The sequence below is a fragment of the Rossellomorea pakistanensis genome (genome assembly GCF_016908495.1).
Taxonomy (GTDB): domain Bacteria; phylum Bacillota; class Bacilli; order Bacillales; family Bacillaceae_B; genus Rossellomorea; species Rossellomorea pakistanensis.
The window spans coordinates 1383226-1498568 of record NZ_JAFBDZ010000001.1 but is presented as its reverse complement, the minus strand read 5'-3'; the positions used below and the strand labels follow the sequence as shown (position 1 = coordinate 1498568).

104 protein-coding genes, 1 tRNA gene, 1 riboswitch and 3 other annotated features (2 of these 109 only partly in view) are annotated in these 115343 nt (G+C 37.2%); of the genes, 91 read left to right on the top strand and 14 right to left on the bottom strand.

Going from position 1 to position 115343, the window contains the following annotated elements; translation table 11 throughout:
- The 6 genes from JOC86_RS07315 to rarD all read left to right on the top strand — a co-directional run.
- Positions 1-739, top strand: the 3' portion of a protein-coding gene (locus JOC86_RS07315; RefSeq protein ID WP_205169579.1) for a cysteine desulfurase family protein. Its footprint begins 413 nt before the window's first position; 739 of the gene's 1152 nt are visible here — the last part of the coding sequence; its start codon lies off the left edge, out of view; the stop codon is at positions 737-739.
- Entirely contained in the window at positions 736-1944 is a 1209-nt protein-coding gene (thiI, locus tag JOC86_RS07310; protein ID WP_205169577.1) for a tRNA uracil 4-sulfurtransferase ThiI, read from the top strand. The genes JOC86_RS07315 and thiI overlap by 4 nt, the downstream gene beginning before the upstream one ends.
- Before the next feature lie 90 nt (positions 1945-2034).
- On the top strand, positions 2035-2235 hold the full coding sequence (locus JOC86_RS07305; protein ID WP_205169575.1) for an alpha/beta-type small acid-soluble spore protein: 201 nt from the start codon (positions 2035-2037) through the stop codon (positions 2233-2235).
- 422 nt (positions 2236-2657) lie between these two features.
- On the top strand, positions 2658-4241 hold the full coding sequence (gene mbcS, locus JOC86_RS07300) for an acyl-CoA synthetase MbcS (RefSeq protein WP_205169573.1): 1584 nt from the start codon (positions 2658-2660) through the stop codon (positions 4239-4241).
- 144 nt (positions 4242-4385) lie between these two features.
- A complete protein-coding gene (locus JOC86_RS07295; protein WP_205169571.1) occupies positions 4386-5987 on the top strand; it encodes an amidohydrolase in 1602 nt (533 codons plus the stop codon).
- 81 nt (positions 5988-6068) lie between these two features.
- Positions 6069-6983: an EamA family transporter RarD gene (gene rarD, locus JOC86_RS07290; RefSeq protein WP_205169569.1), complete on the top strand. Its 915-nt coding sequence runs from the start codon at positions 6069-6071 to the stop codon at positions 6981-6983.
- Between the two features lie 441 nt (positions 6984-7424).
- Here rarD and JOC86_RS07285 read toward each other — a convergent pair whose 3' ends face one another.
- The gene (locus JOC86_RS07285) at positions 7425-8225 is read right to left on the bottom strand and encodes an NAD kinase (RefSeq protein WP_205169567.1); all 801 of its coding nucleotides are present in this window, start codon (positions 8223-8225) and stop codon (positions 7425-7427) included.
- Between the two features lie 197 nt (positions 8226-8422).
- Here JOC86_RS07285 and sppA point away from each other — a divergent pair, with 197 nt between their 5' ends.
- The 10 genes from sppA (at position 8423) to JOC86_RS07235 (ending at position 16651) form a co-directional block, all read left to right on the top strand.
- Positions 8423-9433 carry a signal peptide peptidase SppA gene (gene sppA, locus JOC86_RS07280; protein WP_205169565.1) on the top strand — a complete coding sequence of 337 codons (1011 nt, stop codon included), beginning with the start codon at positions 8423-8425 and terminating at the stop codon, positions 9431-9433.
- Positions 9434-9446: 13 nt separating this feature from the next.
- The gene (locus JOC86_RS07275; protein ID WP_205169563.1) at positions 9447-9974 is read left to right on the top strand and encodes an RDD family protein; all 528 of its coding nucleotides are present in this window, start codon (positions 9447-9449) and stop codon (positions 9972-9974) included.
- Positions 9975-10034: 60 nt separating this feature from the next.
- The gene (locus JOC86_RS07270; protein ID WP_205169561.1) at positions 10035-10742 is read left to right on the top strand and encodes a DUF2953 domain-containing protein; all 708 of its coding nucleotides are present in this window, start codon (positions 10035-10037) and stop codon (positions 10740-10742) included.
- Positions 10743-10758: 16 nt separating this feature from the next.
- Positions 10759-11229, top strand: coding sequence for a GerW family sporulation protein (gene ytfJ / locus JOC86_RS07265; protein WP_205169559.1), 471 nt, complete (start codon positions 10759-10761; stop codon positions 11227-11229).
- A 210-nt stretch (positions 11230-11439) separates the two neighbouring features.
- A complete protein-coding gene (tpx, locus tag JOC86_RS07260) occupies positions 11440-11940 on the top strand; it encodes a thiol peroxidase (protein ID WP_205169551.1) in 501 nt (166 codons plus the stop codon).
- Between the two features lie 122 nt (positions 11941-12062).
- Positions 12063-13049: a class I SAM-dependent methyltransferase gene (locus JOC86_RS07255; RefSeq protein WP_205169549.1), complete on the top strand. Its 987-nt coding sequence runs from the start codon at positions 12063-12065 to the stop codon at positions 13047-13049.
- A gap of 355 nt (positions 13050-13404) precedes the next feature.
- Complete coding sequence (locus tag JOC86_RS07250; protein ID WP_205169547.1) at positions 13405-14592, top strand: acetate kinase; 1188 nt, start codon at positions 13405-13407, stop codon at positions 14590-14592.
- 193 nt (positions 14593-14785) lie between these two features.
- Positions 14786-15154 (top strand): hypothetical protein, encoded by a 369-nt coding sequence (locus JOC86_RS07245; RefSeq protein WP_205169545.1) that lies wholly within the window; start codon positions 14786-14788, stop codon positions 15152-15154.
- Positions 15155-15307: 153 nt separating this feature from the next.
- A complete protein-coding gene (locus JOC86_RS07240; protein ID WP_205169543.1) occupies positions 15308-16144 on the top strand; it encodes an EcsC family protein in 837 nt (278 codons plus the stop codon).
- Between the two features lie 3 nt (positions 16145-16147).
- Entirely contained in the window at positions 16148-16651 is a 504-nt protein-coding gene (locus JOC86_RS07235; protein ID WP_205169541.1) for a molybdenum cofactor synthesis domain-containing protein, read from the top strand.
- Positions 16652-16669: 18 nt separating this feature from the next.
- Here JOC86_RS07235 and JOC86_RS07230 read toward each other — a convergent pair whose 3' ends face one another.
- Entirely contained in the window at positions 16670-16921 is a 252-nt protein-coding gene (locus JOC86_RS07230) for a hypothetical protein (protein WP_419096034.1), read from the bottom strand.
- 113 nt (positions 16922-17034) lie between these two features.
- Positions 17035-17556, bottom strand: coding sequence for a DUF1572 family protein (locus JOC86_RS07225; RefSeq protein WP_205169537.1), 522 nt, complete (start codon positions 17554-17556; stop codon positions 17035-17037).
- A gap of 201 nt (positions 17557-17757) precedes the next feature.
- Between JOC86_RS07225 and JOC86_RS07220 the strand changes: the two genes are divergently transcribed.
- A complete protein-coding gene (locus tag JOC86_RS07220; RefSeq protein ID WP_205169535.1) occupies positions 17758-18963 on the top strand; it encodes an argininosuccinate synthase in 1206 nt (401 codons plus the stop codon).
- Positions 18960-20354, top strand: a complete 1395-nt coding sequence (gene argH / locus JOC86_RS07215) for an argininosuccinate lyase (protein ID WP_205169533.1) — start codon at positions 18960-18962, stop codon at positions 20352-20354. Before JOC86_RS07220 ends, argH begins: the two co-directional genes overlap by 4 nt.
- A gap of 503 nt (positions 20355-20857) precedes the next feature.
- Here the strand turns inward: argH and JOC86_RS07210 are convergent.
- A complete protein-coding gene (locus JOC86_RS07210) occupies positions 20858-21310 on the bottom strand; it encodes a universal stress protein (protein WP_205169531.1) in 453 nt (150 codons plus the stop codon).
- A gap of 112 nt (positions 21311-21422) precedes the next feature.
- On the opposite strand from JOC86_RS07210, the gene JOC86_RS07205 reads away from it, so the two are divergent.
- Positions 21423-21584: a hypothetical protein gene (locus JOC86_RS07205; protein ID WP_205169529.1), complete on the top strand. Its 162-nt coding sequence runs from the start codon at positions 21423-21425 to the stop codon at positions 21582-21584.
- 240 nt (positions 21585-21824) lie between these two features.
- Positions 21825-22943, top strand: a complete 1119-nt coding sequence (gene ald, locus JOC86_RS07200) for an alanine dehydrogenase (RefSeq protein WP_205169527.1) — start codon at positions 21825-21827, stop codon at positions 22941-22943.
- Positions 22944-23004: 61 nt separating this feature from the next.
- Here ald and JOC86_RS07195 read toward each other — a convergent pair whose 3' ends face one another.
- Entirely contained in the window at positions 23005-24102 is a 1098-nt protein-coding gene (locus tag JOC86_RS07195) for a M24 family metallopeptidase (RefSeq protein ID WP_205169525.1), read from the bottom strand.
- Between the two features lie 316 nt (positions 24103-24418).
- Here JOC86_RS07195 and JOC86_RS07190 point away from each other — a divergent pair, with 316 nt between their 5' ends.
- The 3 genes from JOC86_RS07190 (at position 24419) to JOC86_RS07180 (ending at position 26947) form a co-directional block, all read left to right on the top strand.
- Positions 24419-25099, top strand: a complete 681-nt coding sequence (locus JOC86_RS07190; RefSeq protein ID WP_205169523.1) for a metal-dependent hydrolase — start codon at positions 24419-24421, stop codon at positions 25097-25099.
- Positions 25100-25293: 194 nt separating this feature from the next.
- The gene (locus JOC86_RS07185) at positions 25294-25545 is read left to right on the top strand and encodes a hypothetical protein (RefSeq protein WP_239587411.1); all 252 of its coding nucleotides are present in this window, start codon (positions 25294-25296) and stop codon (positions 25543-25545) included.
- Positions 25546-25627: 82 nt separating this feature from the next.
- Positions 25628-26947 (top strand): CBS domain-containing protein, encoded by a 1320-nt coding sequence (locus tag JOC86_RS07180; RefSeq protein ID WP_205169519.1) that lies wholly within the window; start codon positions 25628-25630, stop codon positions 26945-26947.
- Between the two features lie 304 nt (positions 26948-27251).
- On the opposite strand, the gene JOC86_RS07175 is transcribed toward JOC86_RS07180, so the two are convergent.
- Positions 27252-27557 carry a YtpI family protein gene (locus tag JOC86_RS07175; protein WP_205169517.1) on the bottom strand — a complete coding sequence of 102 codons (306 nt, stop codon included), beginning with the start codon at positions 27555-27557 and terminating at the stop codon, positions 27252-27254.
- Between the two features lie 101 nt (positions 27558-27658).
- Between JOC86_RS07175 and JOC86_RS07170 the strand changes: the two genes are divergently transcribed.
- Complete coding sequence (locus tag JOC86_RS07170) at positions 27659-28597, top strand: DHH family phosphoesterase (protein ID WP_205169515.1); 939 nt, start codon at positions 27659-27661, stop codon at positions 28595-28597.
- A gap of 47 nt (positions 28598-28644) precedes the next feature.
- Here the strand turns inward: JOC86_RS07170 and JOC86_RS07165 are convergent, their stop codons facing one another.
- Positions 28645-30033 (bottom strand): vWA domain-containing protein, encoded by a 1389-nt coding sequence (locus JOC86_RS07165; protein ID WP_205169513.1) that lies wholly within the window; start codon positions 30031-30033, stop codon positions 28645-28647.
- 269 nt (positions 30034-30302) lie between these two features.
- On the opposite strand from JOC86_RS07165, the gene JOC86_RS07160 reads away from it, so the two are divergent.
- On the top strand, positions 30303-30920 hold the full coding sequence (locus JOC86_RS07160; RefSeq protein ID WP_205169511.1) for a YitT family protein: 618 nt from the start codon (positions 30303-30305) through the stop codon (positions 30918-30920).
- Positions 30921-31269: 349 nt separating this feature from the next.
- On the opposite strand, the gene ytrI is transcribed toward JOC86_RS07160, so the two are convergent.
- Entirely contained in the window at positions 31270-31779 is a 510-nt protein-coding gene (ytrI, locus tag JOC86_RS07155) for a sporulation membrane protein YtrI (protein ID WP_205169509.1), read from the bottom strand.
- Positions 31776-32111 (bottom strand): sporulation membrane protein YtrH, encoded by a 336-nt coding sequence (gene ytrH / locus JOC86_RS07150; RefSeq protein WP_205169507.1) that lies wholly within the window; start codon positions 32109-32111, stop codon positions 31776-31778. Before ytrH ends, ytrI begins: the two co-directional genes overlap by 4 nt.
- 160 nt (positions 32112-32271) lie before the next feature.
- Between ytrH and dnaE the strand changes: the two genes are divergently transcribed.
- The 8 genes from dnaE (at position 32272) to JOC86_RS07110 (ending at position 44545) form a co-directional block, all read left to right on the top strand.
- Positions 32272-35622, top strand: coding sequence for a DNA polymerase III subunit alpha (gene dnaE, locus JOC86_RS07145; protein ID WP_205169505.1), 3351 nt, complete (start codon positions 32272-32274; stop codon positions 35620-35622).
- Between the two features lie 972 nt (positions 35623-36594).
- The gene (ystJ, locus tag JOC86_RS07140) at positions 36595-37830 is read left to right on the top strand and encodes an NADP-dependent malic enzyme (RefSeq protein ID WP_205169503.1); all 1236 of its coding nucleotides are present in this window, start codon (positions 36595-36597) and stop codon (positions 37828-37830) included.
- Positions 37830-38465, top strand: coding sequence for a FadR/GntR family transcriptional regulator (locus JOC86_RS24955; RefSeq protein ID WP_338021721.1), 636 nt, complete (start codon positions 37830-37832; stop codon positions 38463-38465). Before ystJ ends, JOC86_RS24955 begins: the two co-directional genes overlap by 1 nt.
- Before the next feature lie 93 nt (positions 38466-38558).
- A complete protein-coding gene (gene accD / locus JOC86_RS07130) occupies positions 38559-39434 on the top strand; it encodes an acetyl-CoA carboxylase, carboxyltransferase subunit beta (protein ID WP_205169501.1) in 876 nt (291 codons plus the stop codon).
- Complete coding sequence (accA, locus tag JOC86_RS07125) at positions 39428-40408, top strand: acetyl-CoA carboxylase carboxyl transferase subunit alpha (protein ID WP_205169500.1); 981 nt, start codon at positions 39428-39430, stop codon at positions 40406-40408. Before accD ends, accA begins: the two co-directional genes overlap by 7 nt.
- Before the next feature lie 604 nt (positions 40409-41012).
- Positions 41013-41972: a 6-phosphofructokinase gene (gene pfkA / locus JOC86_RS07120; protein WP_205169498.1), complete on the top strand. Its 960-nt coding sequence runs from the start codon at positions 41013-41015 to the stop codon at positions 41970-41972.
- A gap of 28 nt (positions 41973-42000) precedes the next feature.
- A complete protein-coding gene (gene pyk / locus JOC86_RS07115) occupies positions 42001-43761 on the top strand; it encodes a pyruvate kinase (protein ID WP_205169496.1) in 1761 nt (586 codons plus the stop codon).
- A gap of 397 nt (positions 43762-44158) precedes the next feature.
- Positions 44159-44545 (top strand): FxsA family protein, encoded by a 387-nt coding sequence (locus tag JOC86_RS07110; RefSeq protein ID WP_205169494.1) that lies wholly within the window; start codon positions 44159-44161, stop codon positions 44543-44545.
- A 47-nt stretch (positions 44546-44592) separates the two neighbouring features.
- Here JOC86_RS07110 and ytvI read toward each other — a convergent pair whose 3' ends face one another.
- On the bottom strand, positions 44593-45714 hold the full coding sequence (gene ytvI / locus JOC86_RS07105; RefSeq protein WP_205169492.1) for a sporulation integral membrane protein YtvI: 1122 nt from the start codon (positions 45712-45714) through the stop codon (positions 44593-44595).
- 140 nt (positions 45715-45854) lie between these two features.
- On the opposite strand from ytvI, the gene JOC86_RS07100 reads away from it, so the two are divergent.
- The 24 genes from JOC86_RS07100 (at position 45855) to JOC86_RS06985 (ending at position 72964) form a co-directional block, all read left to right on the top strand.
- Entirely contained in the window at positions 45855-46316 is a 462-nt protein-coding gene (locus JOC86_RS07100; protein WP_205169490.1) for a DUF441 domain-containing protein, read from the top strand.
- A 555-nt stretch (positions 46317-46871) separates the two neighbouring features.
- Positions 46872-47990: a citrate synthase gene (citZ, locus tag JOC86_RS07095; RefSeq protein ID WP_205169488.1), complete on the top strand. Its 1119-nt coding sequence runs from the start codon at positions 46872-46874 to the stop codon at positions 47988-47990.
- Between the two features lie 128 nt (positions 47991-48118).
- Complete coding sequence (icd, locus tag JOC86_RS07090) at positions 48119-49393, top strand: NADP-dependent isocitrate dehydrogenase (protein WP_205169486.1); 1275 nt, start codon at positions 48119-48121, stop codon at positions 49391-49393.
- A gap of 185 nt (positions 49394-49578) precedes the next feature.
- Entirely contained in the window at positions 49579-50517 is a 939-nt protein-coding gene (gene mdh / locus JOC86_RS07085; protein WP_205169484.1) for a malate dehydrogenase, read from the top strand.
- Positions 50518-50976: 459 nt separating this feature from the next.
- Positions 50977-51453 carry a MaoC/PaaZ C-terminal domain-containing protein gene (locus JOC86_RS07080; protein WP_205169483.1) on the top strand — a complete coding sequence of 159 codons (477 nt, stop codon included), beginning with the start codon at positions 50977-50979 and terminating at the stop codon, positions 51451-51453.
- Positions 51454-51686: 233 nt separating this feature from the next.
- The gene (locus tag JOC86_RS07075; RefSeq protein WP_205169481.1) at positions 51687-52406 is read left to right on the top strand and encodes a response regulator transcription factor; all 720 of its coding nucleotides are present in this window, start codon (positions 51687-51689) and stop codon (positions 52404-52406) included.
- A complete protein-coding gene (pnpS, locus tag JOC86_RS07070; protein WP_205169479.1) occupies positions 52403-54178 on the top strand; it encodes a two-component system histidine kinase PnpS in 1776 nt (591 codons plus the stop codon). Before JOC86_RS07075 ends, pnpS begins: the two co-directional genes overlap by 4 nt.
- A 641-nt stretch (positions 54179-54819) precedes the next feature.
- Entirely contained in the window at positions 54820-57453 is a 2634-nt protein-coding gene (gene polA, locus JOC86_RS07065) for a DNA polymerase I (RefSeq protein ID WP_205169477.1), read from the top strand.
- A gap of 18 nt (positions 57454-57471) precedes the next feature.
- A complete protein-coding gene (mutM, locus tag JOC86_RS07060; protein ID WP_205169475.1) occupies positions 57472-58296 on the top strand; it encodes a DNA-formamidopyrimidine glycosylase in 825 nt (274 codons plus the stop codon).
- A gap of 73 nt (positions 58297-58369) precedes the next feature.
- Positions 58370-59002, top strand: coding sequence for a sporulation membrane protein YtaF (gene ytaF / locus JOC86_RS07055; protein WP_205169473.1), 633 nt, complete (start codon positions 58370-58372; stop codon positions 59000-59002).
- A gap of 23 nt (positions 59003-59025) precedes the next feature.
- On the top strand, positions 59026-59628 hold the full coding sequence (coaE, locus tag JOC86_RS07050; protein ID WP_205169471.1) for a dephospho-CoA kinase: 603 nt from the start codon (positions 59026-59028) through the stop codon (positions 59626-59628).
- Positions 59629-59819: 191 nt separating this feature from the next.
- Positions 59820-60851 carry a glyceraldehyde-3-phosphate dehydrogenase gene (locus tag JOC86_RS07045; protein WP_205169470.1) on the top strand — a complete coding sequence of 344 codons (1032 nt, stop codon included), beginning with the start codon at positions 59820-59822 and terminating at the stop codon, positions 60849-60851.
- A 581-nt stretch (positions 60852-61432) separates the two neighbouring features.
- A complete protein-coding gene (gene speD, locus JOC86_RS07040) occupies positions 61433-61813 on the top strand; it encodes an adenosylmethionine decarboxylase (RefSeq protein WP_205169468.1) in 381 nt (126 codons plus the stop codon).
- Between the two features lie 313 nt (positions 61814-62126).
- Positions 62127-62504, top strand: coding sequence for a hypothetical protein (locus tag JOC86_RS07035; protein WP_205169466.1), 378 nt, complete (start codon positions 62127-62129; stop codon positions 62502-62504).
- Between the two features lie 71 nt (positions 62505-62575).
- Positions 62576-63031 (top strand): transcriptional regulator NrdR, encoded by a 456-nt coding sequence (nrdR, locus tag JOC86_RS07030; protein ID WP_205169464.1) that lies wholly within the window; start codon positions 62576-62578, stop codon positions 63029-63031.
- A gap of 152 nt (positions 63032-63183) precedes the next feature.
- Positions 63184-64587, top strand: coding sequence for a replication initiation and membrane attachment family protein (locus tag JOC86_RS07025; RefSeq protein ID WP_239587410.1), 1404 nt, complete (start codon positions 63184-63186; stop codon positions 64585-64587).
- 9 nt (positions 64588-64596) lie between these two features.
- Positions 64597-65529, top strand: a complete 933-nt coding sequence (gene dnaI, locus JOC86_RS07020) for a primosomal protein DnaI (protein WP_205169462.1) — start codon at positions 64597-64599, stop codon at positions 65527-65529.
- Positions 65530-65918: 389 nt separating this feature from the next.
- On the top strand, positions 65919-66773 hold the full coding sequence (locus tag JOC86_RS07015) for a putative sporulation protein YtxC (RefSeq protein WP_205169460.1): 855 nt from the start codon (positions 65919-65921) through the stop codon (positions 66771-66773).
- Between the two features lie 197 nt (positions 66774-66970).
- Positions 66971-67227: a binding site (T-box leader), on the top strand.
- Between the two features lie 55 nt (positions 67228-67282).
- Positions 67283-69214, top strand: coding sequence for a threonine--tRNA ligase (gene thrS, locus JOC86_RS07010; protein WP_205169458.1), 1932 nt, complete (start codon positions 67283-67285; stop codon positions 69212-69214).
- Between the two features lie 1177 nt (positions 69215-70391).
- Positions 70392-70526 (top strand) — a sequence feature (ribosomal protein L20 leader region).
- A gap of 63 nt (positions 70527-70589) precedes the next feature.
- Complete coding sequence (gene infC, locus JOC86_RS07005; RefSeq protein ID WP_205170189.1) at positions 70590-71108, top strand: translation initiation factor IF-3; 519 nt, start codon at positions 70590-70592, stop codon at positions 71106-71108.
- Between the two features lie 23 nt (positions 71109-71131).
- Positions 71132-71332 (top strand): 50S ribosomal protein L35, encoded by a 201-nt coding sequence (rpmI, locus tag JOC86_RS07000; RefSeq protein WP_071411100.1) that lies wholly within the window; start codon positions 71132-71134, stop codon positions 71330-71332.
- A 28-nt stretch (positions 71333-71360) separates the two neighbouring features.
- Positions 71361-71720, top strand: coding sequence for a 50S ribosomal protein L20 (gene rplT, locus JOC86_RS06995; RefSeq protein ID WP_205169456.1), 360 nt, complete (start codon positions 71361-71363; stop codon positions 71718-71720).
- Between the two features lie 239 nt (positions 71721-71959).
- Positions 71960-72253 carry a DUF1294 domain-containing protein gene (locus tag JOC86_RS06990; RefSeq protein ID WP_205169454.1) on the top strand — a complete coding sequence of 98 codons (294 nt, stop codon included), beginning with the start codon at positions 71960-71962 and terminating at the stop codon, positions 72251-72253.
- Between the two features lie 135 nt (positions 72254-72388).
- Entirely contained in the window at positions 72389-72964 is a 576-nt protein-coding gene (locus JOC86_RS06985) for a TVP38/TMEM64 family protein (RefSeq protein ID WP_205169452.1), read from the top strand.
- 210 nt (positions 72965-73174) lie between these two features.
- On the opposite strand, the gene JOC86_RS06980 is transcribed toward JOC86_RS06985, so the two are convergent.
- Positions 73175-73561: a sigma-w pathway protein ysdB gene (locus tag JOC86_RS06980; protein WP_205169450.1), complete on the bottom strand. Its 387-nt coding sequence runs from the start codon at positions 73559-73561 to the stop codon at positions 73175-73177.
- Positions 73562-73954: 393 nt separating this feature from the next.
- Here JOC86_RS06980 and JOC86_RS06975 point away from each other — a divergent pair, with 393 nt between their 5' ends.
- Positions 73955-74443 carry a dUTP diphosphatase gene (locus JOC86_RS06975; RefSeq protein ID WP_205169448.1) on the top strand — a complete coding sequence of 163 codons (489 nt, stop codon included), beginning with the start codon at positions 73955-73957 and terminating at the stop codon, positions 74441-74443.
- Between the two features lie 86 nt (positions 74444-74529).
- A complete protein-coding gene (locus JOC86_RS06970) occupies positions 74530-75615 on the top strand; it encodes a M42 family metallopeptidase (protein WP_205169446.1) in 1086 nt (361 codons plus the stop codon).
- A 256-nt stretch (positions 75616-75871) separates the two neighbouring features.
- On the opposite strand, the gene sspI is transcribed toward JOC86_RS06970, so the two are convergent.
- Entirely contained in the window at positions 75872-76078 is a 207-nt protein-coding gene (sspI, locus tag JOC86_RS06965; RefSeq protein ID WP_205169444.1) for a small acid-soluble spore protein SspI, read from the bottom strand.
- Between the two features lie 147 nt (positions 76079-76225).
- Between sspI and JOC86_RS06960 the strand changes: the two genes are divergently transcribed.
- From JOC86_RS06960 to pheT, 3 genes are all read left to right on the top strand, one after another.
- On the top strand, positions 76226-76978 hold the full coding sequence (locus tag JOC86_RS06960) for a TrmH family RNA methyltransferase (protein WP_205169443.1): 753 nt from the start codon (positions 76226-76228) through the stop codon (positions 76976-76978).
- Positions 76979-77062: 84 nt separating this feature from the next.
- Positions 77063-77303, top strand: a binding site (T-box leader).
- A 75-nt stretch (positions 77304-77378) separates the two neighbouring features.
- Positions 77379-78416, top strand: coding sequence for a phenylalanine--tRNA ligase subunit alpha (pheS, locus tag JOC86_RS06955; protein ID WP_205169441.1), 1038 nt, complete (start codon positions 77379-77381; stop codon positions 78414-78416).
- Positions 78417-78436: 20 nt separating this feature from the next.
- A complete protein-coding gene (gene pheT / locus JOC86_RS06950) occupies positions 78437-80851 on the top strand; it encodes a phenylalanine--tRNA ligase subunit beta (RefSeq protein WP_205169439.1) in 2415 nt (804 codons plus the stop codon).
- Between the two features lie 65 nt (positions 80852-80916).
- Here pheT and rnhC read toward each other — a convergent pair whose 3' ends face one another.
- Complete coding sequence (gene rnhC / locus JOC86_RS06945) at positions 80917-81840, bottom strand: ribonuclease HIII (RefSeq protein ID WP_205169437.1); 924 nt, start codon at positions 81838-81840, stop codon at positions 80917-80919.
- 130 nt (positions 81841-81970) lie between these two features.
- Between rnhC and zapA the strand changes: the two genes are divergently transcribed.
- The 13 genes from zapA (at position 81971) to JOC86_RS06880 (ending at position 97059) form a co-directional block, all read left to right on the top strand.
- Positions 81971-82231, top strand: coding sequence for a cell division protein ZapA (gene zapA, locus JOC86_RS06940; protein ID WP_205169435.1), 261 nt, complete (start codon positions 81971-81973; stop codon positions 82229-82231).
- A 5-nt stretch (positions 82232-82236) separates the two neighbouring features.
- The gene (locus tag JOC86_RS06935; RefSeq protein WP_205169433.1) at positions 82237-82782 is read left to right on the top strand and encodes a CvpA family protein; all 546 of its coding nucleotides are present in this window, start codon (positions 82237-82239) and stop codon (positions 82780-82782) included.
- Positions 82783-83046: 264 nt separating this feature from the next.
- Positions 83047-84768 carry a DNA polymerase/3'-5' exonuclease PolX gene (gene polX / locus JOC86_RS06930; RefSeq protein WP_205169431.1) on the top strand — a complete coding sequence of 574 codons (1722 nt, stop codon included), beginning with the start codon at positions 83047-83049 and terminating at the stop codon, positions 84766-84768.
- 22 nt (positions 84769-84790) lie between these two features.
- Positions 84791-87148, top strand: coding sequence for an endonuclease MutS2 (locus JOC86_RS06925; protein ID WP_205169429.1), 2358 nt, complete (start codon positions 84791-84793; stop codon positions 87146-87148).
- Positions 87149-87185: 37 nt separating this feature from the next.
- A complete protein-coding gene (locus tag JOC86_RS06920; protein ID WP_205169427.1) occupies positions 87186-87593 on the top strand; it encodes a DUF350 domain-containing protein in 408 nt (135 codons plus the stop codon).
- Positions 87594-87860: 267 nt separating this feature from the next.
- Entirely contained in the window at positions 87861-89555 is a 1695-nt protein-coding gene (locus tag JOC86_RS06915; protein WP_205169425.1) for a long-chain-fatty-acid--CoA ligase, read from the top strand.
- Positions 89556-89699: 144 nt separating this feature from the next.
- Entirely contained in the window at positions 89700-90287 is a 588-nt protein-coding gene (locus JOC86_RS06910; protein ID WP_205169423.1) for a TetR/AcrR family transcriptional regulator, read from the top strand.
- A 25-nt stretch (positions 90288-90312) separates the two neighbouring features.
- Entirely contained in the window at positions 90313-91086 is a 774-nt protein-coding gene (locus tag JOC86_RS06905; protein ID WP_205169421.1) for an enoyl-CoA hydratase, read from the top strand.
- 68 nt (positions 91087-91154) lie between these two features.
- Entirely contained in the window at positions 91155-91928 is a 774-nt protein-coding gene (locus JOC86_RS06900; RefSeq protein WP_205169419.1) for an electron transfer flavoprotein subunit beta/FixA family protein, read from the top strand.
- A 51-nt stretch (positions 91929-91979) separates the two neighbouring features.
- Complete coding sequence (locus tag JOC86_RS06895) at positions 91980-92960, top strand: electron transfer flavoprotein subunit alpha/FixB family protein (protein ID WP_205169411.1); 981 nt, start codon at positions 91980-91982, stop codon at positions 92958-92960.
- Positions 92961-93131: 171 nt separating this feature from the next.
- The gene (gene trxA, locus JOC86_RS06890; RefSeq protein WP_205169409.1) at positions 93132-93446 is read left to right on the top strand and encodes a thioredoxin; all 315 of its coding nucleotides are present in this window, start codon (positions 93132-93134) and stop codon (positions 93444-93446) included.
- A 219-nt stretch (positions 93447-93665) separates the two neighbouring features.
- Complete coding sequence (gene uvrC, locus JOC86_RS06885) at positions 93666-95438, top strand: excinuclease ABC subunit UvrC (RefSeq protein WP_205169407.1); 1773 nt, start codon at positions 93666-93668, stop codon at positions 95436-95438.
- Positions 95439-95508: 70 nt separating this feature from the next.
- Positions 95509-95694: riboswitch (Lysine riboswitch) on the top strand.
- A gap of 120 nt (positions 95695-95814) precedes the next feature.
- Complete coding sequence (locus tag JOC86_RS06880) at positions 95815-97059, top strand: aspartate kinase (RefSeq protein ID WP_205169405.1); 1245 nt, start codon at positions 95815-95817, stop codon at positions 97057-97059.
- 54 nt (positions 97060-97113) lie between these two features.
- On the opposite strand, the gene JOC86_RS06875 is transcribed toward JOC86_RS06880, so the two are convergent.
- On the bottom strand, positions 97114-97560 hold the full coding sequence (locus tag JOC86_RS06875; protein WP_239587408.1) for a YslB family protein: 447 nt from the start codon (positions 97558-97560) through the stop codon (positions 97114-97116).
- 356 nt (positions 97561-97916) lie between these two features.
- On the opposite strand from JOC86_RS06875, the gene JOC86_RS06870 reads away from it, so the two are divergent.
- From JOC86_RS06870 to clpX, 16 genes are all read left to right on the top strand, one after another.
- On the top strand, positions 97917-98525 hold the full coding sequence (locus JOC86_RS06870) for a succinate dehydrogenase cytochrome b558 subunit (protein WP_205169403.1): 609 nt from the start codon (positions 97917-97919) through the stop codon (positions 98523-98525).
- A 69-nt stretch (positions 98526-98594) separates the two neighbouring features.
- Complete coding sequence (gene sdhA / locus JOC86_RS06865) at positions 98595-100358, top strand: succinate dehydrogenase flavoprotein subunit (RefSeq protein WP_205169401.1); 1764 nt, start codon at positions 98595-98597, stop codon at positions 100356-100358.
- Positions 100358-101125, top strand: a complete 768-nt coding sequence (gene sdhB / locus JOC86_RS06860) for a succinate dehydrogenase iron-sulfur subunit (protein ID WP_205169399.1) — start codon at positions 100358-100360, stop codon at positions 101123-101125. Before sdhA ends, sdhB begins: the two co-directional genes overlap by 1 nt.
- Positions 101126-101767: 642 nt before the next feature.
- Positions 101768-105595, top strand: a complete 3828-nt coding sequence (locus JOC86_RS06855; protein WP_205169397.1) for a 5'-nucleotidase C-terminal domain-containing protein — start codon at positions 101768-101770, stop codon at positions 105593-105595.
- A 165-nt stretch (positions 105596-105760) separates the two neighbouring features.
- A complete protein-coding gene (locus tag JOC86_RS06850; RefSeq protein ID WP_205169395.1) occupies positions 105761-106219 on the top strand; it encodes an acyl-CoA thioesterase in 459 nt (152 codons plus the stop codon).
- A 150-nt stretch (positions 106220-106369) separates the two neighbouring features.
- The gene (locus JOC86_RS06845; RefSeq protein ID WP_205169393.1) at positions 106370-106594 is read left to right on the top strand and encodes a helix-turn-helix domain-containing protein; all 225 of its coding nucleotides are present in this window, start codon (positions 106370-106372) and stop codon (positions 106592-106594) included.
- Positions 106595-106798: 204 nt separating this feature from the next.
- Positions 106799-107254, top strand: coding sequence for a MarR family winged helix-turn-helix transcriptional regulator (locus tag JOC86_RS06840; RefSeq protein ID WP_205169385.1), 456 nt, complete (start codon positions 106799-106801; stop codon positions 107252-107254).
- Between the two features lie 9 nt (positions 107255-107263).
- Positions 107264-108064 (top strand): glutamate racemase, encoded by an 801-nt coding sequence (gene racE / locus JOC86_RS06835; RefSeq protein ID WP_205169383.1) that lies wholly within the window; start codon positions 107264-107266, stop codon positions 108062-108064.
- Between the two features lie 104 nt (positions 108065-108168).
- Entirely contained in the window at positions 108169-109296 is a 1128-nt protein-coding gene (locus JOC86_RS06830; RefSeq protein ID WP_205169381.1) for a GerMN domain-containing protein, read from the top strand.
- 148 nt (positions 109297-109444) lie between these two features.
- Positions 109445-110200: a ribonuclease PH gene (gene rph / locus JOC86_RS06825; RefSeq protein ID WP_205169379.1), complete on the top strand. Its 756-nt coding sequence runs from the start codon at positions 109445-109447 to the stop codon at positions 110198-110200.
- Positions 110200-110814, top strand: coding sequence for an XTP/dITP diphosphatase (locus tag JOC86_RS06820; RefSeq protein ID WP_205169377.1), 615 nt, complete (start codon positions 110200-110202; stop codon positions 110812-110814). The genes rph and JOC86_RS06820 overlap by 1 nt, the downstream gene beginning before the upstream one ends.
- Positions 110811-111320 carry a metallophosphoesterase gene (locus JOC86_RS06815; protein WP_205169375.1) on the top strand — a complete coding sequence of 170 codons (510 nt, stop codon included), beginning with the start codon at positions 110811-110813 and terminating at the stop codon, positions 111318-111320. Before JOC86_RS06820 ends, JOC86_RS06815 begins: the two co-directional genes overlap by 4 nt.
- Before the next feature lie 100 nt (positions 111321-111420).
- Positions 111421-111497, top strand: a tRNA-Arg gene (locus JOC86_RS06810).
- Positions 111498-111598: 101 nt separating this feature from the next.
- Positions 111599-112618, top strand: a complete 1020-nt coding sequence (locus tag JOC86_RS06805; protein ID WP_205169373.1) for a tetratricopeptide repeat protein — start codon at positions 111599-111601, stop codon at positions 112616-112618.
- A 154-nt stretch (positions 112619-112772) separates the two neighbouring features.
- Positions 112773-114059 (top strand): trigger factor, encoded by a 1287-nt coding sequence (tig, locus tag JOC86_RS06800; RefSeq protein ID WP_205169371.1) that lies wholly within the window; start codon positions 112773-112775, stop codon positions 114057-114059.
- A gap of 324 nt (positions 114060-114383) precedes the next feature.
- Positions 114384-115343, top strand: the 5' portion of a protein-coding gene (gene clpX / locus JOC86_RS06795; RefSeq protein WP_205169369.1) for an ATP-dependent protease ATP-binding subunit ClpX. 315 nt of this gene lie beyond the right edge of the window; the window shows 960 of its 1275 coding nt (coding positions 1-960); it begins with the start codon at positions 114384-114386; its stop codon lies off the right edge, out of view.

Sequence of the window (115343 nt, the reverse complement as noted above, 5' to 3'; positions counted from 1 at the left end):
GACGATCCTAGTCTCTGTGATGCATGTAAACAATGAAGTAGGCAGTATCCAACCTATCGATCAAATTGGACAGCTTCTAAAAAACTATCCTAAAATTCTTTTTCATGTCGATCATGTACAAGGCTATGGAAAGGTGGAACTTGATTTAACAAATATTGGCATTGATTTATGTACGATATCTGCTCATAAATTACATGGGCTAAAGGGATCAGGACTCCTTTATATTCGTGATGGAGTTCAACTCTCACCACTTATAACAGGTGGAGAACAGGAAAGAAAAGTGAGAAGCGGAACAGAAAATACGAGTGGTATTGTCGCTTTCGCCAAAGCAATAAGACTTGAAAAAGAAAGAAGTAGCGAGGGAGTTTCAATAATAAAAGAAATTCATGAATATTTGCGTACAGAGTTATCTTCAATTGAAGGAATCAGCATCCATACTCCCGAAACACTCGCTGCGCCACATATTCTTAATTTTTCAGTTAAACATTATAAAGGTGAGGTTATTGTACATGCTCTAGAAGAAATGGATATCTATGTTTCAACAACTAGTGCATGTTCATCTAAAAAAAATATTCCAAGTAGAACATTGCTTGCAATGGGAAGAACAGAGGAAATGGCAAATAGTTCAATCAGAGTAAGCTTAGCTTTTGAGAATACAATGGAAGAGGCAATAATCTTTATCCAATCATTAAAAAAAGTAATTTCTAATTTAGACAAAGTGATGAGGAGATCAGTATGATGTATGAACGCATATTAATCCGGTATGGTGAAATTTCAACAAAAGGTCGAAACAGAAAGCTTTTTATCAAAAAGCTTAGAGAGAATATATTGGAAGTATTAAAGGATCTCGGTAATATCCAGATTAATGCAAACAGAGATAGATTGCATATTTTATTACGTGATGCAGATGCAGATAAAGTGATAGAGAGGTTAAAACCTGTTTTTGGTATTCAGTCCTTTAGTCCAGTCGTAAAGGTTGATAAAGATATAGATGCAATGAAAAAAGCTGCATTAGAGCTGATGAAGAAAACACTAAAACGCAATCAAACTTTTAAAGTCTCTGCACGTAGAGCAGATAAATCATTTGAATATGATACGAACGAGATCAATTATCGATTGGGATCCTATATCTTAAGAAATACTGAAGATCTTACGGTCGATGTCAGAAATCCAGATATCAATATAAATGTTGAAGTAAGAAAAGAAGGCGTGTATCTTTCAAATGAAGTAATTCCAGGGGCAACAGGAATGCCTGTTGGGACAAGCGGAAAAGCAATGCTGATGCTTTCAGGAGGCATAGACAGTCCTGTAGCGGGCTATTTAACAATGAAGAGAGGCGTGGATATAGAAGCGGTTCATTTTCATAGCCCCCCATATACATCAGAAAGAGCAAAGCAAAAAGTAATGGACCTTGCTAGAAAATTATCAGTCTTTAGTGGGAAGGTTCGGTTACACATTGTTCCCTTTACTGAAATTCAAACAGTTATTCATGGTCAAGTGCCTGAAAACTATACAATGACATCCACTCGCAGAATGATGCTAAGGATTGCGGATGAAATTCGAATAAAAAATAATGGCCTTGCCATAGTCACAGGCGAGAGTCTAGGACAAGTCGCAAGCCAAACACTTGAAAGTATGTTTGCCATTAATGATATTACCAGTACGCCAATACTTCGTCCTTTAATTGCTCACGATAAATTAGAGATTATTGATATTGCCCAGAAAATAGATACACACGATATTTCCATTCTTCCCTACGAAGATTGTTGTACTATTTTTACACCACCGACTCCAAAAACAAAACCTAAGAAAGAAAAAGTTGAGTATTATGAGAGTTTTGTTGACTTCGATTCACTTATTCAAAAAGCTGTTGAAGGTACGGAAACTCTGGATTTAGGAGCGGCAGAAATGAAAGCTTTTCATGATTTTGAGGATCTATTATAAAGTTGAAAATTAGGAACAATTACCATCTTTAATTCTGGTATGAAGCCATGTGTTTTCGCACACTCTATACTCACAAGGAGGTGAATACACATGGCTAACAGAAGTTCAAATCAATTAGTAGCTCCAGGAGCTCAACAAGCAATCGACCAAATGAAGTTCGAAATCGCTTCTGAATTTGGTGTACAATTAGGTCCAGATGCAACTTCACGTGCTAACGGATCAGTTGGTGGTGAAATCACAAAACGTTTAGTTCAAATGGCTGAACAACAAATCGGTGGTTTTTCAAAATAATTAAATAGATATGGCTACAAGGAGCGAGAGAGATCTCGCTTCTTTCATTTTTCAGTAGATTCTAGTAAAAGGGGTTCCGGATAAGATAAAATCAAAAAAAGCGGAAATGAGAGGCATTTAAGGGAGTCGATTGAAGGCCTAAAAAAGCGAAAAAGCCAAAATGAGGACCTCAATAGAGCTGATTGAGGTCTTGAAAAAACGGAAAAACCAAAATAAGGATCTCAATAGAATGGAATAAGGACCTGAAAAAGCAAAAGAGTAAAATACTTTTACTGACAAATGAAATAGTGTAGCGATTCAAATGATAACCCAACATATCTCTGATTACAAAAAAGTCCCTCATTGTCAAAAATTTATTATTTAAAATATTAAGATAATTTTGTATAATGAATATGAGACATAACTAACTGAGGGGGATTACCATGAAGAGAGAGGATTTACTAGCACCAGATAAGTACAATCTAGTAGAAGAATTTGAAAGATTTTCATCAGATCAAGAAAAGGTAGCTCTCAAATGGCTAAGTGAACAAGGGGAACAGAAAGAAATTACATATGATGCTTTAATAAAAAATGCGAATAAACTTGGAAACGTTTTCTTAGAAAGTGGATTAGAAAAAGGCGATGTCGTTCTTGTGATGGTTCCGAGGTTAATTGAAGCATATGAGGTGTATACTGCCGCTTTAAAATGTGGGCTTGTTGTGATTCCAAGTTCAGAAATGTTAAGAACAAAAGATTTGAAATATCGAATCGAGCATGGGGATGTTAAAGCGGTCATTAGTTATTCGCCGTATGTCCATCAATTTAAAGATGTAGAGGAATTAAATGGGTTAAAACGATTTGTTATCGGTGAAGATCAACCAGATTGGCAGCATCTTGATTCACTAAAAGATAAAGCATCCGATCATTTAGATTTTGCCAAGACAAGCAGTGATGATATGGCGTTTTTATCCTATACGTCTGGAACAACAGGAAATCCTAAAGGAGTCGTACATACCCACGGATGGGCATATGCTCATTTAAAAACAGCGGCTAAAAAATGGCTCGCAATAGAAGAAGGAGATGTCGTTTGGGCAACGGCAGGTCCAGGCTGGCAAAAGTGGATATGGAGTCCTTTTCTGTCTGTCTTAGGTTCTGGAGCAACTGGATTAATCTACCAAGGGAAGTTTGATCCGACAAAATATTTAACACTTCTTCAGGATAATCAAGTAAATGTTCTTTGCTGTACACCGACAGAATATCGCATTATGGCCAAGGTTGATCATTTAGGTACCTATAACTTAGAACATTTGCACAGTGCTGTTTCTGCTGGCGAGCCTCTTAATAGAGAGGTTATTGAAGCCTTTAAGAAGCATTTCGATCTAGAGGTCAGAGATGGTTATGGACAAACAGAAAATACCCTTCTAGTCGGAATCATGAAGGGGATGGAACTTAAACCAGGATCTATGGGGAAACCTACTCCAGGGAATAATGTGGAGATCATTAATGAGGAAGGGAAACCATGTAATGTCGGAGAAGTTGGAGACATTGCGGTCCATGTTGAAACTCCAGCCCTATTTAAAAATTATTATAAAGACCCTGAAAGAACCTCCATGCAATTTAGAGGGGACTACTATATTACAGGGGATAAAGCAAAGAAGGATGAAGACGGGTACTTTTGGTTTGAGGGGCGCGGAGATGATATTATCATTAGTTCAGGCTATACAATCGGTCCGTTTGAGGTGGAAGATGCTTTAGTTAAACACCCTTCCGTTAAAGAGTGCGCAGTAGTTGGGAGCCCTGATGAAATCCGTGGAAATATTGTGAAGGCATTTATTGTCCTTAGAGATGGGATTAAGGCAGATGACCCTAATCTCATTACAGCTCTGCAAGAACACGTCAAAAAACTAACCGCTCCTTATAAGTATCCTAGAAAAATTGAATTCATTGATGAATTACCCAAAACAACATCTGGAAAAATACGTAGAATTGAACTTCGTCAAAAAGAACTAAGTACTTTAAGGAATTAATAAAATCATGTAAAATAAAGTAAAACTATTCTTAAAAGACTGACTTATTAGGGAGGTAATTCCTAGGAAGTCAGTTTTTATGTGTATGTAATTTTTTGATCCAATAAAATATCGTTAACAGGGATAAAGATAGGAGTAAAAGACATGGGAATATTATGGTTTAATGGTACGATTTATACGATGAGAAAAGAAAATGAAACCGTTGAAGCAGTATTTACAGAAGATGGATTGATTAAAGAGGTAGGAAATTTGCATGATATCGAAAACAAATACAAGCAAAGGATCACGAAACGAATAGACCTAAAAGAAAATGTTATGTTTCCTGGATTTGTCGATAGTCATATGCATTTAATCGGTCATGGTGAAACATTGATTCGACTGGATTTGTCAAATATGAAAAGTAAAGCCGAGGTATTATCAGCCATTCGAGCAAGAGTGGAAACGACTCCAGAAGGTAGTTGGATCATTGGAGAAGGATGGAATGAAAACCTTTGGGAGGATGCAGAGGTATTAACAAAATCTGAAATTGACGAAATGGTTCCACACCACCCTGTGTTATTAAAAAGGGTTTGCCGTCATGCGATGGTCGTTAATTCCGTTGCGTTGGAAAAGGCAAATCTTAACGAGAATACGGTCAATCCAATAGGTGGATTAATAGAAAAAGATAAAGAAGGAAAGCTTAACGGAGTATTAAAGGACAAGGCTCAAGATTTAATGATAGCTGCTCTGCCGGAGATTTCTCAAGTCTATTTAGAAAATGCCCTTAGAAATGCTATTCAAAACTGTTGGAAACTTGGTTTAGTCGGAGGACATACAGAAGACTTAAGCTATTACGGAAATTTCAACAAAACGTATCAAGCATTCATTAATGTAATTGAAGAAGAGAAATATAAATTTCGAGCACACTTACTTGTACATCATGAAGTAATAGAAGACTGGAAAACAGAAGGCCACTCCTTCTTATCGGGCACACCTTTTGTAGAGTTTGGAGCCATGAAAATCTTTGCTGATGGTGCTCTTGGGGGGAGAACGGCACTCCTTAGTCATCCTTATGCAGATGACCCAACTACACATGGAGTTGAAATACATTCGCAGGAGAAGCTTCATGAACTGGTGGAAAAAGCGAGAAGCTATGGCCTTCCAATTGCCGTTCATACTATTGGAGACCTGGCCTTTGAATATGTTTTACATTCAGTTAAAAAGCACCCTACAGTAGACAGCAAAAGAGATCGTTTCATACATGCCCAATTATTAAGGAAAGATTTAATCGAAGAAATGAAAAAGCATCCTATCGTTTTGGATATTCAGCCTAGATTTGTTCCTTCTGATTTCCCATGGGTGATAGATCGGGTTGGCCAAGAGAACATGACTTATAATTATGCATGGAAAACGTTATTGGAAGAAGGAATCCATTGTGCAGGTGGCTCTGATGCACCGATTGAACCGGTTGATCCATTACTTGGTATTCATGCAGCAGTAACTAGAACAAAACCATTCGATTTAGAAAAAACGGTTTATCAGCCAGAACAGTGCTTAAGTCCATTCGAAGCGGTTTCGCTTTTTACAAAAGGAAGTGCTTATGCTTGCCATCATGAGAATGATCGTGGATTGATTGATGTAAACTTCACAGCGGATTTTACTGTCTTAAATAAGGATATTCTCACCATTCAGCCTGATGAAATTTTATCAACTGAGGTATACATGACCGTTATCAATGAAGAAATCGTATTTACTACCAAAAAATAATGTTTGCCACCAGACTTCTTCTGGCAGTATAATGAAATTATTTCGAGTTTAGAAATAATTTTTTAGGAGGAGGGTGGCGTTATGAACCAAAAAGAAAAGGCAGGAATTCTTTATACCGCTTTTTCCTATTTTTTATGGGGAATACTTCCGATTTATTGGAAGTGGGTTCAACATGTTTCAGCAGATGAAATACTAGCCAATCGGGTTTTTTGGTCTTTTTGGTTTATGGTTGTCGTGTTAATCTCGACTAAGAAATGGAAAGAATTCACGGTTCTATTAAAAAATTTGTTCCAACGTAAAAAACAACTCGCCGCTCTAATTGCTGCTTCTTTACTAATAAGCGTGAACTGGTTTGTTTATATATGGGCAGTCAATACAAATCAAATGGTTGAGGCAAGTCTAGGGTATTATATAAATCCTCTTGTAAGTGTTTTATTAGGCGTCATTATTTTAAGAGAATCTCTTTCGAAAGCTCAAATTCTTTCGTTTTGTCTAGCAACGATTGGGGTATTGATTTTAACGATATCCTATGGACAAATTCCGTGGATAGCATTCATCTTAGCCGTATCCTTTGGCCTTTATGGGTTAGCGAAAAAGCTAATTAAAGTTGATTCGGCTATAGGGCTGACATTAGAGACGATGACAATAGCTCCAATCGCTCTATTGTATATGCTTTTTTTAATGAGTAAGGGTGATTCATCGTTATTTGTTATATCAATCAATACAGACTTATTATTAATCGGGGCGGGAGCTATAACCGCCATACCTCTTTTATACTTTGCAAGAGGTGCTCAAGCTATCCCGCTTTATATGGTCGGATTCTTGCAATATATCTCGCCTACGCTAACATTGATCCTGGGTGTGTTAGTCTATGACGAAACATTTTCTCCTACACATTTTGTAGCCTTTACTTTTATCTGGTTAGCACTTGCCCTATTCTCATTTTCACGTGTGCGGGCAATGACAGCTAGACGTAGAAGTAACTTAAGTGCATAACAAAGGGACTGTCCATGGAGGCAGTCTTTTCAGTTTGTTTTCATTGTTCTCCTACGTAATATTGTCCTTCATCGTCTTCATGAAAGTCTATTCTAAATCATATGAATGTTTTGCGCTTCCGCTTTTATCATGTCCAGCTCCAGCGCCTAGGTCTTCGAGACATAAGCCAAGTCACCTTGAAAAGGAAAAGGCGCCCTTTCTAGGTAACTCGTCTAATGCTTGTCAGGCCTGTACAAGGTGTATCCGCTTTTATCGTGTCCAGCTCCAGCGCCTAGCTCCTCGAGACATAAGTCAAGTCCCCAATGAAGGGAAAAGGCACCCTTCATTGGGGACTCGCCTTATGCTATGCCTGCGGCCTACAGGATGTAGGTCAGAAAGGCGTTGCCACAGGACGTGGCAAACTTAGCCTTTCATCCTATTACCAAGGCGCTTCCGCTTTTATCACAAAAATGTTCTCTTAACCTTCTCCCAGAATGAGTTATCTTTTAATTTCACTGTTTTGATTTTTCGTTCACTAAGGGAAAGTTCTACCTCCCGTACGTGACGAATTCCTAATGCTTCGTTGTCGATGCCCATTGATGGATAATCGTTTCCATCCTGTACAATCTGTAGCTTTAACTTACGATTTCCACTTAATATAAACGAAGAACCTAGTGTTCGATACCTATTATTATTGAGTGAAGCAAGTTCACTCACTTGCATACAAGGAAGCATTGGATCGACTACAGCCCCGTTAACCGATTTATTGTAGGCGGTACTTCCTGTTGGTGTTGCAATCACCATTCCGTCCCCACGAAATGTTTCGAAATGGAAATCATCAATAAAAACATCCATAACAAACGTTTTGATAATTCCTGAGCGAATACTGAATTCATTTAAACAATGAAAAGAGGTTTGTCCATCAACAGTGACATTAATAGTAGGATATCTTCTTACTTCGACTTGTTCTTTCATCATCGCATCGATCATTTTAGAAGTATCGTCAATATAAAAATCACAATACATACTAAGATTTCCTGTTGTAGAGATTCCCGCATATAAGCAATCCTCTCTAAAACCGGTATTTCTTACTGCTTGTAAAAAAGCTCCATCACCTCCGACGCTAACAATAATGTTGGCATCTTTAGATTGATTGACAAGATTAAATTCATATCTCTTGGCTAAGTTTTTTAGTTCTTCTACCTTTCTAAGAGTTGTTGCGTCTTTAAGTGTGTAGAAGTAAAGGTTACGGCGGTCATTCATTCCTTAAGTCCTCCTTAGAGAAATAACGATATTTTTTCTTATATTTTCCCAAATCCACATTAATTTGCTAAAATATGTTACGGATAGCAAATCCATTTGGATAGAAGCGTGATTTTTTCTTATTTTACATGATTGTGAAACTATTTGATAGTTTCTTCCGTAATCATAGTTAGCAGACATAAGGAGGGTACATAAGGATGAATTTGAAAAGGTGGACTGCTTTAGGAATTGCTGGGGGTTTATTCTTTATTTCCGTAATCGTTAACTTCGCTAGTTGGTCCCTCTCAACTGATTTTAGCAAAGGTTTTGAAGAGATGATGGCTATGGAAGAGGGAGCATTTACTGAAGAGGTGGTTGAAGAGGGCGATGAGTTCAATAAGATAGCCGTCTTAGAAGTAGATGGAGTGATTCAAGATACTGGTGGGGAACCGTCGATTTTTGAAAGTCCGGGCTATAACCATGAAGTGTTTATGGAGCAGTTAGAGACTGTTGAAGAAGATGATACTATTAAAGGTGTTGTACTCGAAGTGAATTCTCCTGGTGGGGGAGTAGTAGAAAGTGCTCAAATTCACGAAAAACTTGTTGAAATAATGAAAAAGTCAAAGAAACCAATTTATGTTTCCATGGGCTCGATGGCTGCTTCTGGCGGATATTATATTTCAGCACCTGCTACAAAAATTTTCGCTAGTAAAGATACCTTAACCGGGTCTTTAGGGGTGATCATGCAAAGCATTAATTACTCTGAATTAGCAGAGAAGTATGGAGTCGATTTTGTCACGATTAAAAGTGGACCCTATAAAGATATCATGAGTCCGACTCGTGAAATGACTAAAGAAGAGAAAAAGATTATGCAGACAATGATTGATAATTCCTATGAAGGATTTGTAAAAGTGATCTCAGAAGGAAGAGATATGTCTGAAAGTCAGGTTCGTCAAATTGCAGATGGTCGAATTTATGATGGAAAACAGGCTAAAGAGATTGGATTAATTGATGGCTTTGGATATGCTGATGATGTAATAGCAAAAATGAAAAAAGACTTAAAAATGGAGAACGCTAAGGTTATCGAGTATTCATCAGGAGATAGTTTTGCATCATTATTTAATATGGGTGTGAAGAATGTAATGGGTCAAGATATAGAGTCAGCGATTATCATGAGAATTTTATCACAGCCTAATGCTCCGAAACCAATGTATCTATATTCTGAGTAAGGAGGGGAACAGGATGAGTGATCGTAATGATTTCCAAGAGGAAAACTCAACCAATTTACAAGTGGATCATCACCAAGGACGTGATACTCTAAATGACGAATCCTTCTTCCTTGCTGGTTTTTGGATGAGGTTTTGGGCATACCTCATTGATTTGATTGTCGTTGCAAGTATCGGTAATCTTTTAGTGAAACCCATTTTTCGTCTGCTTGACGTATCGATTGAAAAAGATGGTATGTTTGCTCCGATGGCGATTACGGGAGCCATTATATTTTACGGATATTTTGTTCTTATGACAAAGTTTTTAGGTCAAACTTTAGGGAAGATGGTTTTTGGACTTAGAGTTACAAACATAAAGGGCTCAGATTTAGGCTGGAGCACAATTTTGTTTAGGGAACTAATTGGACGGTTTATTTCCTCTTATATGTTTATTTTATATGTGGTTGTCGCATTTACACCGAGGAAACAAGGGATTCATGACCTGTTTGCTGATACAACAGTCATTCAAGAAAGAAAAACGAAAATATTAAAACCTGCTCATTAACGAGCAGGTTTATTTTTTTGGCTTTCTGGTCATAATGAAGGATTGAAGGGTTGTGAAATGATGAGCTGGTGGATCCTTGTTCCGTTAATTTTGGCCAGTATTTTATTAATACTTCTATTTTTTATAATCATTACAAAACTAACCATCTCCATTTCCCTTTATCATGGAAACGATAATGATCGGTTTGTCATAAAGTTTAGAGCTTGGTTTGGTCTTATCCGTTATACAATAGATGTTCCACTTATTAAGCTTGATGATGACGGTCCTAATATTGTCGTCAAAGAGGAAACAAAAAGGGGCAGTGAAAATAAAGGGAAAAAGAAAGAAGCAACAAAAAAAATTACTCCTAGCTTTATATTCGATTCTATCTCAGATACAAAAACATTTCTTGAGCATGTTGTTTCTTTCCATAAAATTATCCGTAAGTTCTTTAAGCGAGTCAAAATAGACCATGTCAATTGGAGAACTTTGGTAGGTGTCGGGGATGCTGCAAATACTGGAACATTGATTGGACTATTATGGTCTGCTAAGAGCGGGATCATTACCGTTGTTAGTAAGCTAATGCGTCTTCAAACAATGCCCTCCATTATGGTCACCCCTGATTTTCAACGTGCTATCATTCAAACTGAGTTTTCATGTATGATTCAATTTCGAGTGGGGCATGCTATTCTAGCAGGAATCAAAATCATCCAATTTTGGAAAGGCGGAAGGGCAAAGTTTAAAACGAAGCCTTTATCCATGTTCTCTAATGAGGAACAATCCGTATAGATGAGGAGGAGTTCATATGTCTGATCATCCAATTGAAGGTCTAATGACCACGGCAATGGAGAATTTGAAAGATATGATTGATGTCAATACAATTATTGGTGACCCTGTTGAAACCCCTGATGGAAGCGTCATTCTAACGGTTTCAAAGGTGGGATTCGGTTTTGCTGCCGGTGGTAGTGAATTTATGATCGACGGCAAAGGTGATTCAAAAGGCCAAGGCGGGGGACAAAGTGGTGAAAAGAAGCAACCGTTTGGTGGAGGTAGTGGTGGAGGAGTGTCCATTACACCAATTGCCTTTCTGATTGTAAATGGTCAAGGAGTAAAAATGCTCCATCTTGATGAAAACACTCACTTATTAGAGAAAATACTCGATATCGCCCCAGGAGCGATTGAAAAGATTCAAAGTATGATGAATAAAAATAGCCAGAAGAATAATCAGAATCAATCATTCAACCAACAACAAAATAAACAGAATTTTGACATGTAACACAAGGGGGGTGACCTTATGGTTAACCCCTCTTCTTTTTTTAAGATAATGGTTTTTAAATATTATTAATTACTATAATAAGTTGTTTTCGCTGCAGGTGCGAGACTTCTGGTGGTAGAGATTTAATAGACCTAAAAGTCATATGATTTGATTTTTATGGAAGCTTTTGATTAGTATAAAAATGTACATACTCTAAAGGAGGTAGTTCAAATGGCTAATATTACATTTAAAGGAAATGCTGTTACGCTCTTAGGCAGTGAAGTAAAGGTAGGCGACACAGCTCCTAATTTTACGGTACTTGCAAATGATTTATCTGAAGTAACGTTAGATGATTCAAAAGGGTCTGTTCGATTAATTAGTGTGGTGCCATCCATTGATACTGGTGTTTGTGATGCACAAACAAGAAAATTCAACGAAGCTGCAGCTGGATTAGATAATGTGAAAGTATTGACCGTTTCCGTTGATTTGCCGTTTGCACAAAAACGTTGGTGTGGTGCTAACGGAATTGAAAATGTTCAAACATTATCAGACCACCGCGATTTGTCCTTTGGAGAAGCATATGGTGTTCATATCCAAGAGCTCCGCTTGCTAGCTCGTGCCGTATTTGTAGTCGATAGTAATGACAAAGTAACATACGTTGAATACGTTAGCGAAGCCACGGATCACCCAAACTATGATGGTGCAATCGATGCTGCCAAGAATGCAAACTAAGTAGAACATAAAAGCAACAAGGACCGGCCTATCGAAGGGCTGGTCCTTTTAAGATAATTCTTTGACTAATTCCAATACATATGTAAAATGGACTTTGAACTAATAATAAAGGGGATATGAATATGATGAACTCTCCCGTAGAAACACTTTTTAACCTAATAGACCATACAGCTGAAATTCTTGAAGAAGAGTTGGATTGTACATATTTAGAAGCGATTGCGGAGACTGGAGAAAATCTTTTTCATGAGGATATTCTCCAACCGGAATTAAGTGAAGTGACGAAGAAGAGGCTAAAAAAACAATACGTAGAATTGAATTTTGAATCCTATACATCTGAGGATATCCGGAAAGGATTGCAGCTTGCAATACTAAAAGGGATGAAGCAAAATATACAGTCAAACCACCAAATGACACCTGATTCGATTGGGATCTTTATGAGCTATCTAGTAGGGAAATTCCTGGTGAATAAGGATAAATTCACTCTTCTTGATCCAGCAGTAGGGACGGGAAATTTAATCACAACCATTTTAAACCAACTGCCTTTTAAAAAGGTTTCATCTGTTGGTGTTGAGATTGATGATTTGTTATTAAAGCTAGCATATGTTGGTGCGAATCTTCAAAAACACCCAATTGAATTGTTTAATCAGGATTCACTTGATCCATTGTTCATTGATCCAGTTGATGCAGTAGTGTGTGATCTACCAATTGGATATTATCCAAATGATGTAAGAGCATTAGATTATCAATTATGTGCAGAAAAAGGTCACACATTCGCCCATCATCTCTTTATCGAACAAAGCGTAAAGCATACGAAACCAGGTGGGTATTTATTCTTTATTATTCCGAACGGTCTTTTTGAATCGGAACAATCAAATAAGCTTCATCCATTTTTAAAGGAACATGCTAATATCCAAGCCATTATTCAACTTCCTGAAAGTCTCTTTAGAAATGAGAACTCTGCGAAAAGTATCTTAGTTCTTCAAAAGCAGGAACCTGAACTCAAGGCTCCAAGGGAAATTTTGCTCGCGAAGCTTCCTAGTCTTTCGAATCAAACAGCAATGGAAAACATGATGAACCAAATGAATGCTTGGTTTAACGAAAATAAATAAAATGAGCTGGTCTGAAACTACCGATGTTTTAGACCAGCTCATTTTATTTGAATAATGTACGGATATTTTTTTCATTTTACTAGTTTTATAGAATGAGCTCTAATAATGCCTAGATAGGAACATGATAAATTGGACCACCAAATTTATAACCTTGATGCCGGAACAATATTTCTCGATATATTCAGAAAAGATTTAATTTATCATGTAAACGATAACAATTCAACCTTTTTCTTGAAATGAGGTGTAGTCAATGATTAAATGAAAAATTGAGAGATATATTAGTGTCGGAATGAACAAACTAATTGGTGAATTGTCCAGGCACTAGCCTACTAGAAATAAAAGGAGCGGTAACATCATGGCAAAAATCATTGCAATAAATGCTGGAAGCTCATCATTGAAATTTCAGTTATTTGAAATGCCAGAAGAAAAGGTTATTACAAAAGGGTTAATTGAACGGATCGGATTAAATGATGCTGTTTTTAACATAAGCGTTAACGATGAAAAGATTAAGGAAGTAACAGATATACCTAATCATGAAGTAGCAGTAGCAATGCTTTTGGATAAACTCACATCTTTAGGAATCATTGATTCATTAGATGAGATTGAAGGCATGGGACATCGTGTCGTGCACGGGGGAGAAGTATTTAGTGACTCTGTACTTATTACCGAAGAAGTACTTCAGCAAATTGAAGAACTATCTGATTTAGCCCCCCTTCATAATCCAGCTAATATTACTGGAATTCGTGCGTTCCAAGCAGCATTACCTAATGTTCCTGCTATTGCTGTATTTGATACGGCTTTTCACCAAACGATGCCAGAAAGCTCTTTCTTGTATAGTTTGCCATATGAATATTATGAAGAGTATGGGATCCGTAAATATGGTTTCCACGGTACATCTCATAAATATGTAACAGAACGTGCAGCTGAAATGCTCGGCCGTCCTAAAGAACAGCTTCGCTTAATTTCATGTCATTTAGGAAATGGTGCAAGTATTGCGGCGATTGAAGGTGGAAAATCAATTGATACTTCTATGGGCTTCACTCCGCTTGCAGGGGTAACAATGGGAACTCGTTCTGGTAATATTGACCCGGCATTACTCCCATTCATTATGGAGAAGACCGGAAAATCTGCAGACGAAGTTCTCGATGTTTTAAATAAAAAGTCTGGAATGCTTGCTGTATCTGGTTTCTCAAGTGATCTCCGTGATATTGAAGATCAGGCATCTCAAGGAAATGAAAGAGCTGAGCTCGCACTTGAAGTCTTTGCAAACCGTATTCATAAATACATTGGTTCATATGCAGCCCGTATGTATGGGGTAGATGCCATTGTCTTTACTGCGGGTATTGGAGAAAATAGTACAGTAATCCGTGAGAAGGTGCTAAAAGGACTTGAATTCATGGGAATCTATTGGGATCCAGCCCGCAATAAAGTACGTGGAGAAGAAACCTTTATCAATTATCCGCATTCACCAGTAAAAGTTATCATTATTCCGACAAACGAGGAAGTTATGATTGCACGTGATGTTGTGAGATTGACTGTATAATTTTATATAATAGACTTTTTGAATAGTCTCTTTCAACTGTTCTAAACAGGAAGGAGGCTATTTTTTATTCTCATAGTCATTATTTTCCTGTTATTATTTTATATACTAATAACACTGAGATGGGTGAGGGACTTGAAAGAGGGTATTACTTTACTGGCTTTAGTTTGTTAATAAGATACATGATATCCTTATCATGGTTTCTGATCAGTTAGGCTTACAATTAAGCGATAAAGATCTTCATTTTTGGATTATGGGCATTATCGGTATTTGTACGTTTTTATTTGTTTTTACAGTATCAAAGTGGCTTTCCAAACTGCGCTTTGGAATGATAACATTGTCTTTTTTCTATACGTTGACATTTATGTTTGTTTTAGTATTTGCAGTTGAAATCCAACAAGCCATTACGGATAGAGGAAATATGGAATTTATTGATGCTATAGTTGGTTTATGGGGATTTATTGCATTTTTCCTCGTATATATAGGAATCGTATTTTTATTTTTCATTCTGAGAACAATCATCAATAAGGATCTTAAAAATAAATCAAACCGTATTGATGGTTAATTTCTAAAGTTTTTTTATAGAATTTCCTTTCTTGCGGACAGCCCTTTAATCATAAACACTTAGATTATAATTTCACTCACATCTTAAGGAACATCTTCCCACCCCTATTATGATATACTATCGATAAATGGAACGTATTGGAGGAGTGGTGATATGACTTGGTCTGATCGAGATGAACAAATTTGGCAAGAAGTAGAGGAGTGGAGGCACACTCTTTATGAATACGAGGCAAATGATCTTGAGAATACATATGTCAAATGGCTTGATCAAGCCTTTCAATCCTTACCTGAAGAAGTCCAGGAAAAGTTTTTTGAGAGAATTGATGGATGGTTATTTCATTTGCATTCGTTATTGCAAGGGTCCCAAATTCAAAATGACGCCAGAGAAAGAATTTTGACCACAGCACGAGCCTTTCATCCTGATATCAATGCTGTAGAAGATTTACATTTATTAAATATTGATCAGCTCCATTATATTGCTGAACAGCATGCGGGCAGGCACCGATTATATTCATTTATCCAAGGTGGAGCCATCGGAACAGGAGGAATCGTTGCTCTTGGATCTGACCTTCCGGCAATGACTCTAATAAATTTAAGATCTGTACAGCTTATTGCGATTACATATGGCTTTGATGTTCAAACACCTTTTGAAATGATGACTTCCTTGAAAGTTTTTCATGCTGCATCACTTCCAGCAAGGCTTCAAGCAGAGGCATGGGAAGAATTAATGAATGATTTAGATCGTAAAGAACTTGATTATTTTTATAGTGGCAATGATACGTTGACGAATCATAGCTTTATGGAAGGACCACTAAAGCATATGATGAAAGCTACCGTTATTACGATGTTTAGAAAAAAGAAATGGTCAGGAATCCCCCTCATTAGTATGGGGATTGGAGCAGGGGTTAATTATCGATTCACTCGTACTATTACAAACTATGCAGAGAAGTTTTATCAATACCGCTATCTTCTAAAGAAGAAAGGGGAATGATATGTGAGTCTAACAGTCCATCGACAGAAAAAGGAGATTCCCATTAGTGCTGCTGTCATTACCGTAAGTGATACTCGAACAGAAGAAACAGATAAAAGCGGCAAGAAAATGATTGATTATCTTGAAGAAGAAGGATATAAGGTTTCTTATTACAAAATTTGTAAAGACGATCAATATAGCATTCTTACTGCTATTAAAGAGATCGATTCTTACGAAATCGATGTTATTCTTTTTAATGGTGGAACAGGTCTTGCGAAAAGGGATGTAACGATTGAAACGATTACGCCTCTTTTCACAAAAGAAATAACAGGCTTTGGTGAGCTTTTTCGCTATTTAAGCTTCACTGAAGATATTGGTTCGGCGGCCATTCTTTCACGCGCGACAGCCGGAATCTATAAAGACCGTGTAATCTTTTCTACCCCAGGCTCAACTGGAGCGGTTAAGCTTGCAATGGAAAAATTAATCCTGCCGGAACTTCAGCATATTGTGAATGAGATTAGAAAATAAAAAAGGACTGGCCCATGGTCAGTCTTTTTTCTTGATTTCCGGAGTAGTTCGATACCAAATCCAAAGATCATTTATCCGTGAGGCAAGCTCAGATATTTCATGATTAAGTTGACAGGATTTTTCAAAATCTTCTTCCTGAGCAAGGGCGTCTTGCTTATGGTTGATCCTCCCTTCAAACTCGATGATTTTATCAGGGATCATCCCTCTCACTTTTTCCCAATGTTCAAGAATGTACTGTTGAGTGCTTTCATTGTAATCAAGCCACTTCATCTCTAAATGTGGTATATCGATTTGTAATCTAGGATTATACAGAAAAAATTGTTGTGCCAAAATACCATCACCTCTTCTTTTTATTGTACAAAAGAAGAGGTGATTTGTAAGCATTAGCGACCTTGATTTAGTTTCATCTGTAAAAACTCTTCTGACTTTCCTCGAGGAATACTAAGGGATTCCCACTCTTCATTTAAGATCATTTTTCCTATATACATCATTTGTCCAACATGGCTTGCATAGTGAACTAGCTGTCGTTGAATGGCTTCTACAACGGATTGGTCCTCCCCTCTAATTTTGATCTTCTTATTTAAATCCTCTTCATTAAGGTTTTCAATTGTTTTAAGGGTTAGCTCCCAGCCTTCCTCCCATAATTGAAAAAGCTCCTCTTTTGAAGAAAAACTCGCCTGAAATTCTTCCTCTCTTTTACGCCAATCTTTTTCACCGTCTGCTGTAAGAAAATCAGTCCACCTTGATAGCATGTTTCCGTGCAAATGTTTCACAATGTCAGCAAGGGAATTGGATTCCGTTGATGGCTTATGCATCAATTGATCAAGATTCAAACGATCAATGGTTTTGCTTCCATTTTTCTTCAATGCTCTCATATCTTTTAGAGCGAGTGATAAATAGTCCATTTAAGCACCAACCTTAAATTATATTATGTTCTATTTATAGATTCCGCCCTAGGCCGTGAAATTCCTTTATAAAATAAATATACATTTTTACGAATATATATTGAAATATTCTCTGTTCCTTGTTAAGATACATTCATAGTAAAGAATAAAAATTCATTTATATTAATATTTATAAGTTTATCATCGAGAGGAGAAGGCGTTATGAAAGAAAAAATTGTTTTAGCTTATTCTGGAGGATTAGATACCTCTGTTGCTGTTCAATGGTTAATGGAGCAAAATTATGAAGTGATTGCATGTTGTTTAGATGTCGGGGAAGGGAAGGATTTAGATTTTGTTAAGCAAAAAGCATTAAATGTTGGAGCCGTGAAAAGTTATGTAATTGATGCAAAAGAAGAATTCGCTCAAGAATTTGCATTAATGGCTTTACAAAGTCATGCCCTTTATGAAGGAAAGTATCCACTAGTATCCGCACTTTCCCGTCCACTGATTGCGAAAAAGCTTGTAGAAATAGCCGAAAAAGAAGGAGCAACAGCAGTAGCTCATGGATGTACTGGGAAAGGAAATGATCAAGTTCGATTTGAAGTTTCCATCGCAGCATTAAATCCGGAATTAAAGGTGATTGCCCCTGTCAGAGAGTGGAGCTGGTCACGTGAAGAAGAAATTCAGTATGCAAAGGAAAAAGAGATTCCGATCCCGATTAATTTAGACAGCCCTTATTCAATTGATCAAAATCTATGGGGAAGAAGTAATGAATGTGGTATTTTGGAAGATCCTTGGCAGGCTCCGCCAGAAGAAGCGTATGATTTAACAAATAGTATTGAAAACACCCCTGATATTGCGGATACAATTGAGATTGAATTTGAAAAGGGGGTTCCTACTAAGCTAAATGGTGTCTCATACACATTATCTGGACTTATTTTAATGCTGAATAATCTTGCAGGTAAACACGGAGTAGGACGTATTGATCACGTAGAAAATCGTTTGGTGGGGATTAAATCTAGAGAGGTTTATGAATGTCCAGGTGCAATGACATTAATGAAAGCTCATAAAGAACTAGAGGATATTACATTGGTAAAAGAGTTAGCTCATTTCAAACCTGTGATTGAGAAGAAGTTGACTGAAGTCATTTATGATGGTTTATGGTATTCTCCATTAACCCCAGCTCTATTGGCATTTTTGGAACAAACCCAACAATATGTGAATGGAATTGTGCGAGTGAAGTTATTTAAGGGTCATGCGATTGTAGAAGGTAGAAAATCACCTAACTCCCTCTATAATGAAAAGCTTGCTACCTATACAAAAGAAGATGAATTTGATCATAATGCCGCTGTTGGCTTTATTCAATTGTGGGGACTTCCTACAAAGGTTCACTCCCATGTACAACAAAAGGAGAGTTTAAAAGTATGAGCCAAAAAGTATGGAGCGGAAGATTTCAGAAGCAGCCAGAAGACTGGGTGGATGAATTTAATGCATCGATTCCCTTTGATCAACAATTGGTAGACGAAGATATTGAAGGAAGTATTGCTCATGTAACGATGCTTATGGATAATAAAATTCTTACTTCTGAGGAGGGAAATAAGATTTTAGGCGGATTACATTCCTTAGCTGATAAGGCCAAAAGTAAGGAGTTAACTTATTCAACTTCGTTAGAGGACATTCATTGTAATTTAGAAAAACTATTAACAGATGAAGTAGGTGAAATAGGAGGAAAGTTGCATACAGGTAGAAGCCGTAATGATCAGGTTGCTACCGATATGCATTTGTATTTAAAAAGAAGAGTTTTAGAAATTATTGAGTCGATTGAAGAGCTACAAGAAAATCTATTAGTCCAAGCCGAAGAACATGTTTATACCATTATGCCTGGCTATACCCATTTGCAAAGGGCACAGCCAATATCTTTTTCACATCATCTCATGGCCTATTTTTGGATGCTTGAACGGGACAAAGACAGAATGAAAAATGGGTTAGAAAGAATTGATTTATGCCCATTAGGCGCAGGTGCACTGGCTGGAACGACCTATCCCATTGATCGTCTGCAAACAGCTGAGATTCTAGGATTTCAAGGAATCTATGAAAATAGTATGGATGCTGTTAGTGACAGAGATTTCATTCTTGAATTTTTGAGTAATAGTTCGATATTAATGATGCACCTTTCTCGTTTTGCGGAGGAACTTATTTTATGGACTAGCCAGGAATTTAATTTTGTTGAATTAGATGATACCTTTACAACAGGAAGCAGTATTATGCCACAGAAGAAGAATCCTGACATGGCCGAGCTTGTCCGCGGAAAAACAGGGCGAGTATATGGAAATCTATTCTCACTTCTTACAGTTCTTAAAGGCTTGCCGCTGGCTTATAACAAAGACATGCAAGAAGATAAAGAAGGAATGTTTGACACCGTGGAAACCACTAAAGGTTCCTTGAAAATTTTCGCCGGCATGGTAGGAACGATGAAAGTCAATAAAGCCTCGATGGAAAAAGCGGTAGATGAAGATTTTTCAAACGCAACGGAGCTAGCAGATTACTTGGCAACAAAAGGAATCCCATTCCGACAAGCACATGAAATTGTTGGTCAGCTTGTTCTTTATTGCATTCAAAATAACTGTTACTTGAAGGACTTGTCCATTAGTCAGTTTAAGGAAGCTTCTACCCTAATTGAAAATGATATATATGATGTGTTATCACCAAAAATGGCCGTAGAGCGTAGAAACTCTTATGGTGGAACAGGCTTTGATCAGGTGAAGGAACAATTAATAAAAGCTAAGAAGAAATTAAAACAAGGAGAGCTGTCCAGTTGAGCGGGCAGTTCTTATTTTATTTGGTTACCCTAAGTGGTTACTAAGTTAAACTTAGATATTTCGGACAATTTGATGTAGTTAGAAATGCAAAGTCCAATGATTTCATTTTCTAGATTGATGAATTTTCATGATATCATCCCCTTTTTCCCGGTGGCATACGATTTATTTGAGTCCGTCATGTTTGTTTTGTGTAGTTTGTCGTGAAGGAAGGTCTCTATTCGTACTATCACCTTGGCATCTGAGCAGTTTGATGTCACGAAAGGTCACTATTCGTATCATCATCTCAGCTTCCGTACAGTTTGGTGTCAAGAAAGGCCTCTATTCATACCATCTACCCAGTCTCCACACGTTTTCACGGTACTTACTGAGTATATATTTAACATCCATGTTTTTTTCCTGATACCATTTCTTAAATACATCACAAGATGATTGGTACCCAACTCATGTAACCGGAACTCAAAGAAAATGGACCAACCTTAATGGTTAGTCCAATAATAATAAATTTACTCTTCTTTTTCATTCCTGACTACAAGGACATCACATTCTGCTGAACGGGTGATATGCTCTGATACACTTCCGATTAGGAAGCGCTCCACAGCATTTAATCCTGTTGCACCGCAAATAATGAGGTCAGCATTGGCTTTTTTGGCACCTTCATTTGGGATGATGACTTTTGGGGAACCGTATTCAATAAGTGTTTGCACGTTTAGAACACCAGCTAGTTCTGCTTCTTTTTTATACTTCGCCATAACATCTTCAGCATAAGTTTCAGCTCTTTCACCAACTGTTGTTCGATCGTAGGATTCAACGGTGGCAAATGAGCGAGAATCAATAACGTGAATTAGTGTTATGTTAGCATCATTTCTTTTTGCGATCGCAATGGCTTTTTTGAATGCCCACTCTGCTTCAATTGAGCCATCTACAGCTACTAATATATTCCTATAGTATAAACTCATGTATTCGTCTCCTCCTTAGCAAACTTACTAGAATTTCCCACTAATAGAAGTTACAAAAATCCAAAAAATAACCTTGTATAGTCTTATAACCGAAAACAGAGGGGGGTAAACATTGAAGAAAAAAGATCCGAAAGAACAATTTACTTATGATGAGCAGGCAACACAGTCAGTGAGTAACCAAATTATGGGAGCTTATTCAAGTGGCGTTATTGATGAGCCGGGCGGTCAATACAATCCTTATGAAGAGCAAGAGGAAGAATATCCACAGCAATAAACAAATAAGCCATCATGTGGGTTGTTGTCACATGATGGCTTCATTTTCTTTCATATAGAATTCATATATAAAACAAGTGATTGAGGTACACATTAAGTAAAATAGAAAGCGTTTTCGCTTTTACGAAATTAGTGTCGCTTTTTAATCATCTAAATGTTATATTTATTTTGAACTTCTCCCAATGTATTCCTATAATACCAACTTGAATCCAAAGGGGAATTTGTATAGGAGGTTAGATTGATGCGTATTGGAGTTCCAAAAGAAGTTAAGAACAATGAAAGCCGAATAGCGATGACACCAGCTGGAGTAGTAAACCTTGTTCAATTCGGTCATGAAGTGTTCATTGAATCGGGTGCAGGTCTAGGCTCAAGTTTTACTGACGAAGATTATGTAAATGCTGGTGGGAGTATTGTAGATACTGCTCATGAGGCATGGTCGATGGATATGGTTATGAAAGTAAAAGAGCCGATTCCGAGTGAGTATGACTATTTTCGCGAAGGGTTAATTCTGTTTACATATTTACATTTAGCTCCTGAACCAGAGTTAACAAAGGCTTTAATTGATCATAAAGTAGTTTCAATTGCTTATGAAACCGTTGAAGTAAATCGAACACTTCCATTGCTCACTCCGATGAGTGAGGTGGCTGGAAGAATGGCTACTCAAATTGGTGCCCAGTTCTTAGAGAAGAACCATGGCGGCAAAGGGATTCTCCTTTCAGGAGTACCAGGAGTTCAACGTGGAAAAGTAACCATCATTGGTGGTGGAGTTGCAGGAACCAATGCTGCCAAAATGGCGATCGGCTTAGGGGCGCAGGTAACCATTATTGATTTAAATCCTGATCGTTTACGTCAGCTCGATGATATTTTTGGAAGTGATGTTACAACATTAATGTCTAATCCACTAAACATTGAGGAAGCCATTAAAAACTCTGATCTTGTCATTGGAGCAGTATTAATTCCAGGAGCTAAAGCCCCTAAATTAGTAACAGAAGAGATGATCAAATCAATGACCACTGGTTCCGTAGTAGTTGATATTGCGATTGATCAAGGTGGAATTTTTGAAACAACTGATAGAATAACAACACATGATAATCCAACATATGAAAAGCATGGGGTTGTTCACTATGCTGTAGCCAATATGCCAGGTGCAGTACCAAGAACTTCAACTATTGCTTTAACGAATGTAACCGTTCCTTATGCTATCCAAATTGCTAACAAAGGCTACAAGCAAGCTTGCTTAGACAATGCTGCATTATTAAAAGGCATAAACACCTTGAATGGTTACGTCACATATAAAGCTGTTGCAGAGGCACATGGATTAGATTATCTTGATGCATTTACATTGTTAGAACAGCAATAAAATATGATATGGTAAAAAGGCTGGCCCGTTTCAGAGCCAGCCTTGAGTATTGAAAAACGCTTTATTTAATAATTTGTAATTCTTTAGGGAATTTCGTTAATAATTCAGGCCCGTTTTCAGTAATATAAATGTCATCCTCAATCCGTACACCTGCAACATTGGGAACATATACTCCTGGTTCAATGGTAAAGGCCATTCCGGCTTTCATCACAAGGTCATTGGTTTCTGTAATAGATGGATATTCATGAACACTAACGCCTAGACCATGACCGAGTCTGTGTGGGAAGTAATCACCGTATCCCGCCTCAGCAATATGTTTTCTTGCAGTTTGATCAAGTTCCTTAGCAGTCACACCTGGTTTTACTTTTTCTAATGAAGCAAGCTGTGCTTGAAGGACTGTATCATATATTTTCTTCTGCTCATCATTAATTTCTCCGTATGCCACGGTTCGAGTGATATCAGAGCAGTAGCCCTTATATACAACACCAAGGTCGAAAAGAACAAGGTCTCCTTTTTGAATTTTTGTGTCACCTGGATTACCATGAGGACTAGCAGCATTTTTACCTGTTAGCACCATAGTGGAAAAGGACATTTCTGAAATTCCCTTTTTCTTTAATTCGTACTCAATTTTTGCAATGATTTCTTGTTCTGTTTTGCCTTCTTCGATTTCATTTACCCCTACCTCAATAGCAAAATCGGCAAATTTTGCTGCTTTACGTAAGATTTTAAGCTCTTTTTCGTCTTTTATCATTCGTAATTCATGCATGATCTCTTCAACCGCTCTAAATTGCTTTGGTTGAAACGTTTCTTGAAGGCTCTCAAATCTCTCGACAATTAAATGTGTTTTTTCAACTGCAAGCTGTTCGATTGAATGGACTCTTCGGTTCACTTGCTTAGAAATGAATTCCCAAGGATTGTCTGTATCAGAGTAACCTACAATATCAAAGCCCCAACCTGCATTGCGAACATCTTCTGTCTCCATACCAGGACATACTAGAAACGGTTCTTTTTCTTGGAATACCATGACTCCTAATAAACGTTCATGAGGGTCTGTACGGAATCCACTTAAGTAAAATACATTTTCAGTAGAAGTGAGAAATGCAGCTTCTATGTTTTCTTCTTTTAACCAGTTCATTAGTTTCGTTAATCGTTGATTCATGGTCATCCTCCTAATATAAGTATCTAATTATCCCGCATTAACGGGCAGTAATTCCACACCTCAAGGCTTAGACGAATTGAAGAAGCGTAGGTGGGGGATAACTGTCCGTAAAAGCCCGATTGGTTCAACTAACAATCAGTGGGGGATGGAGAAAGTCCCTCCACTGAATGAAGTTTCTCTTTATCAGAGTAGCAACAAAAATTATGCCTGTAAACTTTTTAAGAATTGAGAAAACGGGTATAGTGAAAATGGCAGGATTTTTGATCCTTAAAAAGAATAATACAATAAGTATCTAAATAATGGAGGGAATAGTTGAATGAAAGTTTCATATCATGGACACTCGGTGGTAAAAATCATAACAAATAACAAAACAATTTTAATTGACCCTTTTATTAATGGAAATGATTTAACAGACCTTAAGGTGGAAAATGAAAAACCCGACGTAATTCTTCTAACACACGGTCACAATGATCATGTTGGAGATACAGTTGAGCTTGCTAAAAAGAATGATTCACTGGTGATTGCACCACATGAACTGGCTGACTATCTTAGCTGGAAAGGATTGAATACTCACAATATGCATATAGGGGGGGCCTATCAATTTGACTTTGGGAAAGTGAAACTTACTCAAGCCTTTCACGGATCCAGCTATGTAACAGAAAAAAATGAAATCGTCTATACAGGGATGCCAGCTGGAATTCTCCTAATGGCTGAGGGGAAAACGATATATCATGCAGGGGATACTGGCTTATTTTCTGATATGAAATTAATTGGCGAGCTTAATGATATTGACCTTGCCTTTCTACCAATAGGTGATAATTTTACGATGGGACCAGAAGATGCAACCGTAGCGGCAAAATTCATAGAAGCTAAATTAGTTGTCCCAATCCATTTCAATACATTCCCGCCAATTAAACAAGATCCACATAAATTTGTTGAGGGATTAAAAGACTGCAATGGGAAAGTCATGGAAGTTGGAGAAGTAATCGACTTATAAAAATTAAATTAAATACATAGAGGAGGCAAGCCCTAATTTAGGGTACCATCCAATATATAGAACCTTATGTATTGAATAATGTGGTACTGACTACTATGGGGCAGCCCCTCTTTTTTCATTCTAAAATAAGAATAGTTTAATGAATCTACCTCTTTACGCATACATATAGAACAAGCTGTATGGAGGAGGTTAGTATGAATAAACAAAGATATCTATTATGCCTACTACTCGCTGGGGTCATGCTATATTATGCTGTTCCAAGAATCAACTTGTATGGAGATGGACTTTCTGGCATCTTTACGATCAGTTGGCTGGGGCTATGCTTGCTTGTCATTGCTGGTAATTTATCTGCTATGCTTTTTACTGTAAATAAAAAGAAAAATGAACAAAAGCAGGTGGCGAAATCTAAGCCGGTTCGCCGTCAGAGTATGAGGTCGTTTGGGTAACACTTGGTTGAAAATTGAAACGCCAAGCTTTTCACATTATAATAGAAATAGTAACAAGAGGACGTTTAAAAGGGTGAAAAGCTTGGCAACTAAACATGAACAAATCATAGAATACATTGATTCTCTCCCTATTGGTGAAAAAATCTCTGTTCGTCAAATCGCAAAAGCCTTAAAAGTCAGTGAAGGAACAGCGTATAGGGCGATAAAAGATGCAGAAACTAAAGGATATGTAAGTACCATTGAGCGGGTAGGAACAATCAGAATTGAAAGAAAGCAAAAAGAAAACATTGAAAAGCTTACCTTCGCTGAAGTTGTTAATATTATAGATGGTCAAGTTTTAGGTGGACGAGCAGGACTACATAAAATGTTAAATAAATTCGTTATTGGTGCAATGAAGCTTGAAGCGATGATGAGATATACAGATGCAGGGAGTCTCCTCATAGTAGGGAACAGGACACAAGCTCATGAACAGGCATTAAAAGCAGGGGCAGCTGTATTAATTACAGGGGGTTTTGATACCGAAGAAGAAGTGAAAAGACTAGCTGATAAACTAGAGCTTCCGATTATTTCTACTAGCTATGATACCTTTACCGTGGCGACCATGATCAATCGTGCTATTTATGATCAGTTAATCAAGAAAGAAATCGTGTTAGTCGAAGATATATTGACGAGTGTGGATAACACAGCCTATCTTCAAGTAGGCGATACCTTAGAAGATTGGTACGAGAAAAATCAATACACTTTTCATAGTCGATTTCCTGTAGTGGATCGTAATATGAAAATTCAAGGAATGGTAACCTCAAAAGATATTATGGGACATGAAAAGCATGTCAGCCTTGATAAGGTTATGACGAAAAACCCTATTACCGTTAACTTAAAAACAAGTGTCGCTTCGGCTGCACATATGATGATTTGGGAAGGAATTGAGATGCTTCCGGTTATCAATGAACATAATAAGCTTCAAGGGATCATTAGCAGACAGGATGTATTAAAGGCATTACAAATGATTCAAAGACAACCACAAATGGGAGAAACCCATGATGACTTAGTGACAAATAACATGGAAGTATTGGATCCAAAAACAATAGGTGAAGAAATTTACCGCTTCCCTGTCAGTCCACAAATGACAAATGGACTTGGAACAATTTCTTATGGAGTTTTTACCACCCTTGTCACGGAAGCCGCGAACAGAGCATTAAAGTCCTATAAAAAAGGGGATTTAGTTGTTGAAAATATGACGATTTATTTTATCAAGCCTGTTCAAATGGAAAGCATTATCGACATTCATCCTAAAGTACTAGATGTCGGACGGAAATTCGGGAAGGTAGATGTTGAGGTCTATAGTGAAGGGGTTTTAGTAGGCAAGGCGATGATGATCTGTCAGCTTATTGACAGACATTAAGATCTTGAAGAGCTGTAGTCCAATTTGGAGATAACAAAACGTAAGTGATCTATATTTAAGAATACCCTAAAGAAGTTGATTGGAGCGGAAGGTGCGATACTCCTGCGGGAGCAACGGGACATAGTTGACCCCACAGGTGCAAAGCGCCACGAGGAGGTTTACCGCCCGCCCCACGGAAAGCGAGCACCTTTCGCTCCAATCAACCACTACTCTTATTGATAAAATGCAGCAAAGATTACGAAAACAGCCTAGAAAATAAAGGGCTAACACCTAATATCCAATTCTCTTAAGTGTTAGCCAGTCATTATTTTTTATCTAATTCTTCCGCTTCACTAATTGCATATGGAAGATAGTGGCGATAGGCTTTCCAGCCAGCCCAGACACTACCAAATCCAACTAGAATAAAAAGAGCGGCAATAATATACGTGACGGTTGTTTGACGCAAGAATAATTGATTGATTCCGAAGAACCCTACAAATAATCCAAGAGCTATGCTAGATTTAGCAGATAGCCATCTTTTTTCTATTGGACGGTTTGTTCGGACACTGCGTACCTTATAAACAATATAAAAAATAAATGAAACGACAATTAAAAACACGAAAGCATACATAAAATGTTCCTCCATTATTCATCCAATCTATTCTATTTATTTTATCTATAATGAGTCGAATTGCCAAATGACAAAACTATGAACGATTTAAGGAGGCAGCAATGAAACAGGAAATCTTAGATTGTATAAAACGTTATGACACCATAATTGTTCATCGTCATGTTCGTCCTGATCCTGATGCTTATGGATCACAGGGAGGACTTGTTGAAATTTTGAAAAAATCTTTTCCAAATAAGAAAATATATGCCGTTGGGATGGAAGACCCTTCTCTTCATTACATGACACGGCTTGACCAAGTAGAAGATGAAGTTTTCAACGGAGCCCTTATTATTATTTGTGATACGGCAAATGCAGAAAGAATTTGTGATGATCGTTATAAATTAGGTGACATGCTCATTAAAATTGATCATCATCCGAATGAAGATGCATATGGAGATCTATTATGGATTAATACAGAGGCTAGCTCTGTTAGTGAGATGGTTTACGAATTTTATCAATTTGGTCGTGAGCAAGGTTTAAAGATGACAGATGAAGCTGCACGACTACTTTTTGCAGGAATTGTAGGGGATACAGGAAGATTCCTATATCCAAGTACAACACAGAAGACATTTGATTTTGCAGGAGAGTTAATCCGTTATAATTTTGATCGAAATGATCTTTTCAATAAAATGTATGAAGTAGATCCAAAAGTAATCAAACTTCACGGATATGTCCTTCAAAATTTTGAAATGAATACGGATGGCTGTGCGTCAGTTACGATTACTAAGGAGATCCTAGACGAACATGATGTCATTCCATCTGAAGCGTCTTTACTTGTTAGTACGTTAGGAAGTGTGAAAGGAATCAAAGCTTGGGTATTCTTCATTGAAGAAAGGGATCAAATTCGAGTAAGATTCCGCTCTAAGGGTCCAATTATCAATACCATTGCGAAAAAATATAATGGTGGAGGTCATCCGCTTGCAGCTGGAGCGTCGATCTACTCTTGGGAGCAGAAGGAAGATGTGCTGAATGAATTAGAGGCTGTCTGTAAAAATTATTGAATAAAAAAAACGCTACCTTATTATGGGTAGCGATTTTTTTAATTCTTTTAGTCTGTATTTTTTTGGTATGTCTCGTCAATTTTCTCTTTAGCTTCATTGTATGCGTTATCGATCATTTCTTTTTTCGTATTATAATGCTCATCCGCATCATCACTCATTTTATTATAGAAATCGTCTATAGCTTCATTAACCAAATCATAAACATCTGGGTCCAAATCGTGTTTGTTATCAGCATCTATTAATAGCCCCGTTACCATATTGTCAAAATCGATTAGTCTACCCATCGTTTTGTTATCAAGGTCGATTAGATCTCCACTGTCTTCATTATCTTGATCAATTGCTGCTCCAATATGCTGGTTATGCCAATCGATCCATTTTCCAATTGCATCATTCGACTTCTGAAACTCTTCTTCAAGATCTTGTTGATTATCAGCTTGGATATAACGGCCATTAGCATGTTCTGCTATCTCTTCAAGCTGATCTCTTTGGTCAGCTCCTACAGCAAAGCCAATAACATTGATGATTGGTTTTATATTGGACTGGGCTAATTCTTTAGCAACCTTAGCTGGATCGCCATCACAGGTTTCTTCCCCATCTGATACTAGATAAATCACATTTGTATTGTTATCAGCGTTTAGCCCCTGAAGAGTTTTCCCAGCTTGTGTGAGTGAAGCGGCGATTGGTGTCCATCCTTTTGGATCAACACCTGATAAAGCTTTGTTAAATTCATCCTCGCTATAGCTTTTTAATGGATAAATCTCCTTTATACTTTTGCAGGATTTGGCTTTATCGGCATCACTACTTGAACCTTCATGTCCATAGATAGTGAGAGATACTTTCGTTTTCTCAGGTAAATTAGAGACGAATTCATTGATAGATTCTTTTGCAATTTCCATCTGAGACTTCCCGTCCTGTTTAGCTTTCATCGAGCCGGAAGCGTCTAATATAATGGCCACATTAATGTTTTCCTTTACTTCTTGACCATTAAGTTTTAAGCCTGATCCAGTATTGAGCTCCTCGAGAGAAATTTTTTCCCTCGGTTCAAAGGTAGCAAGTCCAGGCAATTCAGGGTGAAATGTCTCAAAGAAGAGTCTCTTAATATTTTCAGCACGAATCTCTTCACTTTCATCACGTTTGTCGATTTTAGCTATAGCTTCAACAATTTTTTCTTTATCCGAATCCTTTAGCTCGCCATCTTCTACCTTCTCCCACCACTTCCCTTGTGTCGTTTCTTCCGCTTCCTTTAAGCTAGAAGGAAACTCAAAGGCTTTATCGGTGAATTGAAAGGAATACGGCCACTCTTTCGGTTTTTCCTCTTTTTTCTTTTCTCCTGCATTTTCCTTACTTCCACTTGAAGTTTCCTCAGCTTTGTCTCCACATGCTGATAGAACAAACAACAATGTGAGTAGTAATACTAACAAACTCCATTTTCTCATATGTATTTCTCCTTACTATTTAAAAGATTAACTTCCTTGCATTATCTGAATCTAGTGATAATGAAATGACAGAAGTTGGAATCCAGATATACTTTATTCTATCTATACTGACTAGTTGTGGGCAAGAGAAAAATTATATAAATATGATTATAAATCGTTCCTTGATGTTGATCTCGAGTAAAATTGACTTCTTTTATGATTATGTTAGTTTAATAGAGTAACCTGTAAACGTACGTAAACCATCCCTTTAAAGGTTTAGGAGACATTTTATGAACACTTTAGTAAGAAGCTTCGTTTTAGGAATCGCTGCAACAATCCAAGGTCTTGCCATGTCTGTCTTTTTATTTCCTCATTTTATCCCTTCAGGAGGGGCAGCGAGTGTGGGGGTATTATTTAATTATCTATTAGATGTTCCGTTCGCTATTACTCTTTGGGGATTGAATGCTAGCCTTTTATTAGCGGCAATGAAATGGCTTGGGAAAGGAAACGCATTATGGACAATGTATTGTGTGACCGTCACTTCAGCTGTTGTTAATTTGATATCCGCATTAATGACGGCTCCTGTTTCTAATGTAATACTGGATTTAACAATCGGTTCGGTTATCTTCGGTGTCGGATTAGGCATTCTATTTCGAATGGGCGCCTCTTCTGGTGGAATGGATATTCTTGCGTTAATCATTGCCAAGACAAAAGGTCTATCACCTGGAAAGACTCTATTTTGGATTAATGGAAGTTTATTATTATTAACAGGTATAGTGGTTGACTGGAAAATCATTTTGTATGCTATTGTTTGTCAATTTATTGGGACTAGAATTTTAGATGTCATCTATAAAATTCACTTTAAACCAAACTATGCTAAAATAAAAAAAGAGCAAAAATGGTCTTAAATGTTAGGTGTTTTCTAAAAGTTTGTTGCTACCTGAGATCAGTCAGAAATACATTTTAGTAGCATTGAGCAGCCTGAATACACGTGGACTCCTGCGGGAACAGTGGCTAAAGTGAGACTCCGCAGCGTAGCGAGGATGCTCACAGGCCACCCATGGAAAGCGAAGTGTATTCCGGCTGCGGGTTAAATAACAACAATCGTGACGAAATGAGCCGAATGATAAAATCTGTCCCAAAACCATTTCACACACAATAGTTCGATATAAAGAATATCCCTTTCTATATAACGATAGATGCAGTAGAATCGAATTTTTGATTAGATTCAACATGACAAAATATTGTAACTAGATTTTAATCAGCAAATTTCAATTCAACATAGAATTCTATGGTTGTAAAATAGCCGACCTTTTGAATCTCAACTTGATATCTTTTCTCATTCAGTTTGAGTGTTTTGTTCTCGATCGTTTTTTCAATAATTTCGTTGTTTTTATAGACAGATTCGAGATCTTTCGCAAGTAAGTCAGACAAATCCTCTTGAATCTTTTCTTGAGCTTGAAAGATATCAAGAGAATCCGACTTCAAACCAAATTTTTCGGCATTGGTTATTTTCACCTTTATTTCCTGAACCAAAAGGCTTTCTTTATTTTCTTTATTGAGTTTTTTTAAATCCTCCTGCAAAATAGAAACATACTTCTTTGAATCTTTAATCTCTTCCTTTTGCTTTTCAATTAATAATGTTTGTTTTTCTTGTAATGTTCCGAACATGAACAGAAAGATAAACCAGCTAATAAATCCGCCGATTATCATTCCTGCGAAGAACCTCTGCCAGCCTTTTCTACGGTAATATTGCGGGATTCTCATAAGGATTGATTCTCCTGAGTAATCCAAGTGATAATTTCTGCACCCGTTTGTGCCCCGCCCATAGCCGATAAAATCAACAGAAAATGTTTAAATAATTGAAAGGTTTCCCCATTTAAAAGCCCTTTTTCAAAACTATATAAAGTATCAAATGTACCTCCAATGGCAGCAATGATGGCCCAAATTCTTAAAATGTTAGAGAGTCTAGTAATTTCTGTCAGGGGTGGCTGCCCTGTGATAAAAGCAGCAAGTCCTCCTAAGAGAGAACCACCCATTATGACACCGAATGCAATAAAGTAACTTTTTATAAACTCAGGAAAAAATGCTTCTACCATTGTATCAACTCCGCTTATACAAGCTATTACTTAACTATATGGTAGGAAAAACCCTAATATGAAGAAATCTTTTCGTCTTTATAGGGGAGAACATATTTTCTTTTTCTCGATTCTTTTCCTATAATAAAAAGAAAGAGTTGTAAAAAGGATGTGAGTGATCATGTCGTTTGTTCACTTACAAGTGTCAAGCGCCTTCAGCTTATTATCGAGTACCATTTCTATTGAAAAGCTTGTTGAACAAGCCAAACGTTTTCAATATCATTCATTGGCCATTACGGATCGTAATGTTATGTACGGAGCTATCCCTTTCTATAAAGCTTGTTTAAAAAACAATATCAAACCCATTATTGGGATGACCACGGATGTTGTAAGTATAGAGCTAGAAGATCAATCCTTTCCATTAGTGTTACTTGCTAAAAATGAAATGGGGTACCAAAACCTATTAAAAATTTCAAGTGTGATTGGTACAAAATCACCTAATGGTATTTCAATGAAGTGGTTGAAAGGGTATGCAAGAGGGTTAATGGCTATCACTCCAGGAGTAGGTGGGGAAATTGAACACTGGTTACTCCAAGATAATGAAGAAAAAGCTGTTTCAGTAATCAAAACCTTTCAGCAAATTTTTGGTGAGGATTCTTTCTTTCTATCGGTTCAAAATCATGGAATTCAAGAAGATGAAAAACTTCGTCTGGCCATTTTAAAACTTAAAAAGTCAATTCCTATTCAAGCAGTAGTGACAAATAATGCACAATATATCCATAAAGATGAAGCATTTGCACTTGAATGTCTGCTTGCTATCCGTGATGGGGTTAAGCTTTCCGATGAAGAGCGGGAAATAAGGAAATCGGATGAATATTATTTTAAATCAAAGAATGAAATTATAGAGTTATTTAGTGATTGGGTGGATGAATTAGAGAACACGATTATGATTTCAAATCAATGTAATGTCACGATTCCTCTTCATCAACATTTACTTCCGAAATATCCAGTAACAGATTTCGAGACAGCGGATGAGATGCTCCGCGGCATCTGCCAAAAGGGACTTCAAAATAGAGTAGAAATGCTGGATCACTCATACAAAGAGCGACTAGAGTATGAACTTGGGATTATTAGCAGGATGAACTTCAGTGATTACTTCTTAATTGTATGGGATTTTATGAAATATGCAAGACGCCAAAAGATTCTAACTGGACCTGGAAGGGGCTCTGCAGCCGGTTCCCTTGTTGCTTATGTGCTTGAAATTACAGATGTAGACCCTATTAAACATGGACTATTATTTGAACGTTTTTTAAATCCTGAAAGGGTCACCATGCCTGATATTGATATAGATTTTCCAGATAACCGCCGAGATGATGTCATCGAATATGTGTCAGCGAAATATGGAAGTCTTCATGTTGCCCAAATTATTACGTTTGGAACGCTTGCCGCGAAAGCAGCCATACGAGATACTGCCAGAGCCTTTGGATTTAATTCAAAGGAATTAGAGCTTCTCTCCAAGCTAATTCCTTCACGAGTAGGAATTAGCTTAAAAGAAGCATACAAGGAATCAGAGGGCTTACGACAATTTATTGCCGAATCCGATCATAATCGTAAGCTCTTTCAAACGGCTAGGACAATCGAGGGGCTACCAAGACATACATCTACACATGCAGCTGGGGTTATTATTAGTGAAAAACCCCTCGTGAATCATATCGCCATTCAGTCAGGACAGGGAACAATACATCTTACACAATCACCCATGGAAGACCTAGAAGAAATCGGACTATTAAAGATGGATTTTCTCGGACTAAGAAACTTAACTCTTTTAGACCGGATTGTGACAAGTATCCAAAAAGGGACCAATAAGCGATTTAGCCTGAAGGATATCCCGTTTGATGATGAAAAGACATTCGAGTTACTAAGTCAAGGGAAAACAGAAGGGGTTTTTCAGCTAGAGTCTAATGGAATGAAGAATGTCTTAACAAAACTATGCCCTTCCGCTTTTGAGGATATCGTTGCAGTCAATGCATTATTCCGTCCAGGACCAATGGAGAATATTCCATTATTTATTGATCGCAAGCATGGCCGGGAGGAAATTCGTTATCCCCACCCTGATTTAAAACCGATCCTTGATTATACCTATGGCGTAATCGTTTATCAGGAGCAGATTATACAAATTGCCTCTACAATGGCTGGATTCTCACTAGGTGAAGCGGATTTACTTCGAAGAGCTGTTGGAAAGAAGAAGAAGGAAATTCTCGATAAGGAGCGATATCATTTTGTTGAAGGAGCAGTATCTAAAGGCTATTCACCTGAAACAGCAGCTGAGGTTTATAGCTTAATAGTGAAATTTGCCAACTATGGATTTAATCGTTCCCATGCAGTTGCATACAGTATGATTGCCTATCAGCTTGCCTACTTAAAAGCGAATTTCCCTGAGCATTTCCTAGCTGCATTATTAACATCAGTCATCGGCAATGAGGATAAGGTTGCTCAATATATAAGAGAAGCGAAACAATTTAATCTTGAAATTCTTCCACCTTCTATTAATAAAAGTCAGTTCTTTTTTAAAGTTGAAAAAGGTGGGTTACGGTATAGTATTGGGGCAATAAAAGGGATTGGAGCATCGGCTTTAAGAGAAATTTTGAAGGCAAGAAATGAAAAACCATTTCAGGATTTATTTGATTTTTGTCTAAGAGTTTCTACCAAAGCTGTAAATCGCAAAACGATGGAGTCCTTGGTCTTTTCGGGAGCTTTAGACGAGTTCGGTGAAGATCGTGCTGTATTATTAGCAAGTATAGATGTAGCACTAGAGCATGCAGAGCTTGTAAGGCCTAATAATGGCGAATATGATTTATTTGAAGATGAAGAAAGCTTCATGCTTAAACCTAAATATGTTGAAGTAGACTATATGGAATTAGATACGAAGCTACAATTTGAAAAGCAAGCATTAGGGATTTATTTATCAGACCATCCTGTTTCGAGCCATCACAATGAGTTTAAAGCTTTAGGAACGGTTGATATCATCGATCTGAAAGTAGGAAAGAAACATATTTCTATAGGCGTTTATTTAACCACTATGAGGACTATTCGAACAAAAAAAGGGGATGTCATGGCATTTGCTCAAGCAGGTGATACGACAGGTGAAATCGAACTGGTGATATTCCCCAATGTATTTAGCAAATTTTCAAGTCTTTTAAAAGAAGGTAATATATTAGTAATACAAGGTTCTATAGAGGAAAGAAATGAAAAAGAACAATTTATTGTTCAAAAAGTAATAAGTATTGAAGAAATAAACGAGAAGATAGACAGACAAAATCGTCGACTATACGTTAAAGTTTCCCATTCTTCTCAATCAAAGATTATTCAACAAATCATTCAAAAATATTCAGGAGATGTACCAGTACTAATCTATCATGAGTTGGACAAAAAAGCGGTCCAACTCCCTCGTAATTCATGGGTGAATCCTTCAAAAGCATGTATAAAAGAATTACAAGCGGAATTAGGAACCGAAAATGTCGTTTTAAAATAAGGCTCTTTTCGTCATGCCTGTTGTTATTTAACCCGCAGTCTTAATACACTTTGCGCACTTTAGAGTGATTCGTGATCCTCTTCGCTGCGCTGTCGGGGTCTCACTTTGGTCACTGTCCGCAGGAGTCTACGTGTATTCAGGCTGCTCAGTGCTTCAAAGATGTATTTCCAACTTGTATCAGGTAGCAACAAACTCTTAGAAAACAGCCTAAAATAATATCGTGTAAAATCATAGCTTTTTTATGTGTGGGAGATTTTAAAATAAGGAAATGGCCACCTCTTTTTAACGATTTTGATCCCTTTCTCTTTTTCATTGATGACTAAAGGTTACGAGAATGTTGTTTTTTTCTATGTAGTCACAAAGTTTAGATGATAGCTAATAGTAGAATCGTCAAAAGCAATATATCCTTTACTTCCATATAAATTATGTTATATTGTTTAAGAGAAATATGTGGTCAGACCACTATTTATATACATTTTCATTTGAAATATTGTTGTTTATTTTAGGCGCTTTGGCTTTTCTCGTGTCCAGCTCCAGCGCCTAGCTTCTCGAGACATAAGTCAAGCCACCAAGGAAGGGGAAAAGCGTCCTTCCTAGGTGACTCGCCTTATGCTTATCGGAGTTGTTCAAGGCGCTTACGCTTTTCTCGTGTCCAGCTCCAGCGCCTAGCTCCTCGAGACATAAGTCAAGCCACCAAGGAAGGGAAAAAGCGCCCTTCCTAGGTGACTCGCCTTATGCTTATCGGAGCTGTTCAAGGCGCTTACGCTTTTCTAGTGTCCAGCTCCAGCGCCTAGCTCCTCGAGACATAAGTCAAGCCAACAAGGAAGGGAAAAAGCACCCTTCCTAGGTGACTCGCCTTATGCTTATCGGAGCTGTTCAAGGCGCTTACGCTTTTCTAGTTAGCAACAATGTATACAAAATTGTCATTATATTTTCTATGATTATAATTGAAAAAATGAAGGAGTGAGCCATTTGTCTCTACGTGAAGAAGCGTTACATATGCATAGAGTAAATAGAGGAAAGTTAGAATCAAAATCAAAGGTAGAAGTTAGAAATGCCAATGATTTAAGTTTAGCTTACTCCCCTGGGGTAGCAGAACCTTGTAAAGATATTTATGATAAACCTGAAACGGTCTATGAATACACTATGAAGGGAAATATGGTGGCTGTTGTTTCAGATGGTACAGCTGTTTTAGGGCTTGGTAATATTGGACCAGAAGCTGCACTTCCTGTAATGGAAGGGAAGGCCGTTTTATTTAAAAGCTTTGCAGGTGTAGACGCCTTTCCTATCTGTTTAGACACAACAGATATCGACAAAATCGTCGAAACAGTAAAGTTACTAGAACCAACATTTGGAGGCGTAAACCTTGAAGATATAGCCGCTCCAAATTGTTTTGCAATCGAAGAGCGATTAAAGAAGGAAACGAATATACCTATTTTCCATGATGATCAACATGGAACAGCGATTGTAACCGTGGCAGGACTTGTGAATGCTCTAAAACTAGTAGGAAAGAAAATGTCTGAAATTAAGGTGGTTGCAAATGGAGCAGGTGCTGCTGGAATTGCGATTATTAAGTTGCTCTACCATTATGGAGTAAGAGATATTATTATGTGTGATTCTAGAGGGGCGATTTATGAAGGTCGTCCAAATGGAATGAATGATATAAAGCATGAAGTAGCGAAATTTACTAATAGAGACCAAAAAAGCGGTGGATTAGAAGACGTTATCCAAGGAGCAGATGTATTTATTGGTGTTTCCGTTGCTGGAGCTTTGACAGAAGAAATGGTAAGGTCAATGAATGAGGATTCTATTATTTTTGCAATGGCTAATCCTGTTCCAGAAATTATGCCTGAAATTGCTAAAATTGCAGGTGCTAAAGTAGTTGGAACAGGTCGATCTGATTTTCCTAACCAGGTGAATAATGTCTTGGCTTTTCCTGGTATTTTTAGAGGGGCATTGGATGTTAGGGCAACACATATTAATGAAAAAATGAAGCAGGCTGCTGTAGAAGCAATTGCTTCACTCATAAATCCTAATGAACTTCATTCAGATTATGTTATTCCTGCTCCTTTTGACCCTCGTGTAGCTCCAGCTGTTGCTGCGGCGGTAGCGAAAGCAGCTATGGAAACAGGAGTAGCAAGATTGAAAGTGGACCCAGAAGAGATAAGAGCGAAAACTGCAGAACTTGCCGTTATCGGTAAAGAATAGTGAAGAGTGAAGTGAATTCTTCCAAACCTGCTTCAAAGGTTTATGTTGCCATTGTGCACAGAATTCGTGAAATGATTTCTAAGGACGGCTTACAATCGGGAGATAAAATCCCTTCAGAAAGGGAACTCTCGGAACGCCTGAATGTGGGGCGGTCCTCTGTAAGAGAAGCATTAAGAGCACTTGAACTATTAGGACTAATTGAAACAAGACGAGGAGAAGGTACCTTTTTGCGAGATTTCCGTGAGCATCACCTTGTTGAATTACTAGGTGCCTTTATACTGGAAGACAAACAAGCTAAACAGGACGTTCTTCTCACAAAAGATTGGATTGAAAAAGACAGTTTAAGATGCATACTAAGCAAGAAGATAGATGTGCATGGACTTTTATCTAAATTAAATCAGCACAAATACAACAGAGTTGATGATCTATTTCAACAACTCATTTTAAAATGTAACAATCATCTCACCTATAAAATATGGGTCATATTAAAGGATTATGTTGCGATGGTAAAAGGAGATGTACTCATTACTGAAAGAAACCATCCACTTTGTTTAGGGATTATTGAAAATTTATTACATCAAAATGATGATCTAGTCTTTCAATACTATCAACAGTTGAAAAATGTCGAAGAATAACCGACAGTTTCTAACATTCTTTTTATTTGATTTCCGATAAAGTGTTAGCAATACAATTATATTTATAGGGTTAGAAGACAAGGAGGATTCACCTTGCTTAAGGATCTTTTTGTGAAAAATAAAAGTAAAAAGAAAAAATATGCTACAATCCCTTCCGAGGCTGCAAAACAAGATGTACCTGAAGGGATTATGACCAAATGTCCCAACTGTAAAAAAATTATGTATACTAAAGAACTTCAAAAAAATCTTAAAGTCTGCATACATTGTGACTACCATCATCCAATGAGGGCTTTTGAACGTATTAATAGTTTCTTGGATGAGGGGAGCTTTCAGGAATTAGATCATGAATTAACAACAGAAAATCCTTTGAACTTCCCTGATTACCTCGAAAAGATAGAAAAAGATCGAAAGAAAACAGGCATAAACGAGGCAGTGGTGACAGGAAGCGGTACTATTAATTCAATAGCAGTTGTTGTTGCGATTATGGACTCCAGTTTTAGAATGGGAAGTATGGGTTCTGTCGTTGGAGAAAAAATAACAAGAGCGATTGAAATAGCCAAGGATAAGAAATGCCCTTTTATCATATTTACTGCTTCTGGTGGTGCACGAATGCAAGAAGGGGTATTATCTCTTATGCAAATGGCAAAAACAAGTGTAGCGTTAAAAAGATTCAGTGATGAAGGCGGTTTATTCTTCAGTATCATGACTCATCCAACAACCGGTGGTGTGTCAGCGAGCTTTGCATCCTTAGGTGATTATAATTTTGCAGAGCCTGGTGCCTTAATCGGATTTGCGGGAAGAAGAATTATCGAACAAACGATTCGCGAAGACTTACCTGAAGATTTTCAAACAGCTGAATTTTTACTGAAACATGGACAACTTGATGCGGTGATTTCTAGACTAGAATTGAAAGATCAGATTTCAACCATTCTAGATATCCATCAATGGGGTGGTGAGATAACATGGTAAACGAAATGGAGTTTGAAAAGCCAGTATTTGAATTAAAAAAGAAAATTGCTGAACTAAAAGAATTCACGAAGAAATCAGATGTAGATTTAAGTTCTGAAATTGATAAATTGGAAGCTCGTTTAGAGAAATTAGAGCAGGACATTTATGAGAATATGAAACCATGGGAGAGAGTACAGGTTGCAAGACACCCGAATCGTCCAACTACCTTGGATTATATCTCTTACCTTTTTACAGACTTCTTAGAAATGCATGGTGACCGCTTGTATGGGGATGATGAGGCGATTGTTTCAGGTATTGCAAAATTTCATGGTGTTCCCGTAACGATTATTGGTCATCAGCGCGGCAAGGACACAAAAGAAAACATTCGACGTAATTTTGGTATGCCACATCCAGAAGGTTATCGTAAAGCACTTAGATTAATGAAGCAAGCTGAAAAATTCGGTAGACCGATTATTTGTTTTATCGATACAAAAGGGGCTTATCCAGGAAAAGCAGCAGAAGAACGTGGACAAAGTGAAGCGATTGCAAGAAATCTATTTGAAATGGCAGGCTTTACTGTGCCGATTATTTGTATTGTAATTGGTGAAGGTGGAAGTGGTGGCGCATTAGCACTTGGAATTGGTGATCATATTCATATGCTCGAGAACTCTACATATTCCGTGATTTCTCCTGAAGGAGCAGCGGCTTTATTGTGGAAGGATTCAACTCAAGCTAAAAAAGCAGCCGAATCAATGAAAATTACAGCACCTGATTTAAAAGAGCTGGGGATTATTGATGAAATTATTACAGAAGTTAAAGGCGGAGCACACAAAGATGTTGAAACTCAAGCTGGGTATATTGAACAAGTATTAAAAGATTCACTCCAATCTCTAATACCTCAATCACCAGAAAATCTTTTATCTCTTCGTTACGAAAAATATAAAAAAATGGGCAAGTATACCGTTTTAAATGAGTATATTGGGGTAAATTCTTAAACGTGTACCTTTTGGGGCACGTTTTTTTCATTTTTTAATTAAAGGCTGTATTCTAAAAGGCTCTTTACGTAGAGATTGTTGTTTTGGGGGAATATACATTTGACCGTTGACCGTTTTTTTCCGCTACAGGCACTTGCTTTCAGCAGGGAAGAAATCGAGCCTCCTCGACGTTCCGTCTGCGGGTCTCGACTTTTCCTCTGGATCCCGTAGGAATTAAGTGCCTTCTGCTTCAATCCACTCTGCGTTTTCGATGTTGTTAAAAGCAACAAACTTTTAGATAAGTGCCTTTTTTAATTACATAAATTTTTGTGAAAAACTAGAAAGAAAACGCTTCATTTTCAAAATTCATACAATTTAAACGCTTTCATTTCACGAATAATTTCGTCTATTAAAAATAGATGGTACAATGTATTGAGAACAATGTTTCTTCGTGTTATTTTAGAATTAATCCATAGTGTATTTAATCTATTTTTTGTGAAAGAATAAGAATAAGGACGGCTAGAATTCCTCGATTATTTCTTCTCTATTCTATTCATCATGTGAAATTATTAACAAAATTTCTAATGACATTTTACATATAAACTATTTTTTTGAGGTGGTTAAAATGAAAAAAATTGGTGTTTTAACAAGTGGGGGAGATTCTCCTGGAATGAATGCTGCCGTGCGTGCAGTCGTTCGAAAAGCAATCTACAATAATCTAGAAGTTTACGGAATCTATCAAGGATATAACGGTCTTATTTCCGGCAATATAAAGAAGCTTGAGCTAGGGTCTGTAGGGGATATAATTCACCGTGGCGGGACAATGCTCTATACTGCTCGTTGTGAAGAGTTCAAGACAAAAGAAGGACAATTAAAAGGGATTAAGCAACTAGAGAAGCACGGAATTGAAGGGCTTGTTGTTATCGGTGGGGATGGGTCCTATCGTGGGGCAAAAGCGCTTACAGAACATGGTTTCCCCTGTGTAGGAGTACCAGGTACAATTGATAATGATATTCCAGGTACAGATTTTACTGTTGGTTTTGACACGGCTCTAAATACAGTCATTGATGCGATCGATAAAATTCGCGATACAGCGACATCACATGAAAGAACGTTTATAATAGAAGTAATGGGAAGAAATGCAGGAGATCTTGCACTGTGGTCTGGACTTGCCGGTGGAGCTGAAACGATCCTAATTCCAGAGGACAATTATGATATGGATGATATTTCAATGCGATTAAAACGTGGACAAGAACGTGGGAAGAAGCACAGTATTATTATTGTCGCAGAAGGTGTTATGTCAGGAAATGAATTTGCGAAACAGCTTGAGGAGAAAGCGAACTTGGATACAAGAGTATCTGTGTTAGGCCATATTCAACGTGGTGGGACTCCAACTGCATCTGATCGTGTTTTAGCAAGTCGACTTGGTGCAAGAGCTGTTGAATTACTCATTAGTGAAACTGGTGGAAGAGCTGTGGGAATTGTGAATAACAAATTGGTAGATTACGACATTATCGAAGCTCTTGGCAAATCGCATGAAATTGATCTGAAAATGTATAATCTTTCTAAAGAACTATCTATATAGAGTGTGAAATTTCGGGAGGTAAAATTTTATGAGAAAAACAAAAATAGTTTGTACGATCGGACCTGCAAGTGAAAGCATTGAAAAGCTAACACAATTAATCGAATCAGGAATGAATGTTGCTCGTCTAAACTTTTCACATGGTGACCATGAAGAACATGGACAACGTATAAAGAACATTCGTGAAGCAGCCAAAAAAACAGGAAAAACAGTTGGGATTCTTTTAGATACAAAGGGTCCTGAAATTCGTACAAATAATATGGAGAATGGAGTGATTCAATTAACTCAAGGGTCAAATGTTATTGTGTCGATGAATGAGGTTCTAGGGACGAAAGATAAATTCTCTGTTACATATTCTGGATTAATTGATGATGTTCAAGTTGGTTCTAAAATCTTACTCGATGATGGACTAATTGGACTAGAGGTTACGGAGATACATCATGAACAAGGTGAGCTAGTAACCAGAGTAATGAATACAGGTGAATTGAAAAATAAAAAAGGTGTAAACGTACCTGGTGTTTCTGTAAACCTACCGGGCATTACTGAAAAAGATGCAAGTGACATTTTATTTGGTATCGAGCAAGGTATTGATTTTATTGCTGCTTCTTTCGTGCGTAGAGCTGCAGATGTACTAGAAATTCATCAGCTTTTAGAAGAGCGAAACGCCTCTCATATTCAAATTATTCCTAAAATCGAAAACCAAGAAGGTGTCGATAATATCATTGAAATCCTTGAAGTTTCTAACGGCTTAATGGTAGCGAGAGGGGACTTGGGTGTAGAAATTCCAGCTGAGGAAGTACCATTAGTACAGAAGGCTTTAATAAAGAAATGTAATGCACTTGGAAAACCAGTCATCACAGCCACTCAAATGCTAGACTCAATGCAACGGAATCCTCGGCCAACACGTGCAGAGGCAAGTGATGTGGCCAATGCGATTTTTGATGGAACGGATGCGATCATGCTCTCGGGTGAAACAGCTGCTGGACTTTATCCTGTAGAAGCTGTTCAAACAATGAATAATATTGCTTCCCGTGCAGAAACAGCTTTAAACTATAATGAAATTCTCTCTAATAGAAGCAAAGATTGTGAACACAATATGACAGATGCCATTGGTCAATCTGTTGCACATACAGCTATTAACTTAGATGTAAATGCGATTGTTGCTCCAACAGAAAGTGGTCATACGGCGAGAATGATTGCTAAATATCGTCCAAAAGCTCCAATCGTTGCCGTTACCGGTGATGATTCTGTATCAAGAAGATTAGCTCTTGTGTGGGGGGTCGTTCCTCAAGTTGGCAGAAGAGTGACAACAACAGATGAAATGCTTGATATGGCTGTGGAAGAGGGCATGAATTCAGGAGTCATCAAACATGGAGATTTAGTCGTCATTACTGCAGGTGTACCAATTGGAGAAACGGGAACGACGAACTTAATGAAAATCCATGTCGTTGGAGATATCTTAGCAAAAGGCCAAGGAATTGGGCGTAAAACCGCATACGGAAAAGTAGCCTTAGCAAGTAATGCTGCTGAAGCTCTTGAAAAAGTCACAGCTGGTTCAATCCTCGTGACAATTGGAAGTGACAAAGAAATGGTACCTGCAATTGAAAAATGTTCTGCTTTAATTACAGAAGAAGGTGGACTAACTAGTCATGCAGCAGTTGTAGGAATCAGTCTTGGAATCCCAGTCATTGTAGGTGTAGAGAATGCGACATCCCTTCTAAAGGATGGACAAGAAGTAACGGTAGACTCAGCAAGAGGTGTGATTTATAACGGTCATGCAAGTGTATTATAGAAGATGGTTTACAAGGAATCCGACATCTATTTTGTGTCGGGTTTTTTTTAGAGCTTTCTTGATTTGATTTGAGAGAATGCTCTTTCTTTAAGATCGTGGTGTCAGTCCCTCCCTATAAAAGGGTTGGCTTTTAGATGAAGATGTATGTCATTTTCGTTTATATAGGACTTTTTTTGGGAGTCTCCTAACGTGAGAGTGGTGAAAGGCGTAATCTAGGAGATGCTTTGAAGAGTGAGTATTTCATAGTTTTTTGGATAGTTGTATTTTTACGTTTTGAAATCTCTTGCTTTAATTTGAGTGTGTGCTTGGATATATGGAAAAGCACACTTCATAACGTCAGGATGCAAACATATGCTATAATAAAGAGGATTCCGTAGATACTGGAGGAATACATTATATGAGATATTTGGTTGCTTTACTAATTATCATTCCAGCGATGGAGATAGGGATATTGATCTTTTCTGGACAAACACTGGGAGTTATTCCGACGATTTTAATCATTATTGCAACTGGAATTATTGGAGCCTATCTGGCGAAACAACAAGGAATTGAGACTTTAAGAAGGGCTCAAGAAGAGATGAAATTTGGTCAGATACCTGGGGAAGCGATTATTGATGGTTTATGTATATTAGTTGGAGGGCTTCTACTTTTAACACCAGGATTTATTACGGATACAACTGGATTTTTACTCCTTGTACCACAGACAAGAAGAATCTTTAAGCCATGGATTATGAAGGTAGTTAAACGATGGATTGATAATCGAAATGTGATTATTTATAGATAACAGGAGACGAGCTCGCATTAGAGCTCGTCTTTCATTTAATTTATATATTATTTTTCTGCTGTTCTTCCTTTTATAAACTCCCAAATGTCCTTGAAAACCCCTGCACGATTTAATGTTTGTAATATGACAAGGGTAACAGGGCCAATAATTAGCCCGAGGAATCCGACAAGTTTAAACCCAACAAATAATGCTACAAGTGTAGCAAGTGGATCCAGACCAATACTAGATGATAGGACCTTTGGTTCCATTATCTGTCTTTGGACTACAACTATGAGATAAAGGACACTTAATCCGATAGCAAGACCAAGATCACCTGCAATGGCTTCGTAAATTATCCATGGAACGAATACAGCACCCGTTCCTAGATAAGGTAATATATCGACAAGGCCGCTAACAAGCGCAATGGTAATGGCATAATCTACTTTTAGGACTAGTAACCCTATAAGAACAATAACCGCTGTGATTGAAATAAGAGTGAATTGGGCTCTAATAAATCCAAATAAAGCCCTTTTCAAATCAATAAATACCTTTCGTCCACTAGAAACTGCTTTTCCAGGTAGATATTTAGAAAACCTGTTTGATAATTTATACCAATCTTTACTAATAAAAAAGGTAGCAAGTGATGCAAACACAAGTACTGTTGCTGCGTTTGGAATCCAAGAAATTAAGTTAGGTAATTTTCTAAAGAATTGCTGTAAAAAGTCACCTGCTGAAGAGGCAAAGCTTTGGCCAGCATTTTGAATGTTCTCGATAATAGTATTTTGTTGACCATCTTCAAGGTTATTGAACATCCCTGCTATTTGATGATACAGCGGGACCACTTGTGAGGCAACGAAGTCCTCAACAAACTTTACAAATGTGTCGACATGTCCGGGAATTTCATCTGCTAAATAATTTGCTCCTGAAACGATTTCTGCAATTAGAAGGGTAATTAATCCGACAAATATTCCAACTACTATGATGATTGAAATAAACGCAGCCCATGCTCTAGGAAGTCTCGCTTTCTTTTCAAGAAAATTAACGATTGGATTGATCAGAAATGCAATGGCAATGGCTATAATAAATGGATAGGTTACTTTAGATATGTAAAACAATGTTATAGCGGAAAGTACAATGACTCCAATAACAATCAAAAATCTAATCGTTCTGTATAAATATTCGAGATTCAAAAAGCTCCCCCCTCTATTACTACTTATTTTATATTTTATAAGACGTTTGAACATAAAAAAAGTTCCAAATGACATTATTTTTCTAGTATCCAAATGTTAATATGTTAGGATAATAAAGGTGTATGGAAGGATGGAATGATATGTTGTCACAACCTATGGTTTTTTTACTATTATTATTAGGAATTGGATTTCTTGCGAAAAATCAATCATTAATCATAGCCGCCTGTTTTTTAGTCATTGTTAAACTAGTCGGGCTTGATGATAAATTTTTTGGAACAATACAAGCGAAGGGGATTAACTGGGGTGTTACGGTCATTACAATTGCCGTATTAGTTCCTATTGCAACTGGCGAAATCGGATTTAAAGAGCTTATGGAAGCTTTGAAGTCTCCCTATGCATGGATTGCGTTAGGAGCAGGTATGGCGGTTGCCCTTATTGCCAAAAATGGTTTAACGTTATTGGCCAATGATCCTCATATTACAGCTGCACTAGTGCTTGGAACTGTCCTCGCGGTTGCTTTATTTAAGGGTGTTGCAGTTGGTCCTCTAATTGGAGCAGGAATTGCTTTTATGGCAATGAAGGCTTTTGAAATCTTTCAATAAAATTTAGTAAGGTTTCTTCTAGTGAACACTTATTTCATCATTAGGAGGACCTTTTAAATTAGTAGATGGTTGGAACCGCATTGGTTTTTCATCTAGATTTAAGATTCTATTCTTCATGCTGTCAACTCTCTAGCATATTTTGTGTAAGGAACTTAGACTGGTCATTAAACAATATGTTGCATATTTCTGAAATATATTTAATTATATGTTACGATACATATGGATGGTTATTTTTATAGGAAAGAATACTTACTAAAAGTAGAAAGCTATAGATGTTTATTTTTCTACTAAAATAATTTTGCTATAAAATAATGCGTTTTCATTCACAAAAGTCTGATAATTGTTTATAATAGGAATGTAAGCGCATCCCAAGCTCTGCATGGAAGTTTGTATTTATATGAGGCAGAGATTCATTTATGTATAACAGTTGAGCAACCGCTCAGAACGTTTTATTACTAGAAAAGCCTTTATCTATTTAATAGATAATTTTTTGAGGCATAAATTGCTCATATTTATAAGTGGGTAATGGATATTTAAATTAAAGGAGAGGTTTCTATGTCAACGACTCGCGGATTAGAAGGAGTTGTAGCAACAACATCATCTATAAGCTCTATTATTGATGATACCCTTACATATGTTGGGTATAATATCGATGATCTAGCAGAAAATGCTAGCTTTGAAGAAGTGATCTTTTTACTATGGCATCTTCGTTTGCCTACTCAATCTGAATTAGATGAGTTGAAAAAGCAGTTAGCAGAAAATGCTGCATTGCCAAAAGAAGTAATTGAGCATTTCAAAATGTATCCAATTAAAGATGTGCATCCTATGGCTGCGTTACGTTCTGCTGTTTCGTTATTAGGTTTATATGATGAAGAGGCGGACGTTATGGATGAAGAAGCAAACTACCGTAAAGCCATTAAGCTTCAAGCTAAAATGCCTTCAATTATAACGGCGTTTGCTCGCATTAGAAATGGTCAAGAGCCAGTTGCACCTAGAACAGATCTAGGTTTCGCTGCTAATTTCTTATATATGCTTTCTGGTAAAGATCCAGAACCTGTGGAAATCGAAGCGTTTAACAAAGCACTTGTTCTACATGCCGATCATGAACTGAATGCTTCTACATTCACTGCACGTGTTTGTGTAGCGACGCTTTCGGATGTATATTCTGGAGTTACTGCTGCAATAGGTGCTTTAAAAGGACCTTTACATGGTGGAGCAAACGAACAGGTTATGAAAACACTAACTGAAATTGGTTCTGTTGAAAATGTAGAGTCTGCTATCAGAAAGAAATTAGATAATAAAGAAAAGATTATGGGCTTTGGTCACAGAGTTTACCGTCAAGGCGACCCGCGTGCTAAGCATCTTAAAGAAATGTCTAGAAGACTTACTGAACTTAGAGGAGAATCTAAGTATTACGAAATGTCCACAAAAATTGAAGAGCTCGTAACCTCAGAAAAAAATCTACCACCAAATGTAGACTTTTACTCAGCATCGGTTTACCATAGCTTAGAGATTGACCATGACCTGTTTACACCAGTCTTTGCACTCAGTCGTGTATCCGGATGGTTAGCTCACATCTTAGAGCAATATTCAAATAACCGTTTAATCCGTCCTCGTGCTGATTATACTGGACCAGGAAAACAATCCTATGTTCCAATTGAAAAACGTGGATAAACGATAATTAATATTTACAAATCCTCTTATTATTGATGTAATTAATAATGGAGTAAGGGGGTTGATTCAGAAATGGATTCTTTATCCCTGGGTCAACCTCTTCATAATGAAAATGGAGGTCATACAAAATGTCACAAGGCGAAAAAATTTCAGTTCAAAACGGTCAACTTAATGTACCGAACAACCCAATCGTTCCATTTATCGAAGGAGACGGAACTGGTCCGGATATTTGGTCAGCGGCATCACGCGTATTAGATGCGGCAGTAGAGAAAGCCTATAAAGGTGAAAGAAAGCTTGTTTGGAAAGAAGTACTAGCTGGTGAAAAGGCATTTAACAAAACAGGTGAATGGTTGCCAAGTGAAACACTAGATGTCATTCGTGAGTATTTCATTGCGATTAAGGGGCCTCTTACAACACCTGTTGGGGGCGGTATTCGTTCATTAAACGTAGCACTTCGTCAAGAGTTAGATCTATTTACATGCTTACGCCCTGTTCGTTACTTTGAAGGAGTTCCATCTCCGGTAAAGCGTCCAGAAGATACTGATATGGTTATTTTCCGTGAGAACACAGAAGATATTTATGCTGGAATTGAGTATGCTAAAGGTTCTGAAGATGTGAAAAAAGTGGTTCGCTTCTTACAAGAAGAAATGGGTGTTAATAAAATCCGTTTCCCAGAAACTTCAGGTATTGGAATTAAGCCTGTATCTGAAGAAGGAACAAGCCGCCTTGTACGTGCAGCAATTAACTATGCCATCACTGAAGGGCGCAAGTCTGTTACTTTAGTACATAAAGGTAACATCATGAAATTTACAGAAGGCGCATTCAAAAATTGGGGTTATGAGCTAGCTGAAAAAGAATTCGGCGACAAAGTATTTACTTGGGCTCAATACGACCGCATTAAAGAAGAAGAAGGTCTAGACGCAGCAAATCAAGCTCAATCCGATGCAGAAGCAGCTGGGAAAATCATTGTGAAAGATTCGATTGCAGATATATTCTTACAACAAATTTTAACTCGTCCAGCTGAGTTTGACGTAGTTGCAACAATGAACTTAAATGGGGACTATATTTCTGATGCATTAGCGGCACAAGTTGGTGGAATTGGTATTGCACCAGGTGCGAATATCAACTATGAAACTGGACATGCGATTTTTGAAGCGACTCATGGTACTGCTCCTAAATATGCAGGTTTAGATAAAGTAAATCCATCTTCCGTTATCCTATCTGGAGTTCTATTACTTGAACATTTAGGGTGGACAGAAGCAGCGCAGCTTATTACAAAGTCAATGGAAAAAACGATTGCTTCTAAAGTGGTTACCTATGACTTTGCTCGTTTAATGGACGGTGCAACAGAAGTGAAATGTTCTGAATTTGGAACGGCTTTAATCGACAATATGGAAGTGTAAGGTTTAAATAGCTGAAGATTTTAACTGTATTTCATAGGGAGCTATCCCAATACAGTGATGTCAGTAACCACCATTTTAATATCTAGAAGTAACACTTTTACTCAACTTCTCGTTATGAACGTAAATGGTGGTTTCAAATCCCTGTAGGGACAGCCCTCTCCACATATGATAAGGGGGAAAATCAAATGGCAATTAAACGTAATAAAGTATCTGTTATTGGTGGAGGTTTCACTGGTGCTACGACTGCATTAATGTTGGCTCAAAAAGAATTAGGAGATGTGGTATTAGTAGACATCCCTCAAATGGAAGATCCAACAAAAGGTAAAGCCCTTGATATGCTTGAAGCAAGCCCAGTACAAGGTTTTGATGCAAATATCATCGGTACTTCTAACTATGAAGATACAAAAGATTCCGATATTGTTGTCATTACAGCGGGTATAGCGCGTAAGCCAGGTATGAGCCGTGATGATCTTGTTCAAACAAATCAAAAGATCATGAAGTCTGTTACCCAAGAAATTGTGAAATATTCTCCAGAATCCTATATCATTGTGTTAACAAATCCTGTAGATGCCATGACATATACAGTCTTCAAAGAGTCAGGTTTCCCGAAAAACCGAGTAATCGGTCAATCTGGAGTTCTTGATACAGCTCGTTTCTGTACATTTGTTGCACAAGAATTAAACCTATCAGTAAAGGATATTTCAGGATTTGTTTTAGGTGGACACGGGGATGACATGGTGCCACTTGTTCGCTATTCTTATGCTGGCGGTATTCCATTAGAAAAATTAATTCCTCAAGATCGCTTAGAGGCGATTGTTGAACGTACTCGTAAAGGCGGAGGAGAAATTGTTGGTTTACTAGGAAACGGCAGTGCTTATTATGCACCTGCTGCTTCACTTGTTCAAATGGTTGAAGCTATTCTGAAAGATCAACGTCGTGTGATTCCCTCTATCGCTTATTTAGAAGGAGAGTACGGTTTTAAAGGAATCTACTTAGGTGTTCCTACTATCTTAGGTGGAAATGGTATTGAAAAGATCATCGAACTAGAATTGACTGAAGAAGAGCAAGGAGCGCTTCAAAAATCTGCAGATTCTGTGCGTAATGTTATGGAAGTGCTTGCTTAATAGAAACTTTGGTGGAGGATGCCCCTAATTTAGGGGCATCCTCTATTTAGCTTTATTATTAAGAAAAAAGCGTTGTAATTTTTTTAAGAAAGGGGGCTCTTTTCTAATAGATAGTTGTTTCATAAATAGATTTTGTGAAAGCAAACCATCAATAAAGAAGTTGATTGGAGCGAGTACCCTTTCGCTGCAATCAATTGAAAAATAGCAACAAAGTTTATGAAAGCAGTCTAAAGAAAACGGTGCAGGTTTATTTATATACGAAAATGAAAAGTAGTTTTTATAGTTATGATTGCGTTATGCCAGGAGGGCAGAATCTGCCAATAAAAAAAATTTTACTTAACTCTAGTATATTATCGTTTGTATGGAGAGAATAAAAGTGGTATGATAAAAATATACAGATAATAAAGATTTTTCTTTTTATTCAAATTGTAAACGGTTACACTTGGAGGTGCTGACAACATGCTACTTGGAAAAAAAAGAAAGCTAGGTAGAAAAATTGAAGAAATGACTGTTGGTGAAAAATTAACATTGACTGAAAAAATAGAAGACAAGGATTTGCTTCTATATTTAGGGTTAACAAATGATTCTAACCCACTATATATTCAACATGATTATGCTTCACAAACTCCATTTAAAAAGCCTATTGTTCCTTCTGCTATGCTAACAGGAATCATTACATCGGCCATTTCAAAATATTTACCTGGCCCTGGATCGCAAGTTCTTAAACAAACAATTGAATTTCCAAAACCTGTTTATCATTACGCCACTATTCAATTTTTATTTGAAGTGAGTGATGTCCATCCTAAGTCACATGTGGTGACGATTGAGGTTCAAGCTACTAATGAAGAAGATGAGACCGTAATTAAAGGGACGATTGAGGTTTGCCCACCACATAAATTAGAAAAAATGAACGGTCATACCTTAGAAAACTTTTAATCGAAAAGATTATGATGATTTATATCAAAGAAGACTGATACATGCAAGTTGTATCAGTCTTCTTTTTGTCATCATTCGTTATTTATTGCTATTCTATTCTTATATGATTAGCTACGATTCCTTAAGCGGTATAGGAATCTACCATGAGTTTGTATTATAATAAGGATAACAATTAAATATTGGCTGGATGCAGGGGTTTTTAATTTATTTGGAACATGGAGGCACTAACGTCTATGAGTAAAAAAATTCTAGTAGTTGATGATGAGCAATCAATCGTGACATTAATCCAGTACAATTTGGAGCAATCTGGATACACGGTCCTAACAGCGAATGATGGTGAAGAAGGAAGAGATAAGGCAATGGAACAATCACCTGATCTCATTATTTTAGATCTTATGTTACCAAAAATGGATGGGATTGAGGTTTGTAAACAATTACGTCAACAGAAATTAATGACTCCAATCTTAATGTTAACTGCCAAGGACGACGAATTTGATAAAGTTCTCGGTTTAGAACTTGGTGCAGATGACTACATGACTAAACCATTTAGTCCGAGAGAGGTAGTGGCTCGAGTTAAAGCCATTTTAAGAAGAAGCCAGGCGGTAATTGAATCGACTAATCAATTAATAAGAGAACAGAAAGATTACCTTCAGGTGGGTGAATTAAAAGTTTATCCTGAACATTATGAGGCATATTTTCAAGGAAAACAACTAGAATTAACACCAAAAGAATTTGAACTTCTTCTTTTCTTAACAGAAAATAAAGGAAGAGTATTAACTAGAGATCAATTACTAAGTGCTGTTTGGAATTATGATTTTGCAGGCGATACAAGAATCGTAGATGTTCATATTAGCCATTTACGAGAAAAAATTGAATCAAATACAAAGAAGCCTACATATATCAAAACGATTCGTGGACTGGGTTATAAGTTGGAGGAGCCTAAGCTCTCATGACCAGATTTCGTAGTAAACTTTTGTTTGCTCTGATTACCTTAATCATCGTTGTATTAATTGGGTTAGGTTTATTATTAGGGCAAATATTTAAAAGCTATTATTTGAATACCTTTAATACTCGAATTGTAAAGGAAGCAAAGGTGCTTGCTAATCAAATGGAGGAAGTTGGTGGAATTCATAACATTAGTGAATCTTTCATTAAGGAAAATAGCCGTCTTCTTGAAGTTCGCCTAACAGTGACTGATCATAACGGGAGTATCATAAAGGATAGCGGGGCCCTCAAAAGTGCAAATAACAGAAAACAAGAAGAAAAAATAAAGAAAATTGCTTCAGATTGGGATCAATCGAAAAGACAGTCTCAATTAACAGCAGAGGGTCAAGAAATAAGATTTTATTGGCAGCCGCTTTATTCAAATGGAGAAAAGATAGATGGGCTATTAATCGTTAGTACGAAAATAGACGCACTTCAGCAAGAGTATCGTCAAATTTGGATTGTTCTTTCCGTGTCCTTAGGCATTTCGCTAATCGTCATTATCCTGCTTGGAATTCGGATTACAAGTCAATACACTAAACCTATTGACTCAGCTACAAAAGTGGCCATTGAGTTAGCAAAGGGAAATTATCGGGCACGAACCTACGAGGATCACTTAGATGAAACGAGTAATCTAAGTACTTCGATTAATATTCTCGCAAGGAATTTACAGGAAATGATTTCTGCTCAAGAAATGCAGCAGGACCGATTATCGACGCTCATTGAAAATATGGGAAGTGCCTTATTGTTAATAGATCATAGAGGATATGTCGTTCTCATTAATCGCGCCTACAAGGAATTTTTTGAAATCAATCCAGCTGAGTTCCTTAACAAAAGATATCACGAAGTAATCCTGAATTCAGAAGTCAATAAATTAGTAGAAGAAATCTTTATGACTGAACAGAAAATCAGGAAGCAACTTTTACTTCCATTAAAGATTGAACGTAGACATTTTGAAGTATATGGTGCACCCATTATAGGGACAAATGATAGATGGAATGGGATTCTAATCGTATTTCATGATATTACTGAGCTAAAGAAACTTGAGCAAATGAGAAAAGATTTTGTTGCTAATGTTTCGCATGAATTAAAAACCCCTATAACCTCGATAAAGGGTTTCAGTGAAACACTTCTTGATGGAGCGATGCATGATCAAAAGGCTTTGGAATCATTTTTAACGATTATTTTAAAAGAAAGTGATCGACTACAATCTTTGATACAAGATTTATTAGAACTATCTAAAATTGAAAAACAAGGATTTGAAATGTCTTTTCAACCAGTTGATCTTTCTCAAATAATTTCAGAAGTAGTGGCAATATTAGAAGGGAAAGCCCAAGAAAAAGAGATTTCTATTATTTTTAAACCAATCTCTTCATCTGTTGCCGAAGTCGACAGTTATCGCATTAAACAAGTGTTTATTAATCTCATTACGAACGCAATATCCTATACTCCGAATGGGGGAACAGTAGAGGTTAAGATGACTCAGGGTAACGAAAAAATCGTCATCACGGTAGCCGATAACGGAATTGGTATTGAACCTGAAGAAATTCCTCGAATTTTTGAGCGTTTTTATCGAGTTGATAAGGCTAGAAGCCGAAACTCAGGGGGGACTGGCCTTGGATTAGCCATCGTAAAGCATTTGATTGAGGCTCATAAGGGGACCATTGAGGTTACAAGTAAAGTCGATAAAGGGACAACCTTCACTGTTACACTTTTAAAAAATACCAAAATAGAACAATAAAGGATATATAAGTTTACACATCCTTTACATTAATTTCAATTCTCCTTAATAAATAGGTGTTATTATACATAGTGAAAACCCCTTCATCCAAGGAGCCAAATGGAAAGGCGAGAACTGACCCCGTTCTCGCCTTTTCTATTTTAAAAAAGGCTGTTTTTAAAAGGTTTGTTGTTACCTGAGATAAATCTGAAATATTTTAGAAGCATTGAGCAGCCTGACTACACGTAGACTCCTGCGGGAACAGTGGCCAAAGTGAAACCTCGCAGCTTCGCGAGGAGGCTCATGAGTCACCAGCGGAAACCGAAGTGTATTCAGGCTGCGGGTTAAATAACAACAATCATTACGAAAAAAGCCAAAAAAGGTATTGCTGATATTTTGATCGGTACAGCTTATAACCTATCTAGTCATGTATCCTATCATTTTGGATGGTAGCAATGTAATGGTTAAATGGAACAGCACTTTTTATGATAACCAACTTATACTAGCAAGCTTTTCAAGGATAAACAGTAATTGCTTATTGGAATGATAGAATGAAGGGAGGGACAGGGAGTATCTGCTTTTTAGGTAATCCCTGTTTTTTCTTTTCTCTACAGTCCATGATAAAATAGAATTAATAAACCCTCATTAAAGGAGGATACAAGATGTCAAAAAAATTAATGTTGATTGATGGAAATAGTATTGCTTACCGTGCTTTTTTTGCATTACCCCTATTGAACAATGAAAAGGGGATACATACAAACGCAGTTTATGGTTTTACAACAATGCTGCAGAAAATGCTTCAAGATGAGAAGCCTACACATATTTTAGTTGCCTTTGATGCTGGTAAAACAACTTTTCGTCATAAAACCTATGGTGAGTACAAGGGTGGCAGACAGAAAACACCACCAGAGCTCTCCGAACAATTTCCTTATATCCGAGAGCTATTAGATGCCTATAGTATTCCACGATATGAGCTTGAAAACTATGAAGCAGATGATATTATTGGAACCCTCTCTCTTCAAGCTGAGAAAGATGGGTATGAAGTGACGGTTGTTTCTGGTGATAAGGATTTAACACAGCTAAGCAGCAAAACAACAACAGTGAATATTACAAGAAAAGGTATTACGGACATTGAGGAATATACGCCTGAGCATGTTATGGAAAAATGGGAGATTACACCTGAGCAAATTATTGATATGAAAGGGCTAATGGGGGACAGCTCTGATAATATTCCAGGAGTACCAGGTGTTGGTGAAAAGACTGCTATTAAGTTATTAAAACAATTTGAAACGATAGAGAAATTAATGGAGTCCCTTGACGAAGTAAGTGGAAAGAAATTAAAAGAAAAGCTAGAGGAGAATAAAGACCAAGCTTTCATGAGTAAAGAGCTTGCTACGATTTTACGAGAAGCTCCTGTCGAAATATCTTTAGATGAACTTACTTTTAATGGACCGCAAGATGATAAGCTAAGAGAAATTTTCCGAGAGCTAGGTTTCAACTCCTTATTAGAGAAAATGGGAGAGAATCCTGAAAGTGAAGTAGAAAAGAACCTTCAAGAGATCAAATTTGACATTATTAATGAAATTACAGAGGAACATCTTGCTACAGAGAATACCTTATATGTGGAAGTATTTGAGGAGAATTACCATGTTGGCGAGATCATTGGATTTGGTTTACATAATGAGAAGGGAACATTCTTCTTTTCACCAGAGGTTGCTCAAAATTCACCAATATTTGCTGAATGGGCTAAAGATGAAAATCAACGAAAATCAGTGTATGATGCAAAACGTTGCATTGTCACGTTGAGAAGGCTTGGATTAGACCTGAAAGGTATTGAATTTGATTTACTAATTGCGTCCTATATATTAAATCCATCTGAATCAGCCGACGACTTTGCTTCCATTGCTAAACGACACGGAGCTTCCGTTATACAATCAGATGAAGCTTTCTATGGGAAAGGTGCAAAACGAAAAATACCAGAGACTGCTATGGTTGCAGAGTACCTTTCCAGAAAAGCTCTAACCATAAGCGAGCTTGAGAAAAGCTGTATCGAGGACTTGAAAGAAAATAATCAACATGAACTTTTCTCAGAGTTAGAGCTCCCCTTAGCACTAATATTGGCTGAAATGGAATTTACAGGTGTCAAAGTCGATATTAAGAGATTGAAAGGAATGAAAGAAGAAATTGCTTCAAGGCTTGAGGAAATAGAGAAGAAGATCTATAAGCTTGCAGGGGAGAACTTTAATATTAACTCTCCCAAGCAGCTTGGAGTCATTCTTTTTGAAAAATTAGAGTTGCCTGTTGTGAAAAAAACCAAAACGGGGTATTCCACGTCTGCAGATGTTCTAGAAAAACTTCAGTCGAAGCATGAGATTATTGAATATATCCTTCATTACCGCCAACTTGGTAAACTGCAATCTACGTATATTGAAGGATTACTAAAGGTAATTCATAAGGATTCAAACAAGGTTCATACACGGTTTAACCAAGCTTTAACACAAACAGGTAGATTAAGTTCGATCGATCCTAACCTACAAAATATTCCAATTCGATTAGAGGAAGGAAGAAAAATTAGGCAGGCTTTTGTCCCTTCCAAAGAAGATTGGGTTATTTTTGCAGCCGATTACTCTCAAATTGAACTACGCGTACTCGCTCATATTGCAAAAGATGAGAAGCTATTACACGCATTTAAAGAAAATCTTGATATTCATACAAAAACGGCTATGGATGTCTTTCATGTAGAAGAAAAAGACGTTACCTCTAATATGAGAAGGCAAGCCAAAGCGGTTAACTTTGGAATTGTTTACGGGATTAGTGATTATGGTCTTTCGCAAAATTTAGGAATCACTAGAAAAGAAGCGGGTGAATTTATTAATCGTTATTTTGATAGTTATCCAGGTGTAAAGGAATATATGGAGGAAATTGTTCAAGAAGCTAAACAAAAGGGATATGTTACCACACTCCTTCAAAGAAGAAGGTATATTCCTGAAATAACGAGTCGAAATTTTAATATTAGAAGCTTTGCTGAAAGAACGGCAATGAATACACCAATACAGGGAAGTGCAGCTGATATCATTAAAAAAGCGATGATTGATATGGCCGAAGAACTTGTAAAAGAAGGTATTCAAGCAAAGCTGCTATTACAGGTCCATGATGAGTTGATCTTTGAAGCTCCTAAAGATGAAATTGAAACTTTGAAGAAATTGGTTCCGAAAGTGATGGAGAATGCATTATCATTAGATGTTCCTTTAAAAGTTGATTTCTCCTATGGTCCTACATGGTACGATGCAAAGTAAAGATGGGAGGTTTGAATATTGCCGGAGCTTCCAGAAGTAGAAACGGTCCGAAAAACACTTATCGAGTTGGTGAAAGGGAAAACGATTAAAGAAGTAACCGTTTTTTGGCCGAAAATCATTAAACACCCGGTTGAAGTGGATGAATTCAAGACACTTCTTCAAGGTGAAACCATTGAAACCGTTAATAGACGAGGAAAGTTTCTAGTCTTTTATACAAACCATTTCGCACTAGTATCTCATTTGCGAATGGAAGGTCGTTATGGTTTATACGATCCGGATCTAGAATTAGAACCACATACACATGTGATTTTCACATTTACAGATGGAACAACCTTACGCTATAAGGATGTTCGAAAGTTTGGAACGATGCATTTATTTAAAAAGGGTGAGGAGGAGTCGTATCTCCCCCTTAGTCAGTTAGGTCCTGAGCCTTTTTCAAAGAATTTCACTGCAGCATATTTGAAACAGAAGCTGCAAAAGACAGAAAGAATCATTAAGGCCGTCTTACTTGATCAGAAGGTGGTTGTAGGTCTTGGAAATATTTATGTAGATGAGGCTTTATTTAGAGCGGGCATTTTACCCGATCGAAAAGCAAAATCATTAAAAAGCAGTGAGATACAAAAACTGCATGCTGAAATTATTTCAACATTGAATGAAGCAGTTCGGCAAGGGGGAAGTACAATTCGTTCATATGTCAACTCCCAGGGGCAGATCGGAATGTTCCAACAACTTCTGTATGTTTATGGTAAAAAAGGAGAAGCGTGTAAAAGATGTGGAGCAGTAATAGAAAAAATCGTTACTGCTGGTAGAGGCACGCATTATTGCAAGAAATGTCAAAAGTAAAAAGATGATTTAACATTATATAAGCTCCTTCCATATACTATCTTACCGATTTTTTTGGAAGGAGCTTACCAAAATGAATTCATCTATTTCATTATTACTACTTGCTCTTGCTGTGAGCCTGGATAGTTTTAGCACAGGTCTAACTTATGGCCTTCGAAAAATGGGAATGCCATTAAAATCGATTTGTATCATTTCGATCTGTTCAGCTGGATCGTTACTACTTGCAATGCTGTTAGGGCAAGCGATTGAAGCTTTCTTGTCTCCAGCTGTCGCAGATCGTATCGGTGGAATTATTTTAGTTGCATTAGGCGCTTTTGTTTTGTACCAATTTTTTCGACCGGAAAAAGATGGAGTTCCTAATGATGAAAAGGTGTTATTCAATTTTGAAATCAAGTCTATTGGGCTTGTTATAAATATTTTAAAGCGTCCTCTAGCTGCGGACTTTGACCGTTCAGGAACAATTACAGGAATTGAGGCATTCATGCTTGGTGTCGCTTTGTCACTAGATGCATTTGGTGCTGGTATTGGAGCAGCTCTTTTAGGGTACTCTCCCCTACTATTGGCAGTCGCGGTGATGATTATGAGTTTTCTATTTATTTATGGTGGTTTAAAGATTGGAAAAGTTTGTTCCCATTTAAAGTGGATTCAGCGTATGTCCTTTTTGCCGGGAATTCTACTTATTCTAATTGGTGTACTTAGGTTTTAGTTCTATGTGAAGGGGAATTAACAATGGTCAAGGTAATAGGCTTAACAGGTGGTATTGCGAGCGGGAAAAGTACCGTAACCAATATGCTTCAAGAAAAAGGATTTACAGTAATTGATGCAGATGTTGCTGCACGAAAAGTGGTAGAGGTTGGAGAGCAAGCTTATCATCAGATTATTAATGAGTTTGGTGAACAAATTTTGCAATCAGACTTATCTATTGACCGTGCAAAACTAGGTGCCGTCATCTTCCATGATGAATCAAAGCGAAAGCAGTTAAATACCATTGTCCACCCTGCCGTTCGCCGTGAAATGCTTTTACAAAAAGAGAATGCAGAACAGGCTGGAAAGAATACGGTATTTATGGACATCCCATTATTATATGAGAGCAAATTAACTTGGATGGTTGAGAAAGTAATGGTCGTATATGTTGATCAAGATACTCAGTTAAAAAGGTTAATGGAGAGAAATGACTTATCGGAAGAAGAAGCACAAGCACGAATTCGTTCTCAACTCCCCCTTTCAGTAAAAGCTGAGCGAGCAGATATTGTGATTGATAACAATGAAACGATAGAGAAGACAAAAGATCAGGTAGAGGAAATTTTAATGAAATGGGGATTAGATCCTTAATACCGTTGAAAAGGAGCTTAATGATTAGGCTCTTTTTTTGTTTGATTTAATGTAAGTCTATTCCTTAAATTCTGAAAAAATAGACATTAAAAATATACAAATTAATCATTTGAAATCTCGGGAAATATGTTATACTAATTTTAGTTAATTCACTCATAAGTATAACATTTATATAGAGGGGAGCCGGATTAATGAAGGCAAAAGTAGCGATTAATGGTTTTGGACGTATTGGAAGAATGGTTTTTAGAAAAGCGATTACAGAGAAAAATTTAGATATTGTCGCAATTAATGCAAGCTATCCCGCTGAAACCTTAGCGCATCTTATAAAGTATGACACAAATCACGGAACATTTGATGGAGAAGTAAAAGCGAAGGATGACGCGATTATTGTTAATGGAAAAGAAGTGAAGCTACTTAATAATCGTGATCCTAAACAATTACCGTGGAAAATGCTTAATATTGATATAGTGATTGAAGCAACTGGAAAGTTCAATTCTAAAGAAAAAGCAAGTCTGCATCTTGAAGCAGGAGCGAAGAAAGTCATTTTAACTGCACCAGGTAAAAATGAAGATGTAACGATTGTAATGGGCGTAAATGAAAGCGCATTAAATATAGAAGAGCATAGCATTATTTCCAATGCATCATGTACAACAAACTGTTTAGCTCCGGTAGCGAAAGTATTAGATGAACAATTTGGAATAGAAAATGGTTTAATGACAACTGTTCATGCTTACACTAACGATCAAAAGAATATTGATAATCCGCATAAGGATTTAAGACGCGCAAGAGCTTGTGGGCAATCGATTATTCCAACTACAACTGGAGCTGCTAAAGCATTATCATTAGTTCTACCACAGTTAAAAGGAAAGCTTCATGGAATGGCATTACGTGTTCCTACACCAAATGTTTCACTTGTTGATTTAGTTGTAGATTTAAATCGTGATGTAACAGTTGAAGAAATCAATGATGCGTTTAAGACGGCATCAAAAGGTAGCTTAAACGGAGTTCTCCAATATACGACAGAACCACTTGTGTCCATTGATTTTAATACAAATCCACATTCCGCTATTATCGATGGACTTTCTACAATTGTCATGGGTGACCGTAAAGTGAAAGTACTAGCTTGGTATGATAATGAGTGGGGCTATTCTTGCCGAGTTGTTGATCTTGCGAATTTTGTTGCACAAAAATTAAATAGTGAATCCACTGTAAAGGCTGGATAATATTCGATTGATTAAGGGTGATCCAATTGATTTTGGGTCATCTTTTTTGTTGTTTACTTCTTCCTTTATTCGTTGCGTTTGTAATGACTTTAATTTATAGCTTATTTTCGAAAGAAAAAGTACAGCCATCTATCTAAATAGAATACTGTTTTTTAAGAACATAAATTTTAAGGTTGGTCTCCGCTGCAAGGGCGAGACTCCTGCGGGAGCAGCGGAACAGGTGAGACCTAAGCAGGAGCAAGGCGACGAGGGGGGACACCGCCCGCCCCACGGAAAGCGGTCATCTTTCGCTGCAACCAACAAACTCCTTTTCAACAGCCAAATAGAATGCACTTAGAATAAGGGAGATCGAAGCAAGCCTTTGAACTAAATTTCGTATTTTTTTTCAAACTTTTATTGCAAAAAGGAATTAAACAAAGTATACTATTTTTCGTGAACTTCTTGAAAGCATAATGAAAGAATGTTAACTACTTAAAGGGTTAGGACCTCTTCGGACTAACTTTCCCCCGTGGTAGTAACAAATTTGCCAAAGGAAATGTTCATTTTGACGAAAAAATTTATGTCAAAGGGGGAAACGATCAATGGAAACAATGGGTCGTCACGTAATCTCTGAATTATGGGGTTGCGATTTTGCTAAGCTAAATGATGTAGAACAAATTGAACAAACATTTGTGGATGCTGCACTAAAATCAGGTGCAGAGGTTCGAGAGGTAGCCTTTCACAAATTTGCTCCACAAGGAGTTAGCGGTGTTGTAATTATCTCAGAATCGCACTTAACTATTCATAGTTTTCCAGAACATGGATATGCAAGTATTGATGTGTATACATGCGGTGATTTAGATCCTAATATTGCTGCTGATTATATTGCTGAAGCTCTAGGTGCTCAAACACGTGAAACAATTGAGTTACCACGTGGTATGGGTCCTGTTCATGTAAAACAATCAAAAGCAAATGCACTATAAATGATGATGAATTAGACGGGGTTGACTTTAGGAGAGAGTCCGGAACTATTCAATCAATAGGTAGATTGAGCTTTCATTAGTTATCTATATATTGATTAAATAGCTCCAGACACTTAACTCTAGAGTCAACCTTTTTTATATGCCTGTTTTTGAAAACGTGTAGATTGGCTATCTTTTTGGCCATAAATCAGATAAGAATCCGGAATCGGCCATTGGATAGACATTAAGTCAATATTGTTTACGAATTCTATTTAAGATAAAGTTTTTTAAATATATTTTATATTGTATAATAGGAAGGGGAGGGGACTAATAAATGGGAGTTGTACAGTCTTTACTAAGAAGATTTAATACAGAATGTGAAACAGGTGACCAACCTGTGGATGAAGAATTAAAGACTCATTATTATAAATCAGCATTTGATAAGGTTTACAAATCAGTTCTAGACCTTTTTGTAAATGAGCCATTTAAGGTGATATCCGATTCGAAAGAACGTGGAGAACTAACCATTCAAAAAATTGATAGACCCCCTTTATTTATCGTGGTGACGGTTATTACGGTCCGCCCTTTCGAGACAGCTGTTGATTTTAAAATCAGTACTGATGGAAAAAAACTTTCAGGTACATATCCGCTATTAAAGCATGAAGCGTTGTCCTACTATGAAAAATTGGACAAGCAACTGATAAGAAAATAGATTTGCCTTGTACTATTAAGCCCATTTATATATGATGAAGATAATGATAATGTATAAACGGAGTGGATACGATGAAATGCCCAACGTGTAAACATAATGGGACACGAGTGGTTGACTCACGTCCAGTTGATGAGGGACGCTCGATTCGTAGAAGAAGAGAGTGTGAAGAATGTAACTACCGTTTTACAACTTTTGAAAAGGTAGAAGAATTACCGTTAATTGTTGTAAAAAAAGAAGGAACTCGAGAAGAATTCAGCCGCGAGAAGATTTTGAGAGGTCTAATCAGAGCTTGCGAAAAGCGACCAGTTCCACTTGAGCAGTTAGAATTTATCACCAATGATATTGAGCAAGAACTCCGAAACCAGGGTAACTTAGAAGTCTACTCTGATGCAGTTGGGGAAATGGTGATGGACAGGCTCGCAAAGGTAGATGAAGTGGCTTACGTTCGATTTGCATCTGTTTACCGTCAATTTAAAGATATAAATGTATTTATTGATGAATTAAAAGATTTAATAAAAAAAGAGTAATAAAGTAAACAAGAGGCTGTCCAAAAACAAAGATATCAGGAATCACAACAATAATATATAGAAGAAACATTAAAAAACTTCTGTATATTGACAATAATGTGGTTCCGGACTCTTTTGGAGACAGCCCTTTTCTTTTTCTCTTTATCTTCAAAATGAAAGGTAAGAGTGAAGTGAAAAAGCATTGGAATGAAGTTCAGCCTGTCGATCGTTACATTGTAGGGACAAATGGCTTATTAGAAGAATATGAACGAAAGACAATTACATTTTTATATCAACCACTCATTGGAGCAGCCTGCTTCAGTTTATATATGACTTTATGGTCAGAAGTAGAAAAAAATCGATTATGGTCAGAAGAATCTACACACTATCAAATGATGAACTTTCTTTCGTTAAATTTACAGGAAGTATATGATGCGAGGCTAAAATTAGAAGGAATCGGACTTCTAAAATCATTTGTAAAAGAAAATGAGACAGGTGAGCGAGTGTTTATTTATGAACTACAGCCTCCATTAACACCAAAACAATTTTTCAATGATGGGATGTTAAATGTCTACCTGTATAGAAAAATTGGGAAAACTCATTTTCAAAAATTAAAAAAATTCTTTTCCGATGAAAAAATGGATTTGACCCAATATAAAGAATCAACTAGATCCTTCCAAGACGTCTACTCAACAACAGAAATAGATTTTATGAATAAAGATGTCGAAGAGGCAAGCTCTATAAAAGAAAACGAGCAATACATCGGTAAGGCAACATCAAAAGGGGTACCATTAGATCAAATAGATTTTAATTTTGATCTATTACTTTCAGGTTTATCTCAATCTATGGTTCCGAGAAGGTCGTTTACTCCCCTTGTTAAAGAAACGATTTTAAAACTAAGTAATCTCTATGGGATTGACGCTATTACAATGAAAAATGTAGTCCTAAATGCATTAGATGAAGAAGACCGTATTGATATTGAAGCACTGAGAAAAACAGCAAGAGATTGGTATCAAATGAGTCATGGTGACAAGTTACCTCAACTTACTTCTAAAATCCAGTCTAATGAATATCGAAAAGTTCAGGCTAAGCCATCAACAAAAGAAGAGGAGCTCATTCATTATTTAGAATCAACCTCACCTAAAGACTTGTTGAAAGATATTTCTGGTGGGATTGAACCCTCTAAGAGTGATTTGCAGGCGATAGAAGGGGTTATGTTCACCCAAAAACTGTCTGCTGGTGTTGTAAATGTATTAATCCAATATGTTCTGTTGAAAACCGATATGAAGCTTTCAAAAGGTTATATAGACAAAATCGCATCACACTGGGCAAGGAAAAAAGTCAAAACTGTACAAGAAGCTATGGAACTTGCTAAAAATGAACATCGTCAGTATTTATCTTGGGCAGAAGGTAAAAATGAAAAGAAAAGTCCGAATCGAAAACCGCTTAGAACAGAGAAACTACCTGATTGGTTCAATGATTCTAATGGAAATGAAAAGACGAATGAAGTAGACCAAGAAAATTTCGAGGAAGAAAAGAGAAAACTAGAGGAAGAGTTAAAAAACTTCCGAAAGTAGGTGGTTAGGATGGAAAAAATTAACGATACATTAAAAAAGCTGGCGGGTTCTGATGATTTTAAAAAAAGATATGAATCATTGAAAAATGAAATTTTAAACCACCCAGATGTTCGTCATTTTATCGAAATGAATAGAAATCAAATAACTAGGTCAATGATTGAAGGAAGTCTCATGAAGCTTTACGAATATATTTCTCAAAGTAAAGAATGTAGACAATGCCAAAGTCTTGATCATTGTAAAAATATGATGAAAGGCTTTGAGCCAAATCTAGTATTAAGAGGGAATACGATTGATATTGATTACCATCGCTGTCCGAATAAAGTAATGTATGATGAGAGGAAAAAAACCGAAACGTTAATTCAAAGTATTTATGTTCCGAAAGATATTTTGGAAGCGTCCTTTTCTTCATTAGGATTAGATTCACCAAGTCGATTGAAGGCTGTAAGGTTGGCAAAAGAGTTTGTGGAAAATTACTCAACTGAAAACGTACAAAAAGGTCTATACCTGTACGGGAAGTTTGGCGTTGGGAAGTCGTATCTATTAGGAGCGATAGCGAATGAATTGGCTGAGAACAAAGTCTCCTCTCTTATCGTCTACGTCCCTGAGTTTTTCAGGGAGGTAAAGCAATCGCTTCAAGACCATTCTCTTAACAGCAAATTAGAAGCTGTTAAGAAAGCCCCTATCTTAATGTTGGACGATATTGGAGCAGAATCGATGACCAGCTGGGGACGAGACGAGATCCTAGGTACGATTCTTCAATTCCGTATGCTTGAGAATTTGCCGACATTCTTTACTTCTAACTTTGATTACAACGGTCTAACACACCATTTAACCTACTCTCAAAGAGGGGAAGAAGAAAAGCTAAAGGCGGCAAGGATCATGGAAAGAATCAAATATTTAACGCAGCCGGTTCTTATTGAGGGAATGAATAGGAGACAGTAGTAGTATCTGTACTGATTAAATATTTATAGTAATAATGAAGCTTCTAATGATGATAAAAGGACAAAGTAACCTCAGGTGAATTCTGAGTGTACTTTGTCTTTTTTTATGGCTGTTTTCTTGTTTTTTAAGAACATAAATTTTTGTAATAAGGTGGAGTATCTGGAGCGGAAATCACCCGCTACTCTTTTTGAAGAGTAGCAACAAAGTTAGGAAAACAGCCTTTTTTTATAAACAAAGCTCCTAATTCAGAAAGTTTGCAGAAAGTTCGTTTTATAAAAGTTTTCTACCATTTTTAATTTAACGTTTTATTATTTAACTTTGAGACTTCTATTTTGTCCACTCACCCCATATATATAAATCAGGGATTTGGCTTTAAGGGGGGAGCAGATTTGTTTGAAATCATTTTCAAACATTACGGAGATGCAGCGAATCTAAAGAAGTACTTAGAGGTAGAATCATGTCAATCATGGCTCCACGAAACACTATTTCAACAACAAAAACATTATGTTGTTTCTATAAATCAGCTTGAGGAGAATGGTCAAAGTGTGGTCAAGCAGTTAGCCATGTTCATTTTGAATAGTAAACGATTAGATTGGGCTTCTACGATATTATCGGAGTTTTATTTATATAATGATCCGCATGAACAAGAGCAAATCCTACAGATTATGATCGAAATGTTTAATGGAGAAAGACCAGAACTTGTACAACTTTTGAAAGAATGGGATGAAGAACAGTTTTTATTGGAGAATCTTGAGGGAATTACGGAGAGTGATGGGCCTGTTTCCTTTGATTCATTTGTTAAATTTCGATTAAAAAAATTGGAAGAACGTACAATGGAATATGTAGATATTGCCATTGATGAATATAAAATGGAGCAAGATTATCAAATGTTCATTCATATGCTAAGAGAATATTTGTCTAGTCGTGAAAAAAAGATGGATATCATTCACCTTTACTTTTCAAGCTATGGATTTACGTTTTATGATCAATTTTTTGAAGAGTTAACGAGAGAAAAGCTTCTTTCGTTAATTGATAAGCGGTTGTTAACGAATCATCCTTTGTATGTTGACTCTTATACGATTGCTCCATTATTATCATTGGCACCTGAAAAAATTTTAGTTTACTGTGATCAGCCAGAATCCAATCTTATTCGCACGATTCAAAATATATTTGAAGAGCGAGTACAGATTTTTCCTTCTTGTTCTTTCCCGATTAGGGGAATAAGTGAAGCTGTGAATGAGTAAGTTCTTTGTACCCGATCGAAAAGGTTGGTATATAGACCATTTTCTATAAGGAGCCAGCCTTGACCACACACACTTTTAATATCCAGCAAACAGGGAATGTAGGCAACAAGGTTTGTGAAAAATGGTCATTTTTATGTAAGCTCTTGATTTTCATCCTATAACCACTTATAATTACCTACATATTAATCACATACATTACAAAGGTTATGATGAGGATAAAAGTATTCTATTTACGGTTAACAGAGAGGGAAGGTTTGCTGGAAACTTCCTAACACGAGTTAAATACTTACCACCTTTAAACTTCAATCATGAACGCTAGAGAGCTTGATCTCTTTATTCAGTAGTGATTGACGGCGAGAACCGTCGTTATAGAACGATCAATGAAGTCATAATGTTCATTTTCGAATATTGTGAGAAGTTGGGTGGAACCACGAGATCTAACCTCGTCCCTTCAATATGAAGGGGCGGGGTTTTTTGTATTTTTTAAAATTATGAAGGAGTGAAAAGAAATGTCAGATGGTATTAAATTGACGTTCCCTGATGGGAATGTGAAGGAGTTTCCTAAAGGAACTACGACTGAAGAGATCGCTGCTTCTATTAGTCCAGGACTAAAGAAAAAAGCGCTTGCTGGTAAAATAAATGGTCAACCGCTTGATCTCCGAACCGGAATTCAAAACGATGGGTCAATCGAAATCATAACACAAGGGCAAGACGAGGCATTAGAAATTTTACGTCACAGTACTGCCCACCTTATGGCACAGGCGATTAAACGTCTATACCCAGGTGTTAAACTGGGAATTGGTCCTGTGATTGAGGGCGGCTTCTATTATGATATTGATTTAGATCAATCGATTACACCTGAAGATCTTCCGATGATTGAAAAGGAAATGAAAAAGATAATCGGTGAAAACCTTGATATTGTTCGGGAAGATGTTAGTCGTAGTGAAGCGGAAGGCATCTTTAAAGAAATTGATGATGAATATAAACTTGAGCTTCTTGAGGCAATTCCTGAAGGTGAGCAGGTTTCGATTTACCGTCAAGGAGAATTCTTTGACCTTTGCCGGGGAGTTCATGTTCCTTCAACAAATAAAATTAAAGAGTTCAAACTTTTAAGTATTGCAGGAGCTTATTGGCGTGGAAACAGTGACAATAAGATGCTTCAGCGCATATATGGTACTGCTTTCTTCAAGAAAGATGAATTAAACGAGCATCTTCGTTTATTAGAAGAGGCGAAAGAGCGTGACCACCGTAAAATTGGAAAAGAATTAGATTTATTTATGAATTCTCAAAAGGTTGGACAAGGACTTCCAATGTGGCTTCCGAAAGGGGCGACGGTTCGCCGTATTATCGAACGTTATATTGTTGATAAAGAGGAGCGCCTTGGTTATGACCATGTTTATACACCTGTTATGGGTAGTGTTGATTTGTATAAAACAAGTGGTCACTGGGATCATTACCAAGAAGGAATGTTCCCTGTAATGGAAATGGATAATGAATCCCTTGTATTACGTCCAATGAACTGTCCGCATCATATGATGATTTATAAAAATAGTATTCACAGCTATCGTGAACTACCGATTCGGATTGCTGAGCTTGGGCTAATGCACCGTTATGAAATGTCTGGTGCATTATCCGGTCTTCAACGAGTTCGTGGAATGACGTTAAATGATGCACATATTTTTGTTCGTCCAGATCAGATTAAAGAAGAATTTAAACGAGTTGTTCGTCTTGTACAAGAGGTGTATAAAGATTTCGATCTTAAGGATTACTCGTTCCGATTATCTTACCGTGACCCAGAAGATAAAGAAAAATACTATGATGATGATGAAATGTGGAATAAAGCACAAGCCATGTTAAAAGAAGCGATGGACGAGCTTGACGTACCTTATTTTGAAGCAGATGGAGAAGCAGCTTTCTACGGACCGAAGCTTGATGTTCAAGTAAAAACGGCTATAGGAAAAGAAGAGACTCTTTCGACTGTTCAATTAGACTTCTTATTACCTGAACGTTTCGATTTATCTTATGTTGGTGAAGATGGAAAACCACATCGTCCTGTGGTTATACACCGTGGAGTCGTTTCTACGATGGAGCGTTTTGTAGCCTTCCTTATTGAAGAATATAAAGGAGCTTTCCCGACTTGGCTGGCACCTGTTCAAGTTCAAGTTATCCCAGTATCACCTGAAGTACATTTTGATTATGCGAAAAAAGTTCAAGAGAAGTTACAAGCTGCAGGACTTCGTGTAGAGCTTGATGAACGTGATGAAAAAATTGGTTATAAGATAAGAGAAGCCCAAATGAGTAAAATCCCTTATATGCTAGTTGTTGGTGATAATGAGATTAAAGATGAGGCTGTAAACGTCCGTAAATATGGGGAACAAAAGTCAGAGACAGTTCCTCTAGCACAGTTTATTGAGGGGATTCTTCCAGAAATCAAACGTTAATTTATGAAAAAGGGGCTGTCTAACAAGGGAATAAGAACCACACTATTCGCCCATAGATAGAAGATGATCCGGAGACTTTCTTCTCTCTATCGCAGTTATGGGACTGATCCCTTGATTTAAGACAGTCCTTTGTTTTTATTTGTAATTTTATAATGGCTTACTTTTGAATCGTTCCCCTGCATATTAGCATGTGCATAAATTTGAAATCTCGTGCCCTTCCTAGTCAATTTCGTGCACAAAATTAGATTCTCGTGCTTTTCCTCTAAACTTTTGTGCATAAAATCAAAAAGTTGTGCATTACTACATTCAAGATAAGGAAAATGATGATTCTCCTTGTGCATGAAGGGGCTGGAATAAATAATCATATGAAATCCAAAGGAAAAGTGATATATTTCATCAAAAGTAGTCTGAAGAACGACATATTGTGTGGCATAGTAGAAGAGGAGGCTGTCCGAAAAGGGCAAAATCTATGATAGTTTAAAAATAGAAACGTTGATTTATCAATATTTTTATAATTAAAAATGTCCCGTCTCTCTTATCAGACAGCATGAAAATGAAAGAGCAGCAGCTCAAACCAAAGCAGGAAAGTTAAAACGAGATATAATCCCATCCAATAAATTATGAAACACACACCACTCAAAGAAATCTCCCTCCGATCACGCTCTTCAGCACTCGCCTTTCAAAATCATAGGGGTCCGTCACACCCAATTTTTGAAACCAATATGACCTCTTCCATAAAAGATACCCTCCACGATAGAAGGGACTGACCCCACGCTCTTGAGACGAGTAGAAGCTCAAACCAAAGCAAGATAGATAGGACTTAGAAACACATCCCATCCAAAAACCCATGCCCCCTCCCTTTTTAAAAACCTTCCCTCTAATCACGCCCTTTATCACTCTCCCTTCAAAAGCATAGGGGTCTGTTACTCCCAAAAAAACTAATAAAAACGAAAATGTATTACCTCCCCATCTAAGAGTCACTCATTAACGGGATGAGCGGACACCATGAACTTAAAGTAAAAGCACTTGCTAAGCCAAAGCAGTAAAACCACACTAAAAAAAGGTTGCACAATCATTCGCATTCTGCTAATATGAAATATGTTGTGATTTTAAAGCGATCATTTGACAGCATTAAATTGCTTATGATATATTTACTAAGGTGAATTGAATACAGTTTGTGGCAAAGAAGAAGCAACCCGCTTCTCACCTGATTGACGCATGGCGCAGTTGGCAGGTATCAACGAATGAATTTAAGACGTTTATCGTTTTTAATTTAATGCGGGTGTTTCGACACGCGTATTTTTTTATGCCCTAATGACCTGCAATAAGCTCTTTCCCAAACAAAGTATTCTTTAATAAACCTTGGAGGTGGCTAATTATTAGCAAGGATATGATCGTAAACGAAGGCATTCGAGCTCGTGAAGTTCGTCTTATTGACCAAAATGGCGAGCAGCTTGGTATCAAATCAAAGAACGAAGCTTTAGAAATTGCTATCCGTGTGAATCTTGATCTTGTATTGGTTGCACCAAATGCGAAACCGCCGGTAGCCCGTATTATGGACTTCGGTAAGTACAAATTTGAGCAACAAAAGAAAGAAAAAGAAGCACGCAAGAATCAAAAAATCATTAATTTGAAAGAGGTTCGTCTGAGCCCCACGATCGAAGAGCATGATTTTAACACGAAACTTCGTAATGCTATTAAGTTCCTTGAAAAAGGGGACAAAGTAAAGGCGTCCATTCGCTTTAAAGGCCGTGCAATCACACATAAAGAGATTGGTCAACGTGTGTTGGATCGTTTTGCAGAAGCTTGCAAAGAAGTATCTACGGTTGAATCAAAGCCGAAAATGGATGGTCGAAGCATGTTTTTAGTACTAGCACCAACTAATGAAAAGTAATTGACCCTGAGGAGGAATTGCAAATGCCAAAAATGAAAACTCACCGCGGCTCAGCTAAGCGTTTTAAAAAGACGGGTTCCGGTAAATTAAAACGTTCTCACGCTTATACAAGCCACTTATTTGCAAACAAATCTACTAAAGCAAAACGTAAATTACGTAAAGCGGCTGTTGTTTCTAAGGGAGACTTCAAACGCATTCGTCATATGCTTGACAACATTAAATAATACTGAAAGTTATTAGGAGGGAAATTCTATGCCACGCGTAAAAGGCGGAACAGTTACTCGCAGACGTCGTAAAAAGGTTATTAAATTAGCAAAAGGTTATTTCGGTTCAAAACATACATTATACAAAGTTGCCAACCAACAAGTAATGAAATCCTATATGTATGCTTACCGTGATCGTCGCCAAAAGAAGCGCGATTTCCGTAAGCTTTGGATTACTCGTATCAATGCAGCAGCTCGTATGAACGGTCTTTCTTATAGCCGTTTAATGCACGGATTAAAGCTTGCTGGTATCGAGGTAAACCGTAAAATGCTAGCTGATCTTGCTATTAGCGATGAAAAAGCATTTACACAATTAGCTGACACAGCTAAATCAAAATTAGACAACTAATTTTGATTCACTAAGCCATTCTCTTTACAAAAGAGGATGGCTTTTCTTATATTTAAGTAAGCTTGTTTTCAAAAAGGTTGTTGTTTTTATAGCATTGATTTTTTGTGAAAAGGTTGGTTGGAGCGGAAAGTGAGATCCTTCCGCTCCAACCAACTAACTCTTTTCAAATAACAACAATGTTTACGAAAACAGCCTTAAGTAAAGTTGTATATACCATGTTATATTTGTGAGGTTTTTATATGGATATTTTATTAATCATTTTTATCCTCTACCTTCTGTTCATTAATATTATGGGCTATATCACAATGGGGCTGGATAAGAATAAATCAAAAAAACAAAATGCTCGTAGAATTCCAGAAAAAACAATTTGGAGAATTTCATTATTGGGAGGAGCACTTGGGACAATGCTCGGCATGAATCGCTTTCGTCACAAAACAAAACATCGTCAGTTTTCAATAGGTCTACCGCTTTTAGCAATTTTTGAGGGAATTGCCATTTTTATTTTATACGGAAAAATAAGTGGCTGGTTATAGGCCAATAGTTGAAGGGTTTCAATAAAAGCAGTAATCATCATCAATCCCACCTACTCATACATTGGATGTCATAACCTTGGGTATTTTTGTATATGCTTTAATAGGCTGCTTACAGCTAGTAAGGGGTGAAGAATATTGGACGAAAGACTTCTTGTTGCCTTTGCATTTATTGAGTCCAGTGGATTTTTAGCTCCGATTGTTTTTATTTTGTTTCATATTCTCCGCCAGTTTTTATTTATCCCTGTCGTCCTTGTATGTATGGCTGGGGGCATTTTATTTGGTAGTGTGTTGGGGAGTCTTTACTCTTTGATTGGATTAACATTATTATCAATTGGATTTTATTGTGTGATACACAAAATGCCAAAAACGAAAGAGAAGCTGCTTACAACCAAGTCGAAGTGGTTTGGTCGTCATGCGAAGCTAACAGTAGGGCAGATTGCGGTTCTCCGTCTAATCCCTTTTGTTCACTATCAACTATTAAATGTATGCTTAATGGAAAGAAAACCTGGACTGAAAGATTATGCGGTTCATTCCTTTTGGGCAAATCTCCCACTTGCTTTTTTTTATACCGTGTTCGGAGAATTTATTTCACAGTTTTCAATTAGTATGATGATCCTTATCTTGTTTGCCTTGTCGATTTTGTTTTATGTGCTTAGGGAGAAAGTGATTGTGATGAAATGGAAAGAATTCTTTCAGCCGGCAAAATCATAATAGTGGAAGAGTGAAGGGGGTGAACGAATTAGGTCATCTCTTTTTCTTTTTCGGATAAAACTTTTTAAAATGTTTAGTGCTCTCCGGGAATAAGATAAACCACCTGGGAAGGGGGGGCACTCTTCCTTGGTGGCTCGATTTATGATTAGCAAGTGATCCCAAGGATGTGGCGAACTTGCCTTTCATCCTTAGTAGATTTCACTTATTCTACTATTTGTTTATATTTAAAAATTCTTTAATAGGACTCTTCCAATCAACTATAGAGTTAGGGTATCTTTCTTGGATTTCTTGCTCAATATAGTGGAAATCCTCTTTAGACATTCCCTTTAGAGACGAGATATTTTTAGTCCAAACAAAAATGGATACAACTTCAAAAGATTGTTCAGTAGTTCCTAAGTATTTTTCTCCTTCAAATAAAACGCCTTTATAAGTTAAAAGGAAATTTTTTCTGACATTTTCCTGATCATCGTAGAAATAAAACTTTTTTTGTTCAATAGCCAGATCCAGTTTTCGCTTTGGGTCAATAAGAAATTTAATAGCACGGTAAATAAAATAGATAATGATGAAAAAGATTAAAATACGTATGAGCCAAAGCATAATATTCCCTCCACAATAGTAGGCAGTCTTCTTTTGTATGTATACGGATGACATCTTGAAAAGGTTTCATTTATTTTTTATTTTTTTGAAAAGGCATTTTTCGTTGTTATTTTACCCGCAGCATGAATATACTTCGCTCACCATAGGGTGACCCGTGAGCCTCCTCGCACCCTGCGGGGGCTCACTTGGCCACTGTTCCCGCAGAATTCTACGTTTATTCAGGCTGCTCAGTGCTTCTAAGATGTATTTCCGACTATTTCAGGTAGCAACAATTTTACACTGAATTCTAGTATCCTGTATCCTTAACCATACTGTATGTTAAAATATTCATTGATTTCTCCCCATTTTTGTCCGTTATCAGGTCAAAAAAATTTGAGGATAAGGAGATTTAGCGTGGATATAAATAAACTGCTAGAGATGCAAGCTGAACTAGATCGCTACATTGAAGAAGAGAATGGATTGAAGGATCAGGGTTTAATTCCTAAAAAAGTACTGGCTCTTTTAGTTGAAATTGGAGAGCTTGCGAATGAAACAAGAGCATTTAAATTTTGGAGCAAAAAGCCTGCCTCAGAAAAGCAGGTTATTTTAGAGGAATTTGTGGATGGATTGCATTTTATTCTATCATTAGGACTTGAGATTGGAATTAAACAAATAAACTTGAAAGAAACAAATTTTACAGTAGAAGATGTAACGGAACAATTTTTAATCATTTATAGATCCATCCATGACTTTCAAATGAGTTATTCAGTTTCGGAATATCAATCACTTCTAAACCAGTATTTTTATTTGGGAGAACTCTTAGGATTCTCACACAGTGATGTGGTGAATGCTTATTTTAATAAAAATGAAGTGAATTATCAGAGACAGCAAGAGGGATACTAGATTAAGTCACTATTTTGGACATTTTCAGAGAATTAAGTATAATAAAATAGGGAATATTACCAATCGAACATGGGGGGTTAATTTTAATGACTAAGTTAGATGAAACATTAAGTATGCTTAAAGATTTAACAGATGCTAAAGGTGTGCCTGGGAACGAAAAAGAAGCAAGAGACGTCATGAAAAAATACATAGAGCCTTTTTCTGATGAAATTATAACAGATGGTTTAGGAAGCCTAATCGCTAAGAAAGTTGGAGATGAAAACGGTCCTAAAATCATGGTTGCTGGTCATCTTGATGAAGTTGGCTTTATGGTCACTCAAATTGATGAAAAGGGATTCCTCCGTTTTCAAACAGTTGGTGGTTGGTGGTCCCAGGTTATGCTGGCTCAACGTGTAACGGTAGTGACAGATAAAGGGGATGTCACTGGGGTAATTGGTTCGAAGCCGCCACATATTCTACCGGCTGAAGCTAGAAAGAAACCAGTAGACATTAAGGATATGTTTATTGATATTGGTGCTTCTAGTCGTGAAGAAGCAAATGAATGGGGCGTTCGACCAGGGGATATGGTCGTACCATATTTTGAATTTACCGTAATGAATAACGAAAAAATGTTATTAGCAAAAGCTTGGGATAACCGTATTGGTTGTGCCATAGCTATTGATGTTTTGAAAGGATTAAAGGGTGAGAATCATCCTAATGTTGTATATGGTGTGGGTACGGTTCAAGAAGAGGTTGGTTTAAGAGGAGCGAAAACATCAGCTACACTCATTCAACCTGATATCGCTTTTGGAGTTGACGTTGGGATTGCCGGGGATACACCTGGAATTTCTGAGAAAGAAGCACAAAGCAAAATGGGGAAAGGTCCTCAAATTATTCTTTATGATGCATCAATGGTGTCTCATAAAGGATTAAGAGACTTTGTAACCAATGTTGCAGACGAAAACAATATTCCGTACCAATTTGATTCCATTGCAGGCGGAGGAACAGATTCTGGTGCCATTCACTTAACGTCTAATGGGGTTCCAGCTTTGTCCATAACCATTGCAACACGCTATATTCATTCTCATGCAGCAATGCTTCACCGTGACGATTACGAAAATGCAGTAAAGCTAATTACAGAAGTGATTAAACGTTTAGATCGTGACACAGTAAACACGATAACATTTGATTGATTAAAAGAAAAGCGGAACCGCCTTGCAGAGGATGAAAGGCTAAGATCGCCACGACCTGTGGCAACGCCTTTCTGCCCTACATCCTGTGGGCCTCCGACAAGCATAAGACAAGTCACATAGAAAGGGTGCCTTTTCCCTTTCTATGTGGCTTGACTTATGTCTCGAGGAGCTAGGGCTGGAGCTGGACAGGATAAATCAATTCGTAACATTTCAATCTATTATGTAAAAAAAAGTTGACCCGCATAGGGCCAACCTTTTATTTTAATCCTTCTTCAATCGTTTCTAATAGCACTTTTTGTTCTTCTTGACTGGCATGATTCCAGAATACTTCAAGTAGTACGCCAAGTCCTGGAAGTGTTTTTTCTTCTCCGCCTTGAATAGCATCCACAATTGTAGCTTTAAGCTCTTCTTGATTATTTCCTTGAACATTATGAATAACAGCATTTCGTAAGTTAAGTCCCATCTTCACGATTCCTTTCTACATTGAATTTGATTCCTAGTTATTTTTCTCTTGTCTTAATTTATTATGTATAAAGAATCATGTATAATGTAAATTCAGTTATGTTGGCCCATAATAGAAATCGTACTGTAATAAAAGGAGAGAACCTTTTTGAAGTATATACAATCGGCAAAAAACGCTCAGGTAAAGCAATGGAAAAAGCTTTTAACCAAAAAAGGAAGAGATGAATTTGGTACATACTTATTGGAAGGCTTTCATCTTGTAGAGGAAGCATTGAAATATAAGGAAGACATAGTTGAACTCATTATGAATGAAGAAGTTGACCTTCCACATTCTTGGGACTATGATGAAGTCTCCATTACAATGGTTTCCAAAGAAGTCGCAAAAGCTCTTTCAGATACGGGAACCACTCAAGGTGTGTTCGCCATTTGTAATAAACAAAGTAAAACTGTTAAGCCCAATCATGGAACTTATTTATTATTAGACGGGGTACAAGACCCTGGTAATATCGGCACTATGATTAGAACGGCTGATGCGTCTGGAATTGACGCAGTAATTCTTGGAAACGGGACAGTCGATTTATATAATCCAAAATTGTTACGTTCGGCACAAGGAAGTCACTTTCATCTAAACGTTTTTCATGACGATATTAGTGGATGGATAGAAGAATGTAAATCCATGGGTATTCCGATATATGGAACATCTCTAGAGGATGGAGTAGAATATCGATCTGTATCACCACAGAAATCATTTGCCCTCATTGTTGGAAATGAAGGCAATGGTGTCTCAGAAGAAATTTTACAGAAAACGGACCAAAATCTGTATATTCCAATCCGTGGACGGGCAGAATCATTGAATGTATCTGTTGCAGCCGGGGTTTTACTATACCATTTGAAAAATTAGGTATCAGAAAGCTGAAAAGGGTTTGAATTTTTTTGAAATCTTTTTTATAATAAAACAACATCATATATTGAATTCTATAACGTGAACAAAACGATGATGGAGAAAAGTAGTCCATTGCCTTTCATTTAGGGAGAGAGTGTCATAGACTGAGAACACTCTTATGAAAAATGTACGAACATTCACCTCCTGAGTTGACACCGGGACCATTCCATATTTAGGGGTGTAAAGGTGTACCGGCGAACAGCCGTTATCCGAATGAAGTGAGTATGGGTGAAAGAACCTATACTAAAAAGGGTGGTACCACGATCACAACCTCGTCCCTTAACTGGGAGGAGGTTTTTTTATTTGTCCAAAAACTTCAAACAAACACGTTTAGAATATCTAAAGGAGGAAGAATGTAATGGAGGCAAAACTTAAGGAACTTCAATCAGAAGCTTTAAGCAAAATTGAAGAAGTTCAGGATCTCAAAGCCTTAAATGAAATCAGAGTTGCCTATTTAGGAAAAAAAGGTCCAGTAACTGAAGTTTTAAAAGGGATGGGGAAGCTTTCAGCAGAAGAACGTCCGAAAATGGGAGCTCTTGCCAATGAAGTAAGGGGAGCGATTTCAAGTAAAATTGAAGAAAAGTCGGCCACTCTAGAAAAAGAGGCTGTCGAGAAAAAACTTCAATCAGAGACCATTGATGTAACATTACCAGGTCGACCTGTCCGCAAAGGTAATCACCACCCCTTAACAAAAATTGTTGAAGAAATTGAAGATTTATTTATTGGAATGGGTTACACCATTGCAGAAGGACCAGAGGTTGAGAAGGATTACTATAACTTTGAAGCATTAAATCTACCTAAAGGGCATCCGGCCCGTGATATGCAGGATTCATTCTATATCACAGAAGAAATTCTCCTGCGTACACATACATCACCGGTTCAAGCAAGAACGATGGAATCACATAAAGGGAAAGGCCCTGTAAAAATTATTTGTCCTGGGAAAGTGTACAGACGTGATACAGATGATGCTACGCACTCGCATCAATTCATGCAAATTGAAGGGTTAGTCATTGATGAAAATATTCGAATGAGTGACCTAAAAGGAACACTCCAAGTTTTTGCTAAAAAAATGTTTGGAGTGGAACGAGAAATTCGTTTGCGTCCAAGCTTTTTCCCGTTTACAGAACCATCTGTTGAGATGGATATCTCCTGTAAAATTTGCGGAGGTAATGGATGTAATGTATGTAAGGGGACAGGCTGGATTGAAATTCTTGGAGCAGGAATGGTCCATCCAAATGTTTTAGAGATGGCAGGATTCGATTCTAAAAAATATACTGGATTTGCATTCGGAATGGGACCTGAACGGATTGCCATGCTGAAATATGGGATAGATGATATTCGTCATTATTATACGAATGATGTTCGTTTTATCAAACAATTTGCCACAGAAGAATAAAGAGAGCGGAGGGTTAATGTATGTTTGTTTCATATAGTTGGCTTCAGGATTATGTTGATTTACAAGGAGTCTCCCCTGAAGACCTAGCAGAAAAAATAACGAGAAGTGGTATTGAAGTGGAGGGTGTCGAAACAATTGGAAAAGACATCAAGAACGTTGTCATCGGTCATGTTTTAAAATGTGAACAGCATCCAGATGCAGATAAATTAAATATATGTATGGTCGATGTGGGTGAAGGAGATCCGGTTCAAATCATTTGTGGTGCACCTAATGTGGCAAGTGGACAAAAAGTTGCTGTTGCAAAGGTAGGAGCTGTCTTACCAGGAAACTTCAAAATTAAAAAAGCAAAGCTTCGTGGAGAAGTATCGCACGGAATGATCTGTTCTCTTCAAGAGCTTGGTGTTGAAAGCAAACTTGTTCCAAAAGAGCATGCTGAAGGAATTTATGTATTCCATGAAGAGGCTGAAGTGGGGGCAGATGTTGTTCAAGAGCTAGGTTTAGACGATGCTGTATTGGAGTTAGGACTGACACCTAACCGATCAGATTGTTTAAGCATGATGGGTGTCGCCTATGAAGTAGGGGCGATTCTTGGTGTTGGAATTAAAAAACCATCAACAAAGCATAATGAAACATCTGAAAAAGCTTCTGACTATATTTCTATAGAAGTCGATGCAAAAGAAGACAACCCACTGTATGTAGCGAAGATTATAAAAAACGTAAAAATTGGCCCTTCACCATTATGGATGCAAAATCGTTTAATTGCAGCAGGAATTCGTCCCCATAATAATGTTGTTGATATTACGAACTATATTTTATTAGAATATGGACAGCCGTTACATGCGTTTGACTATGATCGATTAGGTTCTAAAGAAATTCTTGTGCGAAAAGCAAATGAGGGTGAAAAGATCACTACCCTTGATGATGAAGAAAGAACATTAAAGAGCTCGCAGCTACTGATTACAAATGGTCAAGAGCCAGTTGCTTTAGCTGGAGTAATGGGTGGGGCAAATTCTGAAGTACAGAATGATACAACAACCATTCTGATCGAATCTGCTTATTTCAAGGGATCAACAGTACGTTCCGCTTCAAAAGATCATGGCTTAAGAAGTGAGGCAAGTACTCGCTTTGAAAAAGGGGTAGATCCTTATCGTGTAAAAGAAGCAGCAGAAAGAGCTGCCGCTTTAATGGCGGAATATGCAGGTGGAGATGTTGCCTCTGGATCTGTTGCTTTTGATCAATTAGATATTCACCCTCAAGTAGTATCCATTACACTTGAAAAAATAAATTCGACTTTGGGCACAGATATTTCAGCTGAGGAAGTAGAGCAAATCTTCAAACGTCTTCAATTTCCTGTTGAGACGAAAGAAAATCAATTTACTGTGACAGCACCGACGAGACGTGGCGATATCACGATTGAAGAGGATTTACTAGAAGAAGTTGCGAGGCTCTACGGATATGATCGTCTTCCAGTAACACTTCCAGAAGGCGAAGCAACACCTGGTGGATTAAGCTCCTATCAACAAAAACGAAGAGTCTCTCGCCGTTATTTTGAAGGGGCAGGACTTCTTCAAGCTGTTACCTATTCCTTAACAAGTGATAAAAAGGCAACACAATACGCCATTGATCAGCGTGAGCCAGTTCGTTTGGTTATGCCAATGAGTGAAGAGAGAAGCAACCTCCGTTTAAGTATCATTCCACAGTTGCTAGAAGTCGTCTCTTATAATATTGCTAGAAAAAATGATGCATTAGGCTTCTATGAAATCGGTTCGGTTTTCCTTAATGAAGGAAAAGATGTACTTCCAACTGAAGAGGAGCATATTGCAGGAGTCCTAACTGGAAAGTGGTATTCCCATGCATGGCAGGGTGAGAATAAGGATGTAGACTTCTTTGTTGTAAAAGGGATTTTAGAGGGATTGTGTAAAGAGCTTGGAATAGAGGAGGCTGTTACTTACCGACAAGCAACAATAGATGGCTTCCATCCAGGTCGTACAGCAGAAATTTTAGTTGATGGTGAAGTAATTGGATTCGTTGGTGGAATTCATCCAGAAGTTGAAAAAGAGATGGACCTGAATGAAACATATGCATTTGAACTAAAAGCTTTGCCATTATTCCATTACGAAAAGGCACCGCTTCAATATCAACCAATTCCTAGATTCCCTTATATCACTAGGGATATTGCTCTTGTGGTTGACCAGGATGTCAAAGCAGGAGAACTACAATCATTGATAAAAGAAACAGGTGGAAAGCTATTAAAAGAAGTGACTTTATTTGACCTTTATCAAGGTGAACACATGGAGCCAGGAAAAAAATCACTAGCTTATTCACTTAAATACTTCGACCCTGAAAGAACATTAACGGATGAAGAAGTAGTGAAAGCTCATAATAAAGTATTAGCTGCTGTAAAAGATAAAGCAGGAGCAGAATTAAGAGGATAGAAATAGAAAAACCAGACCTTTTTGGAATGTTGAAGGTCTGGTTTTTATTTTTTATCAGCCAATGCCTATCTCCTAGCCAAATGAATCGCTTTCTCACTATTAGCGAAATGCCATTTCGTCATACTTTTTAAGTGGTCGATTCCGTCGCTTCGAATGATTTTTGCTGCAGCGATATCCACTTGCTTCCCTGCCCCTTTTGGTAAAGAAAGTCCTACTTTCTCACTTAATTTATCAAATTCTCTTAAAAAAGCGTAACGGGCAATTATAGATGCAGCAGCAACAGAAAGATGGACACTTTCACCTTTAGTACTGAAGAAGACTTTTTCTCTTTGAATGATCTTTTGACCGGCAATATGCTTATAGTATGTGTTCTTCTCAACAAATTGATCAATCAATATCGCTTCTGGTTTTTCCGGGGAAATTTTATCTAATAAATTCAAAATTGCTTTATTATGAAGCAATGCTTTCATTTTTCCTTGTGTCATCCCTTTTGCTTGTAGTTCATTATATTTTTCATTATGTAGGATAAGTAAACTATAAGGAATTGTGACAATCAGCTGCTTGGCAATCTCAATAATCTGTTCATCCTTTATATTTTTAGAATCCTTTACCCCTAATTCTTTTAGTAAAGCCATTTGCTCTTTTTTTACATAAGCGCTGACTACGGTAATCGGACCAAAGAAATCTCCTGTACCGACTTCATCCGATCCAATAACCGATAGCTTTGCAAAGCCTTCAGGAAGATGGGAAGGCTGTTGTTTAGGGGCATTAATGGATTTTGCGGTTCCATCTCCCCATTTTCCCGCTTCAATCTCCCCATTTGATCCCTGAAATAACACCTTACCAGACTTATAGGCAGTAATTGTGCACCCGGTTGGTTTAGCTACAAAAACAGACCCAGGTGGCTTTTTATCGGATAATGTTGATTTATAAAAATGAATCATTTCTTCAATAATAGCTGGTTTACATATTAATACTGTGTTAGCCATTTTACTCTCTCCTTTCCTTCAATCTCCTTAATTTAAACATAATTTGACTTTAGACGACAATTTCTTTCCATAATAAAAAGTTTCATGTTATGATATTGTTTAGGATTCTTAAGATTGGAGGCACTCTGAGTTGTCTAAAGAAAGAAAAAACAGAACAACAGTTGATATATATGGACAGCAATATGTCATTGTAGGAATTGAGTCAACAAGTCATATGCGTCATGTAGCTTCACAAGTAGATGATAAAATGCGTGAAATGAGCTCCTTGAATCCTTCCTTAGATACTAGTAAACTAGCGGTATTAACAGCTGTTAATGCTGTGCATGATTATCTTAAGCTTAAAGAAGAATATGAGCTTTTAGAAAAAGAATTAAAAAACCTAAAGGATTGAACACTATGCTCGACTTAGCCCTTCTAGTAATATTAGTCATCGGATTTTTTATCGGATTAAAACGTGGCTTTATCCTTCAACTAATACATATGACCGGATTCATTGCTGCTTTTATCATAGCATACATGTATTATGATCAACTCGCACCAAAGCTAACCCTGTGGGTTCCTTATCCAGTTCTTGATAAGCAATCCACATTAAACATGATTTTTGAGGGGGCTAATTTAGATCAAGCTTATTACCGTGTTATTGCTTTTGCCCTTATTTTTTTCGCGGTGAAAATTGTTTTACATTTAGTAGGGGCAATGCTCGATTTTCTTTCACATCTCCCGATTATTAAACAGTTAAACGTTTTTGGTGGAGGCATATTAGGCTTTATTGAGGTTTACTTAATGATCTTCATCTTATTATATATTGCTGTGTTATTACCAATTGAATCGGTTCAAAATCTGATAAATGATTCCGCTATAGCAAATATGATGGTTCAGAACACACCGATCCTATCAGAACAAGTGAAAGAATGGTGGATTGAATACGTCAAGAAACCATGATGATTATATGAGGCTGACCCACAAGGAGGCTAGAACCATGATGTTCATTCATGTATAGAAGATGCTTCTCAAGCTTTTCTTCTATAGATCGAAGCTCTGGTTCCTGACACCATGGGAAAGCCTCTTTTTCTATCCTTAAAGCCTTGACGGCCTCCTTAAAACTAACTCTTTCCCTCTAAAGTTTTTCAATTATTTATGTAATCTGATAGTATTATTATTGGTGACGTCTTGAATAATAGTACATATATATTGTAGGTGATCATAATGAAAGCTAATAAAAAGGATATCATAAAATTACTTGAACAAATTGCTATTTATATGGAACTAAAAGGGGAAAATTCCTTTAAAATATCCGCTTTTCGAAAAGCGGCAGCAGCACTAGAAAATGATGATCGAAGTTTATCTGAAATCGATAACTTTACCTCATTGAACGGAATTGGAAAGGGAACTGCGGCTGTTATTGAAGAATTCATTAAAGAAGGCACATCCTCTGTCTTAAAGGATCTTCAACAAGAAGTTCCCAATGGATTAATTCCATTACTTAAGCTTCCAGGGCTAGGAGGTAAAAAAATTGCAAAGCTTTATAAAGAATTAGGCGTTGAAGATATAGAGGATTTAAAAAAGGTCTGTATTGAAGGAAAAGTTCAGATACTGGCAGGTTTTGGAAAGAAAACAGAAGAGAAAATCCTTTATGCGATTGAAAATGTTGGATCAAGACCGGAGAGACTTCCATTGGCGTATATGCTTCCAATTGCAGAAGAAATTGAAAAACAATTAGTAAAAATGGAAGGCATAATAGATAGTTCTCGAGCTGGAAGCTTAAGGCGAATGAGAGAAACGGTCAAAGATTTAGATTTTATCCTTTCCGTCAAAGACCCCTTAATGGTGAAAGAACAACTTCTCAAATTACCTCGAATCAAAGAAGCCATCGCTTCTGGTGATACTAAGGTTTCCTTAATATTTGATTACGATTGGGAAGTTTCTGTCGATTTTAGGCTTGTGAAGCGTGACGAATTTGCTACTGCTCTACATCATTTTACCGGTTCTAAAGATCATAATGTTAGAATGAGACAGCTCGCTAAGGATAGAGGCGAAAAGATTAGTGAATATGGTGTAGAAATAATTGAAACCGGTGAGATGATTACTTTTGAAACCGAGGAAGAATTTTACGGTCACTTCGAATTGGCTTGGATTCCACCTGAACTTCGAGAAGATGGAACAGAGGTCGATCATTTTAATAGTAGGGATAATATAATTTCTTTGTCTGATATTAAAGGAGATCTTCATATGCACTCTACATGGTCAGACGGTGCAAATTCGATTGAAGAAATGATCGAAGCTTGTAGAAGGAAAGGCTATAAATACATGGCTATTACAGACCATTCACAATATTTACGTGTCGCTAATGGTTTGACGAAAGAAAGACTCCTTCAACAGCATGATGAAATTAAAAAATGGAATGAAAAATATGACGATATTGAGGTCCTATCTGGAATCGAGATGGACATTCTACCTAACGGTGAATTAGATTATGATGACGAGGTTCTATCAAAGCTTGATCTAGTCATTGCATCCATTCATTCGAGCTTCTCACAGCCAAGAGAAAAAATTATGGAGAGGTTAAAGAAAGCTCTTACAAATGCGCATGTGGATATTATTGCACACCCTACAGGTCGTATTATTGGACGAAGAGATGGCTATGACGTAGATATTGATTTGCTAATAGAATTAGCGAAAGATACAAACACGGCCCTAGAATTGAATGCCAACCCTAATCGACTTGATTTATCTGCAGACCATATTTATGAGGCACAGGAACGTGGCGTCAAAATTGTCATTAATACAGATGCACATAGTACTAGTCACTTAGAGTTTATGGGAATAGGTGTTGGGACAGCAAAGAAAGGCTGGATTAGAAAAGATACGGTGATCAATAGTTATGAAACAGATGAACTACTTTCGTTCCTAAAAAGGAATGAGCGGTAGATGTAAGAGGAGGAAGTACTCCATGAATGAGAAAGCATTAAGAACATTGGAGTTTGATAAAATAAAAGAACAATTACATCAATATACGGCTTCATCGCTTGGTAAAACAAGAGTCGATGAAGTATCACCATCAACTTCTTTAGATGAAATTATTGAGATGCAGAATGAAACAGATGAGGCTGCAAAGGTTTTGAGGTTAAAAGGACATGCCCCTTTGGCAGGGATTCATAATATTAGACCACATATTAAGAGAGCTGAAATTGGTGGAATCCTTAGCCCGATGGAGTTTGTTCAAATTGCAAGCACCATTCATGCTAGCAGGAAATTTACTCTTTTTATCGAAGAAATGATAGAAAATGAAATAGAATTGCCTATCCTTGAATTAAAAACAAATCAAATGGCTGTGTTGACCCCATTAGAACATCGAATTAAACATGTTGTAGACGAAAATGGGGAGATACTAGATTCTGCTAGTGAAACATTACGCCAAATACGAAGCTCACTTAGAGCAAATGAAAATAGAGTAAGAGAAAAGTTAGAAAGAACGATCAGGTCGAACAACGCACAGAAGATGCTTTCAGATGCCATCATTACAATTCGTAATGAACGATATGTGATTCCTGTTAAGCAAGAATATCGAGGACATTATGGTGGGATTATTCATGATCAATCTTCATCGGGACAAACATTATTTATTGAACCGGAAGCCATTGTCACTCTTAATAATCAATTGAGAGAGCTACGCTTAAAAGAGCAAGATGAAATCGAAAGAATCCTTTTTGAGCTTACACAAGAAATTAATGAATCAGGAACTGAATTACAAACCATTGTTAGCATTATGGCAGATATCGACTTTATGTTCACGAAAGCGAAGTTTGGTAAATCCATCAAAGGAACAAAACCTTTAATGAATGACAAAGGTTATATTAAGCTTAATAAGGCAAGGCATCCACTTTTGCCAATGGAAGAAGCGGTGGCGAATGATATTGAATTAGGGAAAGATTTCTCATCGATTGTGATAACAGGACCGAATACAGGGGGGAAAACGGTTACATTAAAAACGGTTGGATTATCAACACTAATGGCACAATCAGGCTTGCAAATTCCATCACTTGATGGTTCAGAAGTAGCAGTGTTCCAGTCGATTTATGCCGATATTGGAGATGAGCAATCTATTGAACAAAGTTTAAGTACCTTTTCTTCCCATATGGTGAACATCGTGGGGATTCTCGAAAAAGTCGATCATGAAAGTCTCGTCTTATTTGATGAACTAGGTGCTGGAACCGATCCACAAGAAGGTGCGGCACTCGCAATTTCTATATTGGATGAAGTTCATTTAAGAGGTGCAAGAGTAATAGCAACGACCCATTATCCAGAGCTTAAAGCGTATGGATATAATCGTGAGGGCGTAGTAAATGCAAGTGTAGAGTTTAATGTGGAAACATTGAGTCCTACATATAAGCTTTTAATCGGTGTGCCTGGACGAAGTAATGCCTTTGAAATATCGAAACGATTAGGGCTGAAAGATAAAGTTATTGAGAGAGCGAAAGCACATATTGGAACAGATAGTAAAGAAGTCGAAAATATGATAGCTTCTTTGGAACAAAGCAAACGTGATGCAGAGAAGGAACGTTTAGAAGCAAATGAGCTATTAAAACAAGCTGAGAAGTTTCAAAAAGATATGCAAAAGCAGATGATGGAATATTATGATAAAAGAGACAGCATGTATGAAAAGGCTGAACGCAAAGCAAGTGATGTGGTAGAAAAGGCAAAAGCTGAAGCGGAAGGAATTATTCGTGATCTGCGAAAAATGAGATTAGAGAAAAACGTAGATATTAAAGAGCATGAATTAATTGATGCAAAGAAGAGAATGGAAAGTGCAGCACCAACATTAGAAAAGTCACGAACAAAAACAAAAGCGAAAACGAGTAATCAGCAACTGAAGCCAGGTGATGAAGTGAAAGTTCTAACTTTTGACCAGAAGGGTCATCTCGTTGAGAAGGTATCAAATTCGGAATGGCAAGTACAAATGGGGATCATGAAAATGAAAGTGAAAGAAAAAGACTTGGAATTTATTCAGTCTCAACAAAAAGTAGAAACAAAGCCACTAGCAACAGTAAAAGGGAAGGACTACCATGTTGGACTTGAACTTGATCTTCGCGGAGAAAGATTTGAAAGTGCCCTGTCAAAAGTAGAGAAATACTTGGATGATGCTACTCTAGCTGGCTACCCTAGAGTTTCCATTATTCACGGAAAAGGAACAGGAGCATTGAGACAAGGTGTTCAAGAATACTTGAAAAACCATCGTTCCGTTAAGAAAATTCGTTTCGGTGAAGCAGGAGAAGGCGGGAGCGGAGTAACTGTGGTAGAATTTAAGTAACGATTGAAAACCATTTTAAGAGGAGTCAAATGAATTTATGGGAAACTTTTGGGAAAATGAGTTTGTCCAAACAGCTGGAAACTATAGTGTCGTTATATTATTTCTTATTCTATTTTTGTCCGTCTTCGAACTTGTAACGAAATATCGTAATTGGGAAGAGATTAAAAAAGGAAATATTGCTGTTGCTATGGCGACAGGTGGGAAAATCTTTGGAATTGCAAACATTTTCAGGCATGCTATTTCTGAAAATGACAGTTTGTTAACAACAATTGGTTGGGGGATTTTTGGATTTGTTTTATTATTAATTGGCTACTTTATTTATGAATTCTTGACTCCGAAGTTTAAAATAGATGAAGAGATTGAACGTGATAACAGGGCTGTTGGTTTCATTTCCCTTGTTATTTCAGTAGGGCTTTCATACGTAATTGGAGCAGGAATATCTTGAGGAGAGAATAATGGAAACACTAGCTAAAATATTATTGTTTTTATGCGGAGGATTTTTACTCATTGGAGTCATTTATATGGTATTTCTCACATGATGCTAAGGGCTGATTTTAATAATCAGCCCTTATTTTATTTTGGGAATTTAATAACTAAGTTTTGTCGAAATAAAATATTCTTAGCAATAATAACAAATTGTAAGGACTCAATGCTTATAATATAATAAGATAAGAGTTTTAATTTTCTAAAAATTAATCAAGGGGGGAAAGATGTGGAGAGATTATGGGTTGATCAATATCCTCAAGAAATTCCTGCCAACTTAGATTATGAATCGGTTCCTGTTCAAAATTATTTAACAAAGTCTGCTGAATTATACGAGAATAAAGTGGCTATACACTTTATGGGGAAAGAAATAACGTACAAAGAAGTCCATCAGTCCGCTTTAAAGTTTGCTAATTATTTGAAAAAGATTGGAATTGAAAAGGGAGATCGGGTTGCGATTATGCTGCCTAATACACCACAGTCGGTTATTGGTTACTATGGTGTCCTCTACGCTGGTGGTGTAGTCGTTCAAACCAATCCACTTTATATGGAGAGAGAAATTGAATACCAAATGAAAGACTCAGGTGCAAAAGTTATCCTTACTCTTGATATATTGTTTCCAAGAGTAACAAAGGTTATGGATAATACAGATTTAAAACATGTGATTGTAACCGCTATCAAGGATGTGCTTCCTTTTCCTAAAAACCTAATTTATCCTTTTATTCAGAAGAAACAATATGGGATTGTTGTAAAAGTAACCCCATGTGACAAATATCATTTATTTACTGATATTATGTCCACATCAAGTGATAAACCGATCGAACTAGAGGTTGATTTTGAGGAAGACTTAGCCTTACTTCAGTATACAGGTGGCACAACTGGGTTTCCGAAAGGAGTTATGCTAACTCATAAAAATCTTGTTGCTAACGCATCCATGTGTGATGCATGGCTTTATAAATGTAAAAAAGGAGAGGAAGTGATTCTCGGTTTACTACCATTTTTCCATGTGTATGGAATGACAACTGTACTAATATTATCTGTCATGCAGGGATACAAAATGGTTTTATTGCCGAAGTTCGACCCTGAAACGACTCTAAAAACCATAGATAAACAGAAACCTACCTTATTTCCTGGGGCTCCGACTATTTATATCGGTTTATTAAATCATCCTAATTTACGAAAATATAACCTTTCATCGATTGATTCATGTATTAGTGGATCAGCACCTTTACCTGTTGAAGTTCAACAAAAGTTTGAAGAAGTAACAGGAGGAAAGCTAGTCGAAGGTTATGGATTAACAGAGTCTTCCCCTGTGACACATTCTAACTTTTTATGGGATAAAGAAAGAGTAAAAGGAAGTATAGGTGTTCCATGGCCAGACACTGAATCAGCGATATTATCCTTAGAGACGGGAGAGCCACTTCCCCCTAATGAAATTGGGGAAATTGCGGCTAGAGGTCCTCAGGTAATGAAAGGGTATTGGAATCGCCCAGAAGAAACGGCTGAAACTGTGAAAAACGGTTGGTTACTGACAGGGGATTTAGGGTATATGGATGAAAAAGGATATTTCTATGTAGTAGATCGTAAAAAGGATATGATCATCGCGGGTGGATTTAACATTTATCCACGAGAAATTGAAGAAGTTCTTTACGAACACTCTGACATTCAAGAGGTTGTGGCTGCGGGAGTTCCAGATCCATATCGTGGAGAAACAGTAAAAGCCTATGTGGTATTAAAAGAGGGATCTACTTTAACAGAGGAAAAGCTTGATGTGTTTGCTAGAAAACATTTGGCTGCATATAAGGTTCCGAGAGTATATGAATTCAGAAAAGAATTACCGAAGACAGCTGTTGGAAAAATCTTAAGGAGAGCACTTGTTGAAGAGGAAAAGAAGAAATTTGAAGAAAACGAAAAGTTAGTCTAAACTTAAAAGTAGAGAGTTTCTCTTGTTCTTTCTTTTTGAATCAAATTCAGACAAGCTATATATTTCTTGACAACCATTCTAACTCCTTTTAATATGTAAATATGAATGAATGGTCATTCACCACATTTAAAGGATGGAACTATAATGAAAAGAAATAAACCAAAATACAAGCAAATCATTGACGCTGCCGTGATTGTCATAGCGGAGAACGGCTATCATCAGGCTCAAGTTTCGAAAATAGCCAAACAAGCTGGAGTAGCTGATGGAACCATTTATTTATATTTTAAAAATAAAGAAGATATCTTAATCTCACTGTTTAGAGAGAAAATGGGATATTTTGTTGAAAAAAATGAAGAAGTTATTGCAGGAAAATCGACAGCGGCAGAGAAGTTATTAGTGATGATTGAAAATCATTGTAGAATCTTGTCAGAGGATTCTCATTTGGCGATTGTTACCCAATTGGAATTACGTCAGTCTAATAAAGAGATTCGTTTAAAAATCAATGAGGTATTAAAGGGGTATCTTCACCTTGTTGATCAAATTCTTTACTACGGGATAGAGACGAACGAATTTGACCCAGATTTGGATGTTAGGTTGACACGTCAAATGATTTTTGGAACATTAGACGAGATGGTGACAACCTGGGTGATGAATGATCAAAAGTATGACCTGGTTGCACAATCATCTGCCATACATCAATTATTAATAAACGGATGTGGTGGCAAAAGGTAAAACAACTTCAGAAGGGGATGAATGGATGAAGTATTTAACATGGGACCTTGAAGAGCATGTGGCGTGTATAATGATTCAACGACCGCCTGCTAATGCACTTGCCAGTGATTTAATTCTCGAACTCTCTGAGATATTAAATGAATTGGAAGAGAATAAAGATGCAAGAGTGCTTCTTCTTCAAGGCGAAGGAAGATTCTTCTCCGCAGGAGCGGACATCAAAGAATTCACTACAGTTAAAAATGGAGATGAATTTTCTGCACTTTCAAAAAGAGGACAAGATCTATTTGAAAGGATGGAAAACTTCTCAAAACCAATTATTGCAGCTATTCATGGTGCCGCACTTGGCGGTGGGTTAGAGCTAGCAATGGGTTGCCATATTCGCCTAGTTAGTAAGAATGCAAAGCTTGGTCTACCGGAATTACAGCTTGGATTAATTCCAGGATTTGCAGGTACACAACGACTACCAAAACTTGTAGGAACACCAAAAGCAGCTGAAATGCTTTTAACTAGTGAACCTATTACGGGGACAGAAGCTGTTCAATATGGTTTAGCAAATAAAGCATACCCAGACGAAGAGCTGTTTGTTAAGGCGAAGGAAATGGCTCATAAAATTTCTAAAAAAAGTCCAGTAGCTATGAAAGCTGCTCTTAAACTATTAAGCTATTCAAAAGACGATCGTTTTTATGAAGGCGTCTTGAAAGAAGCAGAACTTTTTGGAGAGGTATTCCAATCAGAGGATGGGCAAGAAGGGATTGGAGCTTTTATCGAAAAACGGACTCCAAACTTTAAAGGGAAGTAATTTTTTTGAACAGAATTTTTTCAATATTTATAAACAAGTGAAAGTTTTAACTTTTGGGAGGGAATAGAATGAACATCTATGTACTTATGAAAAGAACTTTCGATACAGAAGAAAGAATCTCGATTTCAGGCGGACAAATCAGTGAGGACGGAGCAGAATTCATCATCAATCCATACGATGAATATGCCATTGAAGAGGCGATCCAAGTACGTGACGCACATGGTGGAGAAGTAACCGTTTTAACGATTGGAAATGAGGAAAGTGAAAAGCAATTACGCACAGCCCTCGCAATGGGAGCGGATAAAGCCGTATTAATAAACACGGAAGAGGATGTGGAAAACGGCGACCAGTTTACAACAGCGAAAATTCTTGGGGAATATTTAAAAGATAAAGAAGTAGATTTGATTTTAGCAGGGAATGTAGCCATTGATGGTGGATCTGGTCAAGTTGGTCCAAGGGTTGCAGAGCAATTAGATATTCCTTATATCACTACGATTACAAAATTAGATATTGATGGCGATAAGGTAACGGTTGTCCGTGATGTTGAAGGGGATTCTGAAGTGATTGAAACGACTTTACCACTTCTTGTAACAGCACAACAAGGGTTGAACGAGCCTCGCTATCCATCACTACCAGGAATTATGAAAGCGAAGAAAAAACCATTAGATGAAATTGAAATTGATGATATCGATTTAGATGAAGACGATGTAGAAGCAAAAACAAAGACAATCGAAATTTTCTTGCCACCGAAAAAAGAAGCGGGGAAAGTGTTAGAAGGAGAATTAGACGATCAAGTTAAAGAACTTGTGAAACTTCTCCATACAGAAGCAAAAGTCGTTTAACCTTTAGCTTTTGATCGGAAAACACAAAAATCATTCAGGGGGTAATCAAACATGAGCAGAAAAGTGTTAGTACTTGGAGAAGTACGTGATGGTTCTTTACGTAATGTATCTTTTGAAGCAGTAGCCGCTGGAAAGACGATAGCCGAGGGTGGAGAAGTAGTCGGTGTTTTAATAGGAAAAACTGTAAGCGCTTTAGGAGAAGAGCTTATACAATATGGTGCTGATCGAGTTGTCGTTGTGGAAGATGATAAACTTGAGCAGTACACATCTGATGGTTTCTCACAAGCGTTTATGGCGATTGTAGAACAAGAGAATCCTGAAGGAATTATTTTTGGTCATACAGCACTTGGAAAAGATCTATCTCCGAGAATTGCAAGTAAATTAAGCACTGGATTAATCTCAGATTCAACATCGATTGAAGAGGCTGGAGGGAATCTTGTTTTTACTCGTCCAATCTATTCAGGTAAGGCATTCGAGAAGAAAATTGTAACCGATGGAGTCATTTTTGCGACAATTCGTCCAAATAATATTGCTGCTTTAGAAAAGGACGATTCTAAGAGCGGAGATGTGTCTTCCTTATCAGTTGACATTAAAGATTTACGTACAATTATTAAAGAAGTAGTAAGAAAAGCAAGTGAAGGGGTAGATCTTTCAGAAGCCAAAGTTATTATTGCAGGTGGACGCGGAGTTAAGAGTACAGAAGGATTTAATCCTTTACAAGAACTAGCGGATGTCTTAGGTGGGGCCGTTGGTGCATCACGTGGAGCTTGTGATGCTGATTACTGTGATTATTCCCTGCAAATTGGTCAAACAGGTAAAGTAGTAACGCCTGATCTGTATATTGCTTGCGGTATCTCTGGGGCTATTCAGCATTTAGCTGGAATGTCCAATTCAAAAGTAATCGTAGCGATCAATAAAGATCCAGAAGCTAATATTTTCAATGTAGCTGATTATGGTATAGTAGGTGATTTATTCGAAGTCGTGCCAATGCTTACGGAAGAATTCAAAAAATTAAAAGTTACATCTTCATAAGGAAAACATAGAGGGGTTGCCCCAAAACTGGGCAACTCCTTTCTATTGTTTTCATACTTTGAATAGATAAAACAGATGAGGGTAAATTAGCATTGAGCAAATTATTCGCATCGGCAGATATTCGGTGATATACTGACGATAATCTAGAAAGATAATTGGAGGTTTTTTCATATGGCTATAACAAATGCAACTGATCAAAATTTTTCTAATGAGACTAGCTCAGGCTTAGTCCTTGCAGATTTCTGGGCACCATGGTGTGGACCTTGTAAAATGATTGCACCTGTCCTTGAAGAACTAGACTCTGAAATGGGCGACAAAGTAAAAATCGTTAAAGTCGATGTTGATGAAAATCAAGAAACAGCTGGTAAATACGGAGTGATGAGTATCCCAACTCTTATCGTTTTAAAGGATGGAGAAGTAGTAGATAAAGTAATTGGCTTCCAACCAAAAGAAGCTTTAGCAGAGTTATTAACTAAACATGCATAAGCTTCCTTTTAAAAAACTGACCTGCTTGGGTCAGTTTTTTTGAATTGAAAGACTCTAGTTGATCCCAATGATGGACTAATATAAATTACTAAGAGGTTTTATTGTATAATAGAATTCAAAGTAATATCCAACAAAATATCCTATTATGGCTTAACACATAAACGTTCTATATTATCTGAATGAAAAAACAAGTATATTGATTGTGGGGGGTGAAAAAACATGAATGAGAATATATCTCACAAACTTGCCATTCTGCCTGATCAACCAGGTTGCTATATAATGAAGGATCGTCAGGGAACGATTATTTATGTAGGAAAGGCAAAAGTATTAAAAAACCGTGTACGCTCTTATTTTACTGGATCTCATGATGGGAAGACCCAGAGACTTGTGGGAGAAATCAAGGACTTTGAATATATTGTCACTTCGTCAGATATAGAAGCTTTGATTCTTGAAATGAACTTAATCAAAAAACATGATCCAAAGTATAATGTCATGTTGAAAGACGATAAAACATATCCGTTTATTAAATTAACTGCAGAAAAACATCCGAGATTAATTACAACCAGAAAGGTGAAAAAAGATAAAGGAAAATATTTTGGACCTTATCCGAATGTAGGAGCGGCAAACGAAACGAAGAAATTGCTTGACCGACTCTATCCCTTAAGAAAATGTACAACGCTTCCAGATCGAGTTTGCCTATATTATCATATGGGTCAATGTCTTGCACCTTGTGTAAAAGAAGTTAAAGAAGAAACGTATAAAGAAATGACTGATCAAATAGCGAGCTTCCTTAATGGAGGCTATAAGGAAATTAAAAAAGAATTGACAGAAAAAATGAAGGAAGCAGCTGAGAGTTTAGAATTCGAGAGAGCAAAGGAACTGCGCGATCAGATTCAGCACATTGAAGCGACGATGGAAAAGCAGAAAATGACAATGACCGATTTCACAGATCGAGATATTTTTGGTTATGCTTTTGATAAGGGTTGGATGTGTGTTCAAGTATTTTTTGTGAGACAAGGGAAACTAATTGAACGTGATGTTTCTATGTTTCCGATTTATGATCAGCCAGAAGAAGAGTTCCTCACGTTTATAGGTCAATTTTATTCAAAGGCAAACCACTTTAAGCCGAAGGAGATCTACCTACCCGAGAAGGTGAACAGTGAACTCGTATTTGGGCTCCTTCAAACGAAAGTTTACCAACCACAAAAAGGACGAAAAAAAGATCTTGTTCGTTTAGCAGAAAAAAATGCCGCTATTGCATTAAAAGAAAAGTTTGCCCTTATTGAAAGAGATGAAGACCGAACCATTAAAGCGGTGGAACGTTTAGGGGACGCATTGGGTATTTACCCGCCGCTTAGAATTGAAGCCTTTGACAATTCAAATATACAAGGGACAAATCCAGTTTCTGCTATGGTCGTCTTTATTGACGGGAAATCGGCTAAAAAAGAATATAGGAAATATAAAATTAAAACCGTTCAGGGCCCTGATGATTATGAATCCATGAGAGAAGTAATCAGACGACGTTATACAAGAGTTTTAAAAGATAACCTTCCACTTCCTGACCTAATTCTTATTGATGGAGGGAAGGGGCAAATTGAATCTGCGCGTGATGTTCTTGAAAACGAGCTATCACTAGATATTCCTCTTGCAGGACTTGCAAAGGATGAAAAACACCAAACTTCACAGCTTCTTTATGGAAATCCTCTTGAAATTGTGCCTCTTGAGAGAAGAAGTCAAGAATTTTATTTGTTACAAAGAATTCAGGATGAAGTTCATCGCTTCGCCATTACTTTTCATCGCCAGCTACGTGGGAAAAGTGCCTTCCAATCCACCTTAGATGATATTGAAGGTATTGGACCCAAACGGAAGAAACAGCTATTGAAGCACTTCGGTTCAATTAAAAAAATGAAAGAATCTAGTTTAGATGAGCTTATTAACCTAGGGTTGCCTAAAAAGGTAGCGAAAATTTTATGGAATCATTTGCAAAAATAATGTTGTTGCCCTAATTTTTATGTGCTATAATAAATGAAATTTTATAAAAATTATCACTTTAGAGTTACAAAGTGGTGATAGAGGCGCGAACTTCAAGAGTAAAAGCTTTGAAGAGTATGAGCTCTAAAGAAGAGCTTTGAAAGGGAAGGATCGCCGAAGTAATAACAAACTCATAATTGTTATTGCTGGTTCTACATTTTAAGAGGTGTAGAATTGTCAAGATGAGATTTCTTCATCTTGGAGAGCTATCTCACAATGTGGTCCTTCGTATGTTTATATATACGTTTATCACAAGCAATGAGATAGAAATTCTCATTGCTTTTTTTATTATTTATTGTGAGTAATAGCAACACTATGCAGAAAAGAGGGCGAAACAGTGGGTATTATCGTACAAAAGTTTGGCGGAACTTCGGTTGGATCTGTTGAGAGAATTCAAAATGTTGCAAATCGTGTAGTGGAAGAGAAGGAAAAAGGAAATCATGTCGTAGTTGTCGTTTCAGCAATGGGGAAAACAACGGATTCGTTGGTTAATCTGGCAAAAGAGATCACAGAAAATCCAACGAAAAGAGAAATGGATATGTTGTTAACAACTGGTGAGCAGGTGACCATTTCCCTATTAACAATGGCTTTAATAGAAAAAGGATATGAAGCTATTTCCTATACAGGTGGGCAGGCTGGAATTCAAACAGAACCTCATCATGGAAATGCTAGAATTGTGCATATCGACCCGGCGAAAATTGAAAATGATTTACATAACCATCGCATTGTCGTGGTTGCAGGATTCCAAGGAATTACAGAAGCCAGAGAAGTTACAACGTTAGGACGGGGAGGCTCTGATACGACGGCGGTTGCATTGGCAGCTGCCCTTAGTGCAGATCGTTGTGAGATATATACAGATGTAGATGGTGTCTATACTTCAGATCCTCGTTACGTCAAACGTGCAAGAAAATTAGAATCTGTATCCTATGATGAAATGCTTGAGCTAGCTAATTTAGGTGCAGGAGTATTACATCCGAGAGCAGTAGAATTTGCCAAAAATTATCATATCCCACTAGAGGTCCGTTCTAGTTTGCAAAAGGATAAAGGAACGATTATTGAGGAGGAAATTACAATGGAACAAGGTCTAATTGTTAGAGGGGTTGCCTTTGAAGATGAAATTACACGAATGACGGTATTTGGAATTAAGAATCCAATGACAAGCATGTCATCCATCTTTTCTAAACTTGCAAGGCATCATATAAATGTTGATATCATTATACAAAGTCAATCTGAAGCTAACCATACCAATTTATCATTTTCTATTAAACATCAAGACTTACAGGATGCTTTAGAGGTCTTAGAGAAATACAGGGAGGAACTGGGATTCACACATATTGAGCATGAGAGTCGCCTTGCTAAAGTGTCTATTGTAGGCTCAGGAATGATCTCTAACCCTGGGGTAGCTGCTCAGATGTTTGATGTATTAGCTAGTAATGACATCATTATTAAAATGGTGAGTACCTCTGAAATCAAGGTCTCAGTGGTAATTGATGAGGATAAAATGGTGAACGCTGCTCAAGTGTTACATGAAACATTTCAATTAGATCAAGTAGCAACACCTGAGGAGATTTATATTAAATAGTGAAAAAAGAATGGATCCAAAGTTTAGAGTTGGATCCATTCTCGTTCATTAGGTCTATTCTAAAATAGACTCTTTTTGATCCCAACGAACTAATATTTTAATAGTTTTGCTGCGCTTATGTAATTCATCCGTAGCTTCCGCTAACACTTTTTTCTGATTTTGAAGTTGTTCCGCTAGGAAGCCTGCTTCAAGCTTAAAACTTATATCTGATTTTATTTCAAGTCTACGGGAGACAAGTTCACCAGAGAGTTCAAAAGTCGCTTCATTTCTTTTTTGTTCAATAAGTGATAAATCTCCCCAGGCTGCTTCTTGAAAAAAGGAAATGATCTCTTCCTGTGACATAAGGGGGAATTTTCTTGCAATGGTTTTGCCTCCCCAATAAAGAACATCCGGGGTGTGCTTCCCTAAAACTTCAGGCATGAAAATGTCTCGTAGGAGCTCGTAGGCGAAAACCGGAACGGTCTGTTGTTCTTGTTCGGCTTTTTCGTTCTGTATTTCCAATTTAATCCCTTCTTTCTATTACACTATTATATACGTCTTATCACTAAAAATTAACTGTCAATTGTCCGAAGTTTTTATGGCATATTTTGGTGATATAATTTTAATAATAAGTTTATGATTGGAGGATACCATAATAGCCTGTATTTAGTCAGTAAATATACTAGTAATTAAATTTAAAATAGTTTTTCAATATGTCAATTTTAATGAATACGTTTTCTTGACGCTTCTACTACTTGGGAGTAAAATGAACATGTCATATAATTGTTACAATATGAAAATTGCAAAGGTTAGCTAATGTAATCGATACATATTCAATTAGAGGACCTTATAGTTTTCATCATTAAGGGGGGTAAATCATGGCTGGAAATCGTGAATTTAATTATCGCAGGCTTCATTCATTACTAGGTGTTATTCCAGTCGGAATTTTTTTAATCCAGCACTTAGTCGTGAACCATTTTGCAACACGCGGGGAAGAGGCATTTAATAATGCTGCTCATTTTATGGAAAGTTTACCTTTTAGGATCGTTTTAGAAACTTTTGTAATCTTTCTACCTTTGTTGTTCCATGCACTTTATGGGCTTTACATAGCTTTTACTGCTAAGAACAACGCATCTAAGTTTGGTTACTTCCGTAATTGGATGTTCTTGCTTCAACGTATCTCAGGTGTAATCACATTGATCTTTATCACTTGGCATGTGTGGGAAACAAGAGTAGCTGCAGCATTTGGTGCTGAAGTTAATTATCAGATGATGGAGAATATTTTATCGAATCCATTAATGCTCGGCTTTTACATTGTTGGAGTGATTTCAACTATCTTTCACTTTGCCAATGGATTATGGTCCTTCCTTGTTAGCTGGGGATTCACTGTTTCTCCACGTTCACAGGTTATTGCTACTTATGTCACGTTAGGAATTTTTGTTGCACTTTCGTTTGTTGGTCTTCGTGCCATTTTTGCGTTCGTTTAAAAGATTAATTCGTTATTATATCTTAATAGATATTTATAGGTACTTTGGTAAGAAAAGGAGTGAGTCACGATGAGTAAGGGCAAAATCATCGTAGTCGGCGGGGGATTAGCCGGCTTGATGGCCACAATTAAAGCAGCAGAATCAGGTTCGCAGGTAGATTTATTCTCTCTTGTACCTGTAAAGCGTTCCCATTCTGTTTGTGCTCAAGGTGGTATTAACGGAGCTGTTAATACAAAAGGGGAAGGCGACTCACCTTGGGAACATTTAGATGATACGGTTTATGGTGGAGATTTCTTAGCAAATCAACCACCTGTAGAAGCAATGACAAAAGCGGCACCTGGAATTATCCATTTACTGGACCGTATGGGAGTTATGTTTAACCGTACACCTGAAGGTCTATTAGATTTCCGTCGTTTTGGTGGAACACAGCATCACCGTACTGCATACGCGGGAGCAACGACAGGGCAACAATTACTTTATGCTTTGGATGAACAAGTTCGTCGTCATGAGGTTGCTGGACTTGTGAATAAGTATGAAGGATGGGAATTCCTTGGGGTAGTGATTGATGATGAAGGGATTGCAAGAGGAATTGTAGCTCAAGATTTAAAATCTATGGAGATCAAATCATTCCCTGCCGATGCCGTTATAATGGCTACAGGTGGTCCTGGAATTATATTTGGTAAGTCTACAAACTCTGTTATTAATACAGGTTCGGCAGCTTCTATCGTTTATCAACAAGGTGCATATTATTCAAATGGTGAATTTATTCAGATTCATCCAACAGCAATCCCTGGAGACGATAAATTACGTCTGATGAGTGAATCCGCTCGTGGTGAAGGTGGACGAGTATGGACGTATAAAGATGGTAAACCATGGTACTTCCTTGAAGAAAAGTATCCAGCATATGGTAACTTGGTACCTCGTGATATTGCTACTCGTGAAATCTTTGATGTATGTGTCAATCAAAAGCTTGGCATAAACGGTGAAAACATGGTTTATTTAGACCTTTCACATAAAGATTCTAAAGAGTTGGATATCAAATTAGGTGGTATCATTGAAATCTATGAGAAATTCATGGGTGATGATCCACGTAAAGTTCCAATGAAAATCTTCCCTGCCGTTCACTATTCAATGGGCGGACTATGGGTTGATTATGATCAAATGACCAATATTCCAGGATTATTCGCTGCTGGAGAGTGTGATTATTCACAGCATGGAGCAAACCGTTTAGGTGCTAACTCCCTTTTATCTGCTATTTATGGAGGAATGGTAGCTGGTCCAAATGCAGTGAAATATATTAATGGTCTTGAGAAGAGTGTTGAGGACATTTCATCCTCCTTATTTGAGCGCTATGTTAAACAAGAGGAAGAGAAGTGGAACAGCATTCTTTCAATGAATGGAACAGAGAATGCGTATGTTATTCATAAAGAGTTAGGCGAATGGATGACGGATAATGTTACAGTAGTTCGCTACAACGACAAACTGAAACAAACAGATGAAAAAATTGTTGAACTTATGGAGCGCTATAAAAACATAAATATGAATGATACACAAAAATGGAGCAATCAAGGAGCGATGTTTACACGTCAACTACAGAATATGCTTCAATTAGCGCGTGTAATCACAATCGGGGCATTGAATCGTAATGAAAGCCGTGGGGCTCACTACAAGCCTGATTTCCCGGATCGTAATGACGAGGAATTCTTAAAAACAACAATGGCGAAGTACAACCCTGAAACGAATTCACCAGAGTTCCATTACGAAGAAGTTGATATTTCATTAATCAAACCACGTAAACGTGACTATACAAAGAGTAAAGGGGGGAATTCATGATGAGTGAAAAGAAAACCGTACGTTTTATCATAACTCGTCAAGATCACCCTGATAAAGCTCCTTATCAAGAAGAATTTGTTCTTGATTATCGTCCAAATATGAATGTTATTTCAGCACTAATGGAAATACGCCGTAATCCAGTTAATGCAAAAGGGGAAAAAACGACTCCTATTAACTGGGACATGAACTGTCTTGAAGAGGTTTGTGGAGCTTGTTCTATGGTTATCAATGGAAAACCGCGTCAATCATGTACAGCACTTGTTGATAAATTGGAACAGCCTATTCGTCTTGAACCTATGCGTACATTCCCTGTAGTCCGTGACTTACAAGTGGATCGTAGCCGTATGTTTGATTCGTTGAAAAAGGTTAAAGCTTGGATCCCAATTGATGGAACATATGATTTAGGTCCAGGTCCACGTATGCCAGAGAAGAAACGTCAATGGGCATATGAGCTTTCAAAATGTATGACATGCGGTGTTTGTCTTGAAGCATGTCCTAACGTTAACAGCAAATCAGAATTTATTGGTCCTGCACCATTGTCTCAAGTTCGTTTGTTTAACGCTCATCCGACAGGAGCGATGAACAAAGATGAGAGATTAGAGTCAATTATGGGAGACGGTGGACTAGCAAACTGTGGAAACTCACAAAACTGTGTACAATCTTGTCCAAAAGGTATTCCTTTAACAACTTCAATCGCAGCTTTAAACCGTGAGACTACTTTCCAAATGTTCAAGAGCTTCTTTGGAAGCGATCATATGGTAGATTAATCGAAATCATTTTTATAAAGTGTTTGCCCAAAGCGGGCAAACACTTTTTTTGGTTCCATTCCATAAGCGGACCTCTTTTTTTGAATACGAATATTGTCAATATTTGTCGAGATATCGATAGAGGGGGAGGAGTTGAAAATAGAAACGCTAAAGTTAAAAATTAAACTTCAAAAGTTGAAAATTAGATTTAAAAAATTGAAAATTGGTTTGAGAAACCAACGATAAAATACCCCCATTACGAGAAATTTTTTATCATCCCTTAGTTTCAACCTAAAGTAAACAAAAAGTTAATCTCTTTCTATAAAAAACCACGTTTTGACTCGTCCCATACCTATCAGCTGCCGCAAGATATGAGTCAGAAATGTATTGTCACAAGACGTGGAGAATTTAGCCTTTCACCCTCTAAACGATTCGCTTCCGCTTTTCTAGGTATGAGTAAAGAAGATAGTACAATACTAATTTTACTACATACTAAAGATTTATTTTATTATTAAGATTTATAGTTCTAATGTTCTGTCTTTTGTAAACGATTTAGGAATTAATTACTGTTTTTGGCTTAATTTTGAAATAACCATCGAAAAATGTCATGCAATGTGAGAAAAATGTATTGTAGGAAAAAATATTCATTAGGAGGATAAAGGAATGAGGAGTAATCAAGTAAAGATATTTGCTGTCCTAACTGCATTTTTCATGGTTTTATCCACGGTCATTCCTTTTGCTGGAACCGCTTCTGCAAATGAAGTGATTTCAGTGGAAGATGCGATTGTTAATAACGAAGGTACGGCAACAGTTGAGGGGTATATTGTCGCACATACATCAGGTACCGTTTCATTTGATTTTGATGCCCCGTTTGGGAATGATTATAATGTAGCATTAGCAGATTCACCAAATGAAACAGATCCAGAGAAACTATTACCAGTCCAGGTTCCAAGTTCATTTAGAGGTGACTTTGGATTACAAACAAACCCAAATATTATCGGTGAAAAAATTCAAGTGACGGGGAATCTTGAACCATATTTCACTGTGCCTGGTTTAAAAAATTCAACAGAAATGATTTTTACTGATCGCGAGCCAGAACCTGAGCCAGATCCAGTAGTAGCTCCAGCTATTCATGAGATTCAAGGAGAAAGCCACCATTCACCATTAAATGGCCAACAGGTTAAAGAAGTTGAAGGAATAGTTACATTTGTAGAAAGCAGCAGTCAATTTTATATTCAATCATTAGCACCAGATGATAACCCTAAAACCTCAGAAGGTTTAATGGTTTATAAAAGCAACCATGGCTTAAAAGCTGGGGACGTTATAAAGGTCGATGGTGAAGTAAAAGAATACGTATTGGCAGGTTACTATGAGAGATTTGAAACAGATTTAACATTTACTGAAATTGCAGCAAACTCTGTTACAAAGACAAGTGAAAAAGAACTTCCAGAACCTGTTGTAGTGGGAGAAGATGTTACATATCCTACTTCAGTCATTGATAATGATCAATTTCAGCAATTTGACCCGAAAGAAGATGGAATAGATTTTTATGAAAGTCTAGAAGGAATGCTTATTGCACTAGAAAGTCCATATATTGTTGGTCCTCAAAAGTATGGAGAGGTTCCGGTTATTCCTGAGTTATTGGAAGGGAAAGATTACACTGACAAAGGTGGAGTGTTGTTACAGGAACACAATAGTAATCCAGAACGGATTTTTATTGAAGCGGGTGAAGACTTTGTAGCCAAAACGGGAGACCGTTTTACAAATCAAGTTAGTGGTGTATTAAGCTATAGTTATAGTAATTTTAAGCTTTTAACGAATGAAGCCACTTTACCTAAACTTGAAGAAAGTTCAGTTGAACGTAATGCTACTATTTTAGAAGAGACTGGGGACAAGCTGTCCGTTGCATCCTATAATATTGAGAATTTTTCTTCACAAACAAGTCCAGAAAAAGTGGAGAAAATAGCTCAATCTATTATTAATCAGTTAAAGACTCCTGATATTATTGGACTTGTAGAAGTTCAAGATAATGATGGTGAAGCAGATACTGGTACAACAGATGCTAGCCAATCCTATCAGGTTTTAATTGATAAAATTAAAGATTTAGGTGGACCAACATATGAATTTACCGATATTGCTCCAGAAGATAAAAAAGACGGTGGAGCTCCAGGCGGAAACATCCGTGTTGGCTACATTTATCAACCGGATCGTGTCACTCTAAAAGAAGCTCCAAAAGGAACAGCAACAGAGGCGGTTTCCTATGAAAATGGGGCTTTAACATTTAACCCTGGTAGAATCGACCCGCAAAATCCTATTTTTGAAGATACTAGAAAAGCATTAACAGCTCAGTTTGTATTTAATGGCGAAGACATCATTCTCATTAACAATCACTTTAATTCAAAAGGTGGAGATGCCCCTCTTTTTGGGAAAATTCAGCCTCCAGTATTAGAAAGTGAAGAAAAAAGAATAGATATTGTTACTGTCATCAATGGTTTTATTCGTGATGTAAAATCTAAAAATCCTGATGCAAATGTCATTGTAATGGGAGATCTAAATGACTTTCAATATTCTAAGCCTTTAGAAGTTTTAAAGGGAGATTTACTGACAAATGCTGTCGATACATTACCTGTGAACGAACGTTACACCTATAATTATCAAGGAAACGCACAAGTATTGGATCATATTCTAGTTTCAAATAATTTAGCTCCAAATATGGAAGCGGATATTGTTAATATCAATTCTGATTACATGGAAATACACGGTCGTGCAAGTGATCATGACCCTGTATTAGTTCAATTTGATTTAAATCCAGAGGATAAGCCCCTAGACTTAACACTTATGCATACGAATGATACTCATGCACATTTAGAGAATGCTCCACATATGCATACAGCGATTCAATCTGTTCGTGCCGAAAACCCTAATGCATTGTTATTAAATGCGGGAGATGTATTCTCGGGTACATTATTCTTTAACAAATACCTAGGGCAAGCAGATTTAGAGTTTATGAACAAAATTGGATATGATGCTATGACTTTTGGTAACCATGAATTTGATAAAGACAGCAAGACACTTGCTGATTTTATTGAGGGGGCAGAATTTCCATTTGTTAGTGCCAATGTAAATGTTTCAGAAGATCAAGTTCTTAACCCACTAACGGTAAATGAAATTGGATCACCAGGAGAAAAAGGGAAAATTTATCCGGCCATTGTTAAAGAGGTTGAGGGGAAGAAAGTAGGAATCATCGGCTTAACAACAGAAGATACCTCTTTCCTAGCGAATCCAAGTGACCAAATTGTATTCGAAGATGCTAAAGTGAAAACAGAAGAAACGATTGCATCACTAGAGGAGCAAGGGGTGAATCATATCATTGTTCTTTCTCACCTTGGATTCACAGCAGACCAAGAATTAGCAAACAGTGTCTCTGGGATTGATATTATTGTAGGAGGACATTCTCACACTAAATTAGATGAGCCTATTGTTGCTAATGCTGATGCAGAACCCACCCTTATCGTTCAAGCGAATGAATATGCAAAATTCCTAGGAAAACTTCAAGCCTCATTTAATGAAGAAGGTGTAGTCACTGAGTGGAACGGAAACCTCATTGATATTCTGGCAAAAAATGAAGCAGGGGAGTTTATCTACCCACAAGATGAATGGGCGGCCAATCGTTTAGCACAGCTTAATAAGCCCATAGAAGAGATGAAAAAGACCGTTATTGGACACACAAATGTACCATTAAATGGTGAGAGAAGTGACGTGCGTACGAAAGAAACAAATTTAGGAAACCTCATTACAGATGCGATGCTTGAAAAGGCGAACAAATCAGTCCCAACCCAAATTGCTATGCAAAACGGTGGTGGGATTCGTGCTTCTATTGATGAAGGGGAAATCACATTAGGAGAGCTTTTAACCGTAATGCCATTTGGAAATACGTTAGTAACATTGGACTTGACTGGAGAAGAAATTCTACAAGCTTTAGAGCATAGTGTTTCTCTAGTAGAAGAACAAGCAGGGCAATTTATGCAAGTATCCGGACTTAAATTCCACTTCGATCCTTCTCAACCTGGAGGAGAACGCGTATTTGAAGTACAGGTTCAGACTGAAAACGGATTCGAAGATATAAAGCTTGACCAAATGTATACAGTTGCAACAAATGCCTTTGTAGCAGATGGTGGAGATGGTTACTCCATGTTCAAACAAGCTAAGGATGAAGGCAGAATGAATGAGCTCTTCTTTGTTGATTATGAAGTGACACAAGAATACCTAGAGATGAACAGTCCTGTTTCACCTCAGGTTGAGGATAGAATTCTAGAAGGTGAAAAGCCTGATGAAGAACAACCAGAGGAAGATAAATGCGAAAGACCGCACCCAGGTAAACAAAAGGGACATGACAAACAAGACGATCATAAAAAGGGTAAAGGTAAGAAAAAAGGTCATAAGCCTTGTAAAGACAAAGACAAAGACAAAAAACATCATAAGTCAGCATAATAATCTTTTGAAGAAGGTACTATTTCGTACCTTCTTCTTTTCGTTAGTCGTGGAATAGCTTATAATAGTAAAATGAACAGTCATTCACTTTTGTGGTCAGGTGCAAACATTTTTCAAACCTATCCCTGCAAAGCATCTGCCACATGATCTTTTAGGAGGGGCAAAATGAAAAAGATTTCATATATTGAGAATATAGAAGAATGGAAACGAGGATTTTTATTTTATCATGAAGTAAGAGTAAGGTTTTCTGAAACTGATATGTTTGGTCACTTAAACAACACAATCCCGTTTACCTACTTTGAAGATGCAAGAATAGAGTATTTTAAATGTAAAGGGTTTATGCAGGAATGGGTAGACCCTAAGCATCAGAGTATACCTGTTGTTGCTGACCTCCAATGTGACTTTTTAAAACAAGTGTATTTTGATGAAGTCATAAAAGTGTATGTTAAGGTTCAAAGCGTGGGAAGGTCATCGGTTGATATACATTATATGGGAGTAAATGACAAAGGGGATATTTGTTTTACTGGTAGAGGGACAATCGTGCAAATTTCAAAACAGACGGGAAAAGGATTAGCCTTGTCAGATGAAATGAAACTTCAATTACAGCCTGATGTTCTTTGTTAAGGTAAATCAGTAAAAAATCATTGCCTATTTTTGAGAAATCACGCCTCCTCTATGTCACTCTAAACCGAGAATTTTCATATGATAACGTGACGACCAACAATACCCATCCCCGCGGTTTAAAGCTGGCGAAGGCAAGGAGGGTTACCATAATTGAAGGACAATGATTTTACACACAAACCGTTGCTCACCAAAAGAGAAAGAGAAGTATTCGAGCTGTTAGTTCAAGACAAGACAACAAAAGAAATAGCAGGAGAATTATTTATTAGTGAAAAAACAGTTCGAAACCATATTTCCAACGCCATGCAAAAGCTTGGAGTGAAGGGCCGTTCTCAAGCAGTTGTAGAACTCCTTCGCATGGGGGAACTCAAGCTATAACATAAAGGAGATGACCGATAGGGTTAGATTTACTAGGTTTTTCAAATTTTAGATGGATTCCTTTCTGAAATTTGTGGAAATCATATCTGCCATATCAAAACGGTCATCTCCTTTTTACTTTTCCAAAAAGAAAACTTGAAATTTGTCGAGAAAAAGGTGACAATGCTATGTAGATGAACGTTCGAAATTAAGGAGTGTAGTGATATGAAGGATTCTGTTGAATTGAATGAAGACATTGATGTCTTTGCTTCTATAGAAAAAGACTTACGATACATATCTTCTATTATTAAACAAAAGGGCCGTGAAATCTTAAGCCAATATACAATAACGCCTCCCCAATTTGTTGCTCTTCAATGGTTGTTTGAAGCAGGTGACATGACGATTGGGGAGTTGTCGAATAAAATGTATTTAGCATGCAGTACTACGACGGATCTTGTCGACCGTATGGAAAAAAATGAACTGGTTGTTCGAGTTAAGGATGAAAAAGATCGTCGAGTAGTTCGTATTCATCTGTTAAAAGAAGGTGAACGAATTATTGAAGAAGTGATCAAGAAACGACAACACTATCTTCAAGAAGTATTGAAAAACTTTTCTCCAGAAGAAGTACAAAAATTAAACGAAAATCTAACTAGGTTACATCAAGAAATCAAATCAGAATGAGGGGAAATTGTGAACCAACCAATAGGAGTGATTGATTCAGGTGTCGGAGGCCTAACGGTGGCCAAAGAAATCATGAGGCAGTTACCTAATGAAACCATTTATTATCTCGGAGATACAGCTAGATGTCCTTATGGGCCAAGAGGAGAAGAAGAAGTAAGAAAATTTACATGGGAATTGACTCAATTCTTATTAGAATACAATATTAAAATGCTGGTGATTGCCTGTAATACGGCGACTGCTGTTGTATTAGAAGAAATCCAAATGGAGTTAAACATACCTGTTGTTGGAGTGATTCAGCCTGGTGCACGTGCTGCGATTAAACAAACAAGAAATCATAGCATAGGTGTCCTAGGAACGATTGGGACGGTCAGAAGTCAGGCCTATACAGAGGCATTACAAACCATCAATCAAAAAGTAAAGGTGACATCACTTGCCTGTCCTAAGTTTGTTCCATTAGTAGAAAGTGGCGAAATCACTGGAAAAATGGCTGAAGAAATCGTTGCTGAAACGTTAGAACCATTAAAGTATACAAGTATTGATACGCTAATCCTTGGCTGTACCCATTATCCTTTATTAGGGCCGATTATTGAACGTTTTATGGGGGAAGGGATTGAAGTGATCAATTCCGGAGATGAAACAGCTAGAGAAGTAAGTACGATTCTTCATTACAACAAACTATTAACAAAGAAATCGACTAAACCTAAACATGCTTTCTATACTACGGGATCTTCTGAAATTTTCTCGAAAATCGCCAATCATTGGCTAGGAGTTACGTATGTTAAAGCTGAAACCATTCGGTTGAGAATTTAATGTTCCTGCTGAATGGTTTTTTAAATTTTCTTTATCGAAATCGGTCTATTTTCAAATAGAGCTCGTATACATGATAGTACAAACTGTCTGGGGAGGGTTTCCTTATGTCAAAGAAATCAATGGCTACTATGGCCGTAACAGTATTAGTATCATCGGTATATTTAGCGGGCTGTGGACTTTTTAGCGGTGGTGAGAAAGAAAAGATTGATCCACCAGAGGATGTTTCTTACTTAGAAGAAGGGGAATCGGTAGATACGAAGCAGGAAGGTGATTCTGCAGATGCAAAAAAAGAAGGTGAATCAGTAGAATCCAAAAAAGACGGTGAAAAAAAAGAAAAGCCTACAGCTTCTGGTGAAGAAGATGATGCAACAGTTATGACGGAATTGTATTTAATTGATGAGAATGGTTATGTTGCTTCACAAAAACTTCCACTTCCAAAAACTGAAAGTGTTGCGACACAAGCTCTCGAGTATTTAGTCGCAAATGGACCTGTTCAAAATATTCTTCCTGATGGATTTAGAGCGGTGCTTCCAGCGGATACACAGGTAAGTGTCAATATTAAAGATGGAAAAGCGATAGCTGATTTTTCAAATGAATTCGCTGAATATCAACCTGAAGATGAAAAGAAAATATTACAGGCTGTAACATGGACACTAACACAATTCGATTCCATTGAAACCGTTGAGCTAAGAATGAATGGTTATGAATTAACGGAAATGCCTGTTAACGGAACTCCGGTTGATGAGAAGCTTTCAAGAAGCGATGGAATTAATACGAATACTACTGGTGTTGTAGATGTAACCAATACTCATCCAGTTACGGTTTACTATGTGTCGCAAAAAGGGGATCAGACCTATTATGTTCCTGTGACACAACGAGTTAGCAATAATGTTGAAGATCCAGCAAAAGCGGTTGTCCAACAGCTTATAGAAGGGCCGGGATATCAATCTACCCTTGTAAGCGACTTTACTGATGTTGAATTATTGGATGATCCAAAAGTAAAAGATGGGGTTGTAACTCTTAACTTTAATAAAGCTCTTTATAGTAGTTTTGAAGAAAAAATCATTTCAGAGCATTTATTAAATTCGCTCGTTCTCTCACTAACTGAACAAAAGGGGATTAAAAGTGTATCTGTTAATGTCGACGGAGAAGCGGCCCTTGTGAACAAAGAAGGTGAACCGATAACGGAACCGGTTACTCGTCCTGAAAATGTCAATACAATTAGTTTTTAAAAACAGGATTTTTGATATACTATATAGTAGTAAAAAAAGAGGTGGGCAAATCCCGCCTCTTCTATTTTTGAAAAGAATATTAATTATCAGTATTTGAATTCTAAAGCTAGAATGAAATTCTTGTACTGAAAAAACGGGAGGTAATCTAATGAGAATCGACAATAGAGCAACGAATCAATTAAGACCAATACATATTGAAACAGGCTATATAAAGCATCCAGAGGGTTCGGTCCTTATTACAGTAGGAGATACAAAGGTAATTTGTAATGCAAGTGTTGAAGATCGCGTACCGCCTTTTATGCGAGGTGAAGGTAAGGGTTGGGTGACCGCAGAGTATGCAATGCTTCCTAGAGCAACTGATCAGCGTAGTATTAGAGAATCTTCTAAAGGGAAGGTTTCTGGTCGTACTATGGAAATTCAACGATTAATTGGACGAGCATTAAGAGCTGTCGTGGATTTAGAAGCTCTTGGAGAAAGAACGGTATGGATTGATTGTGATGTTATTCAGGCAGATGGGGGAACACGTACTGCTTCGATAACAGGTGCGTTTGTTGCTGTAGCCATTGCTTTAGGAAAACTGCAAGATCAAAAGAAAATTAAATCTTTCCCATTAAAAAGCTTCCTCGCTGCAACAAGTGTCGGAGTAACGAACGATGACGGTGTTGTACTCGATTTAAATTATGCTGAGGATAGTAAGGCTCTAGTGGATATGAATGTGATCATGACGGGTGAAGAAGAGTTTGTTGAACTCCAAGGTACTGGGGAAGAAGCTACTTTTTCTTACAAAGAGCTTCAAGAACTTTTAGAAGTCGCAAATAAGGGTATACAAGAACTGTTCCATCATCAGAAGGAAGCCCTTGGTGAGGTTGCTGAGAGAATCCCGTCAAAAGGAAGGGAGAACTAATGAGGAAGAAAGTAATTATTGCTACAAAGAACCAGGGGAAAGCGAAAGAATTCAAGCGAATGTTTGCACCATTGAATTATGATGTCTTAACGCTTCTAGATATGCCGGAGATTGAAGATATTGAAGAAACAGGGGTTACGTTTGAAGAAAATGCTATTTTAAAAGCTGAAGGGGTTGCAAATCAGTTAAATTCCTTGGTTATATCAGATGACTCTGGACTGGTAGTAGATGCCTTAGAAGGAAGACCTGGTGTGTACTCAGCTAGGTATGCAGGTGAAGAAAAGAATGATGAAGCCAACATAGATAAAGTTTTATCTGAATTAACAGATGTTCCAGGCGGAGATAGAACAGCGCGATTTTACTGTGTACTTGCTGTTGCAGGTCCTGGTATTGAAACGAAAACATTTGCAGGGGTATGTGAAGGAGAGATCCTAAGGGAACGAAGAGGAGCAAATGGGTTTGGTTATGACCCTATTTTCTTTGTGAAGGAAAAACAAAAAGCGATGGCAGAACTTCGCCCCGAGGAAAAAAGCGAAATCAGCCATAGAGGGAGCGCATTAAAACGATTAGAGAGGAATTTATCTTCGCTTGTTCCTAAGGATGATGCAAAATGAAATTCCTTATAGTAAGTGACAGTCATGGTTCAACCGAAATCCTTCAAGAACTATCCACCCGCTATTCTAACAGGGTAGACGCGATGATCCATTGTGGGGATTCAGAATTAACGGCAGATAACCCTATTATGGCAGACTACTTAACAGTCAGAGGAAACTGTGATATCGATGCACGCTTCCCGGATCATCTTGTAAAAGAAATGGGTGGAATAAATGTACTTGTCACTCATGGACACTTATTTAATGTGAAAATGTCCCTAATGAATTTAAGCTATAAAGCAAAGGAAAACGCCGCTCAATTCGTTTTCTTTGGTCATTCTCACACTCTTGGAGCAGAGATGATGGACGGCACCTTATTTTTGAATCCTGGAAGTATCTTGCTTCCACGGGGAAGACGGGAAAAGACCTATGCACTTGTAGAGGTAGAAAGCAGTAGAGTGTACGTTAGGTTTTTAAATGAAAATCACGAAGAATTAGTTGATTTAACAGCTACTTTTTCACTATAATAAAGCGAGGGAGAAAATTCTTCCTCCTTTTTTCAAAAAAAGTGTTGACTTTATATTGCTATCACAATATAATAAATAATGTCCTCAACAAAAGGATCATGTCCCAGTAGCTCAGCTGGATAGAGCAATAGCCTTCTAAGCTATCGGTCGGGAGTTCGAATCTCTCCTGGGACGCCATATTTCATACATACAAAGCTTACCTAAAGGTAAGCTTTTTTTGTTTTTCCAGCCCTTTCATGCTAAACTATAGGGCAGATAAATAAGAGGACGGTAGTGATATGAAGAAAAAAGGAAAATCAAATTCTAAGAACGACAATATCATTTATTTTCCAGGCTTAAAAGATCGACTATTTGAAAAAGGTCTTCATGCATTAGAGAATCAACTATTAGATGAAGCTATTGTCTTATTAAATCAAGCCTATGAGATCGACCCAAACAATGGAGAAGTAGCGACGGCCTATACTCTTTCACTTTATGAAAATAGGAATTATGAAGAAGCGAAAGACATTTGTAAACAAATGCTCCACAGCGGATTAGGAGACTATTTTGAAGTTGTTGATCTCTATCTTATGATCCTCATTCAATTAAATGAACATAGAGAAGTAATAGAAACCATTCATGCATTATTTGAAGAAAAAGAAGTACCATTTGAAAAAGAGGATCATTTTAGGAAGCTTCTTTCTTTTAGTGAGAAGGTTTTAAAGGGAAAAACGGATGAATCAATGAAAGAAGAATTTATCCACAAGCCTTCATCAGAGGTTCCGTATCTTTTAAAAGGAAAAAGCCTAGAAGAACAAACCCTGATACTTGCGCAGTTGGTTCATCAGAATATTCATCCATTTCTAACAGAGTTGATAGACATGTTAAAAGACGATCATACTCATCCTTTTTTGAAAACGATGATCTTCAATGTTTTAAGGGAACATGGTTACGATAAAGACATTAAAGTTAGTAAGTTTAAAATGTCGTATATTGGTTCGCCGACTCCTTTCAAGGATGTTTTTGAAACCCAATTTTTTAATAGGGTGACCGCAGTAATTGAAGACCATCTCCATTCTTTGAATCCAACTTTAGGAGAGCAAATGATTGAGCTTCTTAAACGGCACTGTTTTCTCCTTTATCCTTTTGAAATTGAGAAACCGTATGAAACTGTAGGATTAGCCTATATCCAATATGGTCTGTCATTGTATGGAGAAGTTTTAGAAAATGGTCCAATGGATGCCCATCAAAAAAAAGAAATATCAGAAGTCATTGAAAACATAAAGGAGCTTGAAGAAATTTCTTCTCCTACAATTTAACTGCTTTCTGTTGAAAGAACTGTTCCGTATGTTATAATGTAATGGTTGTAAAATGAATTTTTTATATCTACTATTTGAGGGTCTGCAAGCTAGCAGGTCGAACGATTAACCTATTAAAAACTATAATGATTTATAGATTGTTGGAGGGAAATGTATGTCTGCAAAGTGGGAAAAGCAAGAAGGGAACCAAGGAGTTCTTACAATTGAAGTAGATGCAGCACAAGTTAATGAAGGATTAGACGCTGCATTTAAAAAAGTAGTACAGAAAGTAAATGTACCTGGATTCCGTAAAGGGAAAATGCCAAGAGGTATGTTTGAGAAACGTTTTGGTGTAGAATCATTATACCAAGATGCTCTTGATATCATACTTCCAGAAGCATATGCAAATGCGGTTGAAGAAGCAGGAATTGAACCAGTAGATCGTCCGGATATTGATATCGAGCAAATGGAAAAAGGGAAAAACTTGATTTTCACTGCTAAGGTTATTGTTAAACCAGAAGTAAAGCTTGGTGACTATAAAGGTCTTGAAGTGGAAAAAGTTGATACTGTAGTAACAGATGAGGATGTACAAAATGAATTAAAAACTCTTCAAGAACGTCAAGCAGAGCTTGCTGTGAAAGAAGAAGGCAAAGCTGAAAATGGTGATACACTTGTTCTTGATTTCGAAGGTTTCGTTGATGGTGAAGCGTTCGAAGGTGGTCAAGCGGATAATTATACTCTTGAGCTTGGATCAAATACATTTATTCCAGGTTTCGAAGAGCAATTGGTGGGTGTAGAAACTGGAGAAGAAAGAGAAGTAGAGGTTTCTTTCCCAGAAGAATACCATGCAGCAGAACTTGCTGGAAAGCCTGCAACATTTAAAGTGAAAGTTCATGAAATCAAAGCGAAGCAACTTCCAGAGCTTGATGATGAATTTGCAAAGGATGTAGACGAAGAAGTTGAAACATTTGCAGAGCTCAAAGAAAAAACGGAAAATCGTCTACAAGAAACAAAGAAAACGGAAGCTGAAACAAAAGTTCGCGATAGTCTAGTAAAACAAGCTTCTGATAACGCTGAAGTGGATATTCCTGAAGCGATGATCAATACAGAAGTTGATCGCATGATGCAAGAATTTGGTCAACGCCTTCAAATGCAAGGTATGAACATGGACTTATATTTCCAATTCTCTGGCCAAACAGAAGAAGACCTTCGTGGACAAATGAAAGAAGATGCTGCAAACCGTGTTCGCACTAACTTAGTTCTAGAAGCAATTGCTGATGCTGAGAACATTGAAATTTCTGATGAAGAAGCAGAAAAGGAAATCAATGCAATGGCTGAACAATACAATATGTCTGCTGACAACATCAAGCAAGCTCTTGGCGGCTTAGATGGTCTAAAAACAGACTTACGTATCCGTAAAGCAGTCGAATTACTTGAAGAAAACAGCAAAACTGTTGCATAATAGAAGTAAGAATAATTTTATATGTTGAATGATTAAATAATCATTTTGAAGCAAACACTATAAAGAACAAGGCGCGATTTACATCGTGCCTTGTTTTATAAAATTTTATCTCTACATAACAAGAATAGGATTTACTGTTTTTGGATAAAGCTTAATTAGCAAGGTTTTTTAATTAAGATAGGTTTCAAATCGTATAAGTTCCTTTTCCTACATATAATATGATAAAATGCAATACATAACCTAGAAGTGGTAAGTGAAATCAATACGACTGTTTGTGATCGATTGCTTCACAAATTAGACAGTTTTTTTAAGGGGTGAAAGTCATTGTTTAAATTTAACGATGAAAAAGGACAACTAAAATGTTCTTTTTGTGGTAAAACTCAAGACCAGGTTCGAAAACTTGTAGCAGGACCAGGAGTATATATATGTGATGAATGTATCGAACTTTGTACTGAAATAGTAGAAGAGGAATTGGGAACGGAAGAGGAAGTAGAATTTAAAGATGTACCAAAACCACGTGAAATCCGGGAAATCTTGGACGAATACGTGATCGGTCAGGAACAAGCGAAAAAATCTCTTGCTGTAGCGGTTTACAATCACTATAAGCGTATTAATTCTAACAGCAAAGTAGATGACGTTGAATTATCAAAGAGTAATATCGCATTAATTGGACCTACTGGTAGTGGTAAAACCTTGCTTGCACAAACGTTGGCTCGTATCTTAAATGTACCTTTTGCCATTGCAGATGCCACATCTCTTACAGAAGCTGGTTATGTAGGGGAAGATGTTGAAAACATCCTGCTTAAGCTTATTCAAGCAGCAGATTATGATGTGGAAAAAGCGGAAAAAGGAATCATTTATATTGATGAAATTGATAAAGTAGCAAGAAAATCTGAAAATCCATCCATTACAAGAGATGTTTCTGGTGAAGGAGTTCAACAGGCTCTACTTAAAATTTTAGAAGGTACTGTTGCAAGCGTACCTCCACAAGGTGGAAGAAAACATCCACATCAAGAATTCATCCAAATTGATACATCAAATATCCTATTTATTTGTGGTGGTGCATTTGATGGTGTCGAACAAATTATTAAAAGACGATTAGGTCAGAAGGTTATCGGTTTTGGATCAGATCCTAAATCTGGTGATGTAGATAATGAAAAGTCATTATTAACGAAAGTGGTTCCAGAAGACCTATTAAAATTTGGATTAATTCCTGAGTTTATTGGTCGTTTACCAGTCATCTCAAGTTTAACGCCACTTGATGAGGAAGCATTAATCGAAATT

What these genes read in the sequence shown, in the direction of transcription:
- thiI (WP_205169577.1), top strand. Translation starts at nt 736, where the DNA reads ATGATGTATGAACGCATATTAATCCGGTATGGTGAAATTTCAACAAAA.
- JOC86_RS07305 (WP_205169575.1), top strand. Translation starts at nt 2,035, where the DNA reads ATGGCTAACAGAAGTTCAAATCAATTAGTAGCTCCAGGAGCTCAACAA.
- mbcS (WP_205169573.1), top strand. Translation starts at nt 2,658, where the DNA reads ATGAAGAGAGAGGATTTACTAGCACCAGATAAGTACAATCTAGTAGAA.
- JOC86_RS07295 (WP_205169571.1), top strand. Translation starts at nt 4,386, where the DNA reads ATGGGAATATTATGGTTTAATGGTACGATTTATACGATGAGAAAAGAA.
- rarD (WP_205169569.1), top strand. Translation starts at nt 6,069, where the DNA reads ATGAACCAAAAAGAAAAGGCAGGAATTCTTTATACCGCTTTTTCCTAT.
- JOC86_RS07285 (WP_205169567.1), bottom strand. Translation starts at nt 8,225, where the DNA reads ATGAATGACCGCCGTAACCTTTACTTCTACACACTTAAAGACGCAACA.
- sppA (WP_205169565.1), top strand. Translation starts at nt 8,423, where the DNA reads ATGAATTTGAAAAGGTGGACTGCTTTAGGAATTGCTGGGGGTTTATTC.
- JOC86_RS07275 (WP_205169563.1), top strand. Translation starts at nt 9,447, where the DNA reads ATGAGTGATCGTAATGATTTCCAAGAGGAAAACTCAACCAATTTACAA.
- JOC86_RS07270 (WP_205169561.1), top strand. Translation starts at nt 10,035, where the DNA reads ATGAGCTGGTGGATCCTTGTTCCGTTAATTTTGGCCAGTATTTTATTA.
- ytfJ (WP_205169559.1), top strand. Translation starts at nt 10,759, where the DNA reads ATGTCTGATCATCCAATTGAAGGTCTAATGACCACGGCAATGGAGAAT.
- tpx (WP_205169551.1), top strand. Translation starts at nt 11,440, where the DNA reads ATGGCTAATATTACATTTAAAGGAAATGCTGTTACGCTCTTAGGCAGT.
- JOC86_RS07255 (WP_205169549.1), top strand. Translation starts at nt 12,063, where the DNA reads ATGATGAACTCTCCCGTAGAAACACTTTTTAACCTAATAGACCATACA.
- JOC86_RS07250 (WP_205169547.1), top strand. Translation starts at nt 13,405, where the DNA reads ATGGCAAAAATCATTGCAATAAATGCTGGAAGCTCATCATTGAAATTT.
- JOC86_RS07245 (WP_205169545.1), top strand. Translation starts at nt 14,786, where the DNA reads ATGGTTTCTGATCAGTTAGGCTTACAATTAAGCGATAAAGATCTTCAT.
- JOC86_RS07240 (WP_205169543.1), top strand. Translation starts at nt 15,308, where the DNA reads ATGACTTGGTCTGATCGAGATGAACAAATTTGGCAAGAAGTAGAGGAG.
- JOC86_RS07230 (WP_419096034.1), bottom strand. Translation starts at nt 16,921, where the DNA reads ATGAAGTGGCTTGATTACAATGAAAGCACTCAACAGTACATTCTTGAA.
- JOC86_RS07225 (WP_205169537.1), bottom strand. Translation starts at nt 17,556, where the DNA reads ATGGACTATTTATCACTCGCTCTAAAAGATATGAGAGCATTGAAGAAA.
- JOC86_RS07220 (WP_205169535.1), top strand. Translation starts at nt 17,758, where the DNA reads ATGAAAGAAAAAATTGTTTTAGCTTATTCTGGAGGATTAGATACCTCT.
- argH (WP_205169533.1), top strand. Translation starts at nt 18,960, where the DNA reads ATGAGCCAAAAAGTATGGAGCGGAAGATTTCAGAAGCAGCCAGAAGAC.
- JOC86_RS07210 (WP_205169531.1), bottom strand. Translation starts at nt 21,310, where the DNA reads ATGAGTTTATACTATAGGAATATATTAGTAGCTGTAGATGGCTCAATT.
- ald (WP_205169527.1), top strand. Translation starts at nt 21,825, where the DNA reads ATGCGTATTGGAGTTCCAAAAGAAGTTAAGAACAATGAAAGCCGAATA.
- JOC86_RS07195 (WP_205169525.1), bottom strand. Translation starts at nt 24,102, where the DNA reads ATGAATCAACGATTAACGAAACTAATGAACTGGTTAAAAGAAGAAAAC.
- JOC86_RS07190 (WP_205169523.1), top strand. Translation starts at nt 24,419, where the DNA reads ATGAAAGTTTCATATCATGGACACTCGGTGGTAAAAATCATAACAAAT.
- JOC86_RS07185 (WP_239587411.1), top strand. Translation starts at nt 25,294, where the DNA reads ATGAATAAACAAAGATATCTATTATGCCTACTACTCGCTGGGGTCATG.
- JOC86_RS07175 (WP_205169517.1), bottom strand. Translation starts at nt 27,557, where the DNA reads ATGTATGCTTTCGTGTTTTTAATTGTCGTTTCATTTATTTTTTATATT.
- JOC86_RS07170 (WP_205169515.1), top strand. Translation starts at nt 27,659, where the DNA reads ATGAAACAGGAAATCTTAGATTGTATAAAACGTTATGACACCATAATT.
- JOC86_RS07165 (WP_205169513.1), bottom strand. Translation starts at nt 30,033, where the DNA reads ATGAGAAAATGGAGTTTGTTAGTATTACTACTCACATTGTTGTTTGTT.
- JOC86_RS07160 (WP_205169511.1), top strand. Translation starts at nt 30,303, where the DNA reads ATGAACACTTTAGTAAGAAGCTTCGTTTTAGGAATCGCTGCAACAATC.
- ytrI (WP_205169509.1), bottom strand. Translation starts at nt 31,779, where the DNA reads ATGAGAATCCCGCAATATTACCGTAGAAAAGGCTGGCAGAGGTTCTTC.
- ytrH (WP_205169507.1), bottom strand. Translation starts at nt 32,111, where the DNA reads ATGGTAGAAGCATTTTTTCCTGAGTTTATAAAAAGTTACTTTATTGCA.
- dnaE (WP_205169505.1), top strand. Translation starts at nt 32,272, where the DNA reads ATGTCGTTTGTTCACTTACAAGTGTCAAGCGCCTTCAGCTTATTATCG.
- accA (WP_205169500.1), top strand. Translation starts at nt 39,428, where the DNA reads ATGGTAAACGAAATGGAGTTTGAAAAGCCAGTATTTGAATTAAAAAAG.
- pfkA (WP_205169498.1), top strand. Translation starts at nt 41,013, where the DNA reads ATGAAAAAAATTGGTGTTTTAACAAGTGGGGGAGATTCTCCTGGAATG.
- pyk (WP_205169496.1), top strand. Translation starts at nt 42,001, where the DNA reads ATGAGAAAAACAAAAATAGTTTGTACGATCGGACCTGCAAGTGAAAGC.
- JOC86_RS07110 (WP_205169494.1), top strand. Translation starts at nt 44,159, where the DNA reads ATGAGATATTTGGTTGCTTTACTAATTATCATTCCAGCGATGGAGATA.
- JOC86_RS07100 (WP_205169490.1), top strand. Translation starts at nt 45,855, where the DNA reads ATGTTGTCACAACCTATGGTTTTTTTACTATTATTATTAGGAATTGGA.
- citZ (WP_205169488.1), top strand. Translation starts at nt 46,872, where the DNA reads ATGTCAACGACTCGCGGATTAGAAGGAGTTGTAGCAACAACATCATCT.
- icd (WP_205169486.1), top strand. Translation starts at nt 48,119, where the DNA reads ATGTCACAAGGCGAAAAAATTTCAGTTCAAAACGGTCAACTTAATGTA.
- mdh (WP_205169484.1), top strand. Translation starts at nt 49,579, where the DNA reads ATGGCAATTAAACGTAATAAAGTATCTGTTATTGGTGGAGGTTTCACT.
- JOC86_RS07080 (WP_205169483.1), top strand. Translation starts at nt 50,977, where the DNA reads ATGCTACTTGGAAAAAAAAGAAAGCTAGGTAGAAAAATTGAAGAAATG.
- JOC86_RS07075 (WP_205169481.1), top strand. Translation starts at nt 51,687, where the DNA reads ATGAGTAAAAAAATTCTAGTAGTTGATGATGAGCAATCAATCGTGACA.
- pnpS (WP_205169479.1), top strand. Translation starts at nt 52,403, where the DNA reads ATGACCAGATTTCGTAGTAAACTTTTGTTTGCTCTGATTACCTTAATC.
- polA (WP_205169477.1), top strand. Translation starts at nt 54,820, where the DNA reads ATGTCAAAAAAATTAATGTTGATTGATGGAAATAGTATTGCTTACCGT.
- ytaF (WP_205169473.1), top strand. Translation starts at nt 58,370, where the DNA reads ATGAATTCATCTATTTCATTATTACTACTTGCTCTTGCTGTGAGCCTG.
- coaE (WP_205169471.1), top strand. Translation starts at nt 59,026, where the DNA reads ATGGTCAAGGTAATAGGCTTAACAGGTGGTATTGCGAGCGGGAAAAGT.
- JOC86_RS07045 (WP_205169470.1), top strand. Translation starts at nt 59,820, where the DNA reads ATGAAGGCAAAAGTAGCGATTAATGGTTTTGGACGTATTGGAAGAATG.
- speD (WP_205169468.1), top strand. Translation starts at nt 61,433, where the DNA reads ATGGAAACAATGGGTCGTCACGTAATCTCTGAATTATGGGGTTGCGAT.
- JOC86_RS07035 (WP_205169466.1), top strand. Translation starts at nt 62,127, where the DNA reads ATGGGAGTTGTACAGTCTTTACTAAGAAGATTTAATACAGAATGTGAA.
- nrdR (WP_205169464.1), top strand. Translation starts at nt 62,576, where the DNA reads ATGAAATGCCCAACGTGTAAACATAATGGGACACGAGTGGTTGACTCA.
- JOC86_RS07025 (WP_239587410.1), top strand. Translation starts at nt 63,184, where the DNA reads ATGAAAGGTAAGAGTGAAGTGAAAAAGCATTGGAATGAAGTTCAGCCT.
- dnaI (WP_205169462.1), top strand. Translation starts at nt 64,597, where the DNA reads ATGGAAAAAATTAACGATACATTAAAAAAGCTGGCGGGTTCTGATGAT.
- thrS (WP_205169458.1), top strand. Translation starts at nt 67,283, where the DNA reads ATGTCAGATGGTATTAAATTGACGTTCCCTGATGGGAATGTGAAGGAG.
- rpmI (WP_071411100.1), top strand. Translation starts at nt 71,132, where the DNA reads ATGCCAAAAATGAAAACTCACCGCGGCTCAGCTAAGCGTTTTAAAAAG.
- rplT (WP_205169456.1), top strand. Translation starts at nt 71,361, where the DNA reads ATGCCACGCGTAAAAGGCGGAACAGTTACTCGCAGACGTCGTAAAAAG.
- JOC86_RS06990 (WP_205169454.1), top strand. Translation starts at nt 71,960, where the DNA reads ATGGATATTTTATTAATCATTTTTATCCTCTACCTTCTGTTCATTAAT.
- JOC86_RS06980 (WP_205169450.1), bottom strand. Translation starts at nt 73,561, where the DNA reads ATGCTTTGGCTCATACGTATTTTAATCTTTTTCATCATTATCTATTTT.
- JOC86_RS06970 (WP_205169446.1), top strand. Translation starts at nt 74,530, where the DNA reads ATGACTAAGTTAGATGAAACATTAAGTATGCTTAAAGATTTAACAGAT.
- sspI (WP_205169444.1), bottom strand. Translation starts at nt 76,078, where the DNA reads ATGGGACTTAACTTACGAAATGCTGTTATTCATAATGTTCAAGGAAAT.
- pheS (WP_205169441.1), top strand. Translation starts at nt 77,379, where the DNA reads ATGGAGGCAAAACTTAAGGAACTTCAATCAGAAGCTTTAAGCAAAATT.
- pheT (WP_205169439.1), top strand. Translation starts at nt 78,437, where the DNA reads ATGTTTGTTTCATATAGTTGGCTTCAGGATTATGTTGATTTACAAGGA.
- rnhC (WP_205169437.1), bottom strand. Translation starts at nt 81,840, where the DNA reads ATGGCTAACACAGTATTAATATGTAAACCAGCTATTATTGAAGAAATG.
- JOC86_RS06935 (WP_205169433.1), top strand. Translation starts at nt 82,237, where the DNA reads ATGCTCGACTTAGCCCTTCTAGTAATATTAGTCATCGGATTTTTTATC.
- polX (WP_205169431.1), top strand. Translation starts at nt 83,047, where the DNA reads ATGAAAGCTAATAAAAAGGATATCATAAAATTACTTGAACAAATTGCT.
- JOC86_RS06925 (WP_205169429.1), top strand. Translation starts at nt 84,791, where the DNA reads ATGAATGAGAAAGCATTAAGAACATTGGAGTTTGATAAAATAAAAGAA.
- JOC86_RS06920 (WP_205169427.1), top strand. Translation starts at nt 87,186, where the DNA reads ATGGGAAACTTTTGGGAAAATGAGTTTGTCCAAACAGCTGGAAACTAT.
- JOC86_RS06910 (WP_205169423.1), top strand. Translation starts at nt 89,700, where the DNA reads ATGAAAAGAAATAAACCAAAATACAAGCAAATCATTGACGCTGCCGTG.
- JOC86_RS06905 (WP_205169421.1), top strand. Translation starts at nt 90,313, where the DNA reads ATGAAGTATTTAACATGGGACCTTGAAGAGCATGTGGCGTGTATAATG.
- JOC86_RS06900 (WP_205169419.1), top strand. Translation starts at nt 91,155, where the DNA reads ATGAACATCTATGTACTTATGAAAAGAACTTTCGATACAGAAGAAAGA.
- JOC86_RS06895 (WP_205169411.1), top strand. Translation starts at nt 91,980, where the DNA reads ATGAGCAGAAAAGTGTTAGTACTTGGAGAAGTACGTGATGGTTCTTTA.
- trxA (WP_205169409.1), top strand. Translation starts at nt 93,132, where the DNA reads ATGGCTATAACAAATGCAACTGATCAAAATTTTTCTAATGAGACTAGC.
- uvrC (WP_205169407.1), top strand. Translation starts at nt 93,666, where the DNA reads ATGAATGAGAATATATCTCACAAACTTGCCATTCTGCCTGATCAACCA.
- JOC86_RS06870 (WP_205169403.1), top strand. Translation starts at nt 97,917, where the DNA reads ATGGCTGGAAATCGTGAATTTAATTATCGCAGGCTTCATTCATTACTA.
- sdhA (WP_205169401.1), top strand. Translation starts at nt 98,595, where the DNA reads ATGAGTAAGGGCAAAATCATCGTAGTCGGCGGGGGATTAGCCGGCTTG.
- sdhB (WP_205169399.1), top strand. Translation starts at nt 100,358, where the DNA reads ATGAGTGAAAAGAAAACCGTACGTTTTATCATAACTCGTCAAGATCAC.
- JOC86_RS06855 (WP_205169397.1), top strand. Translation starts at nt 101,768, where the DNA reads ATGAGGAGTAATCAAGTAAAGATATTTGCTGTCCTAACTGCATTTTTC.
- JOC86_RS06850 (WP_205169395.1), top strand. Translation starts at nt 105,761, where the DNA reads ATGAAAAAGATTTCATATATTGAGAATATAGAAGAATGGAAACGAGGA.
- JOC86_RS06840 (WP_205169385.1), top strand. Translation starts at nt 106,799, where the DNA reads ATGAAGGATTCTGTTGAATTGAATGAAGACATTGATGTCTTTGCTTCT.
- JOC86_RS06830 (WP_205169381.1), top strand. Translation starts at nt 108,169, where the DNA reads ATGTCAAAGAAATCAATGGCTACTATGGCCGTAACAGTATTAGTATCA.
- rph (WP_205169379.1), top strand. Translation starts at nt 109,445, where the DNA reads ATGAGAATCGACAATAGAGCAACGAATCAATTAAGACCAATACATATT.
- JOC86_RS06820 (WP_205169377.1), top strand. Translation starts at nt 110,200, where the DNA reads ATGAGGAAGAAAGTAATTATTGCTACAAAGAACCAGGGGAAAGCGAAA.
- JOC86_RS06815 (WP_205169375.1), top strand. Translation starts at nt 110,811, where the DNA reads ATGAAATTCCTTATAGTAAGTGACAGTCATGGTTCAACCGAAATCCTT.
- JOC86_RS06805 (WP_205169373.1), top strand. Translation starts at nt 111,599, where the DNA reads ATGAAGAAAAAAGGAAAATCAAATTCTAAGAACGACAATATCATTTAT.
- tig (WP_205169371.1), top strand. Translation starts at nt 112,773, where the DNA reads ATGTCTGCAAAGTGGGAAAAGCAAGAAGGGAACCAAGGAGTTCTTACA.